This is a genomic window from Pseudanabaena sp. Chao 1811 (genome assembly GCF_027942295.1).
GTDB lineage: Bacteria > Cyanobacteriota > Cyanobacteriia > Pseudanabaenales > Pseudanabaenaceae > Pseudanabaena.
Genome location: NZ_CP101416.1, coordinates 4324181 through 4439523 on the forward strand (window position 1 = coordinate 4324181; position 115343 = coordinate 4439523).

At 41.5% G+C, this 115343-nt stretch carries 101 protein-coding genes, 1 tRNA gene, 1 pseudogene and 1 CRISPR repeat array (2 of these 104 running past the window's edge); of the genes and pseudogenes, 55 read left to right on the forward strand and 48 right to left on the reverse strand.

Annotated elements, in window-relative coordinates:
- On the forward strand, nucleotides 1–1269 hold the 3' portion of the coding sequence (locus NMG48_RS19725) for a glycosyltransferase (RefSeq protein WP_271253114.1). It extends 87 nt beyond the left edge of the window; only the last 1269 of its 1356 coding nucleotides appear in the window; the start codon falls outside the window, past its left edge; it ends in the stop codon at nucleotides 1267–1269.
- Entirely contained in the window at nucleotides 1262–2431 is a 1170-nt protein-coding gene (locus tag NMG48_RS19730) for an NAD(P)/FAD-dependent oxidoreductase (RefSeq protein ID WP_271253115.1), read from the forward strand. Before NMG48_RS19725 ends, NMG48_RS19730 begins: the two co-directional genes overlap by 8 nt.
- A gap of 142 nt (nucleotides 2432–2573) precedes the next feature.
- On the opposite strand, the gene NMG48_RS19735 is transcribed toward NMG48_RS19730, so the two are convergent.
- The 3 genes from NMG48_RS19735 to NMG48_RS21885 form a co-directional block, all read right to left on the reverse strand.
- Nucleotides 2574–4526 carry a DNA polymerase III subunit gamma/tau gene (locus NMG48_RS19735; RefSeq protein ID WP_441339199.1) on the reverse strand — a complete coding sequence of 651 codons (1953 nt, stop codon included), beginning with the start codon at nucleotides 4524–4526 and terminating at the stop codon, nucleotides 2574–2576.
- A 395-nt stretch (nucleotides 4527–4921) separates the two neighbouring features.
- Nucleotides 4922–6482: direct repeats of the CRISPR family, unit length 37 nt; unit sequence ACTTCAAAACCTCCAAACCCCTTTTAGGGATTGAAAC.
- Between the two features lie 361 nt (nucleotides 6483–6843).
- Nucleotides 6844–7893, reverse strand: coding sequence for an anthranilate phosphoribosyltransferase (trpD, locus tag NMG48_RS19740; protein ID WP_271253117.1), 1050 nt, complete (start codon nucleotides 7891–7893; stop codon nucleotides 6844–6846).
- Nucleotides 7894–8010: 117 nt separating this feature from the next.
- A complete protein-coding gene (locus NMG48_RS21885) occupies nucleotides 8011–10158 on the reverse strand; it encodes a sugar transferase (protein ID WP_271253118.1) in 2148 nt (715 codons plus the stop codon).
- Nucleotides 10159–10878: 720 nt separating this feature from the next.
- On the opposite strand from NMG48_RS21885, the gene NMG48_RS19750 reads away from it, so the two are divergent.
- On the forward strand, nucleotides 10879–11163 hold the full coding sequence (locus NMG48_RS19750) for a DUF427 domain-containing protein (protein WP_271253119.1): 285 nt from the start codon (nucleotides 10879–10881) through the stop codon (nucleotides 11161–11163).
- Between the two features lie 38 nt (nucleotides 11164–11201).
- Here the strand turns inward: NMG48_RS19750 and NMG48_RS19755 are convergent, their stop codons facing one another.
- The 3 genes from NMG48_RS19755 to NMG48_RS19765 form a co-directional block, all read right to left on the reverse strand.
- Nucleotides 11202–12908 (reverse strand): GspE/PulE family protein, encoded by a 1707-nt coding sequence (locus NMG48_RS19755; protein WP_271253120.1) that lies wholly within the window; start codon nucleotides 12906–12908, stop codon nucleotides 11202–11204.
- A gap of 111 nt (nucleotides 12909–13019) precedes the next feature.
- Nucleotides 13020–13208: a PCP reductase family protein gene (locus NMG48_RS19760; RefSeq protein WP_126386924.1), complete on the reverse strand. Its 189-nt coding sequence runs from the start codon at nucleotides 13206–13208 to the stop codon at nucleotides 13020–13022.
- Nucleotides 13209–13325: 117 nt separating this feature from the next.
- The gene (locus NMG48_RS19765; protein ID WP_271253121.1) at nucleotides 13326–13877 is read right to left on the reverse strand and encodes a PadR family transcriptional regulator; all 552 of its coding nucleotides are present in this window, start codon (nucleotides 13875–13877) and stop codon (nucleotides 13326–13328) included.
- 219 nt (nucleotides 13878–14096) lie between these two features.
- Here NMG48_RS19765 and NMG48_RS19770 point away from each other — a divergent pair, with 219 nt between their 5' ends.
- The 5 genes from NMG48_RS19770 to NMG48_RS19790 all read left to right on the forward strand — a co-directional run bounded on the left by NMG48_RS19770 (nucleotide 14097) and on the right by NMG48_RS19790 (nucleotide 18290).
- Nucleotides 14097–15113 carry an NAD-dependent epimerase/dehydratase family protein gene (locus NMG48_RS19770; RefSeq protein WP_271253122.1) on the forward strand — a complete coding sequence of 339 codons (1017 nt, stop codon included), beginning with the start codon at nucleotides 14097–14099 and terminating at the stop codon, nucleotides 15111–15113.
- Between the two features lie 32 nt (nucleotides 15114–15145).
- The gene (locus tag NMG48_RS19775; protein ID WP_271253123.1) at nucleotides 15146–15604 is read left to right on the forward strand and encodes a cupin domain-containing protein; all 459 of its coding nucleotides are present in this window, start codon (nucleotides 15146–15148) and stop codon (nucleotides 15602–15604) included.
- A 70-nt stretch (nucleotides 15605–15674) separates the two neighbouring features.
- The gene (locus NMG48_RS19780; protein ID WP_271253124.1) at nucleotides 15675–16187 is read left to right on the forward strand and encodes a DUF4188 domain-containing protein; all 513 of its coding nucleotides are present in this window, start codon (nucleotides 15675–15677) and stop codon (nucleotides 16185–16187) included.
- 33 nt (nucleotides 16188–16220) lie between these two features.
- Nucleotides 16221–17642, forward strand: a complete 1422-nt coding sequence (locus NMG48_RS19785; protein ID WP_271253125.1) for a carotenoid oxygenase family protein — start codon at nucleotides 16221–16223, stop codon at nucleotides 17640–17642.
- Between the two features lie 48 nt (nucleotides 17643–17690).
- Complete coding sequence (locus tag NMG48_RS19790; RefSeq protein WP_271253126.1) at nucleotides 17691–18290, forward strand: hypothetical protein; 600 nt, start codon at nucleotides 17691–17693, stop codon at nucleotides 18288–18290.
- 9 nt (nucleotides 18291–18299) lie between these two features.
- Here NMG48_RS19790 and NMG48_RS19795 read toward each other — a convergent pair whose 3' ends face one another.
- Entirely contained in the window at nucleotides 18300–18455 is a 156-nt protein-coding gene (locus tag NMG48_RS19795; protein ID WP_271253127.1) for a hypothetical protein, read from the reverse strand.
- Between the two features lie 57 nt (nucleotides 18456–18512).
- Between NMG48_RS19795 and NMG48_RS19800 the strand changes: the two genes are divergently transcribed.
- Nucleotides 18513–18932 (forward strand): helix-turn-helix domain-containing protein, encoded by a 420-nt coding sequence (locus NMG48_RS19800; RefSeq protein ID WP_169361773.1) that lies wholly within the window; start codon nucleotides 18513–18515, stop codon nucleotides 18930–18932.
- A 43-nt stretch (nucleotides 18933–18975) separates the two neighbouring features.
- Here the strand turns inward: NMG48_RS19800 and NMG48_RS19805 are convergent, their stop codons facing one another.
- From NMG48_RS19805 to NMG48_RS19835, 7 genes are all read right to left on the reverse strand, one after another.
- The gene (locus NMG48_RS19805; RefSeq protein ID WP_271253128.1) at nucleotides 18976–19806 is read right to left on the reverse strand and encodes a HEAT repeat domain-containing protein; all 831 of its coding nucleotides are present in this window, start codon (nucleotides 19804–19806) and stop codon (nucleotides 18976–18978) included.
- Nucleotides 19807–19864: 58 nt separating this feature from the next.
- Nucleotides 19865–20680, reverse strand: coding sequence for a HEAT repeat domain-containing protein (locus NMG48_RS19810; RefSeq protein WP_271253129.1), 816 nt, complete (start codon nucleotides 20678–20680; stop codon nucleotides 19865–19867).
- 203 nt (nucleotides 20681–20883) lie between these two features.
- Complete coding sequence (gene cpcA, locus NMG48_RS19815; protein WP_126386933.1) at nucleotides 20884–21375, reverse strand: phycocyanin subunit alpha; 492 nt, start codon at nucleotides 21373–21375, stop codon at nucleotides 20884–20886.
- A gap of 49 nt (nucleotides 21376–21424) precedes the next feature.
- Nucleotides 21425–21946, reverse strand: a complete 522-nt coding sequence (locus NMG48_RS19820; RefSeq protein ID WP_126386934.1) for a phycocyanin subunit beta — start codon at nucleotides 21944–21946, stop codon at nucleotides 21425–21427.
- 540 nt (nucleotides 21947–22486) lie between these two features.
- Complete coding sequence (gene glyQ, locus NMG48_RS19825; RefSeq protein ID WP_126386935.1) at nucleotides 22487–23401, reverse strand: glycine--tRNA ligase subunit alpha; 915 nt, start codon at nucleotides 23399–23401, stop codon at nucleotides 22487–22489.
- Nucleotides 23402–23598: 197 nt separating this feature from the next.
- The gene (locus NMG48_RS19830; protein ID WP_271253130.1) at nucleotides 23599–24897 is read right to left on the reverse strand and encodes an aldehyde dehydrogenase family protein; all 1299 of its coding nucleotides are present in this window, start codon (nucleotides 24895–24897) and stop codon (nucleotides 23599–23601) included.
- Between the two features lie 90 nt (nucleotides 24898–24987).
- Nucleotides 24988–25404, reverse strand: a complete 417-nt coding sequence (locus tag NMG48_RS19835) for a hypothetical protein (protein WP_271253131.1) — start codon at nucleotides 25402–25404, stop codon at nucleotides 24988–24990.
- Between the two features lie 352 nt (nucleotides 25405–25756).
- Here NMG48_RS19835 and NMG48_RS19840 point away from each other — a divergent pair.
- From NMG48_RS19840 to NMG48_RS19930, 19 genes and pseudogenes are all read left to right on the forward strand, one after another.
- Nucleotides 25757–25837, forward strand: a tRNA-Leu gene (locus NMG48_RS19840).
- Nucleotides 25838–26068: 231 nt separating this feature from the next.
- Nucleotides 26069–26812 (forward strand): FkbM family methyltransferase, encoded by a 744-nt coding sequence (locus tag NMG48_RS19845; protein WP_271253132.1) that lies wholly within the window; start codon nucleotides 26069–26071, stop codon nucleotides 26810–26812.
- A gap of 23 nt (nucleotides 26813–26835) precedes the next feature.
- The gene (locus tag NMG48_RS19850) at nucleotides 26836–28020 is read left to right on the forward strand and encodes a glycosyltransferase family 4 protein (protein WP_271253133.1); all 1185 of its coding nucleotides are present in this window, start codon (nucleotides 26836–26838) and stop codon (nucleotides 28018–28020) included.
- Nucleotides 28021–28040: 20 nt separating this feature from the next.
- Nucleotides 28041–28793: a class I SAM-dependent methyltransferase gene (locus NMG48_RS19855; RefSeq protein WP_271253134.1), complete on the forward strand. Its 753-nt coding sequence runs from the start codon at nucleotides 28041–28043 to the stop codon at nucleotides 28791–28793.
- A gap of 15 nt (nucleotides 28794–28808) precedes the next feature.
- Complete coding sequence (locus tag NMG48_RS19860; RefSeq protein ID WP_271253135.1) at nucleotides 28809–29834, forward strand: CgeB family protein; 1026 nt, start codon at nucleotides 28809–28811, stop codon at nucleotides 29832–29834.
- A gap of 64 nt (nucleotides 29835–29898) precedes the next feature.
- Complete coding sequence (locus NMG48_RS19865; protein ID WP_271253136.1) at nucleotides 29899–30663, forward strand: class I SAM-dependent methyltransferase; 765 nt, start codon at nucleotides 29899–29901, stop codon at nucleotides 30661–30663.
- 6 nt (nucleotides 30664–30669) lie between these two features.
- Nucleotides 30670–31497, forward strand: coding sequence for a class I SAM-dependent methyltransferase (locus NMG48_RS19870; protein WP_271253137.1), 828 nt, complete (start codon nucleotides 30670–30672; stop codon nucleotides 31495–31497).
- A gap of 3 nt (nucleotides 31498–31500) precedes the next feature.
- The gene (locus tag NMG48_RS19875; protein WP_271253138.1) at nucleotides 31501–32646 is read left to right on the forward strand and encodes a glycosyltransferase family 4 protein; all 1146 of its coding nucleotides are present in this window, start codon (nucleotides 31501–31503) and stop codon (nucleotides 32644–32646) included.
- Between the two features lie 62 nt (nucleotides 32647–32708).
- Nucleotides 32709–33518, forward strand: a complete 810-nt coding sequence (locus NMG48_RS19880; protein WP_271253139.1) for a hypothetical protein — start codon at nucleotides 32709–32711, stop codon at nucleotides 33516–33518.
- An 81-nt stretch (nucleotides 33519–33599) separates the two neighbouring features.
- Nucleotides 33600–34451, forward strand: coding sequence for an FkbM family methyltransferase (locus NMG48_RS19885; protein WP_271253140.1), 852 nt, complete (start codon nucleotides 33600–33602; stop codon nucleotides 34449–34451).
- Nucleotides 34448–35923, forward strand: coding sequence for a lipopolysaccharide biosynthesis protein (locus NMG48_RS19890; protein ID WP_271253141.1), 1476 nt, complete (start codon nucleotides 34448–34450; stop codon nucleotides 35921–35923). The genes NMG48_RS19885 and NMG48_RS19890 overlap by 4 nt, the downstream gene beginning before the upstream one ends.
- Nucleotides 35924–35929: 6 nt before the next feature.
- Nucleotides 35930–36877, forward strand: coding sequence for a class I SAM-dependent methyltransferase (locus tag NMG48_RS19895; RefSeq protein WP_271253142.1), 948 nt, complete (start codon nucleotides 35930–35932; stop codon nucleotides 36875–36877).
- Nucleotides 36878–36882: 5 nt separating this feature from the next.
- Nucleotides 36883–37827 (forward strand): class I SAM-dependent methyltransferase, encoded by a 945-nt coding sequence (locus NMG48_RS19900; protein ID WP_271253143.1) that lies wholly within the window; start codon nucleotides 36883–36885, stop codon nucleotides 37825–37827.
- Nucleotides 37824–38999, forward strand: a complete 1176-nt coding sequence (locus tag NMG48_RS19905; protein WP_271253144.1) for a glycosyltransferase — start codon at nucleotides 37824–37826, stop codon at nucleotides 38997–38999. Before NMG48_RS19900 ends, NMG48_RS19905 begins: the two co-directional genes overlap by 4 nt.
- A gap of 28 nt (nucleotides 39000–39027) precedes the next feature.
- On the forward strand, nucleotides 39028–39393 hold the full coding sequence (locus NMG48_RS19910) for a hypothetical protein (RefSeq protein WP_271253145.1): 366 nt from the start codon (nucleotides 39028–39030) through the stop codon (nucleotides 39391–39393).
- A 320-nt stretch (nucleotides 39394–39713) separates the two neighbouring features.
- Nucleotides 39714–41120, forward strand: coding sequence for a hypothetical protein (locus tag NMG48_RS19915; RefSeq protein WP_271253146.1), 1407 nt, complete (start codon nucleotides 39714–39716; stop codon nucleotides 41118–41120).
- Between the two features lie 135 nt (nucleotides 41121–41255).
- Entirely contained in the window at nucleotides 41256–42092 is an 837-nt protein-coding gene (locus NMG48_RS19920; protein WP_271253147.1) for a glycosyltransferase family 2 protein, read from the forward strand.
- A gap of 198 nt (nucleotides 42093–42290) precedes the next feature.
- A pseudogene (locus NMG48_RS19925) lies at nucleotides 42291–43209 on the forward strand (transposase); the annotation flags it as partial.
- 84 nt (nucleotides 43210–43293) lie between these two features.
- Nucleotides 43294–44505, forward strand: coding sequence for an IS256 family transposase (locus NMG48_RS19930; protein ID WP_271253148.1), 1212 nt, complete (start codon nucleotides 43294–43296; stop codon nucleotides 44503–44505).
- Nucleotides 44506–44719: 214 nt separating this feature from the next.
- On the opposite strand, the gene NMG48_RS19935 is transcribed toward NMG48_RS19930, so the two are convergent.
- Nucleotides 44720–45145, reverse strand: coding sequence for a DUF29 domain-containing protein (locus NMG48_RS19935; protein WP_271253149.1), 426 nt, complete (start codon nucleotides 45143–45145; stop codon nucleotides 44720–44722).
- Between the two features lie 81 nt (nucleotides 45146–45226).
- The gene (ispG, locus tag NMG48_RS19940) at nucleotides 45227–46471 is read right to left on the reverse strand and encodes a (E)-4-hydroxy-3-methylbut-2-enyl-diphosphate synthase (RefSeq protein ID WP_271253150.1); all 1245 of its coding nucleotides are present in this window, start codon (nucleotides 46469–46471) and stop codon (nucleotides 45227–45229) included.
- Between the two features lie 279 nt (nucleotides 46472–46750).
- On the opposite strand from ispG, the gene NMG48_RS19945 reads away from it, so the two are divergent.
- The 3 genes from NMG48_RS19945 to NMG48_RS19955 all read left to right on the forward strand — a co-directional run bounded on the left by NMG48_RS19945 (nucleotide 46751) and on the right by NMG48_RS19955 (nucleotide 49559).
- Nucleotides 46751–47752 carry a metal ABC transporter substrate-binding protein gene (locus tag NMG48_RS19945; RefSeq protein WP_271253151.1) on the forward strand — a complete coding sequence of 334 codons (1002 nt, stop codon included), beginning with the start codon at nucleotides 46751–46753 and terminating at the stop codon, nucleotides 47750–47752.
- Between the two features lie 53 nt (nucleotides 47753–47805).
- Nucleotides 47806–48537, forward strand: a complete 732-nt coding sequence (locus NMG48_RS19950; protein ID WP_271253152.1) for a metal ABC transporter ATP-binding protein — start codon at nucleotides 47806–47808, stop codon at nucleotides 48535–48537.
- Nucleotides 48538–48704: 167 nt separating this feature from the next.
- Nucleotides 48705–49559 (forward strand): metal ABC transporter permease, encoded by an 855-nt coding sequence (locus NMG48_RS19955; protein ID WP_271253153.1) that lies wholly within the window; start codon nucleotides 48705–48707, stop codon nucleotides 49557–49559.
- Here NMG48_RS19955 and NMG48_RS19960 read toward each other — a convergent pair.
- The 4 genes from NMG48_RS19960 to tkt all read right to left on the reverse strand — a co-directional run bounded on the left by NMG48_RS19960 (nucleotide 49556) and on the right by tkt (nucleotide 55177).
- Nucleotides 49556–50071 carry a pentapeptide repeat-containing protein gene (locus tag NMG48_RS19960; protein ID WP_271253154.1) on the reverse strand — a complete coding sequence of 172 codons (516 nt, stop codon included), beginning with the start codon at nucleotides 50069–50071 and terminating at the stop codon, nucleotides 49556–49558. The genes NMG48_RS19955 and NMG48_RS19960 overlap by 4 nt on opposite strands.
- 209 nt (nucleotides 50072–50280) lie before the next feature.
- Nucleotides 50281–51105 (reverse strand): VanW family protein, encoded by an 825-nt coding sequence (locus NMG48_RS19965; RefSeq protein WP_271253155.1) that lies wholly within the window; start codon nucleotides 51103–51105, stop codon nucleotides 50281–50283.
- A gap of 24 nt (nucleotides 51106–51129) precedes the next feature.
- On the reverse strand, nucleotides 51130–52869 hold the full coding sequence (locus NMG48_RS19970; protein WP_271253156.1) for a pentapeptide repeat-containing protein: 1740 nt from the start codon (nucleotides 52867–52869) through the stop codon (nucleotides 51130–51132).
- 304 nt (nucleotides 52870–53173) lie between these two features.
- Complete coding sequence (gene tkt, locus NMG48_RS19975) at nucleotides 53174–55177, reverse strand: transketolase (RefSeq protein ID WP_271253157.1); 2004 nt, start codon at nucleotides 55175–55177, stop codon at nucleotides 53174–53176.
- A 351-nt stretch (nucleotides 55178–55528) separates the two neighbouring features.
- On the opposite strand from tkt, the gene NMG48_RS19980 reads away from it, so the two are divergent.
- The 4 genes from NMG48_RS19980 (at nucleotide 55529) to NMG48_RS19995 (ending at nucleotide 59455) form a co-directional block, all read left to right on the forward strand.
- Complete coding sequence (locus tag NMG48_RS19980; protein ID WP_271253158.1) at nucleotides 55529–56632, forward strand: hypothetical protein; 1104 nt, start codon at nucleotides 55529–55531, stop codon at nucleotides 56630–56632.
- Between the two features lie 122 nt (nucleotides 56633–56754).
- Nucleotides 56755–57789, forward strand: coding sequence for a hypothetical protein (locus NMG48_RS19985; RefSeq protein ID WP_271253159.1), 1035 nt, complete (start codon nucleotides 56755–56757; stop codon nucleotides 57787–57789).
- A 231-nt stretch (nucleotides 57790–58020) separates the two neighbouring features.
- Nucleotides 58021–58164, forward strand: a complete 144-nt coding sequence (locus tag NMG48_RS19990) for a hypothetical protein (protein WP_174235257.1) — start codon at nucleotides 58021–58023, stop codon at nucleotides 58162–58164.
- 109 nt (nucleotides 58165–58273) lie between these two features.
- A complete protein-coding gene (locus NMG48_RS19995) occupies nucleotides 58274–59455 on the forward strand; it encodes an amino acid ABC transporter permease (protein WP_271253160.1) in 1182 nt (393 codons plus the stop codon).
- Nucleotides 59456–59482: 27 nt separating this feature from the next.
- On the opposite strand, the gene NMG48_RS20000 is transcribed toward NMG48_RS19995, so the two are convergent.
- The 6 genes from NMG48_RS20000 to NMG48_RS20025 all read right to left on the reverse strand — a co-directional run bounded on the left by NMG48_RS20000 (nucleotide 59483) and on the right by NMG48_RS20025 (nucleotide 66999).
- A complete protein-coding gene (locus NMG48_RS20000) occupies nucleotides 59483–62032 on the reverse strand; it encodes an EAL domain-containing protein (protein WP_271253161.1) in 2550 nt (849 codons plus the stop codon).
- Nucleotides 62013–62906, reverse strand: coding sequence for a FecR family protein (locus tag NMG48_RS20005; RefSeq protein ID WP_271253162.1), 894 nt, complete (start codon nucleotides 62904–62906; stop codon nucleotides 62013–62015). The genes NMG48_RS20000 and NMG48_RS20005 overlap by 20 nt, the downstream gene beginning before the upstream one ends.
- A 92-nt stretch (nucleotides 62907–62998) precedes the next feature.
- Nucleotides 62999–64084, reverse strand: a complete 1086-nt coding sequence (locus tag NMG48_RS20010) for a hypothetical protein (RefSeq protein ID WP_271253163.1) — start codon at nucleotides 64082–64084, stop codon at nucleotides 62999–63001.
- 199 nt (nucleotides 64085–64283) lie between these two features.
- Entirely contained in the window at nucleotides 64284–65060 is a 777-nt protein-coding gene (locus NMG48_RS20015; RefSeq protein ID WP_271253164.1) for a potassium channel family protein, read from the reverse strand.
- Nucleotides 65061–65266: 206 nt separating this feature from the next.
- Nucleotides 65267–66601: a TrkH family potassium uptake protein gene (locus tag NMG48_RS20020; RefSeq protein ID WP_271253165.1), complete on the reverse strand. Its 1335-nt coding sequence runs from the start codon at nucleotides 66599–66601 to the stop codon at nucleotides 65267–65269.
- 146 nt (nucleotides 66602–66747) lie between these two features.
- Nucleotides 66748–66999 (reverse strand): HNH endonuclease, encoded by a 252-nt coding sequence (locus NMG48_RS20025; RefSeq protein ID WP_271253166.1) that lies wholly within the window; start codon nucleotides 66997–66999, stop codon nucleotides 66748–66750.
- A gap of 162 nt (nucleotides 67000–67161) precedes the next feature.
- Here NMG48_RS20025 and NMG48_RS20030 point away from each other — a divergent pair, with 162 nt between their 5' ends.
- A complete protein-coding gene (locus tag NMG48_RS20030) occupies nucleotides 67162–67932 on the forward strand; it encodes a hypothetical protein (protein WP_271253167.1) in 771 nt (256 codons plus the stop codon).
- A 98-nt stretch (nucleotides 67933–68030) separates the two neighbouring features.
- On the opposite strand, the gene NMG48_RS20035 is transcribed toward NMG48_RS20030, so the two are convergent.
- Nucleotides 68031–69131, reverse strand: coding sequence for a 3-deoxy-7-phosphoheptulonate synthase (locus NMG48_RS20035; RefSeq protein ID WP_271255296.1), 1101 nt, complete (start codon nucleotides 69129–69131; stop codon nucleotides 68031–68033).
- 437 nt (nucleotides 69132–69568) lie between these two features.
- Here NMG48_RS20035 and NMG48_RS20040 point away from each other — a divergent pair, with 437 nt between their 5' ends.
- The 3 genes from NMG48_RS20040 to NMG48_RS20050 all read left to right on the forward strand — a co-directional run bounded on the left by NMG48_RS20040 (nucleotide 69569) and on the right by NMG48_RS20050 (nucleotide 71906).
- Complete coding sequence (locus tag NMG48_RS20040) at nucleotides 69569–70063, forward strand: DUF1648 domain-containing protein (RefSeq protein WP_271253168.1); 495 nt, start codon at nucleotides 69569–69571, stop codon at nucleotides 70061–70063.
- Nucleotides 70064–70242: 179 nt separating this feature from the next.
- Entirely contained in the window at nucleotides 70243–71214 is a 972-nt protein-coding gene (locus NMG48_RS20045) for a M48 family metallopeptidase (RefSeq protein ID WP_271253169.1), read from the forward strand.
- A 98-nt stretch (nucleotides 71215–71312) separates the two neighbouring features.
- A complete protein-coding gene (locus NMG48_RS20050; RefSeq protein WP_271253170.1) occupies nucleotides 71313–71906 on the forward strand; it encodes a Uma2 family endonuclease in 594 nt (197 codons plus the stop codon).
- Between the two features lie 8 nt (nucleotides 71907–71914).
- Here NMG48_RS20050 and NMG48_RS20055 read toward each other — a convergent pair whose 3' ends face one another.
- The gene (locus NMG48_RS20055; RefSeq protein ID WP_271253171.1) at nucleotides 71915–72088 is read right to left on the reverse strand and encodes a hypothetical protein; all 174 of its coding nucleotides are present in this window, start codon (nucleotides 72086–72088) and stop codon (nucleotides 71915–71917) included.
- A 150-nt stretch (nucleotides 72089–72238) separates the two neighbouring features.
- On the opposite strand from NMG48_RS20055, the gene NMG48_RS20060 reads away from it, so the two are divergent.
- From NMG48_RS20060 to NMG48_RS20070, 3 genes are all read left to right on the forward strand, one after another.
- Complete coding sequence (locus tag NMG48_RS20060; protein ID WP_271252192.1) at nucleotides 72239–73381, forward strand: transposase; 1143 nt, start codon at nucleotides 72239–72241, stop codon at nucleotides 73379–73381.
- 99 nt (nucleotides 73382–73480) lie between these two features.
- On the forward strand, nucleotides 73481–74956 hold the full coding sequence (locus NMG48_RS20065) for a DNA cytosine methyltransferase (RefSeq protein WP_271253172.1): 1476 nt from the start codon (nucleotides 73481–73483) through the stop codon (nucleotides 74954–74956).
- A gap of 4 nt (nucleotides 74957–74960) precedes the next feature.
- Nucleotides 74961–76148 (forward strand): MvaI/BcnI family restriction endonuclease, encoded by a 1188-nt coding sequence (locus tag NMG48_RS20070; RefSeq protein WP_271253173.1) that lies wholly within the window; start codon nucleotides 74961–74963, stop codon nucleotides 76146–76148.
- A 107-nt stretch (nucleotides 76149–76255) separates the two neighbouring features.
- On the opposite strand, the gene ppsA is transcribed toward NMG48_RS20070, so the two are convergent.
- Nucleotides 76256–78691 (reverse strand): phosphoenolpyruvate synthase, encoded by a 2436-nt coding sequence (gene ppsA, locus NMG48_RS20075; RefSeq protein ID WP_271253174.1) that lies wholly within the window; start codon nucleotides 78689–78691, stop codon nucleotides 76256–76258.
- Nucleotides 78692–79308: 617 nt separating this feature from the next.
- Nucleotides 79309–79671, reverse strand: a complete 363-nt coding sequence (locus NMG48_RS20080) for a putative quinol monooxygenase (RefSeq protein WP_169364215.1) — start codon at nucleotides 79669–79671, stop codon at nucleotides 79309–79311.
- Nucleotides 79672–79927: 256 nt separating this feature from the next.
- Between NMG48_RS20080 and NMG48_RS20085 the strand changes: the two genes are divergently transcribed.
- Nucleotides 79928–81640 (forward strand): diflavin flavoprotein, encoded by a 1713-nt coding sequence (locus tag NMG48_RS20085; RefSeq protein ID WP_271253175.1) that lies wholly within the window; start codon nucleotides 79928–79930, stop codon nucleotides 81638–81640.
- Nucleotides 81641–81741: 101 nt separating this feature from the next.
- Here the strand turns inward: NMG48_RS20085 and pdxR are convergent, their stop codons facing one another.
- Entirely contained in the window at nucleotides 81742–83190 is a 1449-nt protein-coding gene (gene pdxR / locus NMG48_RS20090) for a MocR-like pyridoxine biosynthesis transcription factor PdxR (RefSeq protein ID WP_271253176.1), read from the reverse strand.
- A 205-nt stretch (nucleotides 83191–83395) separates the two neighbouring features.
- Between pdxR and NMG48_RS20095 the strand changes: the two genes are divergently transcribed.
- From NMG48_RS20095 to NMG48_RS20110, 4 genes are all read left to right on the forward strand, one after another.
- Nucleotides 83396–83629, forward strand: a complete 234-nt coding sequence (locus tag NMG48_RS20095; protein ID WP_271253177.1) for a hypothetical protein — start codon at nucleotides 83396–83398, stop codon at nucleotides 83627–83629.
- A gap of 156 nt (nucleotides 83630–83785) precedes the next feature.
- Nucleotides 83786–84481, forward strand: a complete 696-nt coding sequence (locus tag NMG48_RS20100) for a glutathione binding-like protein (RefSeq protein ID WP_271253178.1) — start codon at nucleotides 83786–83788, stop codon at nucleotides 84479–84481.
- A gap of 7 nt (nucleotides 84482–84488) precedes the next feature.
- Nucleotides 84489–84770 (forward strand): hypothetical protein, encoded by a 282-nt coding sequence (locus NMG48_RS20105; RefSeq protein WP_271253179.1) that lies wholly within the window; start codon nucleotides 84489–84491, stop codon nucleotides 84768–84770.
- A gap of 73 nt (nucleotides 84771–84843) precedes the next feature.
- A complete protein-coding gene (locus NMG48_RS20110) occupies nucleotides 84844–85599 on the forward strand; it encodes an HAD family hydrolase (RefSeq protein WP_271253180.1) in 756 nt (251 codons plus the stop codon).
- Between the two features lie 34 nt (nucleotides 85600–85633).
- On the opposite strand, the gene NMG48_RS20115 is transcribed toward NMG48_RS20110, so the two are convergent.
- Nucleotides 85634–86323: a zinc metallopeptidase gene (locus NMG48_RS20115; protein ID WP_271253181.1), complete on the reverse strand. Its 690-nt coding sequence runs from the start codon at nucleotides 86321–86323 to the stop codon at nucleotides 85634–85636.
- A gap of 589 nt (nucleotides 86324–86912) precedes the next feature.
- Here NMG48_RS20115 and NMG48_RS20120 point away from each other — a divergent pair.
- The 4 genes from NMG48_RS20120 (at nucleotide 86913) to NMG48_RS20135 (ending at nucleotide 96238) form a co-directional block, all read left to right on the forward strand.
- Nucleotides 86913–88178 (forward strand): ABC exporter membrane fusion protein, encoded by a 1266-nt coding sequence (locus NMG48_RS20120; RefSeq protein ID WP_271253182.1) that lies wholly within the window; start codon nucleotides 86913–86915, stop codon nucleotides 88176–88178.
- A 3-nt stretch (nucleotides 88179–88181) separates the two neighbouring features.
- Nucleotides 88182–89567 (forward strand): FtsX-like permease family protein, encoded by a 1386-nt coding sequence (locus tag NMG48_RS20125; RefSeq protein WP_271253183.1) that lies wholly within the window; start codon nucleotides 88182–88184, stop codon nucleotides 89565–89567.
- A 263-nt stretch (nucleotides 89568–89830) separates the two neighbouring features.
- Complete coding sequence (locus NMG48_RS20130) at nucleotides 89831–95731, forward strand: GAF domain-containing protein (protein WP_271253184.1); 5901 nt, start codon at nucleotides 89831–89833, stop codon at nucleotides 95729–95731.
- A gap of 51 nt (nucleotides 95732–95782) precedes the next feature.
- On the forward strand, nucleotides 95783–96238 hold the full coding sequence (locus tag NMG48_RS20135; protein WP_271253185.1) for a response regulator: 456 nt from the start codon (nucleotides 95783–95785) through the stop codon (nucleotides 96236–96238).
- A 9-nt stretch (nucleotides 96239–96247) separates the two neighbouring features.
- Here NMG48_RS20135 and NMG48_RS20140 read toward each other — a convergent pair whose 3' ends face one another.
- From NMG48_RS20140 to NMG48_RS20165, 6 genes are all read right to left on the reverse strand, one after another.
- On the reverse strand, nucleotides 96248–97852 hold the full coding sequence (locus NMG48_RS20140; RefSeq protein WP_271253186.1) for a CHAT domain-containing protein: 1605 nt from the start codon (nucleotides 97850–97852) through the stop codon (nucleotides 96248–96250).
- A 66-nt stretch (nucleotides 97853–97918) separates the two neighbouring features.
- On the reverse strand, nucleotides 97919–99265 hold the full coding sequence (locus NMG48_RS20145) for a cytochrome P450 (RefSeq protein ID WP_271253187.1): 1347 nt from the start codon (nucleotides 99263–99265) through the stop codon (nucleotides 97919–97921).
- A gap of 290 nt (nucleotides 99266–99555) precedes the next feature.
- Nucleotides 99556–100644: a DUF4350 domain-containing protein gene (locus NMG48_RS20150; RefSeq protein ID WP_271253188.1), complete on the reverse strand. Its 1089-nt coding sequence runs from the start codon at nucleotides 100642–100644 to the stop codon at nucleotides 99556–99558.
- Nucleotides 100641–101249 (reverse strand): DUF4129 domain-containing protein, encoded by a 609-nt coding sequence (locus NMG48_RS20155; RefSeq protein ID WP_271253189.1) that lies wholly within the window; start codon nucleotides 101247–101249, stop codon nucleotides 100641–100643. The genes NMG48_RS20150 and NMG48_RS20155 overlap by 4 nt, the downstream gene beginning before the upstream one ends.
- Nucleotides 101242–102015: an RDD family protein gene (locus NMG48_RS20160; protein WP_271253190.1), complete on the reverse strand. Its 774-nt coding sequence runs from the start codon at nucleotides 102013–102015 to the stop codon at nucleotides 101242–101244. The genes NMG48_RS20155 and NMG48_RS20160 overlap by 8 nt, the downstream gene beginning before the upstream one ends.
- Before the next feature lie 12 nt (nucleotides 102016–102027).
- Nucleotides 102028–102948 (reverse strand): hypothetical protein, encoded by a 921-nt coding sequence (locus tag NMG48_RS20165; protein WP_271253191.1) that lies wholly within the window; start codon nucleotides 102946–102948, stop codon nucleotides 102028–102030.
- Between the two features lie 63 nt (nucleotides 102949–103011).
- Here NMG48_RS20165 and NMG48_RS20170 point away from each other — a divergent pair, with 63 nt between their 5' ends.
- Nucleotides 103012–103971: a stage II sporulation protein M gene (locus NMG48_RS20170; protein ID WP_271253192.1), complete on the forward strand. Its 960-nt coding sequence runs from the start codon at nucleotides 103012–103014 to the stop codon at nucleotides 103969–103971.
- Nucleotides 103972–104006: 35 nt separating this feature from the next.
- On the opposite strand, the gene NMG48_RS20175 is transcribed toward NMG48_RS20170, so the two are convergent.
- The 6 genes from NMG48_RS20175 to NMG48_RS20200 form a co-directional block, all read right to left on the reverse strand.
- Nucleotides 104007–105338 carry a DUF58 domain-containing protein gene (locus NMG48_RS20175; protein ID WP_271253193.1) on the reverse strand — a complete coding sequence of 444 codons (1332 nt, stop codon included), beginning with the start codon at nucleotides 105336–105338 and terminating at the stop codon, nucleotides 104007–104009.
- Nucleotides 105335–106285: an AAA family ATPase gene (locus NMG48_RS20180; protein ID WP_271253194.1), complete on the reverse strand. Its 951-nt coding sequence runs from the start codon at nucleotides 106283–106285 to the stop codon at nucleotides 105335–105337. The genes NMG48_RS20175 and NMG48_RS20180 overlap by 4 nt, the downstream gene beginning before the upstream one ends.
- Complete coding sequence (locus NMG48_RS20185) at nucleotides 106282–106935, reverse strand: HAD hydrolase-like protein (RefSeq protein WP_271253195.1); 654 nt, start codon at nucleotides 106933–106935, stop codon at nucleotides 106282–106284. The genes NMG48_RS20180 and NMG48_RS20185 overlap by 4 nt, the downstream gene beginning before the upstream one ends.
- A gap of 43 nt (nucleotides 106936–106978) precedes the next feature.
- A complete protein-coding gene (locus NMG48_RS20190) occupies nucleotides 106979–107239 on the reverse strand; it encodes a hypothetical protein (RefSeq protein WP_126386759.1) in 261 nt (86 codons plus the stop codon).
- Between the two features lie 134 nt (nucleotides 107240–107373).
- Complete coding sequence (gene mltA / locus NMG48_RS20195) at nucleotides 107374–108642, reverse strand: murein transglycosylase A (RefSeq protein WP_271253196.1); 1269 nt, start codon at nucleotides 108640–108642, stop codon at nucleotides 107374–107376.
- Between the two features lie 140 nt (nucleotides 108643–108782).
- Nucleotides 108783–109535, reverse strand: a complete 753-nt coding sequence (locus NMG48_RS20200) for a glycosyltransferase (protein WP_271253197.1) — start codon at nucleotides 109533–109535, stop codon at nucleotides 108783–108785.
- Between the two features lie 98 nt (nucleotides 109536–109633).
- On the opposite strand from NMG48_RS20200, the gene NMG48_RS20205 reads away from it, so the two are divergent.
- The 3 genes from NMG48_RS20205 (at nucleotide 109634) to NMG48_RS20215 (ending at nucleotide 112839) form a co-directional block, all read left to right on the forward strand.
- The gene (locus tag NMG48_RS20205; RefSeq protein ID WP_271253198.1) at nucleotides 109634–110965 is read left to right on the forward strand and encodes a hybrid sensor histidine kinase/response regulator; all 1332 of its coding nucleotides are present in this window, start codon (nucleotides 109634–109636) and stop codon (nucleotides 110963–110965) included.
- A gap of 132 nt (nucleotides 110966–111097) precedes the next feature.
- Nucleotides 111098–112192 carry a hybrid sensor histidine kinase/response regulator gene (locus tag NMG48_RS20210; RefSeq protein ID WP_271253199.1) on the forward strand — a complete coding sequence of 365 codons (1095 nt, stop codon included), beginning with the start codon at nucleotides 111098–111100 and terminating at the stop codon, nucleotides 112190–112192.
- A 410-nt stretch (nucleotides 112193–112602) separates the two neighbouring features.
- Complete coding sequence (locus tag NMG48_RS20215) at nucleotides 112603–112839, forward strand: hypothetical protein (RefSeq protein WP_271253200.1); 237 nt, start codon at nucleotides 112603–112605, stop codon at nucleotides 112837–112839.
- On the opposite strand, the gene NMG48_RS20220 is transcribed toward NMG48_RS20215, so the two are convergent.
- From NMG48_RS20220 to NMG48_RS20235, 4 genes are all read right to left on the reverse strand, one after another.
- Nucleotides 112834–113652 carry a PhzF family phenazine biosynthesis protein gene (locus NMG48_RS20220; protein WP_271253201.1) on the reverse strand — a complete coding sequence of 273 codons (819 nt, stop codon included), beginning with the start codon at nucleotides 113650–113652 and terminating at the stop codon, nucleotides 112834–112836. The genes NMG48_RS20215 and NMG48_RS20220 overlap by 6 nt on opposite strands.
- Nucleotides 113653–113706: 54 nt before the next feature.
- The gene (locus NMG48_RS20225) at nucleotides 113707–114393 is read right to left on the reverse strand and encodes a hypothetical protein (RefSeq protein WP_271253202.1); all 687 of its coding nucleotides are present in this window, start codon (nucleotides 114391–114393) and stop codon (nucleotides 113707–113709) included.
- 80 nt (nucleotides 114394–114473) lie between these two features.
- A complete protein-coding gene (locus NMG48_RS20230; protein ID WP_271253203.1) occupies nucleotides 114474–115214 on the reverse strand; it encodes a hypothetical protein in 741 nt (246 codons plus the stop codon).
- A 120-nt stretch (nucleotides 115215–115334) separates the two neighbouring features.
- Nucleotides 115335–115343, reverse strand: partial view of a dihydroorotase gene (locus tag NMG48_RS20235; protein WP_271253204.1) — the 3' portion only. It continues 1380 nt past the right edge of the window; only the last 9 of its 1389 coding nucleotides appear in the window; its start codon lies off the right edge, out of view — the gene reads right to left on this strand; its stop codon occupies nucleotides 115335–115337.

Consider the following 115343-nt stretch of genomic DNA (forward strand, 5'->3'; position numbering starts at 1 on the left):
GGATTGACATTTGGTTTACATTTTGCCCCTTGGGGTCGCTGGGTGCTACTGGGATTATTTGGTATCCATGCTTTGCGGTTAATCTTTGCGCCGCACCTGCCTGCGCCCCTATCTGAACAATCTCAATTAACGGAGCCAACTCAAGAATTACCATTTTTCTCTCTCTTAGCTTCTGCCAAAAATGAAGAGGCAGTCATTGGGAACTTGGTCAAAAACCTCTGTCAAATTGATTATCCTAGCGATCGCTTTGAAGTGTGGATCGTTGATGACAATAGTAGCGATCGCACTTCTGATGTATTGAATCTGCTCAAACAAAAATACCCACAGCTAAAAACCCTGCGTCGTGGCGATGAGGCTCAAGGCGGAAAGTCAGGAGCTTTAAACCAAGTTTTGGCTTTAACTAAGGGCGATATTATTGGCGTATTTGATGCCGATGCTCAAGTTCCTCCCGATGTGTTGCGATCGCTAGTACCTGTATTCCAGCAAGCTAAAATCGGGGCAGTGCAATTACGCAAGGCGATCGCGAATGCAACCGATAACTGGTGGACATCAGGACAATCGGCAGAAATGGCATTGGATCTGTGCTTACAAGACTTGCGCGTGCGCGTTGGTGGTGTCGGTGAATTGCGCGGTAATGGTCAATTTGTGCGTCGGACAGCCCTCAACGATTGTGGTGGATGGAATGAGCAAACAATTACCGATGATCTTGACCTCACCATTCGTCTGCATTTGACCCAATGGGATATTGCTTGTCTCAACTTCCCTGCGGTACAAGAGGAAGGCGTATTAACATTCAAGCAACTCTGGCATCAGCGCAACCGTTGGGCAGAAGGGGGATTTCAACGCTATCTCGACTATGGCAGTTTGTTACTAAGCGGCAGAATGGGTTTCCTCAAAACCTTTGATGCGTCTCTGTTTTATATCAATCAATACTTACTCACAGTCGCCTTTATTCCTGACACGATCGCCGCGATCGCCCTCAAACATAATCCGATGTTACCCCCCATTGCAGGATTCTCGCTTGCCCTTACTGCTGTGACCATGGCAACAGGATTACGCCGCTCTTATCAAGTTTCATGGACTCAAGCGATCGGGCAGACTATCTCTGGGATGATCTATATGTTGCATTGGATTCCTGTGATTGCCAGTGTCACCTTACGGATGTGTATCCAGCCTAAGCGCTTGAAATGGGTGAAGACTCAACATCAAGGTGCTGGCGATAATTTGCTGGAAGAGATAGAACTGCAAGAGGTAAACAATAATGCGTGATTGGATCGTTATCGGTGGTGGAATTACAGGTTTAGCTCTGAGTTATGAACTGCAAAAAGTGGGATGCTCGGTATTACTGATTGAGCAGCATCAGCACTTGCAAGGCTCAAGTAGCCTTGGCTATGGTGGTATTTCCTATTGGGGTGCGACAACTGCGCTTACCCGTACCCTCAGTGTCGAAGGCATTGCCCGTCAAAGGAATCTATCCAATGAATTGGGAATGGATACAGAATTCCGTGAACTCGATCTCCTGTTAACCCTCGAACCCGAAGCCGATCCAAGAGAAATTCTCGCTCAATACTCCCGTTGTGCGATCCCCCCGACCTTACTCAATCCTCAGGAGGCTCAGGAGCGCGAACCTTTACTCAACCCCCAAGGAATTGGTGGGGCATTACTTTTCCCCCATGCCCATCTCAATCTGGATTGTTTTGTGCAGGCTTCTACCCAAGTTTTCCAAAGATTGGGTGGAGAAATTGTCTATGCCAAAGTTGAGAAACTCTTAATTTCGGGCGATCGCGTTACGGGTGTAGCCACAGCACAGGGTAATTTCGATGCTGCTCAAATTTGTGTTTGTGCAGGGGGTATATCTCGCGCTTTACTCAAAGCATCAGGTATTAATGCCAGAATCTACTTCACCCATGCAGAAGCGATCGATACAGAACCTGTGGAACTAGAATTGCGGACAATGGTGATGCCTGCGGATACTAAACGCTATGCATTAGAAGCGACTACGACCGATGCCGAAAAAGATAAAGTTTGGGATCTAGTAGGGCAGGAGCTTTTGCCACCTTCTATCGATGCTGGGGCGATTCAATTTCGCGATCGCCGTATTAGATTTGGACAACTAAGCCGTATTTTGACTGATCCCTACGCTGCGATCGATTCTGTTGAAGGTGAAGCCAATATTCGTGCGTCCATAAGTAAGATCTTGCCAAAGGTGAGTGAACTTAAGGGCAAATGGAGACATTGTTTAGTTGCCTTTAGCAATGACAGCTTACCCCTCATTGGCGCAGTCAAGGAATATGAAAATGTCCATTTGTTCTCAGGCTTCACTAGTCCTACTGTCTATGCTCTACCCTTAGCTCGCAGATTTGCGTCTCATGTTACAGGCACACCAGATGATATTATTCCTCTATTATCTCCACAGCGATTTATAAATTAACGTGAGTTCGATAACGCTATTTGCGCGGCGCAAATGGCGGAAAATGGTAAAAATCGCTAAGCGATTTTTACCATTTTCCGCCTTCGTCGAACTGACGTTAAATTAAATTTTTATAGGATAGAACTTACGCAAAAGAAAGAAACTAACTTTTTTCGTGATTACTTACATCTTCATCAAGATCGATAATCTGTCCATTAAAAAACTCTGCCATATTTCTTACAATCTTCTCCTCTTCAGATAAGCCAACATATCCTTTAGATTGAACAGAAACATTTGGAGTTGATTGGTTTATAGATTCATTCTCAGACTGATTGACTAATGGAACTGGCGGCGCAATGGTGGTAGGTTTAGGAACTGATACATGGGGAATCGGTACGGGTGGATGATTATTTTGTATAGGTGGTGGTGCGATCGCAGGTGAATGGGGTAAAGGAGCGTGAACCTGTACCTCTGTTTGCTCTGGTTGAGAAGAAGGTGCAACAAACTTAAACATTACCTTAATCGGACGTTGTAGCAACTTAGAACAGGCACTTTCTAGTTCAGGACGCTTTTGGACAGCGATATTTTTAGTGGTTTCATCCCGCTTGCCACCTAAGCCGATTTTGACACTATTAGCATCAATTTCTAAAAAACGAGCTTCCATCTGCACAAAAATTGCTCTAGTTGGCGATGGCAACATTGGTAAAATACCTTGCCATAACTGATCGAGGTCATATCCCACCGAGGCAAAACTCTCAAAATCATCATCATACCCAGAAGCAATAGGAGTTTCAATAATGGGCGCAGCAACAGATTTAGTTAATACTTCAGGGCTAGGTTCGGCAATTGGTTGAGAAATAGGTTGATGGGAAATCTGCTCTTGGACAATCGGTAAATCTTGTTTGGGAGGTGCTGATACCTGTGGAATAGGATTATGTTTCGGAGCTTGAGTCGTCGGTTGAGGTGTTGTGGGAACATTCCGTGATGGGATAAATGCTTGAGGTTGCGATTGCGCGATCGCACCTTGGGCAGAAGGTAGTAATCCCATCAAGGTGACTTCCAACCATAAGCGGGGTTGAGTGGAATTACGAATCTGTAACTCTGCCGATCGCAAATGTTGTTGACCAAGCAAAATATTGGGTACTGGCAAGGTTTGAGATAGCTGCACTAGTCTTTGCCAACCTGAATTAGTCATGGCAACTAAATCACTGCGATCGCTAGCTGTTTTGGCAATTAATAAATCCCGATAGACATTCGCCAAATTCTGCAACACAATCAAGGGTTCGCGTCCGCGATCCATAATCCGCCGCACATAGTCAATTAATTGTGTGGAATGATCCGTGGCGATCGCTTCAATTAATGACAACAAGTCCTGTTCTGGGACAGAACCAACCAAATCCCAAACCGCCTCAACCGTAATCTCTCCATCTAATAGACTCAACTGGTCAAGCAGAGATTCCGCATCCCGTAGTCCTCCCTGTGCGATTTGGGCAACGAGAGTGAGAGCTTCAATATGAATATTAATGTTTTCATTGGCGGCGATCTTCCCTAAGTGTTTGACCATCGAATCAAGGGGAATCCGCCGAAAGTCAAAACGCTGACAACGCGAAATAATTGTTGGTAATACGCGCTGCGGGTCGGTTGTAGCAAGTATAAAGGTAACGCGATCGGGTGGTTCTTCTAAGGTTTTGAGCAGTGCGTTAAACGCTGCTGTACTCAACATATGACATTCGTCAATGATATAAACCTTAAACCGAGCCTTAACTGGCGCAAACTGGGCGCGTTCGATTAATTCGCGAATATTATCAACCCCTGTATTACTTGCTGCGTCGATTTCAGTAATATCTAGGGCGTTTCCATTGGCGATGCTATGGCATAGCTCACACTTGCCGCAGGGGTGAGGAGTAGGACTGTCAGAGCTTAGGCAATTGAGCGACTTTGCCATGATCCGCGCACTCGATGTTTTACCAGTCCCCCTTGCGCCTGTAAATAGGTATGCGGGTGCGATGCGCTTAGTGTTTAAGGCATTAGTGAGGGTATGCGCGATCGCTTCTTGACCAACAAGGTCAGCGAAAATCTGCGGTCGATATTTGTGATGTAGAGGCTCATAGCCCATAGGAACACGATGATGCTCAGGCACTGCTGGTCAAATATATCATTCACCAGTATAGCGATTACCCCAAATCTCGAATGATCTGTTGCTAATTTTTGGGGTGAGATTGAGGAAGTATGGCATGGTGTGGCGATGGTTGATGGTGTGCGCGAGTGATTGGTTTTTTTTGGAAATAGTATGCGTTTAGGGGCTGTAGGTGTTGGCTAATATATCTTTAAGATGCGATCGCGTTGTCTTTTCGGTTCGCGCAGGTCTGGCAATGGGTTGATAAATATGAGTTTGTTCTGCTGCTTTAGGGAAATATATCTGTTTTCAAATTTGCAAATCTGCTATGATTTGTATGCTTCGCGCAAATGTACCTTGAAAACTAAATACAATCAGCCAAGTAAGTATGGGCAACTTCAAAACCTCCAAACCCCTTTTAGGGATTGAAACGATATGATTACACTCATCACCTGTTAGCGGTATAACTTCAAAACCTCCAAACCCCTTTTAGGGATTGAAACATGCGACTTCAGCCCTATCTGCAATATCTGCACTCAGACTTCAAAACCTCCAAACCCCTTTTAGGGATTGAAACGTAGAGCGTGTAATTAAAGAAGCTAGTCAAGCTGGACTTCAAAACCTCCAAACCCCTTTTAGGGATTGAAACAATAGCGTTTTGAGGGATGGAAGTATCGATAAAAACTTCAAAACCTCCAAACCCCTTTTAGGGATTGAAACGCTGATTAATCAGATAAATGGGGCGATCTCGAAAACTTCAAAACCTCCAAACCCCTTTTAGGGATTGAAACGTAGAGCGTGTAATTAAAGAAGCTAGTCAAGCTGGACTTCAAAACCTCCAAACCCCTTTTAGGGATTGAAACAATAGCGTTTTGAGGGATGGAAGTATCGATAAAAACTTCAAAACCTCCAAACCCCTTTTAGGGATTGAAACGCTGATTAATCAGATAAATGGGGCGATCTCGAAAACTTCAAAACCTCCAAACCCCTTTTAGGGATTGAAACTGTTTTGGCGATCGCCTATGCCACCCCTTCAGCCACGGCGACTTCAAAACCTCCAAACCCCTTTTAGGGATTGAAACCTCAACATCTTTAAATCGATCAATCCGATAGGCAACTAACTTCAAAACCTCCAAACCCCTTTTAGGGATTGAAACAATTTAGGAGAACGAGTTAGCAAGGCTTTCAAGCGACTTCAAAACCTCCAAACCCCTTTTAGGGATTGAAACTTGTTACCATACAGTTCCACATCGTTAGCCTTGCTTGTGTGGACTTCAAAACCTCCAAACCCCTTTTAGGGATTGAAACAGGCATTACACACACCAATGAGCTAGGTTAGAGGGACTTCAAAACCTCCAAACCCCTTTTAGGGATTGAAACTTCCTGATAATCTGGTAAAGATTGCGGCTTCCGAACTTCAAAACCTCCAAACCCCTTTTAGGGATTGAAACGAAGCTTCCTACAGGTCGATTGGTCTTGACGATCGACTTCAAAACCTCCAAACCCCTTTTAGGGATTGAAACGAAGCAGCAACCCCACAGGTTGAAGCAGCAACCACTTCAAAACCTCCAAACCCCTTTTAGGGATTGAAACTAGGCATTGTTTCCCCTTCATTTATTATTTAGCTCACTTCAAAACCTCCAAACCCCTTTTAGGGATTGAAACTATCCTATTCCTACTTAAATTTATTCCTTGCTAATTTCAAACTTCAAAACCTCCAAACCCCTTTTAGGGATTGAAACGCCTCTAAAGCATCCCGTTTCGCTTTGAGAGTATACTTCAAAACCTCCAAACCCCTTTTAGGGATTGAAACGTTTGTGCGGATTTTAATGAGGCGCAAAAGGCTACTTCAAAACCTCCAAACCCTTTTTAAGGACTGAAACGCCGATCGCGATCGTACCTATCAAGAAATCGAAGCACTTCAAAACCTCCAAACCCCTCTTAGGGATTGAAACATCGCTCAATTTCACCGTAAACGATCCAGATTTAAACTTCAAAACCTCCAAAACCCCTTTTAGAGATTGAGACTTTTCTTCTGGTACTCTGTATCCGCAGCTTGTTGTACTTCAAAACCTCCAAACCCCTTTTAGGGATTGAAACTGAAGAATGAGGGGTGAATAGCCTTCGATGATTAGACTTCAAAACCTCCAAACCCCTTTTAGGGATTAAAACGATTGTGGAAGAGTATCCTGAAGGGAGAATTCTTCCACAATCTATTCTAGTATTTGCTATCCACAGCAGACATAGACTTCCAAGCAAATGCGATTGCTAAAAGGTGAATCTGTAGATTATGTTGAGAAGGATAAAAGTCGTAGACTTATACATTCAGGAAACGGACTAACGCTTCAGCCTTATCCCATGCCGCACCACTTTGGAGGATTTGTGAAGCAAGTTGGACACCTTCTGCCCAAGTATTAGCCGCACCACCAATGCGGAGGGCTAAACCACTATTGAGAGCCACACAATCAGCTTGAGCGCGATCGCCTTTTCCTTGCAACACTAAACGTAAAATATCCGCATTTTCTTGGACATTACCACCCTTGAGACTAGCTAATGGCGCAGGAGTTAATCCTAACTCTTGAGGGTTAATCGCCTCCTCCGTCACCTGACCATTACTCAAAAATGAAATATCCGTAAGATCGCCTAACCCTGCTTCATCCAGACCTTCACGACTATGTAAAACCACAGCCTGTTGGCGATCGAGTAATCGTAAAGCTTCAGCTACAGTATGCGTTAAGTTCTTATTGTAAACCCCCAAAACCTGAGCAGTGGGATGCAGTGGATTCACTAAAGGCCCAATCAAATTGAAAACAGTACGCACTCCCAAATTCCTCCGAATTGCACCCACTGACTTCATCGCTGGATGCCAATTTGGAGCAAATAGAAATGTAATTCCTACTGCCGAAAGAGCTTCATAGATTTTTTCGATGGGCGAGGCAAGATGAACCCCAATAGCTTCTAAAACATCTGCGGAACCTGAACGGCTAGAAACAGCACGATTACCATGCTTTGCCACAGGTATACCTGCCGCCGCCACCACAAAAGCAACTGACGTAGAAATATTAAAAGTAGAAGCCCCATCACCACCAGTACCACAGGTATCGATCAAAGGCTTTGAGCGATCGACAATATGACCAAACTGATCATGGGATTTTTTCCCTTCACTTTGAGATTGCAGCACATTTGCCATCGCCGCTAATTCGGAAGCATCCACTCCTTTTAGTTGCAAAGCTATCAAAATTGCTCCCGATAGCTCTGGGGCGATCGCTCCTTCTAGCCAACCCTCCATTAGATATGTGGCTTGTTCACTAGATAGGGATTGTCTATCAATAAGCTGCTTGAGCAGTTGAGACCAATTTTGTTCCATAATACTTAATTTCTACGGCTATGACCTAGTTAAGGATAAGAATACACTGATTTGTGATGTAAGTAGCTCCAGATTATTGTGTCGTCTGCATAGCGGACAGCACAACAAGTTTCTTAGCTATACTGCTTTATTGTTTTTGTCAAATAGAACCAAAATAGTTTTCACAATTAGCTTGAGGTCATACCAAATACTCCAATTTTTACGATATTCAATATCGTAATTAACGACTTCAGCAAAGCTTCTGACACTAGAGCGTCCATTAACTTGCCATACACCCGTAATCCCCGGTCTAACATCTAAGCGATTCCATTCCGTATAGCGTTCATCCTGATATTCCACTTCTAATTCATAGGAGTTGATCTCGTTAAAAGTGGGTGGACGTGTACCAACTAAGCTCATATCCCCAATCAGAACATTCCAAAATTGAGGAAATTCATCTAGACTCGTTCTGCGTAAAAACTTGCCAATTCTTGTTACACGGGGATCATCCGCATTTTTAAAGAATTTATCACTCGCACTGTTACTAGCCTGTTCATTCCCCGAAGAATTAGCTGATTGACTACTAGCACTAACTTGATTCGTAACTTTCATCTTTAATTGCTCGGCATTTTGCACCATCGAACGGAATTTCCAAATCTTAAAAGGTTTACTTAGTAGTCCACAACGAACTTGGGCAAACAAAACATTGCCCTTACTTTCTAAGATGATAGCGATCGCGATCGGGATAAATAAAATAGCAGTAAAACCGAGTCCAATTAGCGCTCCAATGATATCAATCAGCCTTTTTAAGGGGTCACGTACCGAAGGATGTACAGGGACACCGGGATCGATATCGATGGATGGGAAGCAGAATTTTAATATTGGATAAAAAATTCTGAGTACAGGTATTTTTTTGAGTAAAGTTTGTAGGCGGAATAATAACAAACTAAACGGAGTAATATTATTAACGCGATTTCTCTGGATTGAATGGGAAAACCGAAAAGTATTAGTATATGGTTCAATTACAAACAAATTGCTAAGAGAAGAGAGAGAGATTAAAGAACTCACAGCTTCACTAACGCTCCAAAGTACTAATTTCGTTTGATTAGCTTTGGCGATCCTGAGACAGTTGGTTAATGCTCCTAAGCCCGCACCATCCATAAAAGTAGTATGGCTCATATCAATAACAATCTTTGTATAAAACTCATCAGGATTACAAATGGTTTGAAAGTCACTTAAGAATTCCCTAGCAGTAGAAAACTCCAATCTTTCGGGACTATATATAAATGCAACTTCATCAAAAGTCACAATGGATGCTTGTTTATAATCCCTATGACCATAAGATCCACTTTCGCTATCACCACTAACAGGTATGTAAACTGATTGAGGATGACGGTCTGAGATCGCTTTACTTCTGACTAAAAGTAGATCAAGCACTCGGAACTTCATGAGTAGCCATGCAGGCAAGCTCAGTCTTTGCAAACGAGTTTTAGATTCTATATAAGCTAGCTTACTTTGACAGAGCCACTTCGCTAGTAATAGATAAGGAAGCGCGAAACCTGAACCCGTAGAAATTACTAGCTCTGGCTTCTCTCTGGGAATCACTTTAAACGCTAGTACTAAGTTGCGAATCATATTTGGAAGATTATCCTTAACAGGAATGTGTCCCCAGTATCGATGACTATCTTCTATTTGCTTCTCAGTAGTAACACTACGGATAGAGACCCAAGCGCGATCGTGAAAATTCTCCCAAAATGATTTCATGCTATACATATAGCGAAAATAACCACCTAATGAGGTGATAAGCATTAATTTTTGGGATGGATATCTATCTTTCAGATATTCACATACCTGAGTTTCATCAATTTTAGGAACAACCTCTGAAGTTTGCTGTAACTTGATAAATTTAACTAAGTCGCCTGGAGATCGGGCGATCGCAACTCCACGACGTTCAAAGTCTTCAGCAACTTCCATTTGATGGTTATCGACATTTTCGCGAAATCTCTGTAAACGTGGTACTAGAACATATGGTGTGTCTTGATCTTCTAGCAATTCGGCAATGCTTTCGTCACAATGACTAATGACTAAACTAGCTTTGTCAATCAAATTTGAAAAATCTTGATCGGATATCCAACGATAAGCTTTTGCCCCATCGGGCAAATAAGTAGAAGAACCATATTGAACTAATACTTCTTCATTAATTAGTTGGTACTTTATCAGTATTTCTATCCATTGCATTAAAGCATTAAACTGATATTGTTCTGTGCCAACTGTGATTAAAAGCATGTTTCAAACCTTATTACATCTCAAACAAGCAACTTGCAGTCTCTTTAGCTAATATTTAAGTTATTGTGTAGGCGATCGCCCAAACTTATTATTTATAAACTAAATGGAAGCTTAGTAAATCATAATATTCATCAGCTCTTTAGCTTCATAGGCAGGAATGATTTTACAAAAATGATGAGTTTATAAAAAGCTTACATTTTGATTGTAGATTTTACAACTATCTATTAACTTATCACTTATTTCTAATTACATGGAATGATTTATAAAAACTGTAATTTTAGATATTATGTGGGAGATACTTAAACAAAAACAAACAAAAATTTGTTTTAAACTTGTTTTTAACTAAGCTGCAAGACAAATATATTGCAATCCTAAACGGTTTATGAAAATCTGCACCGAAGCTGAAGGGGTTTATGGAAGAGTGAGCCTTAGGGTTAACCATTTAGGCTTACTGTAGGAATGTATTGGGTATTAAGTTATTAGGGAGTTGCAAAAGTCTAAGCCTCTTAATTCAATGTTATAGCGATAATTCCCATTTTTTGTTGTTTATAGATCTCATAAATCATTGTCAATCGCTATGTAGAAATCCTAAATGGTTTATGGAAGCGCACTCCAAAGTGGGTGCGCTTCCATAAACCCAAAAATCTATAAATGATTTAGGATTGCTATATACCAGCTATTACAATAGCAAATGAAGTGATTTTTAAGATCTTAAAATATATGCCAAAAGCTATTTGGAATGGTGCTGTCCTTGCGGAGAGCGATCGCTGCGAAGTGGTGGAGGGAAATCAGTACTTTCCTGCGGATTCACTAAATATGGAATATTTCAAGCCCAGCAACACCCATACAACTTGTGGTTGGAAAGGTGTGGCAAGCTATTACAGCATCGAAGTTAATGGCGAAACCAACAAGGATGCTGCTTGGTATTATCCTGACCCAAAGGATGCGGCTAAACAGATTAAAGGGCATATAGCTTTTTGGCGAGGTGTAAAAGTTCAGGCATAAAAAGCATAAAAGCAAACTACGCTTAATGTAGTTTGCTTTTATACGTTAATAGCTTTGATATGGGCTTGACGTGAAATAGGCGAATTAACTCGATGCAAGGCACTGCGCGGTAATACTCGTAAAACTTCTTCACTGGTGGTAATTCCAGCATTGAGTTTATCGATCGCAGCCTTTCGGAAAGAATTAAAATCAATTTCATTAAGATAACGATTCATTTGGGTAATTGTACCTTCATAAATCATGTGGCGAAAGGCATCATCAATATCGATGAGTTCCACCACTGCTTCCCGCCCAATGTAACCTGTGAAAAAGCATTTTTTACAGCCCTTGCCTTTACGCCACTGTGTGGGATTAAGATCTTCGCGTTCCAGCCTTAGGGCTTGCAATTCCGAGGTTTGTGGATGATGGGTAACTGAGCAGTAGGGGCAGTTTTTACGGACAAGACGTTGAGCGACTACACCTAGTAGGGCATCACTAATTAATCCAGGATCAGGTCCTAAATCCTTAAGGCGGGGGATCGCACTAGCCGCATCATTGGTGTGCATGGTCGAGAGAACTAAGTGACCTGTTAGAGCAGCTCGGACAACGGTTTCCGCTGTTTCAGGATCGCGGACTTCACCGACCATGACAATATCGGGATCTTGTCTGAGGATTGCGCGTAGTCCTGCGGCAAAGGTCATGCCTGCGGGTTCACAAACCTGTGTTTGCGTAATATTCGGCAAAATATATTCAACGGGATCTTCCACGGTGATCACATTGACGTGTTCTTGGGCGATCGCTTGCAAGCTGGTATACAGAGTACTGGTTTTGCCCGATCCCGTTGGTCCCGTCATGATGATGAGTCCTTGAGGTTGCCGTAACCAACTGTCATAAATTTTCAGAGTGCGATCGCTAAAGCCTAAAGATTCCAAATGATTAGAAAAAGGGTTATCACGAGGTAATAGGCGAATTACCGCTTTTTCACCACAGACGCAGGGCAAGGTACTCACCCGCATATCGAGATTGAGATTGAGATTTTCATCGCTGGTATATTCTTTGCCAATGCGTCCATCTTGCGGGCGACGACTATCGGCAATATCCATATTGGACATTACCTTGAGGGCGACAATAATTTTACGGCTGATTTCAAGGGGCAAGGTTTTGATATCGCGCAAAATGCCGTCAATACGATAACGTACCCGTAAGCCTGTGGGGGTTGGCTCTAGGTGGATGTCACTGGCGCGATGTTGTAAGGCGATCGAAATTAGGGCATTAATGCGTCGAGTCTGATCGACCGCTTGGGATAGGTATAAATCGGTAACTTCACCAATATCAACTTGTTCGGTTTCACCTGTGAGGGGATTGATCGGTTGTGCTGAGTGAATCTGATTAGGATTAGGAATATTTTGGCGACGAAACCATGTGCGATAACTGTCGGCTGAAATCCTGAGGACTTTAATTTCCGTTAACGTGCGATCGCTAATTAGCTTGATCTGTTCGTGACTGATATTGTTGGGGCTACCGATATAAAAACAATTGCGCCATAGCAATAATGGGATTACAGGCGGCAAAATGCTGCGATCTTCAAATTCGCGAAAAAATCGATGATTTAAATCTTGATCTAACCAATCTAGATGGACGTTGCCATGAATATCAATTAGAAATTGCAAAGCCTCTTCACAGGAGGTAATGTTGCCATGACGCAACCTTTTCCAAACTGATTCCCCTACGGATTGCCCCACTAATTGCCCTATTATCTGACTCATTCCCGTTAGCCCATCGTAGAACTTGCCAATATACTATCAGCAAATCAAAGCAGTGCTTTGCCATCTCTCTAAACAGCAAAAGGACAAAGCACTGCTTTGTCCTTTTGCTGTTTACTTCATCTCGTTATATTTTTTGTTGAACTGTTTCTTAGCCTGTTCATAAACCTCAAGTGTAATCTGCTGAAAGTTGTTATCTTGAGCGTATTTTTCAATCTTTTTAAAAGCAAAAGGTCTCACAAAAAATGGGATATCCTTGAGTTTCGCTTCAGCTTCGGCAGTCCATGTAATCTTTTCACTCATTGATTTTTATTTATATTTCAGTTAGATTTTTGGGTGGAGTACTTAATACTTTACAAATTTTAAAGCGTTGTCTGGCTTAATGTAGTGTCTTCCCGCCGAAGGCGGGAAGACACTACATTAAGCTTCGACCTCATGCCAAGTTTCTAAAAGCTCTAACGCTTCATTACACCAATCAATCCAGCCTTGCTCAAAGTTAATGCCTCGGCGCAAGGTCAAATAGGCGAAACGATATTCTCTCTGGCAGTCTTGGGGTGAGCTAAAAAAATTACGCTCGATCGCTTGATAAATTTCCAATTGTTGTTGATGCAGTTGGCGATGATCTTTGATTTTTTGGATGGTTGCTTCTTCAGGAATTAAATAACCTGCATAGATCTTAAGCAAAAACTCATCTTTGCTCGGTGCAATATCGCTAGCTTGGAGAAGCCATGTTTTCAAGTGGGACAAGCCTAAACTTGTCACTGAAAAAACTTTTTTATCGGGTCTGCCCTCTTGGGCGATCTCTTCGGCTGCAATCCAGCTTTGTTGTTCTAGTTTGGTTAGCTCTCGATAAATCTGTTGGTGGGTAGCTTGCCAAAAAAATCCTACCGAGCCATCAAATTGTTTAGCGAGGTCATAACCACTTTTTGGTTCTTGAATTAGTGAGACTAACAGAGCGTAAGCAAGAGACATACTTTTGTAACTATCAAGAAGATTTTGAGTAAGTAGCTAGACCTGCGGCGCAGGTCTAGCTACTTAGTAATTTTTTCTTGGTTTTATGTAATTAGGGTTGACATATGCACTTAGTTGAGTATACATTATTTCGTATATTCAACTAAGTGCATATTAACTTGTTTGAATAGAGCCTAGCTTTTATCCAAACAACTCACCACGTTACAGGAGACTAAAATCATGAATGCTTCTCAGGACGGACTTCACGTTATTTTTGGTACAGGGGCATTGGGCATGGCGATCGCCAAACAACTACTTGCCCAAGGTAAAAGGGTGCGAATGGTCAACCGTAGTAATCGAGTCAAGCTGCCTCAAGAAGTGGAATTGATAGTGGGCAATGCCGCTGATCCACATTTCTCTGAAACTGTTTGTCAAGGTGCATCGGTGATCTATCACTGTGCAGGGACAAAGTACAACTTCAAAATTTGGCAACAGGAATTTCCTCCTTTGCAACAGGGCATTCTCGCAGGGGCGATCGCTAGTGGTGCGAAGTTAATCTATGGCGATAGTCTTTATGGCTATGGCAAAGTCAATGCACCTATGCGCGAAGATATGCCCTATGCCGCGCAAACCAACAAAGGCAAAATGCGGGCAGCCCTTGCCGAAACCGTCATGGATGCCCATCGCACAGGCAAAGCACAAGTAGCGATCGCAAGAGGCTCTGATTTTTATGGTGAAGGTGTTCTTGGTTCCGTCTTTGGCGATCGCGTATTTATTCCTGCCATTCAAGGCAAGACTGCGGAGGCGATCGGTAACTTAGATTTGCCCCACAGCTATACCTACATCGGTGATTTTGCCAAGGCGATGATTATTCTTGGTGAACGGGAAGAAGCGATCGGTCAGGTCTGGCATGTTCCCAATGCGCCCACGATCACCACAAGAGCAATGCTGAATATTCTCTTTGAGGAATTAGGATTACCCGCCAAGATGAATGGCATGGGCAAAATGATGCTGCGGATTGGTGGAGTCTTCATTCCTGAAGCCGCCGAAACCATCGAAATGTTCTATCAATTTGAGAATCCATTTATCGTGGATAGCTCTAAATTCGTCAAAGCCTTTGGTGATATCGCTACTCCCCATCGCGAAGCCATTCGCAATACAATTGCATGGTATCAGCAATATTTACAAACACAAGCTGAACTAGAGCAAGTAAAAAGCGAAGTTCGCAAGTCTGTTCAGAAAGTTGCTGCAACCTAGAGCAAATTCCAGCCAGTTCTCATCACAAATCTATGACTATCATCGATCCTAGCCAAGTTCCTAGTCGCACAGGTTCTAACTATCCAGATTGTTTTAAGCCAGTAGTAGCGGGACGTGAAAAGAAACGCCTCGGCGATGCCGCAGGAATCAAAAACTTCGGAGTGAACTTGACCACCCTTGCACCGCAATCTCTTTCTGCACTCCGCCATTGGCATACCAAACAAGATGAATTTATCTATGTCCTATCGGGAGAATTGACCCTGATTACCGATGCAGGCGAATCGATTTTAAAGTCAGGTCAAGCAGCAGGATTCCCTGCGGGTGAGGCGAATGGGCATTGTCTCTATAACCATACTAACGAGATCGCAACCTATCTCGAAATCGGCGATCGCACTCCCAATGACTCAGGAAATTATCCCGATGACGATCTTGTTGCTATTGCGACTGAACAAGGCTGGCAATTTACCCATAAAGATGGAACATCTTACTGAGCATCAATATGCTCCCGTTCCCAATCTAGCAGGTGTCTAAAATATTCCGACTAAACCAAAAGTAAAAATTATGTCACAGGTATTTTCTGGACGGTTTACAGCTCAAACTAATGAGCCATTCGTAGTTTTTTTGATTGGGATGAGAGTAAATAAATTCTGGTCTTTATCAAAATGGATACCAGTCGCAACAGCCATGACTCCAATGCTCCAAACCTTATATAAAAATCCTGAAAAAGGATTTTTAGGAGGAGAAACTTTCTATCGATTTTCACCCACAACTACACTTTTATTGTCTTACTGGCGCTCCTTTGAAGATCTAGAAAGCTTTGCCAGAAATCCATCTGAACCGCACCTTGAAGCATGGAAAAAGTTCAATCAAGCTGTCGGTAATGACGGTAGTGTCGGTATATGGCATGAAACCTATTTGGTAGATGCAGGAAAATATGAAGCAGTTTATAACAATATGCCCAAATTTGGATTGGCGGCGGCTACTGAGCATGTCCCTGCTATAGGCAGAAAAGAAACTGCCCGTCGGCGTTTAGGTGGTGACAATGACCCCGCAGTTCCATCACCTCAAAACTAAAATTTACGATCCTAATCTTTTACGGCAATAATCATGACTACAACTGTTCAAAGACAATCATCTTGGGCAAAGGCGATCGCTAAACCAGCGACCGAGTTTCCTCTCACCCAACTCTCAATTGTTTCTGGCAAAATACCTGACAATCTTAAAGGTTCTCTCTATCGTAATGGTCCTGCTCGACTAGAACGTGGCGGAATGCAAGTAGGACATTGGTTTGATGGTGATGGCGCAATTCTTGCCGTGCATTTTGCAGAAGGGCAAGCCCGTGCCACCTATCGCTATGTGCAAACGGAAGGATATCTCGAAGAAGAAAAAGCCGACAAACTGATTTATGGTAATTATGGAATGACGGCTACAGGCTCATGGTGGCAGCGTTTCGGGAAAACATCAAAGAATGTGGCTAATACTTCTGTTATCGCTTTACCTGACAAACTCCTTGCTCTATGGGAAGGTGGCTTACCCCATGCGCTCGATTTGGAAACTTTAGAAACCTATGGCTTAGAAAATCTGGAAGGATTGGATCATAAGCGCTCCTATTCAGCACACCCTAAGCGAGATTCCCAGACTGGCGAGATCTTTAACTTTGGCGTTTCCTACGGCAAAAATGCGACGTTAAATCTTTATCGCAGCGATCGCAATGGCAAGCTTATCAAAAAGAATCAAGCAGCATTGCAAGGTTTGCCAATGATTCATGACTTTGTATTAGCAGGCGATTACCTGATTTTCTGTGTACCGCCATTGCGGATGAATCCCTTTCCTATCTTGCTGAATCTCCAAAGTTATAGCGATTCTCTAGCATGGAAGCCTCAAGAGGTTACAGAAATCTTGGTATTTGATCGCCATAATCTCGAACTGGTTAGTCGCAATATTGCTGAGCCTTGGTTTCAGTGGCATTTTGGTAATGGCTATAGCGATCGAGATGACAATCTAGTATTTGATCTCATCCGTTATTCTGACTTTGCCACCAATCAATTTTTAAAGGAAGTTGCTACGGGTAAAATCAAAACGCCAGCCAAGGGAACTCTCTGGCAAATACGCCTCAATCCTCAAACAGGTTCATTGATCGAATCCGCAGAATTAATAGAACGCAGTTGCGAATTTCCTATTGTTGCCCCTGATCAAGTTGGTAAAAATTCTCGCTATACCTATCTATCTGTCCGCCATTCTGAAGATCAACAAACAGAATTATTTGATGCGATCGCCCGTTACGATTACCAAACCAATACTGTAACTGAAGCTGATCTAGGTACAAATCGCTATCCAATGGAGCCATTGTTTGCCCCTGATCCCACCAATCCTGACAAAGGTTATATCATTACCGTCGTCTTTGATGGTGATCGCGAATGTTCTGAAGTGTGGATTTTTGATAGCGATCGCTTAGATGCTGAACCTGTTTGTCGCCTTGCCCTACCAAGCATCGTACCAATGGGATTTCACGGCACTTGGCGATCGTAAAATAAAGGGAGTACGACGTACTCCCTTTATTACTCCATAATTTAAGATATGAAAATTTTGCAGGCTGATGCCAACTATACTTTTCGTTCTTATTTTGAGCTATCCAATGATACGGATGAGATTTTGGCTGAGTTTGATTACAAACTTGTCAAAAAACGTTTGCAACTGCCAAGAACTAGTCGCCAATTATCAGGACTGTCAGAACTCAAACAGAACCTTGAAAATGTACTTCCCTATGTGCCATTAACTAGCGAAACTGCAAGGCGAGAAATTTTGGTAGCTCCTGTGTTAAGTAAAGTTGCCATGATTTGTCAGCAGATCCTGAGAATTGAATATCCTGTGAGGGTTAGTAATCTTCTGCAAGGGAATCTGGATTACTTAATTCGATCTATCCATAGTCTCATTGTTGTTGAAGCAAAACGGGATGATTTGACTCGTGGTTTTACTCAGTTAGCAGTTGAAGCGATCGCCTTATCGATGTTAGATGATGCGCCAGATCGACTCTATGGTGCGGTTACTATTGGTAATTTATGGATATTTGGGATTTTAGATGTTACTTCTCGAACTATATTTCAAGATATTGGTTCCTATACCTTGCCTGATGATTTAGAAGATTTAATTAGCATTTTGGTAGGAATTCTAGAATGAGCAAGGATCTTAAGCCCCCTTGGTTGTCTTATGGCAATGTCTATCACTAGAGATTTTTTGAAAGTATTGCAAAGCAACACTTTCAAAAAATCTCTTAGTTTGGTTTTGGGCGCAAAGCGCTGTAACAGTTAAGGCGATCGCTATAATTGGTATAAGATCATCCATTGATGTTAGATTAACTTTCTATTTGAAGATCTGACCAAGTTTTCGATATTACTAAAGATGCCACCAAGGTTACAGGTTAAAACTGAAGATTGCTCACCCCTAGGACTATATGTTCTCCAATATTTAGAAGAACAAGACATTAGCATGAACCATCTTGCAGAATTGGCTGGTGTACCCCAACCAAGGCTTCGTGGTGCTTGTTTTAAAGGAACATGCCCCACACCTGAAACCCTAAGAAAGTTGGCAAAAATTATGGGCAAGCATCATTTAGAGCTGTATACATTGGCATATCAGGGCAGGATTGAACAGGTTCCTGAAGATGTTGATGATAATTTGTTAGATATCTTAATTAGGCAAATGCTAGAAACCGCTCGTGAGTTAAATTTAGCTATGCCCAAAATTCAACCATCAAAAGCAAAAATCCGTAAGGCTTTAATAGAATTGGGGTTTAGGGAAAAGCGCGAAGAGATATCTTAAATCTTGAAGATGCAAGGCACAGTAAAGATTAAGCAGTAAAGATTTAAGGTTGATCTTTTCCGATCGTCGCTGCTAGTTTCTGAAACCGACGCGGATCTCCCTCCTCTAAGTTCTCCGCTCTCTCTTGACGCTTAATTTCATAGAGTTTGTTAAGAATATCCTGCCAATCATCGGGAGTTAAAGGAGATTTCTTAGCTTCAGATTCTTCTAAATTGATAGATGTATGTGACTCTGGTTGAATATTGTGCTGAATATTTTTTAAGGCAAGCCACACACGAGCACGCACTGCTAAGGTTGGCTCATTATTTGCCATTTGCTCAAGTTGCGATTGAATCTCCGATCGCCAATGCGGATAGGTATCAGCGATCGTTATTGCCAAAGCCTGTAAACCCACAACCGCCGCATAGCGTACTACCCATTCGTCATCCTGATGCGCGACAAATAGTAATGCTTCCAACGCTTCCTCTTGAGCAATTTCACGAAGTTCATCAGGAAACCAATGCCACTTCATTAAACCCAAACCCTTAACCGCCGCACGACGCACACTAAACGCAAAGTCCGCAGTTGCCACACCCAGCAAAGTTACCAATCCTCGCGGATCACCAATCCCTGCTAAAGCACGAATTGCCCACGATCGCGCTGTGTAGTTGTGCATATCCAGAAGTTCCAATAATGCAGGAACTGCTGGATCGCCTAGCAAAATCAGTCCATCCACAGCAGCAACAGCAGCTCCGGGGTTATTGTAGCTAAGTGCCTCAATCAAGGTAGGAATAGCTCCTTCTAACCGAGCATTCGCTAGATTTTGGACTGCTTCAAGTAGTCGTCTAGAAGAATCTGCTTCTTCTACGGCCTGAATGAGTTGAGAAAGAGACATATATCAGTAAAGTAGAGAAGGCAAGCAAAGTAAAGGATAGCTTTGTAGTTTCTCTACTTTACAATAAATCATCCATCAGTGCCATGACCCTAACTGCACCTGCGGTCAGATCAGGAGGTGTAGCAAGTGGTATTTGTTTTTCTAATACACCTTTAAGAGAAATTAATTTGAGGCTATTTTCTGCCATTGTGTTGCTAATTGCTTCCGCCGCTCCCAAATAACCGATTGCACCTAAATCGGAAAGAACAGTTCGCCGCAATTGTAAATCATTGTTGCTTAAGGCATTAATCAGAATATTGCCGTACTGAGCTGCGGTTTCAGGATCGGACGAAAGCTGATACATGGCACGAGCCGCCGCATACTTCACTCTAGGAATGGGATGTTCCAAAAATGGCAAGATCTGCGGAATTGTTTCCACTGCCCCCAAAGTTCCTAAAGCTTCGAGAATTGCGTCAAAAGGTTGCTCACTTTCTAAACCCGATATTTCTGATGTTATCGGTGTACTGAGCATTTCCAATAATTTGGGAACACAGGCTATATCACCAAGCATTTCTAGAGATTGAGCTGCCGCCTCACGTACATAAAAATCCTTACAGTCTAATGAGCGAATTAATGCCGAGACAGCACTGCGATCGCCAAGCTTTCCTAAAGCTCTAGCAGCATTACGTCGCAATGGATAACCACCTGCATCAGTGCGATCGGCTTCATCATCTAGAGCATTAATTAAAAGAGCGATCGCTCTAGAATCCTTTACTCGAAATCGTCCGAGCCACCATGCCGCATAGATCCGTAATCCTAAATCTTCGCATTGTAAATTAATAAGTGCCTGTTCTAAGGTCAACTGATTATCGTCTGGAAGTTCGGATTCACTCATCGTTTTGTCACTAAGAAATTTTTAAGATTCCATTTTGCTGTGGTCAAAATGGAAATTCACATAAAGCATTTTACAATCAAACAAACCCTCATTTTATAGCCTTTCTCTTTTGGAAAGTATTGTCTTGCAATACTTTCCAACTAAAAAAGACACCCCCTAAGGAGTGCCTTTTTTTAATCCGAAGAATCTAATTAAAGATCAAACTAGATCAATGCGTTGATAGCATAATCGAGGTAGGAGTTTGCTTCGGAAGCAGCGTCACCGCTCAAACCGTGGTTAGCCTTGATGTACTTCAAAGCTTCAACGTACCAGCTAGGAGACAATTCAAAAGTACGGTTGATTTCAGCCAAGCCACTGATGAGGTAGTCATCAAGAGGACCTGTACCACCAACAACCAACGCATAGGTTACGATGCGGAGGTAGTAGCCGATGTCTCTGGCGCACTTGTCCTTGCCAGTTTGGCTAGAAGCATAGTTAGAACCAGGAGTATTGGTGGTGTAAGGGAACTTTTGGTAAACAGCATTAGCTGCACCTGCTACCAATGAATCAGCCTTTTCGGTCAAAGCTCTAGCTGCTGCTAGACCAGAACCTGCTTGGCGGAAACGACCAAAAGCAACTTGCAATTCACTAGCGCTGAGGAAACGACCTTGAGAATCAGCTGTAGCTAGAGCTTCGGTTAAAGGGGTTTTTGACATGACTTACAATATCTCCAAATAAATTTTTTAAACAATCAAAAGATGCAAACTAAGCAACTGCTGCTGCTGCTCTGTCGAAATAGCTGCCGAGTTCAGCAATCAGGCTGCTGCAATCACCACGGGTAATGCCATTAGGATCGTTAGCGATTGCGATCGCTGCTTCTTTCATCTTTTGAACGCCAACTGCAACGGATGCACCAGGAGTACCAAGAGCCAAGTAGGTTTCTCTCAAACCGTTCAAGCAACGATCATCCAAGATGCTGGAATCGCCAGCGAATACTGCGTAAGTTACATAGCGCAAAATGATTTCCATGTCGCGCAAGCAAGCAGCCATACGACGGTTGGTGTAAGCATTTCCACCAGGAGCGATCAATGCAGGTTGCTCAGCGAACAAAGCACGAGCAGCATTAGCAACGATTGTAGAAGAGCTACCGGTGATGCGGTTTACAACGTCAATACGCTTGCTGCCATCAGCAACGAGTGCATTCAAAGCATCTAGCTGAGAAGAGGTGAGGTATGCGCCACGTGAATCAGCTTGGGATACTACCTTGGCAAATGCATCTAATGTCATGTTACGTTTATCTCCAAATATGTTTAAGTGTCTTTATAAAGACTGAGATAGGCAGAGCCAATCAATTTTTTCTAAATCTAAGCAAATTCTAAAATCTAATTAATTTTTTAATTTAACTAAAAAGTCAGAATGAGCTAGAAAAAGTTTTTATTTTTAATTTAATATAGTCGTCTATCTCAACTTCACTCGCTCAAGATTTAACTTTCGCTCGTTTTGTTAGTTTTGATTTCCAACTTCTATGTTTATACTATGTCGTTGGATCGTTTTTTATTACAGATTGTCACGATTTATAACGGCTTGTTTCGGGCTTATAAATTTTAGTATCGAAAATTACAACTTCTTTAAAAAGAAAAAATTCCAAAAGTGTTGATTGACAAGGGCTTTGAGCTGTTTGGGAGTGTTAAGAAGGTTAAATATGATTTTTTTCTTGTGCATCGCATAAGCCAAATGGGTAGCCATATTGCTGCTTTTCTGTTCAGTTGGAACCATAAATACTGCTTTTCAAATAAAAGAAAGGAGACGCATCGCGTCTCCTTTCTTTTATTTGACTCCTTGTAACTCTGAGCCTAGGGGAAATCCTAGTGCCTCTCGCTGTGCGTAATAAAGCTTCGCCACCTGTCGAGCTAGGTTACGGATACGTCCGATATAGCGGGTACGCTCGGTTACAGAGATTACCCCTCGCGCATCCAACAGGTTAAAGGAATGGGAGCATTTCAATACGTAATCAAAAGCGGGTAATACTAGCTCGGATTCTAGTAAATGTCCTGCTTCTTTTTCGTATTGGAGGAATAGCTGAAACAATAGGTCAGAATCTTGGGGTTTACCGCCAAAATTGCCAAAGTTGTAGCCGCTATGCTCGACTTCACCTTGGTGATGTACTTGACCATATTTGATGTCACCTAATTCTGGGTGCGATCGCCACACAATGTCATACACCGAGTCCACACCTTGGAGATACATCACTAAGCGCTCTAAACCATAGGTGATTTCCGCAGAAACGGGGCGACAGTCTAGACCTCCAACCTGTTGGAAGTATGTGAACTGAGTAACTTCCATGCCATCTAGCCAGACTTCCCAACCCACACCCCATGCACCAAGGGTGGGTGATTCCCAGTCATCTTCGACGAATCGCACATCGTGATCGGCGGGATCGATACCAAGATATTTCAAACTATTTAGATATTGCTCTAGCACATCATCGGGAGATGGCTTGAGAATTACTTGAAATTGATAATAATGTTGCAAACGGTTAGGATTTTCGCCATAACGCCCATCGGTAGGACGGCGGCATGGTTCGACATAGGCAACGTTCCAAGGCTCAGGACCAATCGCTCTTAGGAAAGTATGCGGACTCATCGTTCCCGCACCCTTTTCAATGTCATAGGGTTGAGCAATCAAACATCCGCGATCGCTCCAATACTTTTGCAACGCCAAAATAACCGACTGAAAATCCATGCTTTACGGGGCAATAACACTCTAATTGTCTTAATCCTACCAGCGATCGCATCGACATGTTTGATAGAGGAATAGTCCTACATACTGTTCTTCTAAGTAGCTGGGTGCAATTAAATATAAAACCCCAAAACCCGTAGCGCACGCGCAGCGTGCGCTACGGGTTTTGGCTCTATTTTGTAATTATGCCTAGCTACTTATCAAGTTAACCAAGAACTTGTTAACACTTGCTTTGTCGTTGTCAAAGCATAAATATCGATCATCCCCGGATATCTGGATGCTCCTCGCGTTTTTAAGCTGGACATGCCCAAGGCGATTTTGACATTGCCATTTTCACCAACTTTGGCACAACGACTGAAACGACTATGGGCATTGACAAAAATCGTACTGCTATTAATGCGACTAACAAAGCGATCGCGTTCAGATAAGGAGTCAGTTAGTAACACATCAGCATGACCACTACTATATTGATTGATCCATGCGATCGCCTCTTCCGTATCCTGCACCACTTTAATGGCGATGGTTTCATCTAAATAAGATTGTCCCCAAACATCTTCAAGCTCAATTGCCTTATCTATCAGCGCTTGACTCGGTTTATCTGTTTCATCGCTATGGCTCTCTTCAAGGAACTGCCGAAAATAATTAGTTGCTCCTGCACAGCCCCTTACCACCAAACCTTGCTTCTTTAAACGAACAATCCACTCGCCTAAACCACGATCTAGCCATGACTGATGCACAACTACTTTCTCGATCGCATTGACAGCATCAGGCTCACCTTTACGACTATTTAAAATAATTTCCTTAGCAAAGTCGAGGTTGCCTGATGCCGATAAATATAGATAACAGTTACCCATCGCGATCGGTAAAGCGGAAACTGTAGCTTGCTTGCTCACCTGTTGTACAAAACTGGGGCGACCATAGGGAATTACTAACCGCAAATATTTTTCTTGGACAATTAGCTCCTTCATGGCAACCCCTTTAGGTACAGAGGTCATACATGCTTCAGGGAAACCCCTAGAGATGAAGACATCTTTAGCGATTGACGCGATCGCCTCTTGGGTATATGTACCTTCATTGCCACCCTTGAGGATGATCGTATTCCCCACCTTGAGACACATGCCTGCCGCAATCAAGCTCAACTGTGGAAAGCCCTCATACACAAAAGCCACCACTCCCAAAGGAACCCTTTGATAGCCATTAATGCCCACATGCAATGTTAGAGGATCAGGTAACCCAGAAAGTTGTCTTAGGCATTCGAGCGCATGATTAAGTCGTTCGGGTGTTAGTTTGAGCCACTCTAGTACTAACTCAGGTACAGCCATATCGCGACTCGCTTCCAAATCCAAGGTATTTGCTTCGAGGATCTCATTTTTGTGTTTCTTAATTGCTTCAGCAAGCTCTAGCAATAAACTATCGCGTTCCCTTGTAGGAATTTGCGCGAGTTGTAGTGCTGCGGCGTGGGATTTATAAATGAAGCCTGTAAGGTCTTCTGGTGACATATGGGTAATAATTACTTGCTAAAAGCCTGAGGATATTGCTTTATAAGAAAATTCAATGAATTTCACAGGAGCAAGCTGCTCAGAAAGTTTCTAAAAATCGTGATAACGCAACACGAGCAATCGCCATATTAACAAACCTAAAAGAGTAAACAACAAAATCGCTAGAGGAATAGCAAAAGCGGATTTGAGATTTAGTGCCCACATAACTACCAATGCAAAAAACAGCAAAGAAATTATGTACATCAAGGCTGTTTCTAACAAGGGATATTGTCGATATTCACGACTCGCTCGCCATTTGCCAATCCATTGCCATGTATGACGTTGAGAATCAATGCCACCTACCTGCAATAGACTGTAACCATCATTTTCTAGCTCAAATAACAAAGAGCAGCGATCGCAGCCAAAAGCATCTGTCAGCGCGATCGGTTTTAATTTGCCGCGTTTGCGTGGGCAAGGACAGGGGTAGATTTGCTCTAGATCAATTTTTTGAGGCTTATGAATATGCACTAGACAGACATGCTCAACAAAAATGTTAACAGTAGGCTCAGCGCAAGAGACTAATCTAAAGATTGTATATCAATAAAATAAAGAAGGTAAAGTCAACACTTTCATTACAATCTCTGGCATCACAGTCTATAGCTGTATAGCAATTAATCGCTATTACAGTACTTTGATATTCAACAAGCATTGATATTTCGCTAGAAAGTCTTTACTTATCGACACTTTTCGCCAAAACGCCAAAATTATAGGTGATTAATTTAGGTCAATCCGAATGTCAAAAATATTCTTAAAAAATTTGTGCTGCAATTTACCGAGATTGATGTATCATTCTATTCGGTGTGAAAAACACTTAGCCCAAGCGGATGTGGCGGAATTGGTAGACGCGCTAGATTTAGGTTCTAGTATCTCTGATGTGAGAGTTCGAGTCTCTCCATCCGCATTTCTTAAAAAAGAGTTAGTGCAATGCATTGACTCTTTTTTGTGATTTATAACAAGTCTCAAGCAAAAAATGGTTTCTCTAAATAAAGCATAAGAATAAGATATAAAAATTGTGCTAACTTCATTTCTACAAACTTGGAGATTTATTCAGTGTCATCCATTAGGCTCACAAAACTTTTTCCATGCACTCAAATTATGGATTAGGTGGCAAATAGGTGCACGAATTTTAAAAATGCCTGTTGTTGTTCCTTTTGTTGGCGAATCTCAGTTAGTTGTCGAGATTGGGATGACTGGAGCAACAGGTAATATCTATACTGGCTTGCACGAATTTGCCGACATGGCTTTTTGCTTGCACTTGCTACGCATAGGAGACTTATTTGTTGATGTGGGAGCAAATATTGGCTCATATACAGTACTTGCATCAAAAGCGGTTGGAGCAAATAGTTTAGCGATCGAGCCAGTACCAGAAACTTTTAATCGACTACAAAGAAATATACGAATTAACGATATATCTTCTTTAGTAGATAGTCGTTGTTGCGCCGCAGGAAAAAATAGTGGATTACTAAAATTTACTTCAGATCTTGATACAACAAATAAAGCTGTTGATGCCAACTACATAGGTAAATCAATTGAAGTGCCTGTTGAACCACTTGATCAAATCATTGACCAACTACAACCTACTCTCATCAAAATTGATGTTGAGGGATTTGAATCAGAAGTAATTGCAGGAGCATCTAAAATTCTAGCTTGCAATTCTTTACTGGCTATTTTATTAGAAACAGTTGATTCTGAGATCAATAAGACTTTAAAGGATTTTGGATTTGAACCTGCTAGTTACAATCCATTTCAAAGGAAGTTAGAGATATCAGTTAACAATCATTTAAATAATAACTATTTGTGGATTCGGAACCCATCGCAAGTTTTAGATCGCTGTAAATCTGCTTCCAAATTTCAAGCATTAGGTATTTTCTTTTAATGTTTTGAGGATCATACATATTAATGTTTAAACTCGCATACTTTGTATCTCACCCAATTCAATATCAGGCTCCTTTGCTGCGGATGATTGCCGCCGATCCAGATATCGATCTTAAGGTGTTTTTTTATAGTGATTTTTCTTTAAAGCCCTATCAAGATAGTGGATTTGGGAAAGTAATCGAGTGGGATGTACCATTAACGGAGGGTTATGATTACCAGTTTTTAGATTGTTGGGGTAGTAAGCAATGGAAAAATATGTTCCAACAGCCTATTGCCAAAAACATACCTAAGCTATTAGAGATCGGTAATTTTGATGCAGTATGGGTACATGGATGGGCATGGTTTTGTAGTTTGCAGGTAATCTTTGCGGCAGAGAAGTTAAATATTCCTGTTTTGTTAAGAGGTGAGTCTAATGGATTGCAAGCAACAAACCACTTTATTAAACAAACCACAAAAAAAATATTTTTAGGGTTTTTATTTAAAAAAATATCTGCTTTCCTTTATGTAGGAAATTTAAACTATCAGTTTTATATAAATCATAAAGTTAATACAGATCGCCTATTCCCCGTACCATATGCAGTTGATAATAATTTCTTTCAGGCTCAAGTAAAGTTAGCTAGAACAAATCGAGAAAATCTCAAGCGATCGCTGGATTTGGAACCTAATAGACCAATAATTTTATATGCAGCTAAGTTAATTGATGTTAAACGCCCCCAAGATCTATTGTCAGCCTATCGATTACTTTCCCCAGATGGTATCCAAGAGCCAGATCCTTATTTACTATTTGTTGGCGATGGAGCTTTAAAAGTATCCCTTGAAAATACAGCTAAAGAAATAGGTTGGCAATCAATTAGATTTTTGGGTTTTAAAAATCAATCAGAAATGCCTACTATGTATGATTTATGTGATATTTTCGTCTTACCTTCTAGTTTTGAACCTTGGGGACTGGCAATTAATGAAGTGATGAATGCAGGTAAAGCAGTTGTAGTAAGCGATCAAGTTGGTTGCGCTCCTGATCTCGTTTTAGATGGGCAGAATGGCGCTATTTTTCCAGTAGGGGATGTAGTAGCTTTAGCAGAATCAATGAAATGGGCGATCGCTAATTCTATAGTTGCAGGTGATAGAAGCCAAAAAATAATTAACAATTGGAGTTTTCAGGAAGATGTTTTAGGACTAAAAGAAGCGTTAATTAGCACAGTTAATTTTTGAATAAAAAACATCTACTAATTATGTCAACTAAATACCGCAATCAAATTTACAACAAATATTTTTCAAGCCAAGGTGAGTATATTTCAAACCTAGATTTTGGCTCGCCAAGAAGAAATTATTACAACAATTATTTTTTAACCAAGTTTTTGCCACAAGACAAAAGTACCAAAGTGTTAGATATTGGCTGTGGCTGTGGTTCTTTACTAGTGGCTTTAAAAAGTTTAGGATATTCAGAAATTATGGGGGTTGATAGATGTCCAGAGTTAGATACTATTCTGAAGGGATCAGAACTGTCGAAATATATAGTTACTGGTGATATTTGTGATTTTCTGAAAAATTCTTATGCTAAACAAACAAAGTGGGATGTTGTCCTAGCTATAGATATATTAGAGCATTTCACAAAAGACGAATTGATGGATGTACTAAATTTAATTAAAAATGTTCTAAGTGATAAGGGCATCTTAATTATCAAAGTACCTAATGCCCAAAGTCCTTTATTAGCTGGGACTACAGTCTTTGGTGATTTCAGTCATGAAATTTCTTTTACTCCAACTAGTATGGATCAAGTATTAAAGGCTTGTGGATTTAGTGATGTTAGATATTATGAAGCATCTCCAGTACCTTATACACCTATGAGTATATTGCGTTTCTGTCTATGGAATATTATCCGTTTGCTATATGTTTTTTTGTATGCAGTAGAAACTGGCTCTCTATCTTTATCTAACGTTTGGAGTCGTAGTTTTTTTGCTGTTGCGAATAAAATTGATAATTAATTATAAAACTCAATAATGAAAGTATTAGTTGTAGGTCAATTGAATAGAATAGGAGCAACTGAAGAAGTTTACGGAAGAGGTTTTTCGGATGTTGGGTGTGAAGTTGAATATTTTAATTGGCAAGATGCTGAACCTAGTTTGCGATCGCGTTCTCTATCCGATAGATTGGCATGGCGGTTCACATGGCAACTTATGGCGCAATCTGCTAATCAAAAATTACTGAAAATTGCAGGACAGTTTAAGCCAGATTTGGTATTTGTTGTTTCTCCCAACTTAGTTCAACCAGAAAGTATTAAATCCTTGCAAAAGTATGGATTAGTATTTGTCTTTTTCACAGATAATCCTTTGGATAGCCATCATACCCATAGTAATTCATGGGTAAGACGAGGACTACCTTTGTGGGATGCAGTATTTATCTGGAGTAAAGAGCTAGTTAATCAGTTGCAAAATAAGGGATTAGAAAAAGTTTTCTTTCATCCTTTTTGTAGTGATGCAAATTATCATTTTCCCAAAAAACAACTTAATCCCATTTATGATGTTGCTTTTATTGGTAATTGGGATGCTAGTAGAAAAAGAGAAAAATATCTTATGGCAATTTCTAATCATCGTTTAGGTATTTGGGGATCTGATTATTGGCTAACTCGTTGTAAAGAAGATTCACTTAATGGCTTTGTGAAGGGAATGTGTGATTATACAAACATACCCGATGTTTTAGGCTCTGCAAAAATGGGGTTAAATATATTACGTCCTCAAAATGAGATGGGACATAATATTAGAACATTTGAAATTCCTGCTTCAGGTACGATGATGTTGAGTGAGCGTAGTCAAGATTTGTTGGGTTTATTTGAGGAGGATAAAGAGGCAGTTTATTTTTCTAGTCCAGAGGAATTAAATCAAAAGATTAGCTATTTACTTCAGAATGATCATTTAATTACCTCTATTGCAGAATCGGGTTATAAAAAGGCAATACAGCATACCATCAAAGATAGAATCTTAGACATTTTATCCGTAGTAAATCAAGATAGTAATTTAAAATATTAGTTTGGATAGAGCGGTTGATTTAAAATAGATTATTTTTAGTTTTTAGGAATAAATTAAAACAGTGATGAAATCATTATTAGTTAAACTCATCGGATTTCCTGCAACTCTGATTCATGGCGACACTCTGGTGTTAGATCGTTGGATTTGGTTGAAAGAACGTCTTCCAAAAACAAATAATTCTGAGAAGTTTTTAGACATAGGTTGTGGAACGGGTGCTTTTACAACCTATGCTTCTTTAAGGGGCTACAATGCGCTTGGATTAAGTTGGGATGAAAGAAATCAGAATGTAGCAAAGGAACGTGCTTCACTATGTAAAGCTAATTCAGCAACGTTTGAAGTACAGGATGTCAGAAAACTTGATGAACGACAAGACCTAATAAATCAATTTGATGTTGCTATTTGTTTTGAGAATATTGAGCATATTATTGATGACCAAAAATTGATGTGTGATATAGCTAAGTGCTTAAAAAGAGGGGGAAAGCTTTTACTAACAACACCAAACTGGGATTATAAGCCAATTTCGGAAGGGGATAGTGGTCCTTTTTTACTTATTGAAAATGGAGGACATGTTAGAAAAGGATATACGAAAGAAAAGTTATCTGAATTATGCTATATAGCAGGCTTAGTACCTGACTCGTTCTCTTTCTGTAGTGGTTTGGTTAGCCAAAAGACAACTTTTATGTTACGTCTACTATCAAAAGTAAACCATATATTTGCTTGGGGTATAACCTTACCATTGAGAATTATCCCTCCAATATTAGACCCAGTTTTATCTAAAATTGTTGATTATCCTAGCTATTCCATTTGTCTTGAAGCTCATAAGAAATAAAAAATCATGAATAAGTTAATACCTAGACTTGAATTTCTTGCACAATCTCTTTTCTGGAGTCAAAACTTTTGTCCGCACTGTGGTTCACAAGATTTACAAGAAGTTGCAAAGAAGTACAAAAGTATCGGGATTGAACATTGCAATGATTGTGGCTTATTTTTCACCAGCCCTATCTATAAATCTTCATTTTTTTCTGATTTTTACGATAAGCTCTATCAAGCTGAAGGCTCAACTACAGATATGCCTAATGCTGAACAGTTAAGTGATCTGATAAGCAAGAAATTTGAAGGTTCTGACAAATATTTTAGTGATAGAATTAAGGCGATTTCTGATTTTTTAGAGGGTCGAAATTTACTTGAAATTGGATCTTCTTGGGGATATTTTATTTACCAAGCTAAATTACAAGGATTTAATGTTACTGGTATAGAGATAAGTGATACTCGTCGTCAGTTCGGCAGAGAAAATTTGGGAGTAGATATTTTAAAGAATATTTCTAATCTTGGCTCAAAAAAATTCGATCTGATTTATACGGCTCACACATTAGAACATTTTACAGATCTATCTACCATATTTACCGAGCTTTACGAACACCTAGAAATTGATGGCAAACTTATTATAGAAGTTCCTAACTTTGACTTTCTTGCTTACGGAAATTCATTATTATCTATAATTGGTGCAGTACATCCTGTTGGTTTTTCTAGTAAATTCTTTGAGGATAATCTACCCAAATATGGCTTCAAATCCCTAAAATTTTATGATAGTTGGGATAAATTTCCGAACGATTCTAATTCTAAAAGTTCAGGTGATATATTGCTTTTACTAGCTGAGAAATAACTAATGAAAGTTAATATTGCAGTGTCAGGAAGATTTCATGCTTTTAACTTGGCGCAACAATTGCAAAAGCGAGGCTATCTTAATCACCTTTTTACTACTTACCCATCTTTTAAAGTTTCAGAATTTGACATAGATACTCAGTCTGTAAAATCTCTTTTGTATTTAGAAGTCTTATCAAGAGGATGGAATAAACTACCAAGTTGGCTAAAAGGTGATCGCAACTTACAGCTATTTTGGTTAGAGTGGTTTGATCGTGATGTAACTAAAAATCTAAACGAAGATTTTGATATATTTGTGGGCTGGTCAGGTGCTTGTCTTGGGTCATTTCGCCGCGCCAAAGAACTAGGTGCTTTAACCATTGTTGAGCGTGGGAGTAGTCATATGAAGTATCAGACTGAAATTCTCCAAGAAGAGTATGCGCGCTGGGGATTAAAATTTACAGCTACGCATCAAGGCGTTTATGAACGTGAATTAAAAGCTTATGAAGAATGCGATCGCATTGCCATTCCTAGTTTATTTGTCAAACAAACTTTCTTAGAAAAGGGTATACCCGAATCAAAATTAATTCATGTTCCCTATGGTGTTTCCTTGTCTGAATTTTATCCTGTCCCTAAAGAAGATAAAATTTTTCGAGTTATCCATTGTGGTGCAATTAGTTTAAGAAAGGGTGTGCCATATCTCTTGCAAGCATTCTATGAGCTAAATTTAACTGATGCAGAGTTATGGCTAGTGGGAAGCGTAGATCCAGAAATAATGCCATTTCTCACCAAATATCAAAGCGATCGCATTATTCTTAAAGGCAAACATCCACAAAATACATTACGTTGGTTTTATTCCCAATGTTCTGTTTTTTGCATTGCTTCCATTGAAGAGGGGCTTGCCATGGTACAGCCGCAAGCAATGGCTTGTGGTCTTCCTGTAATTCATACAACAAATACAGGTGGTGAAGATATTGTTAGAGATGGTATAGATGGTTTTGTTTTACCAATTCGGGACATAGAAGCTTTAAAATCAAAGATTTTATATTTTTATGAAAATCCAGAAAGTCGAAATGAAATGAGTAAAAATGCTTTGCTTCAAGCACAAACCTCTCTTTCATGGGATGACTACGGAAAGAAAATGATCAACGCCTATTCAAATTTATTGTAAAAAATGTAGAGAAAGGTCAGATGTTAAACAATGCTATTAGATACTTAAAACGTCTTAGAGCCATGCAACGAATTAACATATCGTTGAGTAGAGGCGCTATAGCAAGTTATACACGTTCTATAGATTTAACTGACCCTCAGTCTTGGGAATTCTCAGCATTTAGCCAAAATGGTGAGGACGGAATTATAGATGTATTACTTTCTCAATGTAAAAGCCGAAATCGCTATTTCATTGAAATTGGTTCTTCTGATGGCATTGAGAATAATACCTCTTATTTAGGAGTTGTAAAAAAATATAGGGGCATTATGATTGAAGGCAATCATAATGCTTCTAATGAATGCGACCTTAATGTTGCATATCTATGTTCAAAAGATTTTATAAACTGTGTTCCAATGTTTGTTAATCAAGAAAACGTGGAAAAAATTAAAAAATTATCTCTCTACCTTGATCCTGATGTATTTTCTTTAGACATCGATGGTATGGATTACTATGTAGCTAAAGCGATTATGGAAATTGGCTTTAGACCTAAAATTTTTGTTGTGGAATATAATTCTGCTTTTGGTCCAGAAAATCCCTTAACGGTGGAGTATCAAAACAACTTTATTGCTAGACCAGAACATAAGAGTTTATATTACGGTGTGTCATTGTCGGGATGGAAAAAATTCTTCAAAAACCTTGGATATCATTTTATTACAGTAGATACAAATGGTGTTAATGCTTTTTTTGTCGATTCCAATAAATTTGAGCAGAAGTTTTTAAAGGATATTCATGGTTTAAATTTCGCAGAAAATGGACTTCAGAGTTTGAGATTTAGAGATGAATGGAAGGCTCAATTCGACTTAATCAAGCATCTAAAATTTGTTGAGATATAGCAGCTTGTTAACCTATCATTCAATGTAACTTACAAGGAAAATATACAATTTTTAAAGCACTTTGAATAAAATTAAAACATCATGCTAGATACTCCTTTAGTCACAACCGCACGCTCTATTAAATCATTTTTAGTAAAAATAAAAGCCAATGCCTTACTTTCTGTTGGTCAGTCTATTTATCACTCCATATTTCTAAAAGATAACGGTAAAAATTTCATTCGCAAACGAATAAATGATGAGGTTTATAAATTTGTACCCAGCCTAGCGGTATTTGCGGACATCTATGAGCCACACATTTTATTGTGGCTAAAAAAATGGTTGCATCAAGGGGATGTTTTTTGGGATGTCGGAGCCAATATTGGTTTAACTTCATTACCAGCAGCTCAAATAATTGGTAAAAGCGGTAAGATAATCGCCATCGAGCCTAGTCCAGCTAATGCTGCTTTACTAAAACGGCACATCACATTAAATGGACATGAAAGCATTGTGACCCTCATAGAAGCAGCCGTATGTGATCAAGATGGTGGATCAATTACTTTTAGTCTGATTGAAGATGGGCTATCCCCTTGCAATTCTTTAATGTTTTCAGGTTCTGTAAATGGAGACGCTCCCAAAGTCAGTAGAGATGTTACAGTACCTGCCATCAGTTTGGATGGATTATTGTCTAAACAGGGGCGATCGCCTAATTTGGTCAAAATAGATGTTGAGGGAGCAGAACTGAAAGTGATTAAGGGTGCAACAAAACTTCTGAGTAGTCAGACTGCCCCCATCTTGCTACTAGCCGTTCATCCCTTTTGGTTGGAAACTCCAGAAGATTGTCAAGAGATAGTTAGTATTTTAAAGGATTGGGGGTATCAAATATTTAATCGTGATGGAGAGAATGTGGAAACAGTGGAGTATGACGAATATTTATGCTTACCTCCTAAATCATGAGCGCGATCAAAAAGCTGATAAAAGGGGGTGCATGGCTCACACTTGCTAATGTTATCTCAAAGTTAGCAAGTGTATTAGTCATTCCAGTTTTGGCAAGGCTTTTGGGAGCGCAAGGCTTAGGTATTTACAATATTGTCTTTTCTTTGGCTCAATCGGCTCAAGGGTTTAGCAGTCTGGGCGTAGATATTTCTATGCAAAGAAATGGCGCTCAGTATAAAACGGTTGGGATAGAGTCGGTTGGGCGACTATTTGGGGTTGGTTTGATCATGAATTGCTCAGTTAGTGCCATTACAGGCTTGGGTATATGGCTATTTCGTGAACCACTAGCAACGCATTGGCTATCACAACCATCTGTTACTACTTGGCTAGGATTGGCAGCGATCTTAATTACCTTGCAGCCATTAGGTAATGTTCCATTACTCTTTCTATCGAGCTTACAAGATTTCCGAGCCTATGCCTTACGCTCATCACTTGGGATTGTTTCTAGCAGCATCCTCACGGTTTTACTGGCTTGGCAGATGGGGCTAAGTGGTGCTTTTCTAGGAATGATTTTGGCAGCGATCACTCAGATTATCTGGAGTTATTTAATTGTTAAACCTGTACTTAAATCTAAGGAAATTCGCCTTCGATGCGATAAATTCTGGAAAGAAGTTCGGTCTATACTTCAATTTGGATTTCCTTATTATCTAGGTAATACTTTGCTAGGGAGCTTGGTTGGCTTGCCTTTAATGGGTTTAGTCAGTCAATATGGAGGATTAGAACAATTAGGTTATTTGCGGGTTGCTCAAAGTATATCTGCCCTTATTGGTTTTATTCCTAGTGCGATCGCCCCTGCCGCCATTTCCTATCTATCCGCTAGTGCCGCAGATGATAAGCAGTCTTACCAATATCTTAAATCGGTGCATCTAAGAGGTGTGTGGATTTTGCTTCTTATTCCGACAGGTTTAGTTAGCCTGATCTTACCCCAGCTAATTCATTTACTGTTTGGCGCTAATTATGAACAGGCAATAATTCTATCTTGGATTTCTCTATGGACATCAGCGATTGCTGGTATTTCATCACTACTAGTGCAGTATTTAGTAGTATCTGGAAAAACACTTAAAGTTTCTTATGCTAGTTTAGTGGGAGTTATTTGTTGGATTTTATTTGCTTTTTTATTAGTACCTCGTTATAGCAGTTTAGGCTTTTTAATATCACAATTTATTGGTCAGCTTGCAGGTTTTTTGTATATAATCAAACCAAGTTTAGGTGATTTGGCTAAAACCGATATTTTATTGCTAATAAAACTAATGGTTATTAGTGAAATATTTTTTGTGTATAGCTTATTTGTTTCTGTCTTTCCAACAACCTATCTTAATAATTATTGGTTAGTCATAATCACAATGCCAATGATCTGTATATCAACTTTCAACAGTGTCTTATACACGGCAGAAAAACTTAGAATAAAAAAAATATTACCTTTAAAAAGATAAATAGAAATGATTGATCATACCCCTATTATTTTTAGTCCAAATACATATCATAATCAGATCAACATTAAACGTCAAATTTTAGACCAAATAATTTATCCACTTTCAACTAAATTCACAACTTACTTTAATTTATTCAAATATCCAGAGCTTTCTAACTTTTCTTTTGACACTGATCAATTATTGTTTGGTGAAAGAGGTTCTGGGTTTCTATCACTAGCAAAAAAATTAAAGCGTCTTGTGCCTTTGAAAGAATCTAAAGTATTTATTCAAGGTTGTGGATTAGGTCAAGAAGCCTTAGCATGGTCTAGTCTAGGAGCTAGTTCTGTATTAGGTATGGACTTATTTAGCTTTGAGAAAGGTTGGAGCCAAATCTCTCAGAGTTCTCAAAGCACATCAATAAAATTTCTAGATGGTGATTTTTGTCACACTCAGCTAGATACTCAGATTTTCGATGTGATTTCTTCCTTTGCTGTTTGGGAACACATCAAGGACTTTGAAAGTATGCTTAAAGAAACTAAACGCTTGATAAAGCCCGATGGTATAGTCCTGTCAGGGTTTGGTCCGCTATGGCATACATTTAGTGGCGATCATTTTTCAGCCGTAGGTGGACTAGAGAATGGATTTAATCATCTTTTACTAAGTCAATCAGACTATTTTAATTGGATTAATTCTTTTGAAAAACAAAGTTCTTGGGCAACTACAGAGGAGAGTTATTTTGAGATCCGTAAGCATATTAGTGAAGGTCTTTTTAGCTATTTAAGACCTAGGGAATATATCCAAAAAGTTGAAAAATACTTCACTAGGGTACATACAATCACAATTATCTCTCCTGAGGCACTAGCTTTTCGATCTGCTTATCCATCTAAATGGCAAAACCTGTTGAGTTTGGATCAAATGCAAGAAGAAGATTTATTAATTAAAAGTTTAGTGCTATTTTTATCTCCATTTCATTAGAAACTATGAACTCTCTAACAAGCAAACAAAGTACTTGGAATTGGCAGAATACACAAGAAATTTTATGCCCCATTTGTGGCTTTGATCGTTATATATCTATCTACTCACGTCTAGATTACCTAGATATCGTTTCCTGTCAGTCCTGTTCATTTCGCTTTGTACAGCCTCAACCTACCCACGAAGAACTACTTCGTTTTTACCAAGAGGGGTATTTTTCTGGCAATCATGATTTTCATCAAGATACAAACTATTTTGAATCCAGAGAAAAAGCAATCGAAAGTGAACAAGTTACTGGGTGGCAATTCATCAAACAACATACAGATGTATTCAATAAAAGATTCCTAGATTTAGGATGTGCTGATGGTGCATTACTAGTATTAGCAAGACAGTATGGTGCTAGAAAAGTTGCTGGAGTAGAATTTAGTTCTGATGCTGCTGATTATGGTCGCCTTCATTATGGTTTAGAGATCTTAGAATCTTCAGCGGATAAACTATTATTTTCTGATCAAAGTTTTGATATCATTACTGCTTTTGATTTAATTGAACATGTCCAAAATCCATCTCAATTATTTGACGAAGTTAGTCGAGTCCTTTGTAGTGGAGGTATATTCTTAGGTGGTTGCCCAGATATGGAATGTTTTGATGATTGGGGGGCAGAATGGATCGGGGTACAGAGAAATATGGAACATCTCAGTTACTTTGACAGCAAGACTCTTTCGAGATTAGCTAATAAATCTGGATTAAAAGTTATTCTATTTGAATATCAAGGCTTTCCTCTAAATAACAAACAGTACAAGAATTATCAAGCATTAAAGCCTTTGTCACTAGTCTCAAAATTGTTACAGCCTGATGTATGGAGTTACAACGTATTACAAAAACTTAGAGTTCAGCTTAAACGTCCTAAGCATTTTCATGAATTAATGTTCGTTTTACAAAAGGTGGAGTTATGACTAAAAAAAAGATTGGGATGATAGTTTACTCAAATCCTGATTATTATCCGCCCACTGTTAACGCAGTTTATTTGTTGTCAGAACATTTTGACATTGTTTTAATTGGTCGTAATCAAGAAACTCCCCATTGGCAATATCCATCTAATGTTTCGGTTCATCGTCTAGGTGAATATACATCTGTAAAAGAGAGAGTCCAGAGATCTGCCAAAGAAAAGCTCTGGGAATATACTGATTTTGTCATTCAATCACGCCGTCTTTTAAAAGATGTTTCTCTAATTTATGCTTATGACACTTTTGCATACATAGCATCCTATCTATCCGCTATCCATATATTCAAAAAAATTCCGCTGATTTACCACAGCCATGAGATCTCTGATAAATTATCTCCTCTATCTTCTCTGTCAGGATTTCTTCAAAGAATCGAAAGAAAATTAATACACCACGCCACAATAGTTGTTTTCCCAGATAAAGACAGAGCTATTTTTTTTCAAACTATAACAAATTTAAAAAAAACTCCACTTATTGTGCCTAATTTCCCCTTAAAATCTGTTTTCCAACTCCAGTTAGACTGGTATTCTGTAATTCCTAATCGTTGGCAATCCATTATTATCTTTTATAGAGGTACAATTTCTAACTCAAGCTCTATGCTGGAGATTATAACTTCTACCACTCTGATAAACAAAGATAGTCATATAAAGTTCGTTGGATTCATGAATAAGGAGGCTGCTAAAGAAATTGATGATTTAATTAATACTCTTCAAATATCTAAAAATTTTTCTTATTTAGGTACAATTCCTTACAATGATTTGCAAATGCATACATTATCTTCGACTATCGGATTTGCTCTATATAAGAATACTTCCTTTGATCGAGTAGCTTGTGTAACTGCTTGCAACAAAATATATGAGTATGCTGCCTGTGGTTTACCAGTTATTGTCAGCGACTTCCCCAACTATCGCGAATTTCTATGCAATGAATCTTGGGTGCGTTTTGCTAATCCTGAAGATCCTCATGCGATCGCTGATGCAATCAAAGATATTTTATGCGATTTTGAGGATTATCAAAAAACGTGTTCAGCAGCTAGACAAGCATTTGAGGAAAGATTTAATTATGAAATAGTTTTTTTCCCATTACTGACAGAAATCAAATGCTTAGTAAATGACAATCAATAAATCAAAATAAATTTATGAGGTGTAATAAATGTATAAATATAATCACAAACATATTGATTTACTTGAACCTCAAAAGCATCAAGATTATTTTAGAAAAGTGAAGTTTTTATTGTTGTCTTTTTTAATAATATATAGCGTTTATATGCTTAACAAGCCTCCAGAATCTAGCTCTCTTGCAAAAGTGATTTCAGTCTTGGGAATAATTTGGGTTGGAACAATACCGTGTTTCCAGTATCTTGGATATCGCAATCGTCCTTCCATACCATTTTTACCTCTAGTAGGATACTTTTATGATACCACTTTCAGCTTCCCAATGTTTTTCGATGATAAAAAAATTCACTGTATCTGGTCTTTAACAGATAATGATTTAACCAAAGAAGATAATTTTTATTAATAAAATTAATATTTATTACTGGAATCTTTTTTATATATTCATTAGCTGTCTATTTATTTATTTATTATCAATTATATAGTTTGATTTCTCCACTTGTTTATTGATTATCCTTATGGTTTTTTATAAAATTTTATCTCATATTGAAAAATATATCAGAAAGATATTAGCATTGAAGAAATAGACTATCTAAATACTAATTAAAGATTGGAATGAAGGGAAAAAATATTTTTCTAGAAATCATTAGTGATAGGACAAGTATTTTCCTACTTATCTTGTCTACTTTTTTGTGTTTGTTTACAATTCAAACTGGCATCAATTTTTTGGCTTTATCTTTATTCGTTTCTGGAATTTGTGGAATATTTCTAATTGTCAGCACTTTTTTAGTAGAGATTAAAATATTGCGAATTTTAGCTTCATCTACTCTTAATGGCTATGCAATAGGGGCTTTAAATACTTACATATTTGCAAATGAATACTGGCAAAAAAGCTTAAGTGAATATACATTAGAAGATATAGGTAATGCAGTTGTAGCTTTAAATATTTACTGTACAGTTCTTATTATACTATCTAACATATCTAAATTAGATACTCTAGTTATCAAAAGCCTACAATTTAAAATAAGATCTGCACATAAGTCAACTTATATCTATTTAACTTATCTTGGTCTATTTATATCTACTATACAGATTTATCTGATCGTGTCAGGGCAAGCTATATTTAATGCGGCATCATCAATCACTAAGTCTACGGAAAACAATTCAAACTTGACTAATTTTGATATCTATCTTTCAGTTGGATATTTTTTATGCAATTTAGCGCCTTTTTTGATCGGAATTTTGATGGGTTGGTCATCATCAAAGCAAAATATTTATGCTGTCAAAAATTATCCATTATATTTTATGTGTTTTAGTTGTTTTTTGTGGCTGCTAATTGCAGGCAGAAGAGATATATTGTTTGGTGCTATAAGTGTTTTTATAGGTTTTATTATAAGTAATTGTAATTATAAAAGTATAATATCACGTCAATTCCTTTCTATAAAAAAAGTTTGTGTGATTAGCTTAGTCATATTATTAGTTTGGTTTGGGTTTAATTTCTTTGCATATCTACGTTTTTATTCTTATACTTATTACAAAACAGTTGATACTACCTTGATATCTTACTTGCTAGATGCTTTTTCTTCTTATTTAGATATATTGACAGATCCTTCTAAACAAGAAAAATTGAAAATATTTAATGAACTAGTTGAGCAGAATCTCTCTACAAGAACCTTTGTATTTGGTTTCCTAGTTACATCAGTTCATGTTGTAACTAGGATAGGAGCTTTAATGGGGCAAGATTTTATCTCAAACTTATTAGTGTCTTCACCTAGTAATTTTTTTATTGATAAAACAACAGTTATCGCAGGTGAAAACCTTTATAATTATTTCTACAACTTATCTTTACCAGATATTGCTAATTCATATATCACATCAGCATTTTTAGATTTTTCATGGATAGGATTACTCATATACCCTTTGGTAATTTATCTAATTTATAATTTTTTGACAAAGATAACAATAGATAGTAATTTAATTTTATTGTATATAACTCTGATATCTTCCCTACTTCAGAATTCACTTAATGGTGCTGAATCTACTACTATTACTTTTTTTGTAAATTGCAGACAATTTCTACTTTTCTATTTAATTACTTATTTATCTAAAGTTCTATTTTTTAAAACAAAATAAGATGCTTGATTTATTAGTTGAGTGGATTATACAATCCTATCAAAAACTTGTTGTTCTGAACCTTTCTAATCATTTAATTGTCGATCAATAACCAAACAAGAATATCAAAACATTAGTAATTAAATCCACATCAAAATGTTTCTATCTATCATTATTTTGACTTACAATGAAACAGTGAATTTACCTGCTTGTCTCACAAGCTTACAAGCTCTTAATGCAGAAATATTTATTGTTGATTCTGGTAGTTCAGATAATACTGTTGAAATTGCAAAACAAGCTGGTTGTCAGGTTTTCATTCATCCTTGGGAAAATTATGCAAAACAATTAAATTGGGCACTAGAAAATTTGCCAATTTCTACACCTTGGGTTATGCGCCTTGATGCCGATGAATGCCTTACCTCTAAACTAGTTAATGAATTAAAATATGTTTTGCCGAAAACACCTGATCAAATTACTGGATATCAGGTAAAACGGCGTGTATTTTTTATGGGACGCTGGATTCGCTATGGGGGCTATTATCCTACGTGGTTACTGAGAGTTTGGCGTAACGGTTTAGGGACTTGTGAACAGCGCTGGATGGATGAGCATATTCTGCTTACTGAAGGTAAAGTTGCTAATCTCAAATATGACATCATTGATGACAACCAAAAAGGATTGACTTTTTGGACAGACAAACATAACCGCTATGCAGACCGCGAGGTTAAAGACTTGCTAAGTATGCCAGATGATCAAGATGACCTAATAAGTAGCACTCAATCTTCTCAAGCTGGAAAACGAAGATGGTTAAAGAAAAACTTTTATGCGCGATCGCCTCTTTTCTTGCGTGCTTTTCTATATTTCCTAACGCGCTATATTATCGGATTAGGATTTCTAGATGGTATCCAAGGTCTGATTTTTCATTTCCTTCAGGGCTTTTGGTATCGCTTTTTAGTCGATGCCAAAATATATGAGATTACCCGAAAGCGAAATTAATTCTATAGAAATTTTTTTGAATAAATTGGAATATATATAGGCTCGACCCAGCGATTATCGGATTTAGTTATAAAATTATTTAAAATCAATAGGGCGATTGAGAACGATTTCAATGTTTTAGGGGCAGATCTCAGGAAAATTGGCACTGGTCAGTAAAGGAGTGAGGGTTAAAATAAAGAGGTAGAGTCGGAAGAAAGCATGGAATGTCCCCACTGCCAAAGCGAAAAAGTGGTCAAGAATGGCAAAGATTACCACCAAGACGGCAAAGCGATCCAAAATTACTTATGCAAAGGATGTGGCAAGCGATTCAACGAACGGACAGGAACAGCGATGTCAAGGCTAAGAACCCCAGCAAGTATCGTGTCCTATGCCCTGAAAATGAGGACAGAGGGGATGGGAATCAGAGCAAGTGGGAGAGTGCTAGAAAAATCACACACTAGCATCATGAGATGGGAGCAAAAACTGGCAAATCATGCAGAACAATGGAGTCCAGAAGCCCCAGCAGGAGGAGAAGTGACTATTGAAGGAGATGAAATTTATACTCGCGTAGGCGAGAACCTTCCCCCCCAGTGAATCAAAAGGGTGGACAGTGATATTTATCGAACGTAACAGTCGCTCTTGGATTGAAGCAAAGGCAGGACAGAAAAATACCGAGCTATTTGCAAAAGCAACAAAAACAGCATGGACATGGGGAAAGGCAAGTCAATACATCCGATGGTTTAGCGATGGGGAAAGGAGATATGCCCAACAACTGTGGCAAATGGCAAGTGTATACCTCAAATCCACCGAAGTAAGTCGTGAGTATGGACATCGGAAAGTATGGCGATATGGATTAGAAGTGGCGATCAAAATCAAAGGCTCACAGGGAAATCGTCGGGTCGAATGGGTAAAACCTGAGCATCCCTATACAGCGATTAGCGACAAGAGTGAAGTTCATGCTAATCACAATGAAGCAAACAACAGTGCCTTGAGAAGTAGATGTAGCGCTTATCGCCGCAGACAAAACCTGTATTCAAAGAATACTGAAGGATTACAACGCACAGTCACTGTGCAAAGATTAGTGCACAACTGGGTAAGACCTCATGCGGGCTTAGGCAAGAATAAGACTCCAGCTATGGCGGAGAGTGTAAAGTGAAATGTGTAAAGTCTGGGATATATACAGAGAGATGATCTAGACACACAATTACCAACACTAAAGCTGATGAATATACGCAAAGAATTGCTCGACGAATTGCTGCAAGAATGTAAAACACCACCTGACCTATTCGGAGAAGGAGGAATCCTGAAGCAACTGACGACCGCATTAGTGGAGAGAGCATTGGAAGCAGAACTATCCATGCATCTGGGCTACGGAAAACATGAACCAAGACCAGAAGGACAAACTAACAGTCGCAACGGTTATAGCCAGAAAAAAGTGCAAGGTGACTTTGGCGTAGCCGAAATCGCAGTCCCCCGAGATCGGCAAGGGGAGTTTGAACCGCAGATGGTGAAGAAAGGACAAAGTCGCTTGTCAGGACTAGATGAAAAGATCATTGCTCTCTACGCACGAGGTATGAGTGTCAGGGATATTCAAGCCCAGTTGCAAGAAATGTATGGTGTTGAAGTATCACCAACACTTATTTCCAATGTTACAGATGCAGTAATTGACGAGGTGAAGCAATGGCAAAACCGTCCCCTTGAAGCAGTCTATCCAATCGTCTTTCTGGACTGTCTAGTCATCAAAGTCCGAGACAATGGCAGAGTGATTAACAAATCCTTGTACTTTGCCTTGGGCGTGAATATGGACGGGTACAAGGAATTACTGGGTATGTGGATTTCTCCGAATGAAGGTGCGAAATTCTGGTTGTCAGTACTCACCGAAATTCACAACTGTGGGGTCAAAGATATTTTGATTGCCTGTGTCGATGGCTTGACTGGTTTCCCTAATGCGATTGAGACGGTATTTCCTAAAACTCAGGTGCAGTTATGCATTGTCCACATGGTCAGAAACTCGGTCGCTTTTGTACCTTGGCAACAACGCAAGCAAGTTTGTGCTGACCTCAAGGCTATTTATAGCGCGGCGACGGAATCGGAGGCTGAGTTTAATCTCGAACTCTTTGCTGAAAAGTGGGACAAGCAATATCCATCAATCTCCAAGTCTTGGCGCAGTCATTGGGCAAACATTATCCCCTTCTTTGCTTTCCCGACCGAGATTCGCAGGGCGATTTATACCACCAATGCGATTGAGTCGATGAACAGTAGTTTGCGGAAGGTGATTAAATCCCAACAGATTTTTCCCTCTGATGATGCTGCTTTCAAGCTCGTTTATTTAGCAATGCGGAATATCTCGAAGAAGTGGACGATGCCGATTCGTGATTGGAAACCTGCTCTTAATCGCTTTGCCATCCTCTTCGAGGATCGTCTCCACGTCTAGCTTCTAGACTTTACACATTTTACTTGACAGTCTCCTATGGCGATTGGTCTATATCATCGACCGCTTTCCATGTTGGAGTTGCTCTCATTACGAGGCTTTACTTCTCTCACGGGTTAACTGACCAGTGCCATTTAAGCCAGTTTCCCGCATGACATTATAACGAGCAACCCGATACATCTTTTCGAGAGATTCATTATCTAACCCAAGTTGCTACCTATTCATTTAAGACTAAAGTTAAAATAAAAAATGCTAGATTTTTATATAAAAATAGCGTCATTTTGGACTTAGCGAGGCTGTTTTTAACTTGTTTTGAGCCGATTTTTAATAGGTAGCAACTTGGGTTATCTAAATATCGAGACAGACTGGGACTATCTTCTAGATAGAGTCTTATATCATCGCGTTCTCTACCAATGGCATTTTGCCAACTGCGCGATCGCTTATGACTTTGATAATCCCATTTTAGTAGATGATGCAAGATAAGCCGCAAACTACTCAATAGGTGATCACGTTCCCGTTTGGATAAATCCCTTACCTCTTCCACCAAATTTTCAATATCCAATCGTGTAAAGTTTCCCGATGCAAGTAAATCAGCCATAGTTTTTGCCCATTGGCTATAGTCTTGTTCGTATAGTTTCTTCATATTAATTTCCTTGAAACAAGGAAAACAATACGCTTATATTTAAACTTAGATAAAATATAAACTTAGGTAAACCACAAACAACTAAGGATCAACCCAGCGATCGTCGGATTTGATGAGGGCAATTAATTGTTCTACCCCTTCGGCTTCAGGTACGCGCTTAATTTCTTCTTTGCCGCGATAGAGTGAGATTGTGCCGGGAGTTTTGCCGACATAGCCGTAGTCTGCGTCTGCCATTTCTCCAGGTCCGTTGACGATGCAACCCATGACAGCAATATCGAGACCGACGAGGTGATTAGTTGCTTCACGGACTTTATGGAGGACTTCTTCGAGGTTAAATAGGGTGCGTCCGCAGGATGGACAGGCGACATACTCCACCATTGTTTTGCGGAGTCCGAGGGATTGGAGAATGCTGTAGCAAACGGGGATTTCCTTTTCGGGAGCTTCGGTGAGGGATACGCGTATGGTGTCACCGATGCCTTGAGCAAGTAATGTGGCAATGCCTGCGGTAGACTTGATCCGTCCATATTCACCATCGCCTGCTTCGGTTACGCCGAGGTGCAAGGGGTAATCCATGCCCAATTGATCCATGCGTTTGACCATCAATTGATAGGCTGCGATCATCACAGGGACGCGGGAAGCCTTCATGGAGATGACAATATTTCTAAAGTCGAGGTCTTCACAGATGCGGATAAACTCGATCGCTGATTCGACCATGCCCTGAGGAGTGTCACCGTAGGTAAAGAGCATCCGTTCGGCGAGGGAACCGTGATTTACGCCGATTCGCATCGCTTTGCCCTGTTCTTTGAGGGATAGAACTAGGGGCTTAAGGGTGTCACGGACTTTTTCGGCGATTTCGTCAAATTCTGATTGGGTGTATTCAGTGCGATCAGCTTTAGGCTTTTCGAATACATAGAGTCCGGGATTGATGCGAACTTTGTGAATATGCTTAGCGACTTCAAGGGCAATTTTCATGCCGTTGTGGTGGACATCGGCGACTAGAGGCACATCGAGATAAGTACGCTTGAGCTTTTGGCGGATTTCTGAGAGGGCGGCGGCATGAGCCATGCTGGGGACGGTGACGCGGACAATTTCACAACCAATTTCATGCAGGCGGCGAATTGCAGCGACGGAGCCATCGATATCGAGAGTATCTTCGTTAATCATCGACTGCACAACTACGGGCGCACCACCACCGATGGTGATATTGCCTACTTGCACGGGTCGGGTTTTGCGTCTGACGATTACACCGAGATTTTCACTGCCATCGATGATTGGCTCAACTTTGCCATTTTGGGTGCTGGGTCTATTCTCAGAAACAGTCGTCATAACACTTTTCGTTGCTTTCAACTATTTAGTGTATCTGAAGTGGCACATCGTGAAAATCATTTTTTCTGGTCAATATCCTATGGTTTACAAAAGATTGAACCTATACAGCGCTTTGCGCTGACTGGAACCCCAGAGAAATTTTTGAAAGCTGCGCTTTCAAAAATTTCTCTGGGGTTCTTATTCGTAGTAGATAGACACATTTCTTAAAATTAGGGTGGCTTTTCATAATCGTTTCATTTTCTTGGCTTTCTATGCTATATTTCAAAAAGTGAAACGATTATGAAAATAATCATGAAGTCCCAAAGCATTAGCAAATCAAGGTTGAAGGCACTAACTAAATATTTAGTGAAATATGCTGCGTTGTCTAGCTGCGTATTGATGATTGGGCTGAGTGGATGCACGAACTCAGCAAGTCAGCGTGAAGCTGCCGACAACAATGCCATTCGCCAAAATCCTCAAGGCAAGAAGGTGATTTTGACCACTTTTACAGTGCTGGCAGATATGGCGCAAAACGTGGCGGGGGATAAAGCGATCGTCGAGTCAATCACTAAGGTGGGGGCAGAAATTCATGGATATGAACCAACACCGAGCGATTTGCAGCGTGGGCAAGGTGTGGATCTGATTTTAGATAATGGTCTAAATCTAGAGCGTTGGGCAGATCGTTTTTATAACAGTATTCCGAGAGCCGAGCGATTAACCTTATCGGAGGGTGTGCAACCAGTAAATATTGCCGAAGATGCTTATCAAGGTAAGCCGAATCCTCACGCTTGGATGTCGCCGCAGAATGCCTTGATCTATGTGGACAATATTCGTAAGGCATTGGTCAAGCTCGATCCTGTAAATGCTGCGACCTATGAGGTAAATGCTAAAGCCTATAGCCAAAAGATTAAAGATATTGATGCCAAACTCAAACAGGCGATCGCAGTAATTCCTCCTGATAAACGCTATATCGTCAGTTGTGAAGGAGCCTTTTCATATTTGGCGCGGGACTATGGTTTGAAGGAAATATATATCTGGCCAGTGAATGCGGAGCAGCAAGCCACACCGAAACAAGTCCAAAAAGTAATTGATGCCGTTAGAGCTAAGCAGATTCCGACGGTGTTTTGTGAGAGCACGGTGAGTAATGCGGCGCAGATGCAGGTGGTGAAGGAGACAGGAGCGAAGTATGGAGGAGTGTTTTATGTGGATTCGCTATCTCCTCCCGATGGCGTTACACCGACATATCTGAAGTTATTGGAATACAACGTCAATACTTTAATTAAGGGATTACAGAGTAATTAACCAAACGTAATTAATCAAGATAAGCAAATAGAAATTAAGGAGAAGAGAAAATTATGGATACGATTAGCATTGATATTGAGAATGTTACGGTTGCCTATCATGGGAAGGTTGCCTTGCATAGCGCTAATTTACAACTGAAAGCAGGCACAATTTGTGGTCTGGTAGGAATGAATGGTGCAGGTAAGTCAACTCTCTTTAAGTCGGTAATGGGTTTTGTCAAACCGATGAGCGGCAGAGTATTGATTAATGGCTTACCAATTCGGATTGTTCAAAAAAAGAGCTTAGTTGCCTATGTGCCACAAACAGAAGAGGTAGATTGGAACTTCCCTGTGAGTGTCCATGATGTGGTGATGATGGGACGTTATGGCTATATGAATTTTCTGCGGATGCCGAAAGCGCTCGATCGCCAAGTGGTACGTGAGAGCTTAGAGCGTGTGGAAATGTGGGAAATGCGCGATCGCCAAATTGGTGAGTTGTCGGGTGGTCAAAAGAAACGTGCCTTTTTTGCAAGGGCTTTGGCGCAACAGGGCAGGGTGTTGCTTCTTGATGAGCCATTTGCGGGTGTGGATGTGAAGACTGAGAAGATGATGATTAATCTGCTGATGGAATTGCGCGATGCAGGTTATACGGTGCTGGTTTCTACTCACGATCTGGAATCGATTAATACTTTTTGCGATCAAGTGGTGTTAATCAATCGCACGATTCTTGCCTATGGTCAGACTTCAGAGGTATTTACCGAAGAAAATATTTCACGGACTTTTGGTGGTTCTTTTAAGTTTGCGTAAGTTCATCCCTCACCCCTAGCCCCTCTCCCGCAGGAGAGGGGAATAAGAGATTTAGATTATCTCCAACAGGCGAAAGAAAATAGGAAATTAGCTCCCCTTCTCCTGCGGGAGAAGGGGTTGGGGGATGAGGGCTGGATCTTTGCTCATCAGATTTTAGGAATTTAAGAATGGATATTATTCATTGGTTTACAGCACCGTTACAATATGGGTTTATGGTGAAGGCGATTTGGGTGAGCGCCCTTGTGGGGATTGTTTGCTCAGCCTTGTCTTGCTTCATGATTTTGAAAGGATGGGCGTTGATGGGCGATGCAGTATCCCATGCGGTACTTCCGGGGGTGGTACTTGCCTATGTGATTAACATTCCCTTTGCGATCGGGGCTTTTGTGTTTGGCGTAGGTTCTGTAATTGCGATCGGCTTTATCAAAGCGAATACAAGAATTAAAGAAGATACAGTAATTGGCTTGGTCTTTACGGGGCTATTTGCCTTGGGAATAGTGCTAGTATCGAAGATCAAAAGTACTGTCGATTTAGGACATATTCTATTTGGGAATGTGTTGGGAATCGCTGATAGTGATATTGTCCAAACCGTGATTATCAGTGTGATTACATTGGTGACGCTCGCGATTTTGCGAAAGGATTTGATTCTCTTTTGCTTTGATGCGACCCATGCTCGTTCAATCGGTATGAATACCACATTTCTCTATTACGTGTTGCTGTCGTTGTTGTCGCTCACGGCGGTAGCAGGGTTACAAACTGTAGGAATTATCCTTGTCGTGGCGATGTTGATTACCCCTGGGGCAACTGCCTATTTGTTGAGCGATCGCTTTGACCATATGATGTTGATTGCGATGGCTTCGGGGATGTTTGCTAGTGTGATGGGGACTTACATCAGTTATCACATCGATGGCTCGACGGGTGGCTGTATTGTGGTTTTGCAAACCTTGTTATTTTTGGCGGCGATGATTTTTGCTCCAAAACATGGGATGCTAGCCCGATCGCGTCAACAAGTCATAGAATCCTAATCAATTCGCATCCCTTCTGTAACAGGATCAAAATTTGTTGGTAGTTTGGTACTAAGGCTATATTTTGCACCTGTAAACTTAGCTTCAGTAAATACGGCTTCAGATAGGTCAGCACTACTGAGATTTGCTTCACTGAAGTCTGCTTCGCGGAGTCTTGATTGGCTTAAGTTGGCATTCAATAAAATTGCTCCGTTTAAGGAAGCCTTAAGTAATATTGATTTGATTAGGGTTGCACCTGTCATTAACGAGCGACTTAGGTTTGCACCTGTGAGATTGGCGCGACTTAATTCAACTCGATTGAGAATGGCAGTTGATAGATCTGTTTGAAACAAAAGTGCAGAGCTAAGATCAGTTCCTGTCAGATCGGCTTTTCTGAGGCTAGATCGACTCAGATTAATTTCTTTTAAAACTAATCCACTGAGGTTTTCTCCATCTAGGTCAGAACCTTCAAAGTTGCGCTCTCCTTGATTGTACTGGGTTAATAATTGATCGGCACTGCTTACTTTTGCCATGTATCTACACTTGTTATGTACTTTTCTAGATTCTAGAATAACCTAAAGGTTAAGAGAGTGTTTGAGAAGTCTTGCTTCAGCCCCCCTAGCCCCCCAATTCTGGGGGGAACCAGATTAAAGTCCCCCAGAATTGGGGGATTTAGGGGGCGGCAATATTAGCTTTAGCCGAAAAATTTCTATCCATTAACCTCTCAAACACGCTCTAATCTTTATTTCCCTGCACTCAAAAGTGGAGCATACATCATCAGAGCATGATTTTCGGTGATCAATTCTTCATCAAGAAGTTGATTTGTATGGCGATCGCAAATTTTACGAAAAAGCTGATTTTGGCGCATATATCGTCCTGCGACGGGGCCACTAATAAGGTGATTCTTTTCCACGATTTCATATTTGTAATGACTTTCCATATCAGAATGGATTGCTCCATGTAGATGCTCATCGGTTAGCCATAGACAAAGCTGATACTGGTGCGGTGTTTTGTTCTCAATTTGCAGGTCGATGTAGTTGTAGGAGACGGTTGCACCACTGCCAAAGGGTAATGTGCGATTGACATCTGGAAATACGTCGTAGCTATGTCGCCAGCGTTCTTTGACCGATAGAGGAGAATGCAGTGTCATCCAATAGATGAGATTGGCGAGTTGACATAAGCCGCCGCCATAGCCAGTGCTGACTTTGCCATTGTCTAAAACCATGCCTAGTTGAAATCCTCTCTGTTTGGTGGGATTACCAACTAAATACCAAAAGGAAAAGACTTCATTGGGATGAATCACTAATCCATCAATCTGCGCGATCGCAAGGCGTAAGTTTTCGATTTTGTTATATTGCAGCCACATTTCTACGTCTTTGAGTTGGCGCAGTAAGATCGACTGATGGGTAAAGATTTGAACGGGTAGGCGATCGCGTTTAAGTTCGGTGGCAAATTTGCGATCGCTAAAAATCCACTCAAGGTGACGTTTGAGAATGTAGAAGTAGCGCCCTAACCATAATCTCAATTTGCTTCGTTTGATTGTCTGTTGAAGATTATGGTTTTGCATGGTTTTCTCAAGTATGAGATGGGGTCAGGCTTGCCAAATACTAAGAATTGCATCGGCAATTTTCTTGACGGGTTCGATGAGGCTAGCTGCTTTGCTAATTACGCCTGTAAAGGCATCTAATAAAATTGGAAGCATTCCCTTTTTTTGTGACGGATCTTTTGCCGACATGTTGCCAATTTGATTGAGATATTCCAGTGCCTTTTCCTTGTCGGATTCGCCTAGTTCTGAGGAGCTTTCGACGGTTTTTTGGAGTTGTTCGAGGAGGTCAGATAGTTGCGGTGCTTCGGGTTGGTTGGTTTCGCGGAGTTGTTGGATGGTGTTGGTGACAGTGCCGCTAATGTTGCCGATAACGCCTTGGTTGTTATCTCCAGTATTTAAAGCAACGTTGCTACTTGATGAAACATTAATTTGATTTGGTTTGTCAGTCATGGTGTCAATAAATGTAGAGTTTGGTGCGTTAAGTAATCTTTGCTTTCCAAGTTGACTAGATTGATGATAAAGCAAATTTTGTAAATCTTTAGATGTTGGGCGTTCTTCAAGTTTTGCAATTGCTACGGCTAATTGTTTTTCTAATTCAAATCTCTCTAACTTATTTTCTAAATCGATGCGATCGAGTTTTTGCTGAAGTTCCCATACTTTATTTCGTGAAGCTTCTAATTCTTGGTGCATTTCCTCATAGTCTTGGGTGAATTGAGCGTGCATTTCAGCTTTGGGAGCATTGGAAACTGTGTTAAGTCGAATCTGTTTATCTCCATCACCAAGATCTTCTATTGCTTTGATAGAAAGTTCCATTTCAGGATACTCATCCCTCAATTTTTTGAAGGCAAAATCGAAAGCTTGAGGATCGATGCCGTTACGGAAGAAGAAATCTAGGCTTTTGGTGGATTGAGTAACTAACTTTGCAAAATCGCCTTGTTCGAGAGAACCGCTTGCTGGATTACGTTCGCTCTTGGCAAAGTCCAAGAAAATATGACTACAAATAACATCTGTAAAAATTGTTTCGGGTGTAATCGCCCAATTTTCGATACAAGCACCACTCAGATCTGCATTTGTAAAGTCGGTTTTAATAGCTTGGACATCGCAAAGATCGGTATTTGTTAGGTTGGCTTGACTGAGATTACTTTGGTTGAGGTTTGCATCAGCTAGGTTTGCACCACTCAGATCTGCATTTGTAAAGTCGGTTTTAATAGCTTGGACATTACAAAGATCGGTATTCGTTAGGTTAGCTTGACTGAGATTAGTTTGGCTAAGGTTGGCAGCAGCTAGGTTTGCACCATAAAGATTAACTCCAATCAAGTTTAATCCTGATAAATCCATTGAAGAAAATTTTTCATTAGCTCCAATTCGGGAAACACACAGTTCTCTTATTGCTTGATTATCAAGATAGCCTGAGAACTTGCAGCACCTAAAGTGGGCATGAGTCCAATCGGTTTGATAGAGTTTCGCATCTGTAAAATCACAGTTGTTTAAGATCGCTGCCATGAATCTTGATTTAGTCAGCGTTGCATCTTCAAAAGAAGTTCCTGTTGCGTTGCGAATTTTTCTAGTCGCAGATGCATCCGCCGAAAACAAAACCACAAGAGTAACCGCACTTATAACCGCAAGCATACCCGCAAACTTAAGCGCAACTTCAAGCGCAACCGCAGCCACATGATCAACCGCAAACTCACGCTCAACCCCAGCGGCAAATGTAACTGCAAATATAACTGCAAATGCAACCGCAGCCACAACTGAAACTATAACCGCAACCTTAACCGCAAGCATATAAATCTCTATAAATATTTGTTTGATGCTTTTTCCTGCTGTCACACCAGAAAAGTCTGCACCTTCTAAATTTGCCCCACTAAAATCACATCCCCGTATATCTGCCTTCCGAAAATTTGCACCAGCAAGATCTTGCCTCTCAAACGAGCGATCGCGTAAATCCTGATTAGAAAAATCTTAAGTTTAGCCGAAAATGTTTTGTGAATGAAACTGGACAACAAAAAAAGCGCACAAAGTGCGCTTTTTTTGTTTAAGAAGTATTCTTTTAGAAATGGAAAGCTTCTCTTTTAAGTAACTGATTTAATTAACCGAGAACCTTGCGAGCAGTTGCTACAACGTTATCAACGGTGAAGCCGAACTTCTCGTAAACAACCGGGCCAGGAGCCGAAGCACCAAAGGTATCCATACCGATAACAGCGCCTTCAGAACCAACATACTTGTGCCAGCCAAAGGTGCTACCAGCTTCAACACTAACGCGCTTCTTGACAGAGGCAGGAAGGACGGATTCCTTGTACTCATCAGACTGCTCATTGTAGAGTTCTTGAGAAGGCATAGAAACCACACGTACAGCCTTACCTTCACCAGCGAGAACTGCCGCAGCCTTTGTTGCTAGCTCAAGTTCAGAACCAGTAGCGATGATGATCAATTCAGGATTAGGAGCATCAACTACGATGTAACCACCCTTCTTCGCGCCTTCGATGGAAGTACCAGCAAGGTTCTTCACATTTTGACGGGTGAAGGCTAAGAAGCTAGGACGCTTACGGTTAGCGATCGCCACTTGGTAAGCTGCCACAGTTTCATTGGCATCCGCAGGACGGATGGTCAAGGAGTTAGGAATTACGCGCAAGGACGCAATGGTTTCTACGGGTTGGTGAGTAGGACCATCTTCACCGAGCATTACGGAGTCATGGGTCAAGATGTACAATGCACCGATTTCTGCTAGTGCCGAGAGACGCATTGCGCCACGCATATAGTCAGCGAATACGAGGAAGGTTGCACCGTAGGGGATTGTACCGCCGTGAAGTGCCATACCATTCATGATTGCGCCCATACCATGTTCGCGCACACCAAAACGGAAGTTACGACCTTCGTAGGAACCAGGTTGGAAGTCAGGCAGACCCTTCACATAGGTCATGTTGGAGTGAGCCAAGTCAGCAGAACCACCCAAAAATTCAGGAAGTACAGGAGACAAAGCGTTCAAGCAAGCTTCAGAAAGAAGACGGGTTGAAGTTTCCTTTTGAGCAACGGGTTCAAGAGCCTTTTCCCAACCTTCAGGAAGTTCGCCAGCCATGATCCGCTTAAATTCAGCAGCTTCAGCAGGGTATGCTTTTTCGTAAGCAGCAAAGCGCTCATTCCACTCAGCTTCAGCCTTAGCGCCTTTTTCGATCGCTTGACGGAAACGGGTAAGCGCATCCGCAGGAACTTCAAAGGGGGCATATTCCCAGCCTAGGTTAGCGCGAGTTGCCGCAACTTCATCACCACCGAGAGCTGCACCGTGAACGCCAGCAGTACCAGCTTTCTTCGGAGAGCCATAACCAATGGTGGTGGTAACAACGATCAAGCTAGGCTTATCGGTAACAGACTTGGCTTCAGCAAGAGCCTTAGCGATCGCATCGAGGTCTTCGTTACCATCAGCAACGTAGGTAACATGCCAACCGTAAGCTTCGTAGCGTTTGCCCACATCTTCGGTAAAGGCGAGGTCAGTGCTGCCATCAATGGAAATACTGTTGCTGTCATACATCATGATCAGCTTGCCAAGCTTGAGGTGACCACCCAAGGAAGCCGCTTCAGAAGCAACGCCTTCCATGTTGCAACCGTCGCCAAGGATGACGTAGGTATAGTGATCAACGATGTTATGACCGGGCTTGTTGAAACGGGCTGCCAAATGTGCTTCAGCGATCGCCAAACCAACAGCGTTACCAACACCTTGACCGAGAGGACCTGTGGTAACTTCTACACCTGCGGTTTCAAAGTTTTCAGGGTGTCCGGGGGTGGAGCTGCCCCACTGACGGAATTGCTTAATATCTTCAATGCTGACACTGTCGTAGCCAGTTAGGTGTAGCAAGGAGTATTGCAACATGCAACCATGTCCTGCGGAGAGGACAAAGCGATCGCGATCGACCCACTTAGGATTTTTAGGATTAAACTTTAAAAACTGATCGAACAGCACAAAAGCCATTGGTGCTGCGCCCATCGGCAGACCGGGGTGACCAGATTTTGCTTTTTCGACCGCATCGATCGACAAAAAGCGGATGGAGTTAATGCAGAGTGTCTCAAGAGTTTGAGGTTTCGAGGGTGCAGCGACCATAGTTACAATTGCTTAGAAAAATTTGTACTCAATCAGGTACATTTTCCCTCAAAACTGTCCCATAACAATAACAAATTTTAATATTTGGTAGCGTCTTACTCAATTGATCTCTTCAAAGTTCGTTAAATACAGCTCGAAATTCTGCATCTAGTCCCTTCCAAGTCAAGAATTATTGGTGCGGCGCGAAGCGCCGCACCAATAATTTGTCTATAAAAGCTGAAACAAAAATATAAAAATTTAAGTCTGTACTTCTCACGGCGATCGCCATTGGGTTTATAGCAGTTTTTCAAATGAGCATATGCTTATTTGAAAATACAAAATCAATCTTATTAAGGTTTTTGAGCTTTCACGATGCTGGCACTATTCTTGCTGTCTCAAGTTGCTACACTTTATGCCCCAATACCTGCTGCGGTAACACAACATCAGCAATCAGTAGTTTTTCCTGAAACTCAAAATCGCATTACATCTGCTTCAACTCCGATGGCAGATACTCAAGTCTCAAAAGTTAGTAATTCCCAAAAAACAGCGATCGCTCAATGTGCGCCTGATGCTTTCCCGATCTTTTTTGAACAGTTTGTGCGCAACCCTGCGATACGTTATGACTATATTGGGGCGGAATTTCAAGTTCGCGATTATCAAGATCCACGCAGGCTATTGATGGAGATCGGCGACAAAAATTACATAGATTTTAGAATCGGGGTAATTGGTAATCAATATGTCTATATTGATCCTTCCATAAAATATCGTGGGGAGGTTGAGCTATTCAAGAATCGATTAAAATTAAACTACCAAAGACTCAATGCCAAAACATTTCGCGTCAATTACATTAGCGCCAAACTGGTTGATAACCGAAGAGATGGAACTCTAGTTAGAAAAGCGAGAGAACCAGAAGCTTATATCTTTGAACATCGCGATGGATGTTGGCATTTGACTCAATCTTTACGGCAGTATGGATATTGGAAAGAGTCACAAACGGACGAAGCTTTTACATATACGCCGAGAGCTTTTAGAACTAGCAGTTCTACCATGTATCCTCCTGTCTTAATTGGAAGTGATGATGCTACATACAGTCATGATCGCATTCTCAATGCCTACACAGATTTGATTTACTACAAAAAGCTGGATGCTCAATTTGGATATAGGATGCTGGAGCAACGCAATCGTTGGCGGGAATGGAACGTAATTCGGGAAGTGCTTGATCGTGAGTTTGGATTTTCAGCAAGTCTGCAATGCTCTGGTAAATACCTCTTGACCCAGAGATTACCAGAATATGACGATTCTTTAGGAGCATATACCAGTCGGTCACTTGATCATATTGCTACGGCAATTGTGGAATATCATGTTTCTCAATCCGCAATAAGCTTGAGTCCAGAAGCATTAAAAGATCGATGGCTAGAGATTCGCAAAAAGATATCTATCAATACAAATGTCGCATGTGTGATGGCTGGAGGTTAGATAACCCAGAGCTTTTCACTTTTTTTGTGGCGTGGCTTTGCAACGTCACAAAAAATGGGTTCTATATGAAATTACTGAAACCTTATCTGTAATAAATCATTCCCATTCATTAGGATAAAAACATGAAAACTTGGCAATCAATCACAGCAAGCATTATTACGAGTGTATTTGGGCTAATAGCAATGGCATGTTCAAGTACTGAACTCTCTAGTGTACAGGGGGCGACGCAGACTCAAGTTACCCTTGCAAGCTCGGTAAATAGCTCTCAATATTTACCACTCCGCAAAGGAATGACCTATAAGGAAACGCGGCGCATCATTCTCAAACAAGGGTGGAAGCCAAACCCTGATGTTAAAACTAATTTGAGAAACTCTGGGGTTAAAGCCATATTTGATCGCGGATATATAGAAATTAGCGATTGCTCTGGGACAGGAGAAGCTCCATGCCGATATGAGTTTGTCAATCAAAAGGGAGAACTACTATATGTTGTTACAGCAGGGCAGAACCGATTACTGAGAAATTGGTGGATTAATCAAGAGTCGCCAAAGCTAACAGAATCCGCGATCGCCAACTATCAGGGATTAATTCCTGACGGCTGGATCGTAGAGCAGCAGACTCTCGGTGATCTGAATGGTGATGGGCAGTCCGATATGATCTTAAAACTCATTCAATCGGGAACTAATGCCGATCGAATGAGATCGCTACAGGTTTTACTTTCAACTCCATCAGGTTGGCAAAAGCTTGCCTTTGCGACTAAGTTGTTGCTTTGTGCTAGCTGTGGCGGCGCGATGGGGACAGACAATGGCTCACATATCCGAGTTGAAATTAATGATGGCATTTTAGTCGTAAAGCAATTGCGTGGTAGTCGGGAAGCCATGCAGATCATTCATCGTTTTTGGATTGATCGTAATTCTCAAGAGTTGGTTTGTATTGGCGAAGATATCAATCCCTATGATCGAGCTAATGGCAATCAAGTTACTGATAGTCGGAATTTCTTAACTGGGAAGCGGCTTGTAGTGGAGTCGAGAGGGAAGCTGAGCAATAGCCAAGCCCCCCTACGCAGTTTTGAAACGAAGGTTTCCCGACAGCTACAAAGTATTGAGTCAATTGATATCGAAGAGGTCAGCAATAGCGCCATTCCTTTACCATCGGATTAATTAGATTCATTGCGCCTAAATTTTTTCTGTATTACTTCAATCTTCAACAATCTGTAGACAGGGCGAAATTAAAATTAACCCTGTGCAATTAATAAACCTGTGTCGAAATCCAAACAATTGTTACGGCATCTTAAAATCAGCAATCCCTAACAATTTAAGTATTACCATATACACAGATAGGAAAAAAATCCTAAATCAAGTTCTCTAGATATTCCTTGAAGGGTGATAGTTATGAACGGTTTGAAACAAAAACTCATGGATATGGTGGAATATGTAAGCGATGCGATCGCGAAGATTTTCACTCCTAGTAAAGATGATTTTCCTGCCACAGGCGCACAGCCGTACAATGGAGATCCCGCATCTGATCACAAATAGTCAAGATATGAGGTGCAAAGCACCTCTATTTTTTGGGGAATAAGCGACATAATAAGGACGATATGAATATTCATGTCGTCCTTAAATTTTTATAGATACAGATGCTGCTATGACGCAAAACTCAGTCACACTGCCACCCCAAGCATCATTTAGTCCTTGGCAATGGGCGAAGAAAAATCTATTTAGTAGTTGGTTTAATACTGTACTCACATTTATTTGTATTTGGTTTCTATATCAACTTGTGAGTAATTTTTGGATTTGGGCAACAACTAAGGCTCAATGGGCAGTTGTGGGTAGTAACTTACGGCTATTTTTAGTGGGGCTGTATCCTGTAAGTGAATTTTGGCGATTGTGGAGTATTTTAGCGATCGCAGGAAGCCTATCAGGAATATCATGGGGTGTATGGGGTAGATTTAGTCGAACTGTGGCGATCGCTATTGGCGCATTATCGATTGCCCTCGCGATTTTGCTACCTGTTGATATCATCGCAAAGGTTTTGACTTTAGCAATTAGTGGTGTAATTGCACTGGGGTTTGTGATTGGGCAGCAATGTAAAAGATTTGAGTCGAGTTCGCTATTCTTGGCGATCGCATGGTTTGCCTCTTTGCCAGTTTCTCTATGGCTAGTGGGTGGCAATCTGGGGCTAACTGCCGTTGATGTCAATGTTTGGAACGGACTAGTTTTAACTTTAATCGTAGCGATCGCAGGAATTGTCTTCTCTTTTCCGTTAGGAGTATTACTAGCATTGGGAAGACAAAGTACTCTACCTTTGATCAAAATATTTTGTGTCTTTTATATTGAACTAGTACGTGGACTCCCTCTCATCGGCATTCTGTTTATGGCACAGGTGATGCTGCCCTTGTTTTTACCCGCAGGTCTAGAAGTTGATCGGGTCTTAAGAGCGATCGCCGCCTTTGTCTTTTTCAGTGCTGCCTATCTTGCCGAAAATGTGCGTGGTGGCTTGCAGTCAATTCCTAAAGGTCAAGCCGAAGCCGCTAGAGCCTTGGGGCTAAGCATTCCCCTAACGATTGCTTTAATCATTTTGCCGCAAGCTCTTAAAGCGTCAATTCCTGCGATCGTTGGCCAGTTCATTGGCTTATTTAAAGATACTTCCCTCGTAGCGATCGTGGGACTAGTTGATCTCATGGGTGTTGCTAGAACTGTCCTGTCACAGCCAGAATTTATCGGTCGCTATGCTGAGGTTTATCTATTTGTGGCTTTGATTTATTGGGTGTTCTGTTTCTCGATGTCCCAAGCTAGCCAGAAGTTAGAAAGAAAACTGAATAAGTAAAAAGTGCCGCAAAGCGGCACTTTTTACTTATTCAGTTTTCAGAAGTGTTTCAATCCCAAAGCGATCAATGGGTCGAAATAGGAAAAAGCCCTGTCCATCCCCTTCTTCACTAAGTAAATCTTGCAGATAATTTAACTGATCGAGGCTCTCAATCCCCTCAGCTACGATATGGGCATTGACACTTTGAGCTAGCGCAATAATGGCTTGAATAATTTCCGTGCCATTGTTATCAGCATTGATATTATTTACAAAGGAACGATCTATTTTTAATCCATCAAAGGGGAACTTATGGAGATAGGCAAGGGAAGAATAACCTGTACCGAAGTCATCGATATAGATATTAATTCCCGCTTCCTGCATTTTCTTAAGAATGCTCACTGCAAAATTAGGATTCTCCATAATTGAACTTTCAGTTAGTTCTATTTTCAGATACTTCGGCTCTAGATCAGTTTGTTGGAGAACATTGAGGCACTTCTCAAGTACGTCATCTTGGGCAAGTTGCTTCGGCGAAAGGTTGACACTGATGGTGATATCTTTTGCTTTAGCAAAGCGTTGATGCCAAGATTTAAGCTGGTAACAAGCTTGGCGCATGATCCAATCACCAATGGGAATGATCAGCCCTGTTTCTTCAGCAAGGGGGATGAAGTAATTGGGAGAAATTAAGCCCCGTTTGGGATGTCGCCAGCGAATGAGAGCTTCCAATCCCACAATCTGCATATTGCGAAGGGAGACAATGGGTTGATAGTAGATTAGAAATTCTTGATGATCTTGATTGTGGGGATCTTGATTGTGGGGAGATTGGGCGATCGCTACAGCTTGGCGCAAATCCTTTTCGAGTTGGAGTCGCTCAAGCACACGCTCACGCATGGCAACCTCAAATACTTTGCTATAGGAATTGCCTAGTTTTTTGGCATAGTACATGGCTGTATCGGCATCTCTGAGGATGGTTTCAGGAGATACTAATTCAGGAGGGTTCTGATCGACTATTTGCTGGGTGAAATGATCAATGTGATGGAACTTGATCCCAATATTGGCAGCGATCGCAATTTCATTGCCTTGAACCAAAAATGTTTCTTGGAGCCTTTTTTGAATGCGATCGGCGGTATCTAGGACTGACTGCTCATTTGCTACATTTTCTAGTAAGATGACAAACTCTGCTCCCCCAAAACGAGCGATGGAAGCCGTAAGTGGTACACAACTTCGCAAACATTTTCCGACTTCGACTAGTAGCAAATTGCCGATGGGATGTCCAAAAATATCATTGATATTTTTAAACCGATCGAGATTAATCCAGAGAATAGCTATTAAACGACTGGAGTTATTAATGGATTGGGAAGATAAATCTTGGGGATAAAGCAAATCATTTAATCTATCTTCGATGAGTGCGCGATTAAATAGTCCTGTCAAACGGTCATGGGTGGCATCGTACAAGATTTGCGCATCAGCTATTCTCAGCGATCGCTGAATTTGCCAACGCTCTTGTAGGCTGATTGCCCCACCTGTAAACAGAAATAACAAAATTGGCATCGCGATCGCCATCCAATAGTTCAAGCTAAAGGCAAGAAACGCGATCGCAAACCATAGTCCAGCTATGCTAAAAGCACTAATGCAGCCTAACCCAAAGATGTGTCTTGGCAAGAGTAAACTGATCGATAGACTCACCAATAGAGCGATACTCCAGACATCTTGATCCTTGGCGATCGTCAGTGAATTCCGTTGCAGTAGGTTTTGGATTACCATTGCATGTAAATGCACTCCACTCGCTGGTGGATTGCGATCGAGGGGAGTTGATAAGCTATCGATTCCCGATGCAGTGACACCGACTAGGACAATTTTGTTGCGAAAGGAAGACGCAGGAATTTTGCCATCGATGACATCAACAAATGATAACTGCGGCATATTTTGACTGTGCTTTGTCCAGTTCATCCATAGAGGCTGACTCAAATCGGGTAATGGGGATATCGCCGCAGTAGTCAGGTCATAGGTCTGGAGCATGGCTACGCCTAAGGATGGAATATCTTGAACTTGTAAATCCACTTGACGGACAATGCCATCGGCATCTTCACGTTTGAGAATATGTCCAAACGCCACACCTGCATTACCCAGATCTTTAGTCGGTAAGAGGACTTGTCCAGACTTATCCCAAGCCATAGCTAGTACGACCCTTTGATGCTGCTCGATGGCTTCAGCTAATGGTTTATCGGCGGGACTCGACTCAGACCATAGAATATCAAAGCCAATCACATTTGCTTCGGTGCGGCTAAGTTTTTGCAAAAGCTCCCTATAAAGATCACGGTTCCAAGGAAATCTACCAATTTTACTGATACTCGCATCGTCAATGGCAACAATTACAACCCGAGCATCCCAAGGACGATCTCCCCGCCAGTTACTAAAACTGTTGTAAGCCCAGAATTCGATTGATTGGAGTATCCCAAAATGAACAATGGGAAGAATGATGACGATCGCAAATAGGGTGGGTAACGCCCGCCAGATTAGGTTAATTAAACGCGATCGCCTTCGACCGATATGGCGGTTTGCCCATAGTTGCGAAATAAACTCAGAGAATTGGAATCTCATAGACCTGTACTTTTCCCTGAGGGGTTTCCACCTTGACATTCACTTTGAGATTTGAAGGTGCTGGAAATTGGATAGAAAAATTACCATTGCGATCTAAAGGTTGATCGCGCCCATCTACTTTAACTGTATTGAAAGGATTAGTGTAACCTATGAATAAAATAGAACGTCCAGATCCTGAAGCCTGCCTGTTGATTACATAGCTGAAACTAGCATCATTCTTAATTGGTACAGCAGGAGATGGCGGTTCACCCATAACTGTCAAATTCTCAAATCCGCCATTTACCATTTCTGTCCGCTTTTGAGCAGTAGTTGCGACCCTGCCTTCGAGGGTAGTAACTATCATGTTACCGTTAGACCTAGCAATCACAATATACTGCGTTCCCCGCACTCCACTGATGCCCGCAGGGGTTTGAATATTAAGCTGAGAGCCACGGTTAGTAAATTTGCGAATTTGGAGTCTTGCCTTGCCACGGGGGACAATCAAATTCGTGATGCGACCATTATCGGCGGCAACTCGAAACGAATTAATCCGCAGAGTGGTATTTTCAGCGATATAGATCGAACCTACGGCTGTATCTACGCTTAAAACTGCGGAACTATTTGCGCCTGTAGAAATTTCGTCACTGGCTACCTGTAAGCGATCGCCAACTCGTGCCGCACGGTTAGTATAGTTGTACAAATTGCGATAGGTGACATTGCCTGAGACTTGTTCAACCTGTAGCCATTGATCTGTCCGTACTTGAATGCCGCCCTGAGCCTGAGCCTTTTTCACATCTGGAGATATTAAAGCAATCTCTGATAGATCAAGGAGCAGTCCAAAAATAGTAACGAAAGCAAGGTTGATCGCTCTAAACTTTTTGCGATTTTGAAACATTTCAATAATTGGCTGAAGGTCAGTCTTGGTGTTTTTCTATGGTAAACCCCAAGGGGTTATAAAAGTGTTAAGACGGGGATTGGGCAAAGCAATTACTCGACAGGATTGTAGGTGGAATCGGCAAGAAAATCACGTAAACGACGGGAAATTAATTCGCGACTGCCCATACGTCTCCCTAGTTCTTTTTCTAAGGCTCCCACAGGGGTTAAATTCTGCGGCGCACGAGGATCACGAGTAGGATGGGAGGCATATTGCGGAATTAAATAAGTACTTTGATCTGCGATCGCTTTGGCGCGTTCAAGGGGAATTGCCCCATCGAGATCGATGCGAATGATGCCATGTAAATCGTGATAGCCCAGTTTTTTATAATTCAAGTCTTTACTGCCCGATCGCAAATACCAACTCAGGTTGGAGCCATTGCTATTGGAAATCCGAAAGATCGGCGTGCGTTCTCCCACTTTAAGCGATCGCAAGACTTGAGCATTTTCGCCCTTGAGATATGCCTTCCCCATCGTTTTGACATAGCCAATGGTATCGAAGGGGGTTTGATAAACCCGATAGAGCAGTGGTCCATCACGGACGATTAAGGTATTGTCTTTGATTAGTTCTTTATTTACAGATAGAGCATTGGCAATTCGCAGCTCTTCATCGAGCATTTCTCCTTGAACCAATTGCGAAGGGGTGTCGGGTTGATTATTACTGCTAGTCAGACAGCGATCGTATCTTAAGTTGCCTCTACCACTCATCGGACAGGGGATTGATGTTGGAGGAGGTGTTAAGTTTCCCCCAAGGGCAATAATTCGCGTTACTTCTGTAGCTACACATTTGGCTCTACTGATGGTGCGATCTACTAGCACTGCACCGACGGAGATGGTAGCGAAGGCTCCATACAAGATCTCATCATCCCGCCGCCCAAGAAAGTTCGCATCAATTCGCAAGCGTCCATCGATAAATAGAATTTGATGGGGAAGCTCTGGGGCGATCTCGGGACGCATGGGTTGCCATTCACCATTGCCAACTTCAAATTCTGTATTTACCTTGTCATTAGTAGGAATCTCTTCGGGATTGATGCTGACAGGTGCATCATAGCCAATACTCCAAGGTTCTAGGCGAATGTTATATTCGCTCCAAAAGTTGTCTGCTATTGGCTCTATTGGTTTTATAAGGTTAGTAGTCATGCTGTTCTGGATTTTTGCGTAATTAATAGCACATAATGTCCATAATAAGTAAGCTCTAGAAACGCAGCTAAGAGATAGCTAGGACAAATCAAAAAACAAATAAGTGAAGGCGGCACTAAGTGCCGCCTTCACTTATTTGTTTTTTATCTCCTAAGCAAACCTTACATTGCTATAGAAGTGTTACTTTGCAGCATTTGTTTTATTTGAGTTTTACCTCAGAAGATTGGTGTAGGGGTAACTGCGTTGTGACGGCACTACCGTCGGAATTAAATAGGTCGCAGGAAATGGGTAGACGACTAATATTTTTATTACTGCCGATGACAACGATCGCTGAGCCTTTCACTAACTTTTGATTAGGATCAGGGTTAATTTCAAACTTTTGATCATGGCTGACCGCAATCACGTTTACGCCATAGTGACCACGCAGCTTGAGTTCTAGGATCGTTTTACCATCAAACTCTTCAGGAACCATTACTTCCACAATGCTATTGTCGGGATCTAGCTCAAAGCGTTCTAAAATGCCACGCTGAGTTAGCGATCGCGCCAAGGCACGCCCCATTTCTGCTTCAGGATAAACAACCAAATCTGCGCCAACCTTGGTGAGCAACGTGCCATGTATCTCCGAGGAAGCCTTTGCCACAACATGCTTAACCCCTGCTTCTTTGACATTCAAAGTAGTGACAATGCTCTCTTCTAAAAAGTTACCGATCGCTACAATTACGGTATCAATTTCGAGAATACCCGATTCTTTGAGGGCAAGGGGATTGGTGGAATCTAGTTGCAGGCAATGGGCGGCTAGATTGTTCGCTCTTACATAATTGACGCTTTCTTCATCTTTATCTGCTGCTAAGACTTCGTATCCCAGTCGATCAAGGGTGGAGCATACGGAGCGACCAAAACGTCCTAAGCCAATGACTGCAAATTGCTTGTTTTCATGGCGGAGACTACGAAAAAAGCTTAAAGAAGAGATATCCACAAAATTTCCCTGAAGTTCCTAAGTATTAACTGCTTTAGCATCTGTTCGATACAGTCATTTGCGTACTATAAAGCAGGGCGCAAATGACTGTATCAAACTCACATTGATTTAAGAGTTTATCAAAAGGTTCGAGTGGTAAGTGTAAAGCGCTTTCCATCTGAACCGTAAAATTTTGTCATCCAATGGCTGTAGCCACTTTTCTATAATTATCCAACGAGCATTGATTCTTGAGGATATTTAATCAAACTAGGTTTGGTATCGGTAAATATCGCTGCCATCAGTAGTAGTATTCCTACCCGTCCGATATACATAGTGGCAATGATCACTAACCGTCCTGCGGTGGATAATGAGCCTGTGATCCCTGTAGATAAACCTACTGTGCCGAAGGCTGAAGTTGCCTCAAATAGGATACTGATAAAACTCATATTGCGATCGGTGATGGATAACAAGCCCGTGGAGCAGATCACCGTAAATAGCGAACCCACTGCTACCCCTACAGCTTTTAAAATCAATCCATTGGGGACTTGGAGTTTATAGAGATTTACCTGATCGCGACCTTGTAAAGCCGCTCTTGTGCAGCTTGCTAGGATGCGAGCAGTAGTGGTCTTGATGCCCCCCCCTGTACTTCCAGGACTTGCACCAATGAACATCAAGGCGATCGAGATAAACATCGCAGTTATGGTCATTTTACCATTATCGATGGTGTTAAATCCTGCGGTACGGGTGCTGACGGACTGAAACCATGCCGCCACAATTTGATCAAATAGAGACAAATTGCCAAGGGTGTCATTGTTCTGGAATTCCGTGACCCAAATCGCGATCGTGCCAAATAATAAAAGAGCGATCGTCGTGCTAGTAGCTACGCAAAAGGTCAAACTTAAGGATATGTAATCACGACTGCGCGAAAATTTTGTTCTTAGCCATAGATAACCCTCCAAGATGACTTGATAGCCAATGCCACCAAAGATGATCAATAGCCCAATAATGATACTTATCATTGGGGTTTTGACATAACCCATTAAGTTATCGGTAAATAGGCTAAATCCAGCGTTATTAAAAGCATTAACGCTCAGAAAAATTGATTGCCAAAGACTTTCTGTAAAGCTCATCTGTTGACTAAAAATCGGGAGCATTGCAAACACTCCTGTTAGTTCAAAGAGAATAGTCACGGCAATAATCGACTTCACTAGTTGTAGACCGCCGCGAATGCCGCGAGTGTCTAGGGACTGCTGCAAGGTGATTTTGTCGCGAAGGCTAAATCTGCGACCAATGAGTAACATCAAAATCGAGGTGGCGGTCATATATCCTAATCCGCCTACTTGGACTAGTAAGGTTAGAAATAGCTGTCCCCAGAAGGAATAAAATTTGCCGACATCAACGACTGAAAGTCCTGTGACGCATACAGCCGAAGTTGCGGTAAATAAAGCGGTGATGGGATCTGTCCATGTGCCATTACTAGAGGATATGGGCAGCATTAATAAAAATGCACCTAGGGATATGACAGTAAAAAAGCCAAGACAAATTGTTCTAGCAGGGTTCACAGGTATCTCTACAAACTACGAAATCATAGGGAACCATAATTTTATAGCGATCGCCTATCAAGTTAATCAAAAATCACTACCTAGGATGCTGCGATTTAATTTTGTGGCATCGCCGCGCCACAAAATTAAACACAAAACTAAAATAGTTAGTCACTGAATAATCTCCGAAATCGCGGATCGATTTTGCCGCTCTTGGTGCGATTACACTTAGCGCAAAGAGTTTGAAGATTGCTGAAATCATTGGTTCCACCTTGGGCTAGGGGAATAATATGGTCAACTTGTAGGGTTTTGGCGGTAAGGTCAGTTTTATGGCAGCTTTGGCATTGATAAGTGTTGCGATCAAACACATATTTTCTGACTTCGGGCGGAATATAAATACGTTGTGTCTTGTCTGCCATAGGTGAAGTTTTTAGATCGAGATATTTTCATTATAAATCCAGAGTCTTTGCCTCACGCAATGCGTGAGGCAAAGACTCTGGATTTAACTACTTAGCAGTCCTCCCGTTTTATAATTTTAAAAAATTGCTCCAAGAGTGATTTCTTTAACAAAGAGGTGCTTTATGGCTGAACCTATGGCTTTAGGCGATCGCATTGAGTTTGGATTTTGGGAAGCTGGCTGCATGATTTGGGTTGGTGCAAGGGATTTTGTGAGCCAAGATTATGAGGGATTTTGCAACTTAATTTGGAATCATGACAACCTCAAATTGCAAGAAGCAATCTTTGAAAGGAAAGCTTTTTTGGCGATGGATCTCTATCAAGACGATGGCTACAATGTTCGCGTTGTGATGGGCGACCTTAACGAACAAGAACGGGATGAATGGGTTGCTAGAGTGCGTTGGCGGCTGGATTTGTCCTGCGGACAGATGGTAGTTTCTGGGGTGCTTGGGGATGATGATTTTGATGAGATCCCAGAAGCAAGCGCGATCGCTGATAATGATTGTTTACAATGCTATGTCTCAGTTCCACCCAGTGAGTATCAAGTGGAAGTCTATTCCTATCCTCCTAGTGATATCACCACCGCATGGGATCAAATTACAGGTTCCAATCTATTTCCTATAAGCGAAGGTATAGAGCCAGAAGCATTAAAGTCATATTTTGAGAGAACTCGTCCTAATACCCCCATTCCTGCATGGATTGGTTGTGAAATTGAAGAAGATCCTGAGCGCCGCAAAAAATATTATGAAGAGGCATATTCTTTGCATTATACCGACTTTGTAATTCGCCTGTCGCCAATTCTTGAAGACCTGCCTCTACCAATAATAGAAGAAGGTGGAGCGATAAAATGGGAGTTTCGTAAACCTGAGCGCTGTCCATTAGGTCTAGTTCGCTAATATGGCTATTGTCGCTTGAGAAGAGAATGGCGGCGCAAAGCGCCGCCATTCTCTTCTCATACATTGGGCGCTTTCAATAAAAAAGCGCCCAATGTTTTTTATTGGAAGCGGCCTGATCTCACTGCATTAGCCAGCTCGGTTAATGTCTCAACTGTCTGCTCAAAATTGATGCAGCCATCGGTAATGCTCTTGCCGTACTCTAATTTAGACAAGTCTTTGGGGAAAGGTTGCTTGCCACGATTGAGATGGCTTTCGAGCATAATGCCGACGATATTTTCGGAACCATTACGCACTTGATCGGCGATATCTTGCAACACAATCGGTTGATTTTTGTAATCTTGACCGCTATTGTCATGGCTGCAATCGACCATCATGTAGGGCAGTAGATTGCGATCGCGTAAACGATTGGCGATCGCTTCCACATGAGCCTTGTCATAGTTAGGACCTTGCTTACCACCGCGCAACACAATATGACCATCGGGATTGCCCGTCGTGGTGACAATACTCGATCTACCCTCATTGCTAACACCGAGAAAACGGTGGGGCTGACGTGCCGAAAGCATCGCATTAATGGCAACATCAATGCTGCCATCAGTCCCATTTTTGAAACCAACGGGCATCGATAGCCCCGATGACATTTCGCGATGGGTTTGGCTTTCGGTAGTACGCGCACCGATTGCTGTCCAAGAGATCAGATCGGCAAGGTATTGCGGCACAATCGGATCGAGCAATTCGGTGGCACTAGGCAAGCCCAATTTCGCTACGTCTAGTAGTAGCTGCCGCGCCATACGGAGACCATAATTAATGTCAAATGTCCCATTAAGATGTGGGTCATTGATTAAACCTTTCCAACCGATAGTGGTGCGAGGTTTTTCAAAATAGACACGCATCACGATTTCGAGGGCATCGCTGACCTCATCGCGGAATTTTGCTAATTTTTCGGCATATTCCTTAGCTGCCTTAACATCATGAATCGAGCAGGGACCAACCACCACTAACAAACGGCGATCGCTACCATTTAAAATATTACGAATTCTCGCTCTAGCATTACAAACTACCTTAGCGATCGCGGGGGTAATTGGCAATTCGGTTTTGATTTCCACAGGTGCTAGCAGTGGACAGGTTTCGACCACATGCAGATCACTAGTTTTAATTTGGTCTAAATTTTCATCTAATACTGATATTCCGTGAACAGACATTGGGGCGAGTTCAGTTGGTGACACTCTATTTAACTCCATATAAATATCTATTTATACTTTAGCCTTCCAAAGGGTATAACGTATCCTACGGATGGATTTTTGTTACATCAATCCAAATGTAGCGCAATGCCTACACTACATTTTCTCGGTATTTATTCGGTATTTAACAGCATAGTTAGTAACCAAACCGATAGTGTTGTGCTACCCACGTAGTGGGTAGCACAACACTTATATGAAGTACAGGTTGGTGCTGTTTAGGTTTTAGTTTTAAATTAACGTCATTTGTGCGGCGCGAAGCGCCGCACAAATGACGTTATCGAACTCACGTTAAATTAGGTTTGAGTTAAAGATTTTAAAAAATTACCTGCAAAATTATTTCTAACCTAAGTTCGCCTCGATAATTAGGCAATATTCTTAAGGCTAAGGAGCATACAGCGATGAAACTACCGTTGTATATCGTTCTGTTTTTGTTTGGTTTAGCGATCGCGCAAAGTGTCTACTTCTATCCATTACTGCCAGATGTTGTCGGTTCACACTTTGATGCAGCGGGTAAGGTCAATGGCACATCCTCAAAACTCGTTTACTTTATTGTCTATTTTGTATCCTTGGCACTTACTAGTTCTTTTACAGTATTACTGCCTTTAGTTTTTAAATATTTACCAACTTCCGTAATTAATTTGCCCCATCGCGAATATTGGCTATCAGGCGATCGCCGAGAAGAGTCTTTACAGTTTCTCAATGTGCATTTCTCTTGGCTTGGCGTTGCCACGATGTTGTTAATGGTGATCATCTTTCATTTGACCTTTATCGCCAATCTCAGTCCAATCAAAGAGCTGAACCTCCCTGCCCCTTTGGTTTTGTTAGCTGCCTTTGTCATATTTACGATCTGGTGGACTGTAGTACTCTTACGCCGCTTTCCTAAACCTTCATAACTAAGGTGTTTGGGTACAATTACAAAATAGCGCAAAGCCTATGGGACACATGCAACCTGCGCCATAGGCTTAATGTTACCTTTAAATAAAAATCTAGAGTCAATGGGCGGCGACATACTCCATTAATCTTTGCGATAGAATGAAGTAAATCGCGAATATCACCACGAACGGACAAAAATATGCCACGTTATACAGGAATTTCTAGCGAAGCATTTCGGCATCCCCTCGATCGCCAAGCCGAACAAGCACTCCGTAGTGTACCGGGGTTTGACCTAGTAGCGGGTAAATTTGTCGAGTTCATGTATGAGCGTCCACAGACGATTTACCACATTGGCAATAGTATTCAAGTTAGTCATCGGCAATATGCCACTATTCATCGCATTTTTAGAGAATGCGTCGCTGACCTCGATGTCCAACCAGAGCCAGTTCTCTTTGTTTCCCAAAATCCTGTGGCTAATAGTTATGCTCTCGGTAAAGATCATCCCTACATTGTGATTAATTCGGGACTGCTCGATCTATTAACTGAAGAAGAAATTCGGTCTGTGCTTGCCCATGAACTGGGACATATCAAATGTGGTCACACTACGCTTATTCAGATGGCAATGTGGGTGATGAGCATTGTTTCGACCCTGAGTGAGATGACTTTTGGCTTGGGTGGTTTGGTCAGCAGTGGTTTAATTTACGCTTTCTTTGAATGGCGACGTAAGGCAGAACTATCAAGCGATCGCGCTGCATTATTAGTTACTGATGAGTTAGATACAGTTCTCTCGACAATGATGAAGCTATCGGGTGGAAGTTCTGCTTTTGCCCATGAGTTGAGTTTGCCCGAATTTATCCGCCAATCCGATGCCTATCAAGAACTAGATAAAGACAATCTCAATCAGATCTATAAGTTCATGCTCTATAACGGTTTTGGGGCTGGCTCAATGCTTAGTCATCCATTCCCCGTCGAGAGGGTGCACTATATCCGTGAGTGGGCAGATTCGGAAGAGTATCGTAATCTGAAGTCTGGTAATTACAAGCGTGGTGATACGACTGGTGCGGTCGATGTTTCACAATCTCCAAAGGAAGATAAGAATGAAACTGAAGCTGAACGTCTAAAGCGCCAAATTGATGAACTCCAAGCTGAAATCAATCGCCTCAAGCGTTAGATATTGTCTAAATTGATCGCCTATTCCCTCAACACAAAACAGCGATCGCCAAACACTATTTCTGATTATAATGAACATAAAATTTGTGGGCAAAATGTATGATTTCTGCTACTTTATCGCCTAGCCTATCACCTACAGAATATCTAGAGTGGGAAGTAACACAAGAAGGTAGGTATGAGTATGAGTATGGAGAGGTTATTGAGGTAACAGGTGGAAAGCTTGAAAACAATGAAATTGCCCTTAATTTAATTGTATTGCTCCGAAGTCATTTACGTGGTAAAGGTTGTCGTATCCTTGGTGGTGATGCGAAACTCATGACCATTCCGAGCAATGTTTATTACTTTCCTGATGTGGTTGTTAGTTGCGATTCTCGCGATCGCAACGCTAGGGAATTTTTACAATATCCTTGTTTAATTGCTGAAGTCTTATCCCCTGCTACAGAAAGTCGCGATCGCGGGATTAAGTTACGCAACTATCTAAAGATCGATTCATTACAAGAATATATGCTCATCAATTCAGATTCTCCGAGTATTGAGTTCTATCGTCGTAGCGAGCGTACAGAGGTTTGGGAATATCTAACAATCAATAGTTCTGATTTAACCGTTAACGATCCTGAAGTTCAATTAACGAGCATAGATATTAGTCTTCCACTGTCACTTATCTATGAAAATGTTGACTTTCAGCAATCCTAATTGCCTATTCAACCATCAAACAGCGATCGCCTCTCTTCACCAAAACCCGATCGCCATTTCCCCACATCAAACAGCGATCGCACTCTCACCCCCCACAAACCCGAACGCCCATTTCCCACTACATCAAACAGCGATCGCCCCTCATCACGCACAAAACCCGTTCGCCTATTCCTCCACATCAAACAGCGATCGCCCCTCACTACCCATAAATGTGATCGCCTATTTATCTACATCAAATTGCGATATCTGAGAACTTGCACCATTCTGGAAAGGGGTTGCAAAGAGAGTAAAGATGTGAAAAAAAGGGCGTAGTAGTAAATTAAATAACGATTATGGAAAGCATCGTTAAGCACGCCCAAGGTTTAGTGTATAGCCTAATTTGTCTGATGCCAAGTGTGTATCAAAAAGCAAGTCTGAATGCAATATTAGGGCTATTTCTGGAAGCGCAAGGGCATCCCTATCCAGAACATACACAGGTAAAATCAGCGAGTGCATTAAGCCGATTTCTCAATCACTATAACTGGTCAACAAGAGGACTAATTCGAGCAACAAGGCTGTCAATTTTGGGGCAAATCGCCAAGCATCGCCCATCGAAGAGAGTGCCATTAAAGATACTGATAGACCTGACCACCTTAGAAAAAAGCGGCAAGTTTTTACATTTGAGCAATCCCACCCCAAACGAACCAGACCCATGGGTGAGAATCCTCAACGGAAAGCGAGGACTACATCTGGTTGTACTGTATCTGGTCTATGGAGAGTGGCGCGTACCATGGAGTTTTAGAGTATGGCGCGGCAAAGGATACTCCAGTCCCTCTGACTTAGCTTGTAAGTTATTGGGGACAGTACCCAAGCAACTAACCCAAGGCAAGACTGTGATTGTCCTTGCTGATACTGAGTTTAGTACGGTGAAGTTTTTCAATGCTGTCCGCGCCAAGTCTTGGCGCATCGTTGTCGGTGTCCGCAACAATCGTAAACTTCAAGATGGACGTACCGTCAAACAACTTTATCCCCATGGCAAACGTGGACAACTAATTTTACTGGAAGGGCTAAGTACGCCTTTGACGATCTCTTGGTTCTGGCTCAAAAGAGCCGATAGTAAACGGGAGTTACGCTTTGTGGTCTCTTCTCATCCTTATTCTGGCGCTTATCTGGTGATGTTAGGTCGTAAGCGTTGGGCGATTGAGGGATTCTTCAAAACCATCAAACATCGCTTTGGTTTGCATTGTTTTGGGCAATCTACAAAACTTGGCGTTTATCGTTGGCTTATCCTCTCTCTGCTTTCTTATCTTTTGGCTCATTGGATTGATCAATGGTCGTTTCCTCCCATCTTGGACTGGAAAGCTACCTGTGATTTAACCCTTTCTGTTTTATTCCCTTCTGTCCTTTGGTTGAAACTTCTCAGGTATCTTCAAATTAGTGCCGATATTGCTGCTCGTCATGGCTTTGAAATTATTCTCAAACCCATTCCCACTTGACTCTTTCACGAATGCTGCAAGATCTCAGATATACAAAAAATAGGTAACGGATATTTTTTCCTGTTTATACTAATTGTAGGTTTGATGTAGTATTAGAGGATGAAATATATTGATTTATTCGCTGGATGTGGCGGTCTCTCACTAGGGCTTGAGAAAGCAGGTTTTAAACTGTTGTTGGCAGTTGAAAAGTCCCCTATGGCTGCCGAAACATTTTATCATAATTTCATAAGTCGAATAAAGTTGCAAGATGAGTGGATTGCATACAACAACCTAACTATTGATGAACAATTTCGTCGTAAGTTAATTGTTAATGAAGTTAGCGCGGTTCTTGAAAATATAAATATAATGGAGAACCTTGAAAGCGAGGGTGTTGACCTAATCGCAGGCGGTCCACCATGTCAAGGGTTCTCAATGGCAGGGAAAAGAAATCCAAAAGATTTACGCAATCAGTTGCCTTGGCAATTTTTAGAAATGGTTGAGAGGCTCCACCCTAAAGCAGTATTGATTGAAAATGTTTTGGGTATAAAGCAAAATTTTAATAAACATGGTGAAAAAGCTCCAATCGAGCAGATTAACTCGGCTTTGCGTGAATTGTGGCCAGGTTATGTTACTCAGCTTATTGAAGTAAATGCTATGCATTTTGGTGTTCCGCAGTATAGACCTCGTGTCATGATCTTGGGTATTCGCTCTGATATTGCAGACAAACTTAACCCTGAAATGTGGGATGGTTTTTGGAAGTCGGCTTTTGATATTGAACCGCCAGTGATTGGATATAAGCGCCCAACTTTAGCCCCAGTGACTACTTGTAAAAAAACTCTTACTGTTCGCGATGCATTGTGGGATTTAAAAGGTAGTGAATATGCTTTTTCAGCCAAAGATAAACGTTACAATTCTCCCAGTGGTAGTTATGCAAGGCTAATGCGTGAAGATTTTAGTTGGATGCCCGCGCATATCCTTAAATCTATACAATTAAACAAACTAGAAAATAATGGTTTGCGTAACCATTCAGAAAATATAGCTGATAGGTTTAGGTTGTACCAGATATTCCAAAAATATGGTGTGCCAGTAAAAATCTTTAATTTAGCAGCAAATTCCTCTTTATCTGTTCTTGAGAGAAAACAACTAATTGAAAGTGAGATAGTTAAAATAAAACTACCAGCAAAAGCCCCTGACGGCAAAGTGTTGGGAAAAGATATAGAGGAATTATTTGAAAGGATTATGAGTCTATCTACGAAAAAGCATAGTCAACGTCCATTACAATGGGATTCTCCTTCGCCGACTGTTCTATCGCTTCCAGATGATTTTGTTCATCCTAACGAGGCGCGAACTATGTCTGTACGAGAAATGGCTAGGCTACAGTCATTTCCTGATAGTTTTATCTTTCGAGCAAAAGAAACAACTGGTAGTCTACGTCGGAGATTTGAGATTCCTCAATATACCCAAGTGGGAAATGCAGTACCCCCATTAATGGCTGAAGCAGTGGGTAAAAAAATATTTGAACTTCTCAAGAAAGCCCTGAAATCTACTATAAGCTCTTGTCAGGTGTTACAAAATATAGAGAAACAGGCTAGTTAATTTGATGAGACTATTTAATCCTTTAGAAGAAAAAAACATCAAAATCTTAACTAGCGAAAATATCGAGATATCTTTCTTGATGCCTACAGCTACAGGCTTGCAAAAGTCTATCATGGATGCCACGGCTCCGTTTAGGCTTTTTCTATATGAGCGTGGTATTCATGATTATGGTACGCAGGGACAGGGAATAGAATACAAAAAACTTATCCAGTCTCATATTGCAACTGAAGATGGATTTATATCTAGTCAGACTTCATTGTATCGTCCTGTCACGAAAAAAGGCGATCCGCGTATCTGGTTCTCTGGGCTAAAGAAATATGCCGATCCCAATGATATGCTTGGCATTTTTGAGTTTGGGATGGAATTATACGTTTTTAATCTAACTAAATTTGACATTGAGCAAATTCTGAATGTTACCAATCCATTGACAGATCTAATTCGTAGCATTAGTCAAGATGCCAACAAGGTTGCCCAAGAGTTGCTTTTAAAAATTAAAACAATTGCTGCACGCGGACATATTCAAGCTATTGGGACGGGTGATACAGCAATTGGGAGGACATTGGAAAGTTTGATAGGTATCCCCATGAACTCTCGCCAAGAACCAGATTATAAAGGTATTGAGTTGAAATCATTTCGCGACAAACGAGGAAACCGTAAAACATTGTTTGCAAAAGTTCCAGATTGGAATCTAAGCAAATTCAAAAGTTCAGCAGAAATCCTTAATCAGTTTGGGTATAAACGTGGAGATGATTTCAAGCTTTACTGTACAGTCAGTACTTTGAAGCCTAATTCTCAAGGTCTATTTTTAAGAATTGATGAAAAGTTAGATCAACTTGTTGAAAGTAGTCAAGAATTAAAAATTGGTGATTTTGCGATTTGGCAATTAGCCACACTTCATGATGAACTCAAAAAGAAGCATAAGGAGACCTTTTGGATTGCTGCTGATTCCTCTAAAATCAATGAAGTTGAGTATTTCTGTTTTACAAAAATAGAACATACACGTAGTCCTATTGTGTCCCAGTTCGACTTATTGCTAGAACAGGGAATAATTACTCTTGATCATCTTATTAAGAAAACAAGTAATGGAAAAACAAATAAAGAGCGTGTAAGCGAGAAAGGTCCTTTATTTAAAATTAAACCCGATAAACTTGAACTGCTTTTCCCTCCAAGCGTGAAGTATAGCCTCAGATAAATTTACGATCATCATCGCCTTTAACAGCACCATCGAAGGATGGGCAAAAGCAATTATGTTTGTTATCTTTAGTACAAAAAAAGCGGCGCTAAGCACCGCTTTTTTATTTACATTTTGGCAAGTTCGAGCATTGTCTTTAAGACAGAATCAGGATTGAGACTGATCGAATCAATGCCTTGCTCGACGAGGAACTTAGCAAATTCAGGATAATCGCTAGGTGCTTGACCACAAATACCAATCTTGCGATGGTTTGCCTTAGCCTTCTGAATGACTGTGCGAACCATTGACTTAACCGCTTCATTGCGTTCATCAAAGATATGGGCAACGAGGGACGAGTCACGATCTAAGCCGAGAGTCAACTGTGTGAGGTCATTAGAACCAATGGAGAAACCATCAAAGACTTGGGAGAACTCATCCGCCAAGATCACGTTACTGGGGATTTCGCACATCACATAGACTTCCAAACCATTTTCGCCACGTTTCAAGCCATGTTTTTCCATTTCTGCTAGTACCTTACGACCTTCTTCGGGAGTGCGACAGAAAGGAATCATCGGAATCACGTTGGTTAAGCCCATGTCATCGCGGACACGCTTCAGAGCTTGACATTCCAAACCGTAGGCTTCACGATACTTCGGATCGTAGTAGCGGGATGCACCACGCCAGCCGATCATCGGGTTTTCTTCGGTGGGTTCAAAGGCGCGACCACCGAGCAGATTGGCGTATTCATTGCTCTTGAAGTCAGACATTCTGACGACAACGGGTTTGGGATAGAAGGCGGCGGCGATCGTGCCGATACCGTGAGCCAACTTGTCTACAAAGAAATCAGCTTTGTTTTCATAGCGTGCCGTCAGTTGCGAGATTTCCCATTTTGCCGCCTTGTCTTCAAGGGTGTCGAAATTCATCAGGGCAAGAGGATGTGCCTTGATGTGGTTAGCGATGATGAATTCCATACGAGCTAAGCCAACGCCATCGCAGGGAATGGAAGATAAACCAAATGCTTCTTCAGGGTTGCCCACGTTCATCAAGATCTTGGTGGAGAGTTTAGGTAGATTATCGAGGGAAGTCTCGATCACTTCAAAGGGAACTAGCCCTTCATAAACCTTGCCTTCTTCACCTTCAGCACAGGAAATCGTGACTTCTTGACCAGTTTTGAGAATACCTGTGGCATTGCCGCAACCGACGATCGCAGGAATACCCATTTCCCGCGCAATGATAGCAGCGTGACAGGTGCGTCCACCTTGGTTGGTGACGATCGCACTGGCTTTTTTCATGATTGGTTCCCAGTCGGGGTCAGTCTTGTTAGTGACTAGCACTTGACCTGCTTGGAAATCTTCGATGTTATGGACTTCCAAAATCACGTTCGCCTTGCCTTGACCGATCATCTCGCCCACAGCGCGACCTGTAATCAACACATTGCTAGAACCATTCAGCTTGTAGTTCCTGAGAATGTTACCTGACTTTTGCGACTGTACGGTTTCAGGTCTTGCCTGCACGATGAACAACTCCCCTGTACGTCCATCCTTCGCCCATTCAATATCCATCGGTGACAGCTTGCCGCGTACTTCTGAATAGTGATCTTCGATGATGCAAGCCCATTCTGCGAGTTTGAGAATCTCGTCATCGGTAATCGCGAACTTGACTCGTTCGGAAACGGGAACAGGAATATTCTTGGTCAGCTTACCGCCGCCAATGTCATAGACCATCTTGATTTCTTTTGTACCGAGGCGTTTTTCGAGAATCGGACGGAAGCCTTGTTTGAGAGTTGGTTTGAAAACGAAATACTCATCGGGATTGACTGCACCCTGCACCACGTTCTCACCTAGACCGTAGGCGGCGGTGATTAATGCTGCATTTTTAAAGCCTGTTTCGGTATCGATGGAAAACATCACGCCAGAAGAGGCGAGATCGGAACGTACCATCTTCTGCACGCCGACGGAAAGGGCAATATCAAAATGATCGAAGCCGTTGATGGTGCGGTAGGAAATAGCGCGATCGGTGAAGAGTGAGGCAAAGCAGCGATGGCAAGCATCGACAACTTCATTCGCACCATAGACATTGAGGTAGGTTTCCTGTTGTCCTGCGAAGCTGGCATCGGGCAAGTCTTCGGCGGTGGCACTGGAGCGGACTGCTACATCGGAGTCTTCTTCGGAACCATAGAGACTACTGAGTTTCCTATAAGACATGGCGATCGCCATTTGCAGATCGTCGGGGAATGGCGTGCTGAGGACTAATGCGCGTGCCATGCGACCGCGATCGCGCAGGTTATTCATGTCCTCAATGTCTAGATCGGCAAAGAGTTCACGCAATTTTGCTTCAAGTCCAGCTTTTTCAATGAAATGACGAAAAGCATAGGCAGTGGTCGCAAACCCATTGGGAACATTTACACCCTTAGGCTGAAGTTGACGAATCATTTCGCCAAGAGAAGCATTTTTCCCACCCACAAGCGGAATATCAGCAATTCCCACTTCTTCAAACCAAAGGACTAATGCTTGTTCTTTGGGAACATTTCTAGATGTTTCTGAGGCAAAAGTCGAGCTAGTCATAATGATTTAACTCCCTAACCAAATTAATGATTAGATCAATTCTTGTATCAATAGGGATTAAGTTTGAAGCCTTAAATATTAATTAAGAAACTTAATCAAGAAACTTTTGATTAATAACTCATTGGTTAAGTTCTATAATCAAGGCTTTATACCTTGGTATAGAACATATTGAAGCCTTCGATACCTTTTAATTATATCTACTACGGAAGCATCAAATTTACTCGGCATTACATTTGTTCATCAAGCTTTGCAAAGATTGACATTAGTTAGTAGATCTAGAATAAGCAGAGATTAATGATTGATTCTTCTAGATTTTTTAATAAATTAGCTCGTATGTTTAACTAATATTTTGAACCAATGAGAATAGCAATATTTATAGATAATTCTCATTGTAGGATCTTTAATCTTTATGGACTATAAGAAATTTTTTAAAAGTGGTGCTTTGCAACACTTTTAAAAAATTTCTTGTTTTTTGAGAAAGTGCAAAGCACTGTATCGCTGCGGTCACTTATGTTAGGACAAAAGCAAAACCCAAGAAGAGAAAGGCGGCGCTTCGCGCCGCCTTTCTCTTCTTGGGTTTTATGTCCTGATACACTTGGCGACAGCTATAGTTTTAATTAGTTGCGAAATCCATATTCGAGGACAAAAAATTGAGCATTAAAAGGAGCTAATGGTTCTCGGAGCTTGGCTAACTCTGATTCACATCCATGAATTTCCAAACGAAAAAGCTCGGCAACTTGAAGAGCTTCCTGCAAAATGCTATCTACATTTTGTAGATGAAACAATAGAGCCTCAGCATCTACATAGGCTTCACGGCAATGGGCAATATTTTCATAAAAGCTAAAACCGTAATACAGACATTTAGGTTCGGTTTTGGTCTGAGCCGTAAAGCGATCGCAGATTGACTTAAACTCTTCTAGCTTACCTTCAGGAATCTTGAAATAGGGAGCAATAGAGCAACCTGTATCTTGAGTTGACATGGTTGATTTTTCCTAAGCAGTTTTGATGGATTTTAGAAGTAGATCTTGCCTGATCTGGAGACCAAAGACTGTAACGATTTGTGGCAAAGACTTATGGCAGTGATGATTAGGGACAGCCAAATGTTTTGTGACGTGGCTTCGCCACAAAACATTTCATCAATAAGGTTTATTGAAACAATTGGGTTTTGTAATGCTTGGTAGTTCCCAACTGTCAGTACACTAGAAACAACAGTCTAGAATTTTGGAGACCGCGATCGTGACTACAACTAAACCCCGCGATGTACAGGTAATTTACATTGCTGATGAAACCTATGCGCTGCGATCGCGCAGTTGGAATCGCCTGAGATTTGAAATCGAATATGCGCTAGAAAAAGGAACTACGGCTAACTCATTCTTAATTCAAGGGAATTTACAAGCGCTAATCGATCCTCCCGGAGGCACATTTACGGAAATTTATCTAGATGAGTTGCGCAAGCGAATTAATATTCTCGATATCAGTTATGTAGTTCTCGGTCACGTTAACCAAAACCGCATTGAAACCCTTAAGGCTTTACTAGCAATTAATAATCGCATCACTTTTGTCTGTACAAATCCGGGGGCGATCACTTTACGTCAGAGTCTAGAGGAAACCTACGGAGACAAACTCAAAATTCAAGTTGTGCGTGGTGAAGAAGTCCTCGATCTTGGTAAAGGGCATGTTCTTAAATTTATTCCCACCTCCACGCCACGCCACCCCGATGAGCTTTGCACCTACGACACCAAAACGCAGATTTTATATACTGACAAATTTTTTGGCGCTCATGTCTGTGGCGATCAGGTATTTGATGAAGGTTGGAGTCAACTCTTAGGCGATCGCCGCTATTACTTTGATAGCACAATGGCAAACCAAGTCCGTCAGGTGGAATCTGCCCTCGATAAGCTCACGGATATGCCCGTTAGTTTTTATGCGCCCGGTCATGGTCCCATGCTGCGTTACGGATTGCATGAGCTGGTCAATCTCTATCGTCAATGGAGCGAAAATCAAAAGCAACAAAATATTTCCGTAGCCCTGCTCTTTGCCTCCGCCTATGGCAACACCACAACGATCGCTAATGCTCTAGCAAGGGGTATTACCAAGGCAGGGGTTGCCGTTGAGTTGATTAACTGCGAAAGTGCAGAACCAGAGGAAATTAAAGCGGCGATCGAAAAATCATCGGGCTTCCTGATTGGTTCACCGACCTTAGGCGGACATTTACCCACCCAAGTCCAAACTGCCCTCGGCATCGTTCTATCGACAGCCACTAAAAGCTATCAAGCAGGGGTATTTGGTTCCTATGGCTGGAGTGGTGAGGCGGTAGATATTATTGCTGGCAAACTTAAGGACGCAGGCTATACCCTTGCCTTTGAGCCAATTCGGATCAAGTTCACCCCTACCGAAGCTACTTTACAAGTTTGCGAAGAAACAGGTACGGATTTTGCTCAAGCCCTGAAGCGATCCAAAAAAGTTCGCACTACCTTAAACCCCGGAAGTACAGTTGAGCAAGCGGTTGGTCGCATTGTTGGTTCCCTCTGTGTATTGACGGTCAAGCGTGGGGAAATTTCCACGGCTATGCTTGCTTCATGGGTATCTCAGGCAACCTTTAATCCTCCCGGACTTACCGTTGCTGTGGCGAAGGATCGGGCGATCGAGTCCTATATGTACGAAGGCGATCGCTTTGTCTTGAATATCCTTGAGCAGGGTAAACAACTTCGTAAACACTTCATGAAAAAATTTGCCCCCGGCGAAGATCGTTTTGCGGATGTGCAAGTGGAAGCAACGGAAGGTGGTCTGATTCTGCCCGATGGTTTGGCATATTTGGAATGCCGTGTCGCGCAAAGAATGGAATGTGGCGACCACTGGCTAGTCTATGCGATCGTTGAAAATGGCAAGTTGTTGCAATCTAACGGCTTAACTGCAATCCATCACCGCAAAACTGCTAGTAATTATTAGTAAGTAGCTCGGCATCGTTATAAACGAAACCCATATTTCTGTACTGCCAACTTAACGGGCGCTACATCTGGTATAGATTGAAGGCGCAGAGCGCCTTCAATCTATACCAGATGTTGTTTGAGGATATTGCCTAATATGGCAATGCCGCGATCGATATCTTCTAGGGATTGGGAGAAATTGAGGCGAAATGCAGGATAGCCTTGCCCATCAGGAAAGAACAGCTTCCCTCTGCCAATGAGTACCTGTTGTGCGGCAGCTTCCTGTCCGACAATTTGCATTGGTGTGTGATTGGGAAGTTGTACCCAGATAAATAACCCGCCATTGGGAACTGTCCAGCGTACGGAACTAGGGAAATGTTGTTCCATTGCTTGCAGCATTCGATCATGTCTTTGATGATTGATGGTACGCAGGTGATTGAGATGGCGGCGATAATGTCCAGAGGCAATATATTCACTAGCGATCGCTTGCGTCACAGTAGAGACATGCAAATCATGGAGCAGTTTCAGTTCCACTAAAGCTTGATAATGCTTACCAGTCGATACCATATAGCCGACTCTTAGCCCCGGCATTAGCGATTTGGAGAATGTACCAATGTAGGTGACTAAATCACTACGATCTAGAACCTTGAGAGGTGCAGGGGCTGGTTCAAAGTTCAATCCTTCATAGGCATTGTCTTCTAAAATAGGACAGTTATATTTCTCCGCTAGGGAGATTAACTCGCGGCGATGGGATTGCGATGTGGTAATTCCTGTGGGATTGTGCAGGGTACTGACGGTATAGATCAGCTTAGGTTGATGACTACGCAAATATTGATGGAGCAGTTCCAAATTCATGCCATCATTCTGCATGGGAATACCGATCACCTTGATGCCCATCTTTTCTAAAATTGCGATCGCGCCATGATAGGTCGGACATTCCACAATTACCCAATCTCCTGCACGTAGATAGTACTGAAATGCTAGGGATAGAGCTTGTTTAGAGCCATTAGTAATAATCAAATTATCTGCCGATGCCTCTAGTCCCAATTTCCATGCGAGCATCTGCGCTACCTGTTTGCGAAGGGTAAACTGTCCTTGGGGAAAGTCATAGCTAAACAGTACATCTGCTACCTGAGTCATCGCTCTACGGGCAATTTTAGCCAGATCTTCTAATCCCGACGGGCGTGGAAATCCTGAAGTAAAGTCAATCACATCGGGATGTAGCTGCGCTTGCAGAGAATCCATATACTGATCGAAAAATGACTCACCCCACTTACTAGGAATTACGACCTCTTGATCGGTTTCAAGCGTAGAGCTACGCTCAGGGGAAAGCATCGCACTATTCACAAAGTAGCCTGCGCCTTGCTTAGCAGACACTAGACCATCAGCTTCAAGAACACTATAGGCTTCGATGACAGTCAACTTGTTTACCTGCACACTTTCAGCGAGAGCACGGATCGATGGTAGTTGCTCGCCTGCTTGCAGCGCTCCCGATGTAATCAGATGACTAATGCGATCGCGGATTTGGAGATAGATTGGCTCTTGGGCAGAGCGATTTAAGGGAATTCTCATAGGGCAAGCGCTACTGAGATAGTGAAAGCAGTATATAGCGATCGCTCCTCAAATTACCTAGTACAATTTTCACTAATTTTACTAGAACAGTGAAATATTTTGCTAACTGTACTAGTAAAATTGTTTGAATTTGTACCTTCCGCATCCTCTAACTCCAAGATAACAATAGGAAGTGTGAAACCTTCGCAATTGGGATAGCAAAATTATGCGAGTCTCTTTTATTCCTAATCCTATTAACATTTGGGAAGCTCTTGGCAAAGCCTTCCAAAATATCGCCCAAGCAACTTTTAATCAAAACGATGAAGCCAAAGTTTGGCAAAAAACTGATCGCTTGGGTAATTCCTACTGGTGTGTTTACGATCCTAAGACTGGTCACTCTGCGAACTTTGGCACAGAAGAAGAAGTGATGAATTGGATTGAAAGCCATTATTATTTCTAGTCCTGAAATGAGAGTATAAAGCGCTCAAAACAGAATAAACAAGTTTTTACAAGGGTTGCTTTGCAACCCTTGTAAAAACTTGTTTGGGGTTCTACCATTTTCGGCTTGCACTACAATAGGAGGAACTTTTACAAGCCTACCCAAGCACCTAAACCAATGATTGAACTCTACTATTGGCCAACTCCCAACGGGCATAAGATTACTATCTTCTTGGAAGAAGCAGAACTAGAGTATGAGATTTATCCCATTGATATTCGTGTTGGCGACCAGTTCAAACCTGAATTCCTAAATATTTCGCCCAACAATCGGATGCCCGCCATCATCGATCGCCATCCATCGGATTTTGGAGATGCCATATCTGTATTTGAGTCGGGAGCAATTTTGCAGTATCTCGCCGAGAAAACAGGAAAATTTTTGCCCACAGATTTGCGCGATCGCCTTAACGTCATGCAGTGGCTATTCTGGCAAATGGGCGGTTTAGGACCAATGGCAGGACAAAACCATCATTTCTCACAATATGCACCCGAGAAAATTCCCTATGCGATTGATCGGTATGTCAAGGAAACCAATCGTCTCTACGGAGTCCTCAATCATCAACTCGAAGGAAAAGACTACATCACTGGTGAATACTCGATCGCTGATATGGCTTCCTACCCTTGGGTATTACTGCACAAGCATCAACAGCAAAATATCGAAGACTTTCCCAATCTTCAGGCTTGGCTGCAACGCATAAGCGATCGCCCTGCGGTGATTCGTGCCTACGAACGCGCTAAACCCTTTGCCAATCAACCAACAATTACCGAAGAAAGCAAGAAAATTCTCTTTGGACAGACTGCGGCAAGGTCGCTATAATTTTTGTATGGAAATCAATAATGCTCTTAGCTTAATTCTTGGTGCAGTCGCCGTTGGGGCTGCGATTTGGGCAACTTCAGCAATCTTAGAACTTCTTGCTAAATTAGTTGGAAAATTTGCGATCGCTGCTATCTCTCTCATTTTAGTAGCAATTTACTTAAAAGTTTATGTAGGGATCGATATCTTACAGAGTCTGACCGATTTTGGACAATTGGTGATCGATGCCGTTGGACAATTAGTTCAAATTGTTTTTTCTCTCTTTTCGCAAGTAAATTTACCAATCGAGTGATTGTATTAGCCATCACTGCCAAGAATCATAATGAGTTTCAAAACCCTCAAATCATCACTCTCAAATCATCTTTATGCCTTTACTTCCCATCAATCAAAGTGATTTGTCTGTCATTCGCTTGATTGCGTCAGATGTAGATGGCACACTAACTGAAAATGGTAAATTCAATCCCAATTTTATTGCTACGCTCCATTGTTTAAGAGATGCAGGAATTAAACTTCTGCTAGTGACAGGACGCTCGGCAGGTTGGGTTAGTGCTTTGGTCAATTATTTGCCTGTCGAGGCAGCGATCGCTGAAAATGGTGGGTTGTATTTGCAATCCGATGGTTATCAACATTGCCTTGCCGATATTCCCAATCTATCACAGCATCGTCTTCTATTAGAAAATGCGCTCCATCGGATTCAAAAAACCTATTCTCATTTACAACCCTCTGCGGATAATCAATTTCGTCTTACCGATTGGACATTTGATGTAGATAATTTGTCTGACGATGACATCAATGCGATCGCTCAGCAATGCCATGAAATGGGTTTAGGTTTTACCTACAGCACCGTGCAATGTCATATCAAACTGGCAAATCAAGACAAAGCAACGGGCTTGAAGCAAGTATTAGCAAAGTTCTATCCAGAGTTGGAGCCATATCAAGTGCTAACGGTTGGAGATAGTCCGAATGATGAAGCGATGTTTGCTCCTGATCATTTTCCACTCTCAGTTGGTGTAGCGAATATCCTGCATTATCAAGATAAAATGCGTCATCTTCCCAAATATGTCACGCAGGCGGCAGAATTTGCAGGATTTGCAGAATTGATTGATTTAATCACTAAATAGGCGGTGCGGTGCACCGCCTATTTTATTTAGTTGGTTAGCGATCGCCTCGAAGTAAGAGTAGTTGGACAAGTTGTAGAGCCGCATAAATTGCTGTGGCAACATAGGTCCAAGCCGCCGCACTTAACACCTTACGAGCGCCAATATTTTCATTCCCTTGGAGGATGCCTAACTCATCAATAAGTCTTAAGGCTCGTCTAGAAGCATCAAACTCAACGGGTAAGGTGACAATATGAAACAGAATTGCTCCTGCAAATAAAGCAATACCAATATTAATAAAAACTGTACTCAAACTTCCAAGAGAAGTGAGAAACAGACCTGCCATGACCAGCAAAGGTCCAAAGTTTGCCCCAATATTTGCCACTGGTACTAGGGATGCACGGATATTCATAAATTGATAACCGCGCACATCTTGCAACACATGTCCGCATTCATGGGCAGCGATCGCCGCCGCCGCTAGGGAAGATGAAGCATATACGGACTCAGATAATCGCACAGCTTTGGCTGAGGGATCGTAGTGATCGGTGAGTTCACCTGCAACTGGCTCAACCGTAACATCATAGATTCCCATACGTTGCAGGATCGTTTGGGCAACTTGTGCACCTGTCATGCCCAGACTAGAGCGGATATCTGCGTATTTTTCGTAGGTTGCCTTGACACGCTGTTGCGCCCAAAACATCAAGATCATTCCAGGGATCAAGATTAAATAGGATGAGTGAAACAACATTAACTTCGCTCCTTCAGTTCTCTATATCTATGTAATATTATGGCTCTGCCTTCCTAGAATCTGCTGGTAGGGAAAACACTACTAAGTAAGCTGGGCGCAATTAAAAATAAAACCCTAAAAGCTGTGGCGCACGCATAGCGTGCGCCACAGCTTTTGGTTCTATTTTTTAATTATGCCTAGCTACTTAGTAGTAGCCTGAAAACTCATAACACTTAGAGATGAAACCAGAACTAAAAATTTTACTAAAAAACGCGAGTTCGAGATAATTTGAAACGGGCTTTGAGAGAGGGTTTGCTACATAAACCCTCTCTCAAAGCCCAAAAGTAAAAGCCTTGCTAAGCAAGGCTTTTACTTTTGGGCTTTGAAAATTTGCCAACTTAGCCCGAACTGACGTTAAAAACATTGCGAAGTAGCAAAATTAGCAAAATTAACAAAATTTTGTGATCTCTTGGGTTATAAATAGCTGCAAAAAATGTGATCGCTTAAACTAGCCTATATGTAGGAGTCTTGATGTATAAACAAGCTGGTATATCTTGGTAGACTATTGGCTAGTTTTTGATTAGGTTTTAGCAATGAGGATGAGGAGCATATGCAGGTAGATGAACAATCAGGAAAACAAGCAGAAACAGCCATAGAGGTGGGTAATATTGAGAATCCACCAACCGCATCTCCCCAAAATACTCAACCTAACACGATGAAAAATGTCCTAGAACCAAAACGATCTAACAAATACTTAATTCCTGCGATCGCACTGGCTTTAGCATTACTAGGCGTGAGTATTTGGTTTGTACTGGGGCGCTCTAATAACCCATCATCAACTACATCTACACCTGCCAATAATGCTACTAACAAAGAACAGTCCAGAGCCATTAGTGCCTTAGGTCGATTGGAACCACAGGGCGAAGTGATCAAAGTTGCGTCACCCTCAGCCCTCGGCACATCTCGCATTGTAAAATTGCTGGTCAAAGAAGGCGATATGGTTAAACAAGGTCAGGTAATTGCAGTTCTAGATAGCTACGATCGCTCAGTTGCTGCCTTGCTCCAAGCTCAAAGTCAAGCCCAAGAAAGTGAACGTAATCTTGCCAAAGTGCGGGCTGGGGCAAAAAGTGGTGACATCATCGCCCAAGAAGGCAACGTGCTGTCTGCCGCCGCTAATATCAAAGTCCTTGAAGCTAATGCGACGAGAATTCGCTCTGAACTAGAAATCGCAGGTAGAGATTACAATCGTTTCCTTCAGGTTTATAAAGAGGGAGCCATTTCTCAAACAGTGCTAGATACCTACCGACTCAAGGTTGAAACTCTGCAAGGGCAGTTTACGCAAGCAGAGCAGCAAATTCAGCAAGCTCAATTCCAATTGAGGCAGTCTCAAGGTTTGTTAAATAGCGTGAGAGAAGTTCGCCCTACGGATGTGCAATTTGCTGAAGCTCAATTACAAACAGCGATCGTAAATGTCAAAAAAGCCGAAGTTGATCTTGATTTATCTCAAGTTCGCGCTCCTATTGATGGACAAGTTCTCAAAATCAACTCTAAAACTGGAGAAGTTGTCAGTCAGACGAATGGAGTAATGGATCTTGGCAACACAAAACAGATGTATGTGGTTGCCGAAATCTATGAAACTGACATCGGCAAAATTAAAGTTGGACAGAAAGCAACCATTCAAAGTGAAGCCTTTGATGGAGAGATTACAGGCAAGGTGGATAGTATTGGTTTGCGGATTGCCAAAAATGATGTTCTTGGTACTGATCCTGCGGCTAAGACCGATGCGCGCATCATTGAAATCAAAATCAAGCTTGATGATAGTCAAAAAGTTTCAGGGCTTACCAATTTACAAGTTAGAGTCAAAGTTGAAGTTTAATCTATGATTTTTGCTGTACCTCTCGCTTGGTTACAACTTACCTACGAAAAAAGTCGTCTTCTGGTTGCGATCGCAGGGATAACTTTTGCGGTTGTCTTGATGTTTTTACAACTGGGCTTTCGCGATGCTCTCTTTACCAGTGCGATTCGACTCCAAAGCAATCTCGTTGGAGATTTGGTAATTATCAGTCCGCAGTCCACCAACCTTGTCGGGATGCGAAATTTCTCCCAACGTCGCCTTTATCAAACCTTAGGGATGAAGGAAGTTGATTCCGTAAATCCAGTTTATATCGGACTTGCCGCTTGGAAAATCAAAGAAGATCCTGCGGGACAAACTCGGAATATTTTGATATTAGGAGCAAATCCTGATGCGAAGGTCTTTAAAATGGCTGGTGCTGAATCAAATATCAATCGTGTTAAAACTGAGGATGTGGTTCTATTTGATCGCGCTTCCCGTGCTGAGTTTGGACCTATTGTCAGTGAATGTGGTTCCTTAGCTCTCAAAACCATTTTCAGTGAGGAAGCCTTTACCTGTAAAAATTTAGTTAATCGCGAGGTCGCCAATCGTAAGCTCATCATCGGCGGCTTATTTGAGCTAGGTGCATCCTTTGCCGCTGATGGCACACTCATTACCAGTGACACCAACTTTCTAAGGATTTTTGATAACCGTCGTGCAGGGTTGATTAACGCTGGCTTGATCAATTTGAAACCTGATGCATCGCCTTACGAAGCTATGCGAAATTTTATTCTTGAGCAAAATGGTGATACCGTTGTTTTGCCTCGCGATAAGTTACAACCCGACGGCAAAAAAGTTCGGATTTTGTATAAAGAAAGCATTGGTGCGGATGGTAAGGTGATCCGTGAAGAAGACAAAAATAAAGTACTGATCTCCAAATCAGATTTGACAGTTGAAGATCTGCAAAAATCTCAGGATGCAGCGATCGATGATACCCGTATCTTAACGATGCAGGGCTATATCGAATTCGAGAAGGGATATTGGCAAAAGAGTACAGCGATCGGATTTATTTTCAGTCTTGGTACAGTCATGGGCTTCATTGTTGGGATTGTGATTGTCTATCAAATTCTCTACACTGATGTATCCGATCATCTTGCGGAATATGCCACACTCAAGGCAATGGGCTATAACAACTTATACCTCGCTCAAGTGGTAATTCAGGAAGCATTTGTATTATCAATTCTCGGATTTATTCCCGGGCTAGGTATCTCTTTTGGACTTTATAATCTCACCAAAAATGCCACCTTGTTACCATTGTATATTTGGGATAAAGCTATTCCCGTCATGATCTTAACTATGATTATGTGTGTGATCTCAGGAGCAATATCGCTACGCAAAGTTCAATCTGCTGATCCTGCGGAAATTTTTGGATAAAACCCCATACCAAAATCCCTAAAAACAAAGGGAACATGTTATGTTCCCTTTGTTTTTAGGGATTTATAATGAATTTGTACCACTTTGTCTAATTTGCACCAAAGATAAAAGAGCATATTTTGGTTGATATGTAATGGTTACACTATATATAGCAGTCCTAAATCATTTGTAGATTTTTAGGTTTGTATTAGACCGATCCTTCAGATCGATCTTCCATAAACCAATTAGGATTGCCATATAACCAGTAAAAATTACCTTATATCATGCTTTTAAATATACCTGAATACCAAATTATTGATAAAATTCATGATGGAGGGGATTCACAAGTTTATCGAGGTGTTCGTACACAAGATAATCTAAGTGTAGTTCTGAAGGTGTTAAATGCTAAATTTCCCGATATTCAAACAATAGGAAAATATAAAAAAGAATATGAAATCACTAAGAGCTTTACTTCAGATCTCATAATCAGTGCATACGACTTTAAGCAATATCAAAATAGTTTTGTAATTATATTAGAAGACTTTGGTGGTGAGTCTCTAAATCATTTCTTGACGGCACAACAGTCCGATCTAATTGACTCTCTAAAGTTAGCTATTCAAATTAGTGAGAGTGTGGGGCAAATCCATGTAGCAAATATCATTCATAAAGATATTAATCCATCAAATATCGTCTTTAATCCAAAGACAAAACAGTTAAAAATAATTGATTTTGGGATTGCGTCCTCCTTGCCAAAGGAAACTTTAATTGTCAATCATCATGACATTTTAGAAGGGACTTTAGCTTATATGTCACCCGAACAAACAGGGCGGATGAATCGATCGCTAGATTATCGCACTGATATTTATTCGATGGGTGTGACTTTTTATCAAATGCTAACTGGACGTTTACCATTTACATCTGATGATCCGTTAGAGTTAATTCATCATCACTTAGCCCTAGAGCCAATCTCACCACATTTAATTAATGCCCAAATCCCATTCATACTTTCGCAAATCATCCTGAAACTGTTAGCGAAGAATGCCGAAGAACGCTATCAAAGTGTATGGGGAGTAAAAGCGGATCTGGAGAAATGTCTAGAGCAGTTACAGACACAGGGAAAAATTGCCCATTTTGATCTAGCACAACAGGATATTACTGATAAATTCCTTATTCCTGAGAAGCTCTATGGCAGATCTAAAGAAATTTCGAGCCTACTGGCAGCTTTTTCCAAGGTTATGCTCAATAATGTCAATCATGATCCTAATAGCGATCGCCTTGAAGTATTGCCTGAGATAGTCTTGATATCTGGATATGCTGGTATTGGCAAATCTAGATTAGTCAAAGAAGTGCATCGGCTGATTGGACAAAATTATGTACATTTTATCATCGGTAAGTTTGACCAATATCAGCGAAATATTCCCTATCTAGCAATTATCCAAGCATTTCAGGGCTTAATTAAACACTTACTTACTGAAGATGAGGATCGTTTAAATCAATGGCGATCGCGTCTAATAACTGCTTTAGGAACTAATAGTTATTTAATTACTCAAGTAATTCCTGATTTAGAGTTAATCATTGCTAAACAAGAGCATAGTTCGGAAATATCCAATTATGTATCTGCTAGCGATGCTCAAAATCGATTCAATCGTGTTTTTCAAAATTTTATTCATGTGTTTGCCCAATCAGAACATCCGCTGGTAATTTTTTTAGATGATTTGCAATGGGCTGATCGTGCCTCTTTAAAACTGTTACAGATTTTAGCAACTACAAATGCAAAACAATCTCTAATGTTGGTAGCAGCATATCGGAATAACGAGGTGAATGCTGCACATCCGATGATGCAGATGATTGACAATATTCAAAAAGCAAATGGTGAGGTTTGTCAACTATTTTTGTCAACGCTCAATCTTACAGATATCACGCAATTGATTACGGATACTTTGCACTGTGTAAATACTGATGCTTTGCCACTAGCGGAACTAGTTCGCCAAAAGACAGGTGGCAATCCCTTCTTTATGAATGAATTTTTGAAATCTCTCTATGACGAAAGGTTAATTGGATTTAACTATCAATTCCGTCAATGGGAATGGTCGATTACACAGATACAGGAACGGGAAATTACCGATAATGTGGTTGGTTTGATGGCGGGGAAAATTCAAAAGCTGAATCCTGATACGCAGCGCTTGTTACAAATTGCGGCTTGTATTGGTAATGAATTTGATCTCGATCTACTCGTATTTGCGTCGGATCTATCCTATATCACAACAATTCAATGCCTAATCTATGCGATCGCGGAAGGACTGCTCCTCCCCCTAAGTAATGCCTATCAGTCGCTGTACTATGGGATTGAGTTAACGAGCGATTGCCCTATCATCAATTATAAATTTGTGCATGATCGCATTCAGCAAGCCGCTTATTCATTGATTTCTGATACTGATAGGTCAGCTTTTCATTATCGAATTGGTAAATTATTGCTAGATCAAACAGAACATTTATCCGAGAAACTAGAAGAGCAGATTTTTCGGATTGTTAATCAATTTAGATTAGGTAGTAGCCAAATTACGACCCAACAGGAACGTGACTACTTAGTGCAACTTTATCTCTTAGCTGGGCGTAAAGCGCGTCTATCCTATGCCTATGAGTCTAGTGTGCAGTATTGCGAGATGGGGATTCAACTATTATCTGAGGATGCTTGGGAGCGTTACCCTCAAATTACACAGGATATCTATCTAGAAGCGATTACTGCCGCTTGTTTAGCAGGGAGATTTGAGCTGGTCGATGTACTCATTGACGTTGCTAAGCCCCATTTTGCTCTGATTCAAGACCAAATTAAATTAATCGAAGTTCAGATTCAATCCTTGATTGCGCGAAATCGACTGCCTGAAGCGATCGCGATCGGCTTAGAGATACTGCATCAGTTAGGAGTAGAGATCCCGCAACAACCCGATCAACAGTTCATAGACAATGCTTTTAAGCTAATTTCTCAAAAGTTGTCAGAAACGGAAGATGTACTACATTTGCCAGTAATGGACAATCCTCAGAAATTGTCAGCTATTAATACTTTAAGCAATATATCCTCTGCTGCTTACATTGGGTTTCCTGCTTTATACCCATTAATTGTACTCAAGCAGATTGAACTATCTTTACAATTTGGGAATACTTTGGAAACTGCCTATGCTTTTTCTACCTACGGCTTGATTTTATGTGTGATTGGCAAGATCGAAGAGGGCAATCAAGCCGCCGATATAGCCTTGGCTGTGATGCAGAAGCTTCATGCGAATAACTTCAAAGCAAAAATATTTAACTTGATTTATCATTTTATTCGTCCTTGGAAAGAGCCAGCCCGTCAAGCAATTGCGCCTTTATTAGAAGGATATCAAGCGGGAGTTGAATCAGGAGATTTAGAATTTGCTGCCTATTGCTTATTTAATCATTGTCAAATTGCGTACTTTTCAGGAGAAAACTTGCTCACACTAAAGCAAGATATGGCAATTTATGGAAAAATAATCGCTAACTTAAAACAGGTGGTCGCGCTGAATTTCCATCAAATTGGTCAACAAGCAGTCTTAAATTTTCTCGATGAGGCAGAAAACCCTCAATTTTTAATTGGTGAGGTTTATAACGAAATTGAGCGTTTGCCGTTACATTTAGCCTCAGGGGATACCTATTCCACGGCTACTGCCTATATCCAAAAGTTGATCTTGAGTTATCATTTTGCCTCACCACAGGAAGCCCTTGCGATCGCGAAACTTGCGAATCAGGCAATTGGTGGTGCTACAGGAGCGATCCAATTTGGTGCATTTTATTTCTATCATGCGTTAACGTTATTAGCGAATACTGAAATAACTGATGAAATAACTGCGGCAGATATAGCTAATCCAGAAATCTTGAATGATCTTGACAAGCTGAGTAGTTGGGCAGTACATGCACCGACTAACTTTGCCCATCGATGCGATCTAGTGCGTGCGGAAATGGCGCGGGTAATGGATCAAAAAATGGAGGCAATGGATTTATATGATCAAGCGATCGCCTTCGCTAAAGAGAATCAGTATATTCATGAAGAAGCCTTAGCCAATGAATTAGCTGCCAAGTTTTATCTAGGCTATGGTAAAACTACAATTGCTAAAGCCTATATGCAGGAGGCAAGGCAAGGCTATTTACAATGGGGAGCCTTCGCTAAGGTAAAGCATTTAGAAAGTTGCTATCCTGAACTCCTAGAAATACTTTCCACTAATCTCAAAGCTGATCAAAATAACCACATTAATCGAGCAACTCAATCCTCCTCCAATAATTTAGCATCCCTCGAACTAGGATCTTTTTTGAGAGCTTCGCAGGCGATCGCTAACGAAATAAAGCTAGATCAGCTTTTAGAAACCCTGATGAATATTTTAATTGAGAATGCAGGAGCGCAAACAGGTTACTTGCTACTGCCTAGGCATTTATCGATTTCCGCAAATTCATCTAATCAAAATCAATGGACGATTGCGGCAATTAAAACAATTAGCTATGAGCATGTTGTTTTGCAGTCAATTGCGATGGATACTCTTTCCATAGATGGTACTTACTACATCCCACTTTCTGTAGTTAATTATGTGATTCGCACCCATGAGAGAGTAGTTCTGCATAACGCTACCCAAATTGGTGATTTTCAGAATGATCCTTGGATTGTGCAGTATCAATCAAAGTCTCTACTCTGTATGCCTTTGATCAATCGAGGAAATCTCAGTGCCATTGTGTTATTGGAAAATAATTTGATCACTGACGCATTTACACCAGAGCGATTAGAAGTGCTTAATTTGCTCTCAACTCAAGCTGCTATTTCGATTAGTAAAGCGCGTTTATTAAAACAACAAGATCAACTCAATCAAACTTTGCAAGCAGAAATAGGCGATCGCCTGTTAGCCGAAAAAGCCCTACAAGAACAAAATCAGCGTACTCAGATTTTTGCAGAGGTCTCTCTTAAAATTCGGCAATCGATTGAACTGCAAGAGATTCTTCAAACAACAGTGACAGAAATTCAAAGGGTTTTGAAAGCGGATCGAGTGATCATCTACCAAATTAACTCCGATAAAACAGGACGGGTTGCAGCAGAATCTGTAGTGCCTTCATGTCAATCTTTAATTAATCAAGAAATATTTGATCCTTGCTTTGAGGAATGTGTAGAAAAGTATGCGCAAGGAGGATCTACTGCAATTAATAATATCGATAATTCGGATATTAAACCCTGTCATGCTGATTTTCTCAAGCAATTTGGCGTGAAAGCGAATCTCGTCGTTCCTATTTTACAGACAGATCAACTATGGGGCTTACTAATCGTTCATCAATGCGATCATCCTCGTGATTGGACAGAATTTGAAACGGAATTTCTTGTACAGCTAGCTAATCAATTAGGCATCGCTCTATTTCAAAGTCAGCTTGTGAGTAGTCTTCGCCAAAATGAGCATTCCTTAAATCAACTTAATGAGGAGTTAGAACATCGGGTTATGCAACGGACAGCAGAGCTAGAAGCAGTTAACAAAGAACTAGAATCTTTCTCCTATTCGGTTTCCCATGACCTACGCGCACCATTGCGGGCTGTTGTTGGATTTTCGCGGATGTTACAGGAAGACTATAGCGATCGCTTAGATACTGAAGGTAATCGATTTCTTAAGGTTGTGCGCGACAATGCCAAGCGTATGGGGGAATTGATTGACAATCTCCTTGACTTATCTCGCTTAAATCGCAAGGAGATGTTGCGGCGATCTATTTCTGTAAATAACTTGATTCAACAGTTGTTAAGTGATTTTGCTCCAGAAATAGCATCGCGGCAGATCGAGTTTATCTTTGGAGATTTACCAGATTGTCAAGCAGATATCTCTCTATTGACCCAAGTTTGGATTAACTTATTGTCCAATGCGATCAAATATACGAGCAAGACAGATCATGCGCGTATTGAAATTGGTTCTCAAACAATTAATGGAGAGATAGTGTACTTTATCCGAGATAATGGTGCTGGCTTTGATATGCAGTATGCCGATAAGTTATTTGGCGTATTTCAACGAATGCACCTTGATCGTGAGTTTGAAGGTACTGGTATTGGCTTAGCGATCGTTCAGCGTATTGTCCAGCGTCATGGTGGACATATTTGGGCAGAAGCGGCAATCAATCAAGGTGCGACTTTTTACTTTACGATTCCCAATCGTTAGGCTTGGCAGTGGTTCGCGCCGAGACCTGTATTAATCATTAACTGTAAGCCAATGACTGAACAATTTTCCGAGCAACCTGTCTTTATTTTGTTAGTCGAAGATAACCCTAATGATGCTGAATTAGCAATTCGAGCTTTACGCCGTAGCAGGATTAGTAATCAAATTCAGTTGTTACAAGATGGTGCAGAAGCCCTTGATTTTCTTTTTTGTCGTGGAGACTATGCCCATCGTCACATTAGCGATCAGCCTAAGGTGATTCTGTTAGATTTAAAATTACCCAAAGTCAGTGGTCTCGAAGTCCTAAAACAGCTAAAAGCTAATCCACATACCCAAATGATTCCCATAGTGGTGTTGACCTCGTCTTCAGAGGATCGTGATGTGCTCGAAAGCTATAAATTAGGTGTAAATAGCTATATTGTGAAGCCCGTTGATTTTGAACAATTTAACAAAGCGGTTGAACAGTTAGGATTTTATTGGTTATTAATGAATCGATCGCCTGTTTCTTGATGGCGCTTGCTATAACCAGTTTCCGACTAGAGTAAATGAAGACCAAAAATAAGGATGTTTGAGATCAATACCTCTAGCGTCAATGGAAAAGGGGATATTGGGAAAGCCTTTGATGCCTTTAATCTGATTGTTGGCGAGCGTAACTTCACCATGCAAAAAGGCTAATTGGGCTTCTTGAAGAGCGAGCGCTTTACTTGGTGCAGTTGGTAAGCCCTGATAGAAGCGAATCATTAAGGGGGCAGTGCCAGCATCACTGACTTCCCATAAAGATGCCAATACACTGGTTGCACCCGAATCAACGGCTAAACCTGCTAAGCCAAGATTCTGTCCTAGTGCGGTTTCACAAGCGCTGAGGGTGAGGAGATCGGTCACTAGATTCATTTGAGACATCTGACTCATTTGTAAGCGATCGCCCCAGAATTGGATAAAGGATTTTTGTGGGGATTCACTGAGGAATTTGGCATGGGTGGCGAGATGCACAATTCCAAATTTTTGATTGCTTAATTGCGATCGCAGATTGTCCTTTGTAAAATCTTGATTGAGGAAATTCTTCCCGACTAGTACTTTGGAGGCAATGGTTTCTACTTCGACCTTTGTAGCTGGTAGTGGCGATAAACCTTCGACGGATTCTGAGAGTCCCATTGCTAAGATCTGCGGAGTCAGAGTGCGATCGGGGCGATTGGGTTGTGTGAGTTGCCATGATGGAATCGATGTCACTGCATATTTCTCGATCAGATAACGTTGTCCATCGTGAAAGGCAGCAGGGGGAACTACGCGCAAATTCCCATTCATCACAAATACAATCGTTTTGACCTGTGCTTTCTCTAGTTCAGGTTCGATGGGGCGAATGATCCAGTCATACAGTTGTTGCGATTGGGGTAGAAAATCATAGGATCGGGCATCTTGTAGATTATTGCGAAAGTCAAAAATGACGCGATCGACTTGCTCCGTGGTCACATTGTAAGCAACCTTGCGAACAGGAGTTCCATTGTTATCATTACTCTGGACTAAGAAACTCTGGTCTAAGAATGGCAATCCCACTTTTTCTTCTAAGGACTTTGTGCCGATCCGAGTCCGCGGAAATAAGCCAGCAGGTCTAGTGGGTTTGGACGGTGGTATGGCAATTAATTCTAAGCCACCTTTTGATGTGGTGACATAAATGAGTGCTGTGGGGCTGCCTGTCAGTTGCGAGATGCGCTTTACCTCAGAGGCATAACAGTCATTACTATCAGGTTGGCGCGATCGCAATCGTTTCCGTAGATAACCTTCTAGCTCAGCGTTATATCCCTTTTCGAGCGCATTACAAGCCTCAGGCAATTGATTTTGGGCGGCATATTGTCTTGCTAGAAGAAAATACAAGCGACTGATTTGTCCACGAATTTCGGCAATATCAGGAGATAAATCCACCTGTTGCTCAGGCTGAGAATTCCTAGAACCGCCCAATAAATTGATCAAGTCTAAAATCCGCGAGGGATCGAATCCAGTATTAGTTTGTGAGGGCTGAGGACTTCTCTGTGGTTGTGGCATGGAAGTTTGCGATCGCGCAGGATTTGCAGCACTCAGCGAAAGCATTGTCAGGGTTAGGGAAAGCCCCCATAACAGAGAAGGTCGCATCTGAATTTTCTCCTAAAGAACTAGTACCAATTCGATGTCAGCGCAAAGCGATGCTCATCTAAACATCTAGATCGAGTTAATAACCATTTTAATACCACCAGCAGGGGCAAGAGTCACACCTCGGCGTTGTGGCTTAACTTTGTGGCGATCGCTGAGATCTAAATTGTAATTCGTCAAAATTGTGGCAAGAACAATCTTCATTTCAAATTGGGCAAGGGCTTCACCAACGCAACGGCGCACACCACCTCCAAAGGGCATAAACTCATAGGGAGAAAATTGGCGATCGAGAAATCGCTCTGGTTGGAATTGGTTAGCTTGAGGATACAAGTCTTCGCGATGGTGTAGTAAATAAATACAGCCAAGCACGATGGTATGAGGATCTAATTTATGCCCCAATAGTTCCACAGGTTCTTCTACCATTCTTGGAAAAGTCAACATCGCTACAGGATGAATTCGCAAAGTCTCATTACAAACAGCCGTCAGATATGGCAACTTAAAAATGCTCATCCAATCATGGCGATCGCTGATACTCTGTAGCTCTTGCAATAGCTTTTCTTTGACTTCTGGTAAGCGATGTATCCAATATAAAGCCCAAGACATCGCAGTTGCCGTAGTTTCATGTCCCGCCAGTAGTAGGGCAAGTAGTTCATCCCGTAACTCTACATCGGTCATGCTTTTGCCTTCTTCATCAATTGCCGATATCAGCATCGATAAAATATCGGTGCGATCAGGATCTTGCTGAGCGCGATGCTCTGCTATTTCTGCATAAATTAATTGGTCGATCGCTTCCATTTGGCGCAAAAATTTTCCCCAAGGACTCCAAGTGCCCAGATCTTTTTGTAAAGAAGGTAAGAAGAGTAATGATGAGCTTAATGGAGAAGTAAATAGAGAGGTCATTTCTGTCAACAGCCTTTTAAGTTGCTGACAGCGATCGCCATCATATAAACCAAATACCGTTTGTAAAATAATTTGTAAGGAAATATCCTGCATGACCTCTCTAGCAATGAATGGTTGCTGAGGTGTGAGACTATTCATTGCTTTGGTGGTTAAGTCAAAAATAACCTGCCCATAATTTTGCATTCGCGATCCATGAAAGGCTGGCATTACTAACTGTCTACGTTTTTTGTGGCGATCGCCTTCTAAGGTAAAGACAGAGTAATCCCCCACCATCGGTCTTAAAATGCCATTCAATTCTCCAGGGGCGCTAAATTGTTTGCGATCGTTGGTCAAAATCTGCTGAATAGCTTGTGGCTCGTTCACAAAAACGATTGAACTATTAAAGCCAATGATCCTAGCCGTAAATATATCGGGATATTCTTTGGCGGCTGACTCCATATAACCAACTGGATCAATGACCCATTGCGTCTTCTGCAAAAATTCAACTGTACTGATGGGATTGATTAGACTGAGCATGTTTTTAAGCGATCGTTAAGGGTTTATTTTTGGCATTCATATACCTGACACACCGTGTAAATTTTTACCCCCCTCAGTCCCCCCTTGAAAGGTGGGGAAAGCTAAATTCTCCCCCTTTCAAGGGGGAGTTAGAGGGGGTTTTTAGAGAGTTGGTGTATCAAGTATGTTAATACCTTATTTTTTGCAGTCCAGCGTTACCACACCACAAAAAATTGGTGTCAATTAAAGGTTTATTTTTTGTAGTAGTGCGGCAAAGCCGCACTACTACAAAAAATTAGTGTCAATATATTTTATGACAGGGACTCAGGGTTGTAGTTAATTCGCTGCCATTGCTCTAGCCATGTTAATAATTGCCGCTCACTGATACGTTGCTTGCTCTCAAGGGGAGTAAGCACAGCCGTAAGTTCAGAGGGCGACCGTCCAGTTTCTACCCAAGCATCCACAAGCTCTTGATGGGAGAGTAATGTTGTACCCAAGCCGAGTTTCTTTTGAAGAGTCAGTTTCTCTGCCTGCCCGATCGCCTGCATCACAAATTCACTAGCCCCCGCACGTGCCAAAACCATTGCTAGGGAATGAATGTAGGCTTGGCTATTATCGGGTTTTACGACCTCAACTGTTTGTGGGAGACCAAAGCGCTGATTGTGTGACCAAATGAGAACACAGAGGAGAATAACTGCTTGTATGGCGATCGCCAAAAGCGGTGTTTTGATCAGGTAGCTAATCCAATTGCCTTCTTGAAGCGCTTCCATGCTTTGCTTGTCTTTATAACCATGCAGGTATTCATCAACCCATATCGGTGGATTTTCCTTGACTAGTTGAGCTAATAAAGCATAGTTTCCTGCGGCATCTTGATAGGCATTAGCGGCAAGATAGGGCGTACTGACTTGAATGAGACTACCTTTCTCAATTTTTTCTTGACGCACAACCACTCCAAAGCGATCGCCCAAAATTTCTTGCTTCGAGGCTATGGGCTTAAACCTTCTTGAGGTGTCAATCTGAACAAGCCCCGCAGGACTTTCGATGGATTGATGGAAATTAGCGGCCGTGACAGGGGCAGAAACACCAACTTGGACAAGGGTATTACCTGCGGTGATCCATTTTTTTTCTTCGGAACTGAGAGCCAATTTGGATGCTGTGGGGAAAATGCGTATTAATGTCCCTTTTTGTTTAGGTAGAAAATCTTTTAAGGATTTTTCCCAGCGTTGAATGGGCAATTTGCGATTAAGCATATAGGCATACCAAGCACCATAGCCTTGGGGGGAGCGACTATAGGTAGAACCGGGGTGGGGGTTAGTATTAGGAGCGCTCAAGAAGATTAGTAGCACTGACACTACTATGGCGATCGCTATTCCTAAAATCCTTTTTCGCGATAGTTTCATGGTCGAATGCTACTGAGATAATGGTTGAGTTCTTGATAGGCCTGTTGGCAGCGTTCAAAGGAACTTACAGAAAGCATTTCATCGTTAAAACATAGGCGCTCATGGGTACTCAGCAAAATCTGATAGGTCTGCCATCGGGGGATATGCCTCAATAATTGCAAATACTCACCATCGGTACGGCTGGGTTGTTGTGGAGCGAGGGTAGCTTCATGGAGACGTTGGAGCATCGCCATATAAAGGGCGCGACAGGCTTCGCGATATTCACCTTGTCCTGCAAAATTTTGCGATCGCTGTTCCCATTCAATGGCAGCAGGAGTAACAGGTAATTTTTCCTCTGTTCTCATCCTTGGTCGGAGCCAACCAACTGTTTCTAAGTAGGGACGCATAATTTTAAAGATTTGCCAAAGCATCCAAGCGATCGCACTGCCGAGAATTGCCCATGCGAGCCAGATAGTGCCATTTACGACCCAGTCAGAAAGAGTCCAATCTGTACCGCGAATCGCCTGCTCAGCAGCAGGGAAAAAATTCAGTTCTAACCACTCACTTGTCCGCCGTTGAAACTGTTCGACCTGCCAATTCCAATCGCTTTTATCAAAACTACCCATGCGATCGCCTCCGTTGGGTCTGTTGCTGATATGCCAAAAATACTGCTTCTATAAAGGTTTCCGCATCGGATTTAAAGGGAATAGTCTCCAATTCGAGAATTGATTTAAGCTGGCGAGCGAGTTGGCGGCTTAAATTTTGACGGGCTTCAGGTTGGATTTGTTGGCGACGCTGCAAAAATTCGCGAATGGAAGCAAAATCATCGGGAAGCAGCAATGATAGATTACTGACTTCTAGAAGCTGGTCAGCAAAGGCTTCAGATTGATTGGAGAGAATAAGCTTCTGATCGTTAGAAGGACGCTCCTCTTGAATGACCACAGTTCCTGCTAGTAAATCCCCTAAACGTTTTTCTTGTTTATTAAAAACGATCATCAAAAAACCAATGGATAGGGCATCATCAATGGGACGCAACAAGGCTCTTAAGGTGGCTTGTGAGAGTCCTGCAGGTCTGCCATCGTCGCGGATTACCCGAATTTTGGCATAGCGTTTACCGGGGGTTTGTCCTTGCCAGAGGGACTCAAAAAAGATGAAATATCCGACAAAAATGCCAAAGGTGATTAATAGGGCGATCGCTAAGTACCATTTCTGTAGTCTAGGCGTAAATTGTGCAAACAGCATCGACCCCGTAAATATAACAACTGCGATCGCTCCACCTAACAAAATATAATCAACCATCAAGGCTTGAGCGCGATTGCCAATGCCCGCAAGGGTAAACTCTAGTTCCACACTCTCTGGAGTTTGCAGCGTAATTTTGTTAAAAAAACTCATGGGTTACTAGATCTAGATAAAATCATTCTCATCGTCGGTGTTATTTCCTTGGCGCAACTTGATATCTAGCCCTTCGCGACGGGTTCGCAAATCATAGTAAATCGCAGCTTTGATCGTTTGCCAGAGGGGCAGTACTAAAATTGAGCCTATTAGACTGAAGATGAAGGAAATGCCTGTACCTGTCCAAAACAGTGGAGATCCAGCTCTAGCACTAGCGAATAGAAACTGTGGTGCATAGTTGGTTAAAGCTGTTATGGGCAACGTTACTAAAAACGCGATCAAGGCAATCCCCTGTATTCTGAGTGCCGAATTTTTAGTTAAATCCCAACTGCGGCTAATACTTTCACTTGCGGTAACGTTACCTTCTACAGCTAAGGGAACTTCCGCAATCATCCATCGCGCAAAGTACCATGACAGGATAATTGCTATACCTAAAGCAGTTATTGTGGCAACCAGAACTCCTGCGATTACAGGGTTAAGACTATTTCGTAAAATGAAGCCCAAAATTGTTGCTACAACAATTAAGGCGATCGCCGCCAGAATGTAAATAATAAAGAGTTGTAATCCCACAAGAATCGATATCCACCAAAATTGCCAAAGCTTGGGATCAATATGTTGACGGGCTTTGCTTTCGGTTTCAGGATTTCCGATTAGTTCTTGGTAGGCAAGTCGCGAAATTAGGGCTGAGTTGGTTAGATACTTGGCGATCCCTGCTAGTAGCAATATAAAGGCGATCGCCAATAGAAGCCAAGGATATCGTCTGCTTACGACAAATAACCCACTTGCTACTCCCAAAAGTATTAGTGGTAGGATGATCCAAAGATAAGCTTTAAGTGCAATACCAAAGTAAGTCTGTAGGTTGGAACGATATAGCACCAGTCCTGTGCTGACCACATTACCAATACTGAGGGGGCGAAGGGGAGCGCGACTCATGGGACAAACCTCTAATTTCGCATTTTGTTTAGGCTAACCTAGATTAACAGCTAATTCAAGATCATGGATGTACAACGTTGGATTGCAAGGCGTGAGACTCAGTGGCAAGAGCTAGAAGCTCTACTAAAACGCTTAGAAACTAAAGGACTCAAATCTCTAAAAGCCGATGAGATTGCTTTACTGGCTAGTCTTTACCGATCAGTATCTGCTGATCTTGCACGGGCGAAGACGAACCAATTGGGAGAGACCATCATCCAGCAGTTACAAACTCTGACTTCCCGTAGTTACAGTCAGATTTATCAAGGATCGCGCAAACAGGAATGGCGTGCAGTTCTATCCTTTTATCTCTGGGGATTTCCCTCAGTAGTCTACGAGTCTAGAATTTATATTGCGATCGCAACCTTCCTATTTATGGTTGGTGCGCTGATTGCTTGGTGGTTTTCTTGGCGTGATCCATCGTTTTTAGCATTGGTTGTCCCCGAGCGATTAATCTCCCTAGTTCGCGATCGCGGCGAATTGTGGATGGGATCGATTTTAGGCTCTGAACCCCTTGCATCCAGTGGCATTGCTATCAATAACATGACTGTTTGCTTCCGCACTGTGGCTGGTGGAATTACGGGTGGCTTGTTAACAGCTTATTTTTTGTTTTTTAATGGGATTTTATTAGGTGCGATCGGTGCTTTAGTTCAGCAAAATGGATTGGCATATCCTTTCTGGGCGTTTGTCTTTCCCCACGGTGCGCTGGAGTTACCTGCAATTTTTTTAGCAGGAGCCGCAGGTTTACTAATTGCCAAAGCGTTACTATTCCCTGCGCCCTATCGCCGCATTGATGCTTTCAAAATCTATGGCAATCAGGCTGCCCAATTGATGTTTGGTGTCGTTCCTTTGTTGCTAATTGCAGGAGCGATCGAGGGATTTATCTCACCTAATCCTGCGATACCCGCACCATTCAAATATTTAGGAGGAACTCTGCTTCTGTGTGGATTACTCGCCTATTTTCGGAACCGTCCATCATCACTTTAACAAGTGTCAGCGCTTCGCGCTGACACTTGTATTGATTACAGTTGATTTTTTAATTTCAACATTAAATAGCGATTTACTAATTCTTCGCTTACTTGATTGGCAGGAGCATCTAGAACCAATACACCTTTCTGCTTGAGAGAAGCAAAGGCTAATTCACGTTGGGAAATTAGATCTAAAGCCACTGCACGGCTATAGGATGCGGCGATCGCTTGATTGGTACTTTCGGAAATGGGAGTTGACGTATGGGCAAGGCGATCGACTTCAGGATCACGCAAAGTTACACAGAAGGGTAAATATCGGGGACGCAGTCTGGCGAGTGCTAATAACAATTCTGCCGAAGCAACAGCATCAACGATATCGGTAATCACCACCACAAGGGCACGACGAATTTGTTGCTGGACAACGGTAGTTACCGCATTGACATAATCAGGTTCTAGTAACTCAGGTTGAATCGGGGTCAGGCGTTCGATAAATTTTGCCATCTGTGCCTGCCCCCGTTCGGGGGGAATCCAAGTATGGATTTTGCGATCAAATACGCCTATCCCTACGCGATCGCCTCGATGAATGCCTGCGAGGGCTAGTCCGAGGGCAGCATTCATTCCAAAATCAAAGCGGGTCATACCCTGAATCTTTGCGGTCATCAATCGCCCCCGATCGAGCAGAATAATCAAAGTCTGCTCATGTTCTGGTTCGAGAACCCGCACCATCGGTTTGCTACGTTTGGCAGTCGCTTTCCAATCCACTAGTCGCAGATCATCACCCGCATTATATTCCCTTAGTTCTGAAAACTCAGTTCCAATCCCTAAACGTCGGCGTGACTCTATCGATCCCGTAGATTGTAAAGCCAACTTGATCGAGAGCGATCGCAAAGACATCAGATCAGGATAAACACCTACAGTTGCCTGAGACGCGATTTTCCAAGACCGCCAAGCTAGTCCCCAACGCCCAATCTGACGAATCTGCATATCTTGCCAAGTATATTCTCCACGCACAAGGGGGTGGACTGTATAAGCCAGATCCTGCGTAGTCTCATGATCCAGCTCAACTTCAAGCTGGGCATGGCTTACTTGAAAGTCAGAGGGAAATCCGTCCCGAATTTGCACTCTGTCCCCAATCCTGCCTGCAACTGTAATTGTTATAGGATTGTCTCGCCCGATAGATAAGCGGGGAAGGGGATGTCGAATAGCATTGACAGGCTCAATCTGACGAGCATCCAACCAAACCATAAATAGAAGTATCAGATTCCACAAGAATAAAATGAGAGATGATACTTGCCATCGCAACTCTGTTCCTGCGATCGCTGAGACAATAGTGGCGATCGCACCACCCAAACCCAAAAGCAAATAGGTACGGCTAGTTGGGGTCATCGTGGTACAGCCACCTGTTTGAGAAGAGATTGGATTACAGACTCGATGGATACTCCATCCAATTGGGCTTCAGAACGTAGAATTAAGCGGTGACGTAATAGAGGTGGTGCAACGATCTTAATATCATCAGGGGTTACAAACTCCCGTTCCGATAGCCAAGCAGATGCCTTGCTAGCCAGTAACCAAGCAACTGCGGCCCTTGGAGAAGCTCCTAAGGATAAATCAGGATGTCGCCTTGTCCGTTCCACTAGGGCTAATAGATATTCAATTACCGATTCATGGACATTGATGGCGCGGACTTCTTTTTGGGCTTGTAGACATTGCTCAACTGTGGCAATTGGCTCCAATTGAGATAAATTGCTACGATTGGTGCGTCCTCCTTCATGACTGCTTAGCAACATCTGCTTTTCAGAAGCGGGATCGGGATAATTTACGATTAACTTAAATAGAAAGCGATCCAATTGCGCTTCGGGTAAGGGATAGGTTCCTTCAAATTCTAGGGAGTTTTGCGTAGCGATCGTCCAGAATAGCTCAGATAGGGGGAGGCTCTCTCCATCTAGTGTCACCTGTCGTTCTTCCATTGCTTCTAGCAACGCAGATTGAGTCTTGGGTGGAGTGCGGTTAATTTCATCCGTTAAGAGAATCTGCGTAAAAACTGGTCCTTTCTTAAGAACAAACTTACGAGTATTGAGGTCAAAAATATTAGTCCCTAAAATATCCGACGGCAAAATATCTGGAGTCAATTGAATACGCCGAAATTCTGCCTGTAGGAGTTTAGCTAAAACTTTAACTGTAAGAGTTTTACCAGTGCCGGGGACACCTTCGAGAATGACATGACCACCAGATAGCAAGGCAATCAGTAACTGATTCACTAAAACTGATTGTCCAAAGACAACATTGCTGAGTTGTTCTGCCAGTTGATGGAAAAGAGCCTGAGTTTTGCTCATACAATTATGTTCAATATTAAGTGGGAAATTTCCTGAGGAGAATGGGCTAGTAGATCGACACCATGTTCTTTTAGCTCTGCTTCAGTACCATAGCCATAGGTGACACCGATCGCTAAAACTTGATTTTGTTTTGCGCCAACTACATCATGATAGCGATCGCCGATCATCACGGTCTGAGCAGGAGCTATATTTTCTTGATCCAGAATATGGCGGATTAGTTCACTTTTGATGCTGTTTGTCCCATCTAGTTCACTACCATAGATACCATCAAACATTGATGACAAGCCAAAATGCTCGATAATTCTCTTGGCATAAATATGGGGCTTAGAGGTTGCTACATAGGTTTGATAGCCTTCATTCCGAATTAATTTCAGAGTTTCGGGGATATCAGGGTAGAGCAGATTCTCGAATAGGCCAATAGTTGAAAAGCGATCGCGATATAAAGAAATTGCTTTGTCAACTAAATCTCGATCATTAGTTTCTAAAAGCTTGGCAAAGCTTACTGACAGGGGAGGTCCAATACACCATAACAGATCTGTGGTTGCAGGTGGTTGGTAGCCAAGGTTGGCGATCGCATATTGAATACAGGTGGTAATCCCGATTTTAGGATCAGTGAGAGTTCCATCAAGATCAAATAAAATGGCATTCATTACACTTTGAACTACTCAGCATTGTGAGCAGTTGAATATTTTTTTAGCTTTGACGATTAAGTTCTTGTAATAGCCATTCATCAACGGGTTGTCCGTCTTTGCGAAGGAGTTCTATCTCTACGTTAACCGAGGAAACAGAACCCACAGGAGCCATTTTTTGATTAAAGCGAATTATATAATCCTTAGGATTATGCCTACGTTCCTTGAGCCAATCTTGGACTTTGATTTCCGCAAAGAGTGACTGCCCCTGTTCAAACATTCGCGTAATCTGCATTCTAAGCGTAAAAGGATTATTAATTGGCATAAATTTTTCTCTTACTTATGGTTGGGTAGTATAACTATAGCCAAAATAAAACCCAAAAGAGAGTTGCGGCGCTTCGCACCGCAACTCTCTTTTGGGTTTTGGGTTTGTCCTAACATAACTGGCTAACGCTAAATTTACTTTAGAACAAGATAATACAATTGACCGTCACCTTTAATCAGCCCCGCACGTTGCTTTGCGCGATCGCCTGTTCCCATAAAAATATCTACACGCCCCGCGCCACGAATTGCCCCACCAGTATCTTGATCGAGGACAAAGCGTTGTACTTTACGCAGTTCTAGTTTGCCAGTTTTAGGATTTTCAAAGGGGATTTCGGTTTGAATAAGGGCAATACCACCAGAGGGGAAGATTTTTTTGTCCGTAGCGATCGAGCGCTCGGCACTCACTGGCCAGCCAAGACTACCCGTTGCAGGCTTGCCATTAGTTTCGCGGAAAAAGACAAAGCTAGGATTGCGGTTGAGATAGGTATTTAAGTCTTGGGGATTTTTTTGAAAATATTCAATGAGAGTTTGTAGAGTCACATCTTCGAGACGCATTTTGCCATCTCTAACTAGCTCTGCCCCCACTGAGCGATAGGGCTGATCGGTTTTACCTGCATAGCCCACAGTCAATAATTTGCCATCGGGTAACTCAAACCTTGCTGAGCCTTGGACATGTACTAAAAATGCTTGGAAGCGATCGCTTAACCATGCGATTTCTAGTCCTGCTAATTTTTTGCTCCCCTCAAGCATGGGACGAGTGGGATGGGGTGAACTCCATTCTCCAAAGTCAGCAGGTAAGCGATATAAAGGATATTTGAACTCATCAGTCCGAGTCCGACTCGCCTTATATACCGCTTCGTAATAACCTGTAAACTGCACCAACCCCGTACCATCGCGCCCCACCGACTGATATAAATTAAACTCACGATTTACAGCTTGTTGGAGATCCTTGGCAGTGCGCGACACTTGGACAAGGCGACGAAACCGCACCAAACTGCGCTCCATGAGATCTTGACTAATTCCCGCTACAGGATAACGTTTGGCGGCATTAGGGGTGCGAATATATTGAATACTATTGTCGATCGCTTGTAGGAGATTAGGGCGATCGCTCTCTAACAGATCATCAGCAAGATCGAGCGTGAGAGGATTAACGGCGCGAGGAGAAATGGGGACAACCGCTTGCGCCATTTTGAGTTCTGCTGCCTCGACTGGTGCTTGAAACTCAGTCTGCATATAGCAAGGTGGCACAGCACAAATCAGTCCCACCCAAGTTGCAAATAGGATATCCCCACCACGATATACAACCGATTGCCATGAGTGCGATTTTTGATGCGATTTTTGATATTGTGGCGATCTCTGTAATCGGCTATAGGCATGAATGCGATTAGTGTTAGAGCTTGTCACTCTTAAGAACTCCTCATTAAAATTTTTAGGTTGCATTATTATTGCAGCCAATCAAGGGATTGGACAATTTTCGTTAATTCGTCTTGCGTCAGAAATTGCTTGTCTACACGAATCCGTGAGAAATATCTATATTTTCTAAATTATTTTTTTAAACCCTCGTCATATTTGACGTTGATGCTAGCTTTTTGTTCATATAGACGATTGAGCCATGCAGGATCGATCTTGAAGTGATAACAGACTTTTAATAGTTGGTTGAGCATGGCATGACGATATATTCCCCTCTGCTGAAATCTTCTTGCTGAGGTAATCACCTTGCCTTGAGCGAGTACTGGTTTAGAAAACTGGCGGAGGCGATCGCTTAAGACCGTATCTTCAAAAATATCAAGTTCGGGGATATTGCCAACTTTAGCTAAAACTTGGCGATCGACAAATGGGCAGTGATCGAGGTACACAATTCCCTTGTGCTTAACCCGCACATTGTCAGAATACCAAGATGTAAAACGTAACAACCAATGAGGATCATCAAAACTATGCTGAAACGCACCCCAAGCATAATCAGCTCTCTCAGATCCTAAAGTCTGCTCAATTAACTTTAAGGCATTTTGCTCTGGCAAAAGAGTTGCAGGATGGTGTAATAAAATAATTTCCCCTGTGCTAATGGCAATTCCATCATTGAGCCTCTGCGCACGATTTCGGGCAGGCGATCGCACCACATGAAAATCTGAAAACTTTGCAGCATATGCCTTTAAAGCCTCTTCGGTTCCGTCTTCACTGGCACTTACAACGGCAATAATTTCTTTGTTGCCATCTTGCTCGACTAAGTTAGTAAGAATACGATCTAGATAGCCATGACGAATTTCATAAAAACAAGGCAAAATAACTGAAAAACGCATAGATTTACCAAAATAGACATGCCAAAATAAATGTTAGATTCTCATTTCTATATTTTACTAAAGAGTATTATGTTTAGATACATCATAATTTTGGGCATATGAATAATTCAGAATCAAACCTGATGCAAAATCAGAATTCAGATCTAACGGAAGAAGGTGAATTTGAAGAAAGAGAGCGAGTAAACAATTCTTCAGTCTTGATTGTTGATGACACTATTTATAATATTCAACTGCTATCGCTGATGCTCATCAGACAAGGTTATAAAGTTGAGCAAGCTACAAATGGAAAAGAAGCATTAGAAAAAGCAACTAGACAATTACCTGACATAATTTTGCTTGATATTCGGATGCCTGATATTGATGGCTATGAAGTTTGTAAAATATTAAAAGATAATCCTAAAACTCAAGCAATTCCTATCATTTTTATTAGCTCGATCGAAGAACCATCGGAAAAAGTGGAAGCTTTTTCTGTTGGCGGTGTGGATTATATTAGTAAACCATTTCAATTAATTGAAGTATTAGCTAGAATTGAAACCCATTTGCGATTATGCTCACTCCAAAAGAAACTTCAAGAACAAAATGAACAATTGCAACTATCTGCTTCCGTATTAGCGCGATCGCTCAAACAGGAGCGAGAGCTAAGTGAAATGAAAACCAACTTTATTTCGGTTGTTTCCCACGAGTTTCGTACTCCTCTTACTACTATTCAAAGTGCCTCCGAACTACTCGAACACTACGAATGGACAAAAGAAGAACAAACTGAACAACTACACCAAATTCAATCAGAAGTTAAGCATATGACTGAGTTGATGGAGGATGTATTGTTTCTCAGTCGGACTAATGCCAATAAAACCAAGTTAAACTTAACTGAGTTTGATCTTTTGAAATTTAGCAAACAACTATTGCGACAAATCAAAAGAACATTTGGGAAAAATTATAATCTGAATTCACTTTTTCATGATCTAGTTAATAATGTATTAATTGAAAATATTCATTTGCAAAATGAAATTCCAGAATTAATGGTTAAAATGGATGAAAAACTATTGCGACAAATTCTATCAAACTTGACGACAAATGCGATTAAATATTCCCATGAAAACAGTGATATTGACTTTAAAATTGCCATTGATCAGGATCATGTAACTTTTACTATTGGTGATCATGGTATTGGTATCCCTGAAGAAGATTTAACCTATTTATTTAGTGCATTTCATCGTGGTAAAAATGTAGGTATCTTGCCTGGTACAGGTTTAGGTCTATCAATTGTAAAAAACTGTGTAGATATCCATAACGGATCTATCTCTGTCAATACTCGATTGAACATTGGTACAGAATTTACCGTTGTCTTACCACTTTACGAGGTTATAAATAATCCTATAAATAAACCTGTAAATAATCTTACAAATTTTAGTGACGCTCCGACTGATTAACTGTCGTTAGTCCGTATAGTTGCATATAGTCTCTTTTCTTACTTATTTTCTAGGTGTTATGTCTTATTTTGAGTAACGATCTCTATCGGTCTCTATCGGTATAATAATTATTAAGGAAACTGTAAAGCTAGTATGAAAAAAATTCTCCTCATCGAAGATAACCCTAACGTTTTGCAAAATACATCAAGAATGCTGCAAGCTGAGGGCTATATGGTGATCACTGCAAATAATGGTCGCCAAGGTTTAGAGATGGCTCAGCAGCAAATTCCTAGTTTGATTATTTGCGATATTATGATGCCAGAAATAGATGGCTATGGAGTTATTAGCGCGTTAAGAACTAATCCTGCAACTACAGCAATTCCTTTTATATTTCTTAGTGCCAAATCCGATAAAACAGACTTCCGCCAAGGTATGGAACTTGGCTCAGATGATTATTTGACTAAACCGTTTACCAGAGATGAATTACTCGGTGCAATCAATGCTCAGTTTAAAAAGCAAGACATAATCAACAGTTATTACAGACAAGAACTAGATAATTTGCGTGGCAATATATCTAAGTCGCTACCGCATCAGTTGCTATTTCCTGCGATCGAAGTGATGGGTTTAGCCGATATCTTGGTCAAAAATTATCATGCAATGGAAGCCCATGAGGTTCCTGATATTGGTAAGCGCATTCGCAAAGCAGGAAGGAATATGCACGAAATGGTGAAAAAATTCCTGCTATATGCTGAGTTGGAGTCAACGGAAAATAGTACCGAGTGGATAGCCCAAATTCGTAATAGCAAGACTACTTTTGTGGATATTGAGATTGCGAGCTGTGCTAAGAAGACTGCTGAGTATTATAATCGCAGCACTGACCTGGTTCTTGATATTCAGGATGCGGCGATTCAAATCTCGGATTCCTATTTAAATACTATTGCTAAAGAAGTTATTGATAATAGTTTTAAGTTTTCTCCTGAAGGTACTTCTGTCAGTGTGTCTGGCAGTAGTGATGATAAGGAATATTGCTTATCCGTAACTGATCATGGACAGGGGATTGAACCAGAACAAATTGCTAGTTTTGGAGCCTATATGAAGTTTGAGAAAAAGCTCTATATTCAGCAGGGAACTGGCTTGGGCTTAGCGATCGCAAAGCGACTTGTTGAGCTTCATGGCGGTAGATTAGAGATTAATAGTGTTCCCTATGAACAAACTGTAATTAAAGTGTTTCTGCCTCTTGCTATTTAATTCTCTTTGGGCTATTTCTTTACGGTTTGCCATTGAGCATCTGTACATTTGCAAACTAAAAAATCAAACTCATTCTTTCTCAAAGGCGACGCATTGCGCCGCCTTTGAGATTTGATAAGTAGCTCGGCATAGTTATAACCCAAACCCATAATTCTGTACCGCCCGCGTAGCGAGCGGTATAGAATTATGGGTTTTAAGTTTACTTATGCTTGACTACTTATGTTTTTTCAAAGGTGGTGCATTGTGCCGCCTTGTCAATCGAACCTGTGATTTGAGTCACGGGCTGGGCTTCAGTCAGTCACCTATAAATGCTTGAAACTGTCACAAGTATGCCTAGTGAAGCATCACAGTTCAATCTAAGTAATTATTCGATTATAGGAGTTGTCCAGAACGTCCTCGGTTAGCTAGTTATGATGATTTTGTCTTTATCTGAAATTCAACCAACTAATTTGTCAACCCCTTGGGGTGATGAAAAAGGAATTTCTTATTTAGGAAAAACTTTCTTGCCGATAGATGTTCATCAAAATCAGCAGGAAGCGATCGCCGCTTGTCGGCGTGACTTAGATGCGGGTGCGATCTCGATCATTGTCGATGAAGGCGATCGCATTTCTGTATGGTGGTATTTTGCCAAAGAAACGGAACTATAGATCGATTTGCCCGCGTAGGAAGGTAACAGCTTTACCTTTGAGCAAAACCCTTGTCCCGTGATCACTAACTTCGAGATCGCCTGTCCTTGCCGATAATTGTTTGGCTATGAGCGTATTTTTGCTGAGACATTTTGCCCAATAGGGGGTCAGGCTGCAATGGGCTGAACCAGTCACGGGGTCTTCAGGGATGCCTGCTTTAGGGGCAAAAAAGCGTGACACAAAATCGTAGGGTTGATGTTGATCTGCGATCGCGGTAATGATGAATCCAAATCCATCTAATTGCGCAATGCGATCGTAGGGTGGTTGAAAGTCCTGTACGGCTGCCTCAGAATCTAAAACAACAGTTATATAGTCTTCACTTTGTCCGAGACATTTATAGATGCGATCGCCAAAAACCTCCGCTAATATCTGTAGCGATCGCTCTGAGCAAGGTTGATAAAAAGCCGCAGGAAAATCCATCACGATCCAGTTATCTTCAAAGCTAATTTTCAGATCACCACTTAGGGTCGAAAAAATAACTGGAACATCGGTGGCGATCGCTTTTATTTCCCGCAAATAATGTGCCATAGCGAGGGTGGCATGACCACAGAGAGGAACCTCTTGCTTGGGCGTAAACCAGCGTAATTGAAAATGATTGGGCGCTAGAGGTTTGACGAACGCAGTTTCCGATAGATTGATCTCCGATGCAATTTGCTGCATTTGAGCATCTTCAGGAAATTTTTCCACTAAGGTTGTTGCCGCAGGATTGCCGCGAAAGGTTTGCTCTGTAAATGCGTCAATAATTGCGATCGCCAGTTGCATGGATATTTTCAAGTATTTTGCTAATTTTTTGAATAAAAAAGCTGTGCAAAGCACAGCTTTTTTATTTTAAGGAATTGCCACAGTAGGATCGACTTTATAGCTATTGACAATGCGATCAAATGAATCTTTTAAGGCAGGAATCTGATCGGCAACACCACCAGTGGTAATTAGAGAGATCTTGTCTCCATTGCGACTAATAAAACTATTGCCCTGCACCTTAGCGGTGATATTTTTCAGTGATTCATCGTAGCTCCATACGATCTGCACACTGCCATCCTTTTGTTGGATTGGCTTTTCGGCGGCAAATCCAGGTCTAGAGCCAAAAGTGGACTTGAGGAAGGTTTCCAAAAGGGAGGTCAACTGCTCAGGTGTAGTTTCTGAAGGAGCTTTGAAAACATCAACCGTAAGCAAAGCATTTTTGCTGGGGTCAAACCATAACACAATCACCTCATTAGGTTTCTTGTTTTCTTTGGGAGTCCAGCCTTTAGGAGCATCAATTTGAAAAAGTCCAGAGGGGTGTTTGTAAGTCTCTAAGCCATCGATCTTGACTTTGATGATCCGCGCATCGGACTTAGGGGCCGCATCAGGCTTGGTGACGACACTCTTGGCATCGGGGCTTTTGGTAGCTGTCGTGGTAGTAGGACTAGCTGATGTCGCTGTCTTTTCAGGGGCATCGGGGGTGCAGCTTCCTAGTAGACTGCCCAAGAAGGCGATCGCCCCAATAGATGTAACGATAAAGTTTGTTCTTCTCATTTCACTCCTCACTAAGATATGTTGATAGTTGATATTAGACTTGTGAAAGATGGCTCATTGGTGCGCTCTTTCACAGATCACTAAGGAATAGCCAGACTCGCATTAACAATCTGACTGTTGGTTATTCTAGCGAAGGAATCTTTCATTTCTGTAAATTTGGGTTCGATCGCACCAAAAGTTAAAATTACAAATTTGTTGTTGAGCCTTTGCAATCTACTACTGCCTTGAAACTTAGTTTTTTTCGTACCAATCGTCAGCGTTGATGTCCATGTAATCACAATATTTCCTGTTTCTTCGACCACAGGCGATCGCATTTCAAAATCAGGCTGATTGCTATACATTCCCTTCACAATTGCTTCAAAAACATCACTCAGGCGATTTTCAGGGATTTCACTCGGTGGTACAAAAATATTTACAGAAATCGTAGCTCGTCCTGCCTTTTCGCTCCAAGTTACGAGAATTTCGCTAGGCTGACTGTTATCAACCACTTGCCAATTTTTAGGCACACTGATTTCTAAAATTCCTGAGCGATGCTTGTACAGTTCCAGTTCACCGATTTCGAGTTCGGGTAATTTGCTGAAGTCGATTGCAGGACTAGGCGTAGCTGATTTTGAAGGATTAGGGGTTGAATTGACGCTGGGATTTGGATTGGTGTTAGTGGTACTTGTTGGGTTTGGAGAAACTTTAGTGGTATCAATCGCTGGCATAGACACATTACTCTTGTTACCACCATTGGCGTTGCTACAAGCTGTTATCCCTATAGCGATCGCCAATGGTAATAACATTGATACCCTAATCGGTAACTTTTGAAAAAGAAACATAAATGTTGAGTGTGTGCTCTATTCAAACCCAGATAATTCAGTCTCAACCTAAAAGCAGGCTGTGGTACTTTGTGCCGTAACCTGCTTTATTTTAAGATCTATGCCCATTGTGGCTTTAATCTAGCCAAA

What these genes read in the sequence shown, in the direction of transcription:
- NMG48_RS20065 (WP_271253172.1), top strand. Translation starts at nt 73,481, where the DNA reads ATGAAATATATTGATTTATTCGCTGGATGTGGCGGTCTCTCACTAGGG.
- NMG48_RS20210 (WP_271253199.1), top strand. Translation starts at nt 111,098, where the DNA reads ATGAAAAAAATTCTCCTCATCGAAGATAACCCTAACGTTTTGCAAAAT.
- NMG48_RS19855 (WP_271253134.1), top strand. Translation starts at nt 28,041, where the DNA reads ATGTCAACTAAATACCGCAATCAAATTTACAACAAATATTTTTCAAGC.
- NMG48_RS19955 (WP_271253153.1), top strand. Translation starts at nt 48,705, where the DNA reads ATGGATATTATTCATTGGTTTACAGCACCGTTACAATATGGGTTTATG.
- NMG48_RS20190 (WP_126386759.1), bottom strand. Translation starts at nt 107,239, where the DNA reads ATGCCAATTAATAATCCTTTTACGCTTAGAATGCAGATTACGCGAATG.
- NMG48_RS19920 (WP_271253147.1), top strand. Translation starts at nt 41,256, where the DNA reads ATGTTTCTATCTATCATTATTTTGACTTACAATGAAACAGTGAATTTA.
- NMG48_RS19960 (WP_271253154.1), bottom strand. Translation starts at nt 50,071, where the DNA reads ATGGCAAAAGTAAGCAGTGCCGATCAATTATTAACCCAGTACAATCAA.
- NMG48_RS20105 (WP_271253179.1), top strand. Translation starts at nt 84,489, where the DNA reads ATGGAAATCAATAATGCTCTTAGCTTAATTCTTGGTGCAGTCGCCGTT.
- NMG48_RS19875 (WP_271253138.1), top strand. Translation starts at nt 31,501, where the DNA reads ATGAAAGTTAATATTGCAGTGTCAGGAAGATTTCATGCTTTTAACTTG.
- NMG48_RS19760 (WP_126386924.1), bottom strand. Translation starts at nt 13,208, where the DNA reads ATGAGTGAAAAGATTACATGGACTGCCGAAGCTGAAGCGAAACTCAAG.
- NMG48_RS19895 (WP_271253142.1), top strand. Translation starts at nt 35,930, where the DNA reads ATGATTGATCATACCCCTATTATTTTTAGTCCAAATACATATCATAAT.
- NMG48_RS19770 (WP_271253122.1), top strand. Translation starts at nt 14,097, where the DNA reads ATGAATGCTTCTCAGGACGGACTTCACGTTATTTTTGGTACAGGGGCA.
- NMG48_RS20125 (WP_271253183.1), top strand. Translation starts at nt 88,182, where the DNA reads ATGATTTTTGCTGTACCTCTCGCTTGGTTACAACTTACCTACGAAAAA.
- NMG48_RS19865 (WP_271253136.1), top strand. Translation starts at nt 29,899, where the DNA reads ATGAAATCATTATTAGTTAAACTCATCGGATTTCCTGCAACTCTGATT.
- NMG48_RS20010 (WP_271253163.1), bottom strand. Translation starts at nt 64,084, where the DNA reads ATGACTACTAACCTTATAAAACCAATAGAGCCAATAGCAGACAACTTT.
- NMG48_RS20095 (WP_271253177.1), top strand. Translation starts at nt 83,396, where the DNA reads ATGCGAGTCTCTTTTATTCCTAATCCTATTAACATTTGGGAAGCTCTT.
- NMG48_RS19765 (WP_271253121.1), bottom strand. Translation starts at nt 13,877, where the DNA reads ATGTCTCTTGCTTACGCTCTGTTAGTCTCACTAATTCAAGAACCAAAA.
- NMG48_RS20030 (WP_271253167.1), top strand. Translation starts at nt 67,162, where the DNA reads ATGGCTGAACCTATGGCTTTAGGCGATCGCATTGAGTTTGGATTTTGG.
- NMG48_RS20045 (WP_271253169.1), top strand. Translation starts at nt 70,243, where the DNA reads ATGCCACGTTATACAGGAATTTCTAGCGAAGCATTTCGGCATCCCCTC.
- NMG48_RS19755 (WP_271253120.1), bottom strand. Translation starts at nt 12,908, where the DNA reads ATGAGTCAGATAATAGGGCAATTAGTGGGGCAATCCGTAGGGGAATCA.
- NMG48_RS19800 (WP_169361773.1), top strand. Translation starts at nt 18,513, where the DNA reads ATGCCACCAAGGTTACAGGTTAAAACTGAAGATTGCTCACCCCTAGGA.
- NMG48_RS20100 (WP_271253178.1), top strand. Translation starts at nt 83,786, where the DNA reads ATGATTGAACTCTACTATTGGCCAACTCCCAACGGGCATAAGATTACT.
- NMG48_RS19785 (WP_271253125.1), top strand. Translation starts at nt 16,221, where the DNA reads ATGACTACAACTGTTCAAAGACAATCATCTTGGGCAAAGGCGATCGCT.
- NMG48_RS19965 (WP_271253155.1), bottom strand. Translation starts at nt 51,105, where the DNA reads ATGCAAAACCATAATCTTCAACAGACAATCAAACGAAGCAAATTGAGA.
- NMG48_RS20160 (WP_271253190.1), bottom strand. Translation starts at nt 102,015, where the DNA reads ATGAGTTTTTTTAACAAAATTACGCTGCAAACTCCAGAGAGTGTGGAA.
- NMG48_RS19885 (WP_271253140.1), top strand. Translation starts at nt 33,600, where the DNA reads ATGCTAGATACTCCTTTAGTCACAACCGCACGCTCTATTAAATCATTT.
- NMG48_RS19750 (WP_271253119.1), top strand. Translation starts at nt 10,879, where the DNA reads ATGCCAAAAGCTATTTGGAATGGTGCTGTCCTTGCGGAGAGCGATCGC.
- NMG48_RS19795 (WP_271253127.1), bottom strand. Translation starts at nt 18,455, where the DNA reads ATGGATGATCTTATACCAATTATAGCGATCGCCTTAACTGTTACAGCG.
- NMG48_RS19930 (WP_271253148.1), top strand. Translation starts at nt 43,294, where the DNA reads ATGAATATACGCAAAGAATTGCTCGACGAATTGCTGCAAGAATGTAAA.
- NMG48_RS19990 (WP_174235257.1), top strand. Translation starts at nt 58,021, where the DNA reads ATGAACGGTTTGAAACAAAAACTCATGGATATGGTGGAATATGTAAGC.
- NMG48_RS20025 (WP_271253166.1), bottom strand. Translation starts at nt 66,999, where the DNA reads ATGGCAGACAAGACACAACGTATTTATATTCCGCCCGAAGTCAGAAAA.
- trpD (WP_271253117.1), bottom strand. Translation starts at nt 7,893, where the DNA reads ATGGAACAAAATTGGTCTCAACTGCTCAAGCAGCTTATTGATAGACAA.
- NMG48_RS20040 (WP_271253168.1), top strand. Translation starts at nt 69,569, where the DNA reads ATGAAACTACCGTTGTATATCGTTCTGTTTTTGTTTGGTTTAGCGATC.
- NMG48_RS19775 (WP_271253123.1), top strand. Translation starts at nt 15,146, where the DNA reads ATGACTATCATCGATCCTAGCCAAGTTCCTAGTCGCACAGGTTCTAAC.
- NMG48_RS20035 (WP_271255296.1), bottom strand. Translation starts at nt 69,131, where the DNA reads ATGTCTGTTCACGGAATATCAGTATTAGATGAAAATTTAGACCAAATT.
- ppsA (WP_271253174.1), bottom strand. Translation starts at nt 78,691, where the DNA reads ATGACTAGCTCGACTTTTGCCTCAGAAACATCTAGAAATGTTCCCAAA.
- NMG48_RS19845 (WP_271253132.1), top strand. Translation starts at nt 26,069, where the DNA reads ATGCCTGTTGTTGTTCCTTTTGTTGGCGAATCTCAGTTAGTTGTCGAG.
- NMG48_RS19950 (WP_271253152.1), top strand. Translation starts at nt 47,806, where the DNA reads ATGGATACGATTAGCATTGATATTGAGAATGTTACGGTTGCCTATCAT.
- NMG48_RS19730 (WP_271253115.1), top strand. Translation starts at nt 1,262, where the DNA reads ATGCGTGATTGGATCGTTATCGGTGGTGGAATTACAGGTTTAGCTCTG.
- NMG48_RS20155 (WP_271253189.1), bottom strand. Translation starts at nt 101,249, where the DNA reads ATGGGTAGTTTTGATAAAAGCGATTGGAATTGGCAGGTCGAACAGTTT.
- NMG48_RS20145 (WP_271253187.1), bottom strand. Translation starts at nt 99,265, where the DNA reads ATGCTCAGTCTAATCAATCCCATCAGTACAGTTGAATTTTTGCAGAAG.
- NMG48_RS19945 (WP_271253151.1), top strand. Translation starts at nt 46,751, where the DNA reads ATGAAAATAATCATGAAGTCCCAAAGCATTAGCAAATCAAGGTTGAAG.
- NMG48_RS19870 (WP_271253137.1), top strand. Translation starts at nt 30,670, where the DNA reads ATGAATAAGTTAATACCTAGACTTGAATTTCTTGCACAATCTCTTTTC.
- NMG48_RS19820 (WP_126386934.1), bottom strand. Translation starts at nt 21,946, where the DNA reads ATGACATTAGATGCATTTGCCAAGGTAGTATCCCAAGCTGATTCACGT.
- NMG48_RS20000 (WP_271253161.1), bottom strand. Translation starts at nt 62,032, where the DNA reads ATGAGATTCCAATTCTCTGAGTTTATTTCGCAACTATGGGCAAACCGC.
- NMG48_RS20140 (WP_271253186.1), bottom strand. Translation starts at nt 97,852, where the DNA reads ATGCGACCTTCTCTGTTATGGGGGCTTTCCCTAACCCTGACAATGCTT.
- NMG48_RS20050 (WP_271253170.1), top strand. Translation starts at nt 71,313, where the DNA reads ATGATTTCTGCTACTTTATCGCCTAGCCTATCACCTACAGAATATCTA.
- NMG48_RS20230 (WP_271253203.1), bottom strand. Translation starts at nt 115,214, where the DNA reads ATGTTTCTTTTTCAAAAGTTACCGATTAGGGTATCAATGTTATTACCA.
- NMG48_RS19980 (WP_271253158.1), top strand. Translation starts at nt 55,529, where the DNA reads ATGCTGGCACTATTCTTGCTGTCTCAAGTTGCTACACTTTATGCCCCA.
- NMG48_RS19860 (WP_271253135.1), top strand. Translation starts at nt 28,809, where the DNA reads ATGAAAGTATTAGTTGTAGGTCAATTGAATAGAATAGGAGCAACTGAA.
- NMG48_RS19830 (WP_271253130.1), bottom strand. Translation starts at nt 24,897, where the DNA reads ATGTCACCAGAAGACCTTACAGGCTTCATTTATAAATCCCACGCCGCA.
- NMG48_RS20175 (WP_271253193.1), bottom strand. Translation starts at nt 105,338, where the DNA reads ATGACCCCAACTAGCCGTACCTATTTGCTTTTGGGTTTGGGTGGTGCG.
- NMG48_RS19935 (WP_271253149.1), bottom strand. Translation starts at nt 45,145, where the DNA reads ATGAAGAAACTATACGAACAAGACTATAGCCAATGGGCAAAAACTATG.
- NMG48_RS20115 (WP_271253181.1), bottom strand. Translation starts at nt 86,323, where the DNA reads ATGTTGTTTCACTCATCCTATTTAATCTTGATCCCTGGAATGATCTTG.
- NMG48_RS19880 (WP_271253139.1), top strand. Translation starts at nt 32,709, where the DNA reads ATGCAACGAATTAACATATCGTTGAGTAGAGGCGCTATAGCAAGTTAT.
- NMG48_RS20110 (WP_271253180.1), top strand. Translation starts at nt 84,844, where the DNA reads ATGCCTTTACTTCCCATCAATCAAAGTGATTTGTCTGTCATTCGCTTG.
- NMG48_RS20060 (WP_271252192.1), top strand. Translation starts at nt 72,239, where the DNA reads ATGGAAAGCATCGTTAAGCACGCCCAAGGTTTAGTGTATAGCCTAATT.
- NMG48_RS19995 (WP_271253160.1), top strand. Translation starts at nt 58,274, where the DNA reads ATGACGCAAAACTCAGTCACACTGCCACCCCAAGCATCATTTAGTCCT.
- NMG48_RS20005 (WP_271253162.1), bottom strand. Translation starts at nt 62,906, where the DNA reads ATGTTTCAAAATCGCAAAAAGTTTAGAGCGATCAACCTTGCTTTCGTT.
- NMG48_RS20080 (WP_169364215.1), bottom strand. Translation starts at nt 79,671, where the DNA reads ATGTCAACTCAAGATACAGGTTGCTCTATTGCTCCCTATTTCAAGATT.
- NMG48_RS20180 (WP_271253194.1), bottom strand. Translation starts at nt 106,285, where the DNA reads ATGAGCAAAACTCAGGCTCTTTTCCATCAACTGGCAGAACAACTCAGC.
- ispG (WP_271253150.1), bottom strand. Translation starts at nt 46,471, where the DNA reads ATGACGACTGTTTCTGAGAATAGACCCAGCACCCAAAATGGCAAAGTT.
- NMG48_RS19790 (WP_271253126.1), top strand. Translation starts at nt 17,691, where the DNA reads ATGAAAATTTTGCAGGCTGATGCCAACTATACTTTTCGTTCTTATTTT.
- NMG48_RS19780 (WP_271253124.1), top strand. Translation starts at nt 15,675, where the DNA reads ATGTCACAGGTATTTTCTGGACGGTTTACAGCTCAAACTAATGAGCCA.
- NMG48_RS19810 (WP_271253129.1), bottom strand. Translation starts at nt 20,680, where the DNA reads ATGAGTGAATCCGAACTTCCAGACGATAATCAGTTGACCTTAGAACAG.
- NMG48_RS20135 (WP_271253185.1), top strand. Translation starts at nt 95,783, where the DNA reads ATGACTGAACAATTTTCCGAGCAACCTGTCTTTATTTTGTTAGTCGAA.
- NMG48_RS19805 (WP_271253128.1), bottom strand. Translation starts at nt 19,806, where the DNA reads ATGTCTCTTTCTCAACTCATTCAGGCCGTAGAAGAAGCAGATTCTTCT.
- NMG48_RS19905 (WP_271253144.1), top strand. Translation starts at nt 37,824, where the DNA reads ATGACTAAAAAAAAGATTGGGATGATAGTTTACTCAAATCCTGATTAT.
- glyQ (WP_126386935.1), bottom strand. Translation starts at nt 23,401, where the DNA reads ATGGATTTTCAGTCGGTTATTTTGGCGTTGCAAAAGTATTGGAGCGAT.
- NMG48_RS19970 (WP_271253156.1), bottom strand. Translation starts at nt 52,869, where the DNA reads ATGCTTGCGGTTAAGGTTGCGGTTATAGTTTCAGTTGTGGCTGCGGTT.
- NMG48_RS20120 (WP_271253182.1), top strand. Translation starts at nt 86,913, where the DNA reads ATGCAGGTAGATGAACAATCAGGAAAACAAGCAGAAACAGCCATAGAG.
- NMG48_RS19910 (WP_271253145.1), top strand. Translation starts at nt 39,028, where the DNA reads ATGTATAAATATAATCACAAACATATTGATTTACTTGAACCTCAAAAG.
- NMG48_RS20170 (WP_271253192.1), top strand. Translation starts at nt 103,012, where the DNA reads ATGGATGTACAACGTTGGATTGCAAGGCGTGAGACTCAGTGGCAAGAG.
- NMG48_RS20070 (WP_271253173.1), top strand. Translation starts at nt 74,961, where the DNA reads ATGAGACTATTTAATCCTTTAGAAGAAAAAAACATCAAAATCTTAACT.
- NMG48_RS19985 (WP_271253159.1), top strand. Translation starts at nt 56,755, where the DNA reads ATGAAAACTTGGCAATCAATCACAGCAAGCATTATTACGAGTGTATTT.
- NMG48_RS20200 (WP_271253197.1), bottom strand. Translation starts at nt 109,535, where the DNA reads ATGCGTTTTTCAGTTATTTTGCCTTGTTTTTATGAAATTCGTCATGGC.
- NMG48_RS20130 (WP_271253184.1), top strand. Translation starts at nt 89,831, where the DNA reads ATGCTTTTAAATATACCTGAATACCAAATTATTGATAAAATTCATGAT.
- NMG48_RS20185 (WP_271253195.1), bottom strand. Translation starts at nt 106,935, where the DNA reads ATGAATGCCATTTTATTTGATCTTGATGGAACTCTCACTGATCCTAAA.
- cpcA (WP_126386933.1), bottom strand. Translation starts at nt 21,375, where the DNA reads ATGTCAAAAACCCCTTTAACCGAAGCTCTAGCTACAGCTGATTCTCAA.
- NMG48_RS19735 (WP_441339199.1), bottom strand. Translation starts at nt 4,526, where the DNA reads ATGGGCTATGAGCCTCTACATCACAAATATCGACCGCAGATTTTCGCT.
- tkt (WP_271253157.1), bottom strand. Translation starts at nt 55,177, where the DNA reads ATGGTCGCTGCACCCTCGAAACCTCAAACTCTTGAGACACTCTGCATT.
- NMG48_RS20215 (WP_271253200.1), top strand. Translation starts at nt 112,603, where the DNA reads ATGATGATTTTGTCTTTATCTGAAATTCAACCAACTAATTTGTCAACC.
- NMG48_RS19890 (WP_271253141.1), top strand. Translation starts at nt 34,448, where the DNA reads ATGAGCGCGATCAAAAAGCTGATAAAAGGGGGTGCATGGCTCACACTT.
- NMG48_RS20165 (WP_271253191.1), bottom strand. Translation starts at nt 102,948, where the DNA reads ATGAGTCGCGCTCCCCTTCGCCCCCTCAGTATTGGTAATGTGGTCAGC.
- NMG48_RS20225 (WP_271253202.1), bottom strand. Translation starts at nt 114,393, where the DNA reads ATGAGAAGAACAAACTTTATCGTTACATCTATTGGGGCGATCGCCTTC.
- NMG48_RS21885 (WP_271253118.1), bottom strand. Translation starts at nt 10,158, where the DNA reads ATGCTTTTAATCACAGTTGGCACAGAACAATATCAGTTTAATGCTTTA.
- pdxR (WP_271253176.1), bottom strand. Translation starts at nt 83,190, where the DNA reads ATGAGAATTCCCTTAAATCGCTCTGCCCAAGAGCCAATCTATCTCCAA.
- NMG48_RS19900 (WP_271253143.1), top strand. Translation starts at nt 36,883, where the DNA reads ATGAACTCTCTAACAAGCAAACAAAGTACTTGGAATTGGCAGAATACA.
- NMG48_RS19850 (WP_271253133.1), top strand. Translation starts at nt 26,836, where the DNA reads ATGTTTAAACTCGCATACTTTGTATCTCACCCAATTCAATATCAGGCT.
- NMG48_RS20150 (WP_271253188.1), bottom strand. Translation starts at nt 100,644, where the DNA reads ATGAAACTATCGCGAAAAAGGATTTTAGGAATAGCGATCGCCATAGTA.
- NMG48_RS20205 (WP_271253198.1), top strand. Translation starts at nt 109,634, where the DNA reads ATGAATAATTCAGAATCAAACCTGATGCAAAATCAGAATTCAGATCTA.